This window comes from Nonomuraea sp. NPDC050556 (genome assembly GCF_044457355.1).
Lineage (GTDB): Bacteria > Actinomycetota > Actinomycetes > Streptosporangiales > Streptosporangiaceae > Nonomuraea.
In genome coordinates this window covers 560152-673896 of sequence record NZ_JBITGU010000003.1, presented here as the reverse complement: position 1 = coordinate 673896, position 113745 = coordinate 560152, and the positions used below count along the sequence as shown (strand labels likewise).

General features: G+C 70.5%; 102 protein-coding genes (1 of these 102 only partly in view). 49 read left to right on the top strand and 53 right to left on the bottom strand.

Translation table 11 applies throughout. The annotated features are described in order from the left end of the window. Positions 1-386, bottom strand: the 5' portion of a protein-coding gene (locus ACIBG8_RS32235) for a polyphenol oxidase family protein (protein WP_397346808.1). The gene continues 322 nt to the left of window position 1, outside the view; the window shows 386 of its 708 coding nt (coding positions 1-386); its start codon is at positions 384-386; its stop codon lies off the left edge, out of view. A 613-nt stretch (positions 387-999) separates the two neighbouring features. Here ACIBG8_RS32235 and ACIBG8_RS32230 point away from each other — a divergent pair. From ACIBG8_RS32230 to ACIBG8_RS32220, 3 genes are all read left to right on the top strand, one after another. After that, the gene (locus ACIBG8_RS32230; RefSeq protein ID WP_397346807.1) at positions 1000-2433 is read left to right on the top strand and encodes an aldehyde dehydrogenase family protein; all 1434 of its coding nucleotides are present in this window, start codon (positions 1000-1002) and stop codon (positions 2431-2433) included. Then, positions 2430-3065, top strand: a complete 636-nt coding sequence (locus tag ACIBG8_RS32225) for an epimerase (RefSeq protein WP_397346806.1) — start codon at positions 2430-2432, stop codon at positions 3063-3065. Before ACIBG8_RS32230 ends, ACIBG8_RS32225 begins: the two co-directional genes overlap by 4 nt. 495 nt (positions 3066-3560) lie before the next feature. Beyond that, positions 3561-5702, top strand: a complete 2142-nt coding sequence (locus ACIBG8_RS32220; RefSeq protein ID WP_397346805.1) for an acyl-CoA dehydrogenase family protein — start codon at positions 3561-3563, stop codon at positions 5700-5702. On the opposite strand, the gene ACIBG8_RS32215 is transcribed toward ACIBG8_RS32220, so the two are convergent. The 4 genes from ACIBG8_RS32215 to ACIBG8_RS32200 form a co-directional block, all read right to left on the bottom strand. Next, positions 5703-6371 (bottom strand): class F sortase, encoded by a 669-nt coding sequence (locus ACIBG8_RS32215; protein WP_397346804.1) that lies wholly within the window; start codon positions 6369-6371, stop codon positions 5703-5705. Then, positions 6368-6865 (bottom strand): hypothetical protein, encoded by a 498-nt coding sequence (locus ACIBG8_RS32210; RefSeq protein WP_397346803.1) that lies wholly within the window; start codon positions 6863-6865, stop codon positions 6368-6370. The genes ACIBG8_RS32215 and ACIBG8_RS32210 overlap by 4 nt, the downstream gene beginning before the upstream one ends. Before the next feature lie 99 nt (positions 6866-6964). Beyond that, a complete protein-coding gene (gene ligD, locus ACIBG8_RS32205) occupies positions 6965-7966 on the bottom strand; it encodes a non-homologous end-joining DNA ligase (protein ID WP_397346802.1) in 1002 nt (333 codons plus the stop codon). 17 nt (positions 7967-7983) lie between these two features. Further along, positions 7984-10089: a hypothetical protein gene (locus ACIBG8_RS32200; protein ID WP_397346801.1), complete on the bottom strand. Its 2106-nt coding sequence runs from the start codon at positions 10087-10089 to the stop codon at positions 7984-7986. Between the two features lie 354 nt (positions 10090-10443). Here ACIBG8_RS32200 and msrB point away from each other — a divergent pair, with 354 nt between their 5' ends. Further along, positions 10444-10851, top strand: a complete 408-nt coding sequence (msrB, locus tag ACIBG8_RS32195) for a peptide-methionine (R)-S-oxide reductase MsrB (RefSeq protein ID WP_397346800.1) — start codon at positions 10444-10446, stop codon at positions 10849-10851. Positions 10852-11041: 190 nt separating this feature from the next. Here msrB and ACIBG8_RS32190 read toward each other — a convergent pair whose 3' ends face one another. The 3 genes from ACIBG8_RS32190 to hemG are packed head-to-tail and all read right to left on the bottom strand — an operon-like array spanning position 11042 to position 13668. Beyond that, entirely contained in the window at positions 11042-11554 is a 513-nt protein-coding gene (locus tag ACIBG8_RS32190; protein WP_397346799.1) for a hypothetical protein, read from the bottom strand. Positions 11555-11596: 42 nt separating this feature from the next. Beyond that, entirely contained in the window at positions 11597-12289 is a 693-nt protein-coding gene (gene hemQ / locus ACIBG8_RS32185) for a hydrogen peroxide-dependent heme synthase (protein ID WP_397346798.1), read from the bottom strand. Then, positions 12286-13668 (bottom strand): protoporphyrinogen oxidase, encoded by a 1383-nt coding sequence (gene hemG / locus ACIBG8_RS32180; protein ID WP_397346797.1) that lies wholly within the window; start codon positions 13666-13668, stop codon positions 12286-12288. Before hemG ends, hemQ begins: the two co-directional genes overlap by 4 nt. Positions 13669-13790: 122 nt before the next feature. Between hemG and ACIBG8_RS32175 the strand changes: the two genes are divergently transcribed. Further along, a complete protein-coding gene (locus ACIBG8_RS32175; protein WP_397346796.1) occupies positions 13791-14768 on the top strand; it encodes a DUF4349 domain-containing protein in 978 nt (325 codons plus the stop codon). On the opposite strand, the gene ACIBG8_RS32170 is transcribed toward ACIBG8_RS32175, so the two are convergent. Next, positions 14751-17435 (bottom strand): BTAD domain-containing putative transcriptional regulator, encoded by a 2685-nt coding sequence (locus tag ACIBG8_RS32170; protein ID WP_397346794.1) that lies wholly within the window; start codon positions 17433-17435, stop codon positions 14751-14753. The two genes, ACIBG8_RS32175 and ACIBG8_RS32170, sit on opposite strands and share 18 nt — an antisense overlap. 102 nt (positions 17436-17537) lie before the next feature. Here ACIBG8_RS32170 and ACIBG8_RS32165 point away from each other — a divergent pair, with 102 nt between their 5' ends. Together ACIBG8_RS32165 and ACIBG8_RS32160 are read left to right on the top strand one after the other, a co-directional pair. Next, positions 17538-18311 (top strand): sulfite exporter TauE/SafE family protein, encoded by a 774-nt coding sequence (locus ACIBG8_RS32165; protein WP_397346793.1) that lies wholly within the window; start codon positions 17538-17540, stop codon positions 18309-18311. A 16-nt stretch (positions 18312-18327) separates the two neighbouring features. Further along, positions 18328-19152, top strand: coding sequence for a hypothetical protein (locus tag ACIBG8_RS32160; protein WP_397346792.1), 825 nt, complete (start codon positions 18328-18330; stop codon positions 19150-19152). Here ACIBG8_RS32160 and ACIBG8_RS32155 read toward each other — a convergent pair. The 5 genes from ACIBG8_RS32155 to hemE form a co-directional block, all read right to left on the bottom strand. Beyond that, the gene (locus ACIBG8_RS32155) at positions 19078-20286 is read right to left on the bottom strand and encodes an RNA polymerase sigma factor (RefSeq protein ID WP_397346791.1); all 1209 of its coding nucleotides are present in this window, start codon (positions 20284-20286) and stop codon (positions 19078-19080) included. The two genes, ACIBG8_RS32160 and ACIBG8_RS32155, sit on opposite strands and share 75 nt — an antisense overlap. Continuing rightward, the gene (locus ACIBG8_RS32150) at positions 20279-20617 is read right to left on the bottom strand and encodes a YciI family protein (RefSeq protein WP_397346790.1); all 339 of its coding nucleotides are present in this window, start codon (positions 20615-20617) and stop codon (positions 20279-20281) included. The genes ACIBG8_RS32155 and ACIBG8_RS32150 overlap by 8 nt, the downstream gene beginning before the upstream one ends. 48 nt (positions 20618-20665) lie before the next feature. Beyond that, complete coding sequence (locus ACIBG8_RS32145) at positions 20666-21637, bottom strand: NADPH:quinone reductase (protein WP_397346789.1); 972 nt, start codon at positions 21635-21637, stop codon at positions 20666-20668. Continuing rightward, on the bottom strand, positions 21618-22394 hold the full coding sequence (locus ACIBG8_RS32140) for a helix-turn-helix domain-containing protein (RefSeq protein WP_397346788.1): 777 nt from the start codon (positions 22392-22394) through the stop codon (positions 21618-21620). The genes ACIBG8_RS32145 and ACIBG8_RS32140 overlap by 20 nt, the downstream gene beginning before the upstream one ends. A 439-nt stretch (positions 22395-22833) precedes the next feature. Next, positions 22834-23859, bottom strand: a complete 1026-nt coding sequence (hemE, locus tag ACIBG8_RS32135; RefSeq protein ID WP_397346787.1) for a uroporphyrinogen decarboxylase — start codon at positions 23857-23859, stop codon at positions 22834-22836. A gap of 997 nt (positions 23860-24856) precedes the next feature. On the opposite strand from hemE, the gene ACIBG8_RS32130 reads away from it, so the two are divergent. Beyond that, on the top strand, positions 24857-25450 hold the full coding sequence (locus ACIBG8_RS32130) for a DUF3000 domain-containing protein (protein WP_397346786.1): 594 nt from the start codon (positions 24857-24859) through the stop codon (positions 25448-25450). A 42-nt stretch (positions 25451-25492) separates the two neighbouring features. Next, entirely contained in the window at positions 25493-26722 is a 1230-nt protein-coding gene (locus ACIBG8_RS32125; RefSeq protein WP_397346785.1) for an HRDC domain-containing protein, read from the top strand. Here the strand turns inward: ACIBG8_RS32125 and ACIBG8_RS32120 are convergent. Beyond that, a complete protein-coding gene (locus ACIBG8_RS32120) occupies positions 26719-28221 on the bottom strand; it encodes an alpha-amylase family glycosyl hydrolase (RefSeq protein ID WP_397346784.1) in 1503 nt (500 codons plus the stop codon). The two genes, ACIBG8_RS32125 and ACIBG8_RS32120, sit on opposite strands and share 4 nt — an antisense overlap. Positions 28222-28311: 90 nt before the next feature. On the opposite strand from ACIBG8_RS32120, the gene ACIBG8_RS32115 reads away from it, so the two are divergent. The 4 genes from ACIBG8_RS32115 to ACIBG8_RS32100 are packed head-to-tail and all read left to right on the top strand — an operon-like array spanning position 28312 to position 31730. Continuing rightward, the gene (locus tag ACIBG8_RS32115) at positions 28312-29451 is read left to right on the top strand and encodes a Gfo/Idh/MocA family protein (RefSeq protein WP_397346783.1); all 1140 of its coding nucleotides are present in this window, start codon (positions 28312-28314) and stop codon (positions 29449-29451) included. Next, complete coding sequence (locus ACIBG8_RS32110; protein ID WP_397346782.1) at positions 29448-30611, top strand: dihydrodipicolinate synthase family protein; 1164 nt, start codon at positions 29448-29450, stop codon at positions 30609-30611. The genes ACIBG8_RS32115 and ACIBG8_RS32110 overlap by 4 nt, the downstream gene beginning before the upstream one ends. Next, on the top strand, positions 30608-31435 hold the full coding sequence (locus ACIBG8_RS32105) for a sugar phosphate isomerase/epimerase family protein (protein WP_397346781.1): 828 nt from the start codon (positions 30608-30610) through the stop codon (positions 31433-31435). Before ACIBG8_RS32110 ends, ACIBG8_RS32105 begins: the two co-directional genes overlap by 4 nt. A gap of 58 nt (positions 31436-31493) precedes the next feature. After that, positions 31494-31730: a DUF6289 family protein gene (locus ACIBG8_RS32100; RefSeq protein WP_397346780.1), complete on the top strand. Its 237-nt coding sequence runs from the start codon at positions 31494-31496 to the stop codon at positions 31728-31730. A 266-nt stretch (positions 31731-31996) separates the two neighbouring features. Here the strand turns inward: ACIBG8_RS32100 and ACIBG8_RS32095 are convergent, their stop codons facing one another. From ACIBG8_RS32095 to ACIBG8_RS32065, 7 genes are all read right to left on the bottom strand, one after another. Continuing rightward, on the bottom strand, positions 31997-35131 hold the full coding sequence (locus tag ACIBG8_RS32095; protein ID WP_397346779.1) for a PEP/pyruvate-binding domain-containing protein: 3135 nt from the start codon (positions 35129-35131) through the stop codon (positions 31997-31999). A gap of 50 nt (positions 35132-35181) precedes the next feature. Beyond that, a complete protein-coding gene (locus ACIBG8_RS32090) occupies positions 35182-36045 on the bottom strand; it encodes an alkaline phosphatase family protein (protein WP_397346778.1) in 864 nt (287 codons plus the stop codon). Next, entirely contained in the window at positions 36042-36827 is a 786-nt protein-coding gene (locus ACIBG8_RS32085) for a sugar phosphate isomerase/epimerase family protein (RefSeq protein ID WP_397346777.1), read from the bottom strand. Before ACIBG8_RS32085 ends, ACIBG8_RS32090 begins: the two co-directional genes overlap by 4 nt. After that, positions 36824-37825, bottom strand: coding sequence for a LacI family DNA-binding transcriptional regulator (locus tag ACIBG8_RS32080; protein WP_397346776.1), 1002 nt, complete (start codon positions 37823-37825; stop codon positions 36824-36826). Before ACIBG8_RS32080 ends, ACIBG8_RS32085 begins: the two co-directional genes overlap by 4 nt. 683 nt (positions 37826-38508) lie before the next feature. Next, complete coding sequence (locus tag ACIBG8_RS32075; RefSeq protein WP_397346775.1) at positions 38509-39939, bottom strand: hypothetical protein; 1431 nt, start codon at positions 39937-39939, stop codon at positions 38509-38511. Positions 39940-40037: 98 nt separating this feature from the next. After that, entirely contained in the window at positions 40038-41672 is a 1635-nt protein-coding gene (locus ACIBG8_RS32070) for an FAD-dependent monooxygenase (RefSeq protein ID WP_397346773.1), read from the bottom strand. Next, a complete protein-coding gene (locus tag ACIBG8_RS32065; protein WP_397346772.1) occupies positions 41672-43069 on the bottom strand; it encodes an MFS transporter in 1398 nt (465 codons plus the stop codon). Before ACIBG8_RS32065 ends, ACIBG8_RS32070 begins: the two co-directional genes overlap by 1 nt. Positions 43070-43173: 104 nt before the next feature. Between ACIBG8_RS32065 and ACIBG8_RS32060 the strand changes: the two genes are divergently transcribed. Continuing rightward, complete coding sequence (locus tag ACIBG8_RS32060; protein ID WP_397346771.1) at positions 43174-43485, top strand: ArsR/SmtB family transcription factor; 312 nt, start codon at positions 43174-43176, stop codon at positions 43483-43485. Here the strand turns inward: ACIBG8_RS32060 and ACIBG8_RS32055 are convergent. Next, a complete protein-coding gene (locus ACIBG8_RS32055; protein ID WP_397347816.1) occupies positions 43396-44289 on the bottom strand; it encodes a sigma-70 family RNA polymerase sigma factor in 894 nt (297 codons plus the stop codon). The genes ACIBG8_RS32060 and ACIBG8_RS32055 overlap by 90 nt on opposite strands. Positions 44290-44302: 13 nt before the next feature. Beyond that, positions 44303-45001 (bottom strand): DUF899 domain-containing protein, encoded by a 699-nt coding sequence (locus ACIBG8_RS32050; RefSeq protein ID WP_397346769.1) that lies wholly within the window; start codon positions 44999-45001, stop codon positions 44303-44305. Positions 45002-45081: 80 nt separating this feature from the next. On the opposite strand from ACIBG8_RS32050, the gene ACIBG8_RS32045 reads away from it, so the two are divergent. The 3 genes from ACIBG8_RS32045 (at position 45082) to ACIBG8_RS32035 (ending at position 49002) form a co-directional block, all read left to right on the top strand. Beyond that, complete coding sequence (locus ACIBG8_RS32045) at positions 45082-45726, top strand: hypothetical protein (RefSeq protein ID WP_397346768.1); 645 nt, start codon at positions 45082-45084, stop codon at positions 45724-45726. 61 nt (positions 45727-45787) lie between these two features. After that, positions 45788-46951, top strand: coding sequence for a thiolase family protein (locus ACIBG8_RS32040; protein WP_397347815.1), 1164 nt, complete (start codon positions 45788-45790; stop codon positions 46949-46951). Beyond that, positions 46948-49002, top strand: coding sequence for a 3-hydroxyacyl-CoA dehydrogenase NAD-binding domain-containing protein (locus ACIBG8_RS32035; protein ID WP_397346767.1), 2055 nt, complete (start codon positions 46948-46950; stop codon positions 49000-49002). The genes ACIBG8_RS32040 and ACIBG8_RS32035 overlap by 4 nt, the downstream gene beginning before the upstream one ends. Here the strand turns inward: ACIBG8_RS32035 and ACIBG8_RS32030 are convergent. Together ACIBG8_RS32030 and ACIBG8_RS32025 are read right to left on the bottom strand one after the other, a co-directional pair. After that, complete coding sequence (locus ACIBG8_RS32030) at positions 48997-50703, bottom strand: ABC transporter ATP-binding protein (protein WP_397346766.1); 1707 nt, start codon at positions 50701-50703, stop codon at positions 48997-48999. The genes ACIBG8_RS32035 and ACIBG8_RS32030 overlap by 6 nt on opposite strands. After that, positions 50700-53159, bottom strand: coding sequence for an ABC transporter ATP-binding protein/permease (locus tag ACIBG8_RS32025; protein ID WP_397346765.1), 2460 nt, complete (start codon positions 53157-53159; stop codon positions 50700-50702). Before ACIBG8_RS32025 ends, ACIBG8_RS32030 begins: the two co-directional genes overlap by 4 nt. 228 nt (positions 53160-53387) lie before the next feature. Between ACIBG8_RS32025 and ACIBG8_RS32020 the strand changes: the two genes are divergently transcribed. Then, complete coding sequence (locus ACIBG8_RS32020; protein WP_397346764.1) at positions 53388-53768, top strand: ACT domain-containing protein; 381 nt, start codon at positions 53388-53390, stop codon at positions 53766-53768. Positions 53769-53872: 104 nt separating this feature from the next. Then, a complete protein-coding gene (locus tag ACIBG8_RS32015; protein ID WP_397346762.1) occupies positions 53873-55990 on the top strand; it encodes a hypothetical protein in 2118 nt (705 codons plus the stop codon). Between the two features lie 194 nt (positions 55991-56184). Here ACIBG8_RS32015 and ACIBG8_RS32010 read toward each other — a convergent pair whose 3' ends face one another. Then, positions 56185-56844, bottom strand: coding sequence for a hypothetical protein (locus tag ACIBG8_RS32010; protein WP_397346761.1), 660 nt, complete (start codon positions 56842-56844; stop codon positions 56185-56187). A gap of 75 nt (positions 56845-56919) precedes the next feature. Between ACIBG8_RS32010 and ACIBG8_RS32005 the strand changes: the two genes are divergently transcribed. Continuing rightward, positions 56920-58575: a glycoside hydrolase family 20 protein gene (locus ACIBG8_RS32005; RefSeq protein ID WP_397346760.1), complete on the top strand. Its 1656-nt coding sequence runs from the start codon at positions 56920-56922 to the stop codon at positions 58573-58575. A gap of 234 nt (positions 58576-58809) precedes the next feature. Here the strand turns inward: ACIBG8_RS32005 and ACIBG8_RS32000 are convergent, their stop codons facing one another. Further along, entirely contained in the window at positions 58810-60276 is a 1467-nt protein-coding gene (locus tag ACIBG8_RS32000; protein WP_397346758.1) for an amino acid permease, read from the bottom strand. A gap of 110 nt (positions 60277-60386) precedes the next feature. Between ACIBG8_RS32000 and ACIBG8_RS31995 the strand changes: the two genes are divergently transcribed. Next, on the top strand, positions 60387-61175 hold the full coding sequence (locus ACIBG8_RS31995; protein ID WP_397346757.1) for a DedA family protein: 789 nt from the start codon (positions 60387-60389) through the stop codon (positions 61173-61175). On the opposite strand, the gene dxs is transcribed toward ACIBG8_RS31995, so the two are convergent. Then, entirely contained in the window at positions 61126-62994 is a 1869-nt protein-coding gene (gene dxs / locus ACIBG8_RS31990; RefSeq protein WP_397347814.1) for a 1-deoxy-D-xylulose-5-phosphate synthase, read from the bottom strand. The two genes, ACIBG8_RS31995 and dxs, sit on opposite strands and share 50 nt — an antisense overlap. A gap of 128 nt (positions 62995-63122) precedes the next feature. On the opposite strand from dxs, the gene ACIBG8_RS31985 reads away from it, so the two are divergent. The 8 genes from ACIBG8_RS31985 (at position 63123) to ACIBG8_RS31950 (ending at position 69455) form a co-directional block, all read left to right on the top strand. Then, complete coding sequence (locus tag ACIBG8_RS31985; RefSeq protein ID WP_397346756.1) at positions 63123-63950, top strand: neutral zinc metallopeptidase; 828 nt, start codon at positions 63123-63125, stop codon at positions 63948-63950. A gap of 76 nt (positions 63951-64026) precedes the next feature. Next, positions 64027-64803 (top strand): neutral zinc metallopeptidase, encoded by a 777-nt coding sequence (locus ACIBG8_RS31980; RefSeq protein WP_397346755.1) that lies wholly within the window; start codon positions 64027-64029, stop codon positions 64801-64803. Positions 64804-64874: 71 nt separating this feature from the next. Continuing rightward, the gene (locus tag ACIBG8_RS31975; protein ID WP_397346754.1) at positions 64875-65666 is read left to right on the top strand and encodes a neutral zinc metallopeptidase; all 792 of its coding nucleotides are present in this window, start codon (positions 64875-64877) and stop codon (positions 65664-65666) included. A gap of 42 nt (positions 65667-65708) precedes the next feature. Beyond that, positions 65709-66524, top strand: a complete 816-nt coding sequence (locus tag ACIBG8_RS31970; protein ID WP_397346753.1) for a neutral zinc metallopeptidase — start codon at positions 65709-65711, stop codon at positions 66522-66524. A gap of 62 nt (positions 66525-66586) precedes the next feature. Beyond that, positions 66587-67363: an SDR family oxidoreductase gene (locus tag ACIBG8_RS31965; protein ID WP_397346752.1), complete on the top strand. Its 777-nt coding sequence runs from the start codon at positions 66587-66589 to the stop codon at positions 67361-67363. Next, positions 67360-68235: an arginase family protein gene (locus ACIBG8_RS31960; RefSeq protein ID WP_397346751.1), complete on the top strand. Its 876-nt coding sequence runs from the start codon at positions 67360-67362 to the stop codon at positions 68233-68235. The genes ACIBG8_RS31965 and ACIBG8_RS31960 overlap by 4 nt, the downstream gene beginning before the upstream one ends. Before the next feature lie 51 nt (positions 68236-68286). Next, positions 68287-68844 (top strand): RNA polymerase sigma factor, encoded by a 558-nt coding sequence (locus tag ACIBG8_RS31955; RefSeq protein ID WP_397346750.1) that lies wholly within the window; start codon positions 68287-68289, stop codon positions 68842-68844. Then, a complete protein-coding gene (locus ACIBG8_RS31950; RefSeq protein ID WP_397346749.1) occupies positions 68841-69455 on the top strand; it encodes a hypothetical protein in 615 nt (204 codons plus the stop codon). Before ACIBG8_RS31955 ends, ACIBG8_RS31950 begins: the two co-directional genes overlap by 4 nt. On the opposite strand, the gene ACIBG8_RS31945 is transcribed toward ACIBG8_RS31950, so the two are convergent. The 5 genes from ACIBG8_RS31945 to ACIBG8_RS31925 all read right to left on the bottom strand — a co-directional run bounded on the left by ACIBG8_RS31945 (position 69452) and on the right by ACIBG8_RS31925 (position 74731). Then, positions 69452-70651, bottom strand: coding sequence for an ROK family protein (locus ACIBG8_RS31945; protein WP_397347813.1), 1200 nt, complete (start codon positions 70649-70651; stop codon positions 69452-69454). The two genes, ACIBG8_RS31950 and ACIBG8_RS31945, sit on opposite strands and share 4 nt — an antisense overlap. Positions 70652-70686: 35 nt before the next feature. Next, positions 70687-71952, bottom strand: a complete 1266-nt coding sequence (locus ACIBG8_RS31940) for a sugar ABC transporter permease (protein WP_397346748.1) — start codon at positions 71950-71952, stop codon at positions 70687-70689. Beyond that, positions 71949-72701 (bottom strand): ATP-binding cassette domain-containing protein, encoded by a 753-nt coding sequence (locus ACIBG8_RS31935; protein ID WP_397346747.1) that lies wholly within the window; start codon positions 72699-72701, stop codon positions 71949-71951. Before ACIBG8_RS31935 ends, ACIBG8_RS31940 begins: the two co-directional genes overlap by 4 nt. A gap of 55 nt (positions 72702-72756) precedes the next feature. Further along, a complete protein-coding gene (locus ACIBG8_RS31930) occupies positions 72757-73887 on the bottom strand; it encodes a sugar ABC transporter substrate-binding protein (protein ID WP_397346746.1) in 1131 nt (376 codons plus the stop codon). 124 nt (positions 73888-74011) lie between these two features. Beyond that, a complete protein-coding gene (locus ACIBG8_RS31925) occupies positions 74012-74731 on the bottom strand; it encodes a TSUP family transporter (protein WP_397346745.1) in 720 nt (239 codons plus the stop codon). 32 nt (positions 74732-74763) lie between these two features. Between ACIBG8_RS31925 and ACIBG8_RS31920 the strand changes: the two genes are divergently transcribed. Both ACIBG8_RS31920 and ACIBG8_RS31915 read left to right on the top strand, forming a co-directional pair. Then, entirely contained in the window at positions 74764-75468 is a 705-nt protein-coding gene (locus ACIBG8_RS31920) for a neutral zinc metallopeptidase (RefSeq protein ID WP_397346744.1), read from the top strand. Positions 75469-75504: 36 nt separating this feature from the next. Further along, positions 75505-76233: a neutral zinc metallopeptidase gene (locus tag ACIBG8_RS31915; RefSeq protein ID WP_397346743.1), complete on the top strand. Its 729-nt coding sequence runs from the start codon at positions 75505-75507 to the stop codon at positions 76231-76233. Between the two features lie 62 nt (positions 76234-76295). On the opposite strand, the gene ACIBG8_RS31910 is transcribed toward ACIBG8_RS31915, so the two are convergent. From ACIBG8_RS31910 to ACIBG8_RS31900, 3 genes are all read right to left on the bottom strand, one after another. Further along, positions 76296-78299: a CBM35 domain-containing protein gene (locus ACIBG8_RS31910; protein ID WP_397346742.1), complete on the bottom strand. Its 2004-nt coding sequence runs from the start codon at positions 78297-78299 to the stop codon at positions 76296-76298. Positions 78300-78413: 114 nt separating this feature from the next. Next, positions 78414-81182, bottom strand: coding sequence for an aconitate hydratase AcnA (gene acnA, locus ACIBG8_RS31905; RefSeq protein WP_397346741.1), 2769 nt, complete (start codon positions 81180-81182; stop codon positions 78414-78416). Between the two features lie 151 nt (positions 81183-81333). Then, complete coding sequence (locus ACIBG8_RS31900) at positions 81334-82062, bottom strand: metal-dependent hydrolase (RefSeq protein WP_397346740.1); 729 nt, start codon at positions 82060-82062, stop codon at positions 81334-81336. An 801-nt stretch (positions 82063-82863) separates the two neighbouring features. Here ACIBG8_RS31900 and ACIBG8_RS31895 point away from each other — a divergent pair. Then, entirely contained in the window at positions 82864-83613 is a 750-nt protein-coding gene (locus ACIBG8_RS31895) for a PadR family transcriptional regulator (protein WP_397346739.1), read from the top strand. A 140-nt stretch (positions 83614-83753) separates the two neighbouring features. Next, a complete protein-coding gene (locus ACIBG8_RS31890; protein ID WP_397346738.1) occupies positions 83754-84254 on the top strand; it encodes a DUF1707 domain-containing protein in 501 nt (166 codons plus the stop codon). A gap of 125 nt (positions 84255-84379) precedes the next feature. Here the strand turns inward: ACIBG8_RS31890 and mug are convergent, their stop codons facing one another. Together mug and ACIBG8_RS31880 are read right to left on the bottom strand one after the other, a co-directional pair. Beyond that, positions 84380-84874, bottom strand: a complete 495-nt coding sequence (gene mug / locus ACIBG8_RS31885) for a G/U mismatch-specific DNA glycosylase (RefSeq protein WP_397346736.1) — start codon at positions 84872-84874, stop codon at positions 84380-84382. Between the two features lie 11 nt (positions 84875-84885). Continuing rightward, complete coding sequence (locus ACIBG8_RS31880; RefSeq protein WP_397346735.1) at positions 84886-86286, bottom strand: sugar porter family MFS transporter; 1401 nt, start codon at positions 86284-86286, stop codon at positions 84886-84888. A 71-nt stretch (positions 86287-86357) separates the two neighbouring features. On the opposite strand from ACIBG8_RS31880, the gene ACIBG8_RS31875 reads away from it, so the two are divergent. Then, the gene (locus ACIBG8_RS31875) at positions 86358-86489 is read left to right on the top strand and encodes a hypothetical protein (protein ID WP_397346734.1); all 132 of its coding nucleotides are present in this window, start codon (positions 86358-86360) and stop codon (positions 86487-86489) included. Between the two features lie 169 nt (positions 86490-86658). Further along, a complete protein-coding gene (locus tag ACIBG8_RS31870; RefSeq protein ID WP_397346733.1) occupies positions 86659-86820 on the top strand; it encodes a hypothetical protein in 162 nt (53 codons plus the stop codon). Here ACIBG8_RS31870 and ACIBG8_RS31865 read toward each other — a convergent pair. Genes ACIBG8_RS31865 through ACIBG8_RS31855 form a run of 3 tightly spaced genes read right to left on the bottom strand, consistent with a single transcriptional unit; the run spans position 86817 to position 91722 of the window. Beyond that, entirely contained in the window at positions 86817-89264 is a 2448-nt protein-coding gene (locus ACIBG8_RS31865) for a polynucleotide kinase-phosphatase (RefSeq protein WP_397347812.1), read from the bottom strand. The genes ACIBG8_RS31870 and ACIBG8_RS31865 overlap by 4 nt on opposite strands. Before the next feature lie 10 nt (positions 89265-89274). Then, on the bottom strand, positions 89275-90774 hold the full coding sequence (locus tag ACIBG8_RS31860) for a 3' terminal RNA ribose 2'-O-methyltransferase Hen1 (protein WP_397346732.1): 1500 nt from the start codon (positions 90772-90774) through the stop codon (positions 89275-89277). Positions 90775-90807: 33 nt separating this feature from the next. Further along, positions 90808-91722 carry an LLM class F420-dependent oxidoreductase gene (locus ACIBG8_RS31855; RefSeq protein WP_397346731.1) on the bottom strand — a complete coding sequence of 305 codons (915 nt, stop codon included), beginning with the start codon at positions 91720-91722 and terminating at the stop codon, positions 90808-90810. A gap of 99 nt (positions 91723-91821) precedes the next feature. Between ACIBG8_RS31855 and ACIBG8_RS31850 the strand changes: the two genes are divergently transcribed. From ACIBG8_RS31850 to ACIBG8_RS31795, 12 genes are all read left to right on the top strand, one after another. Further along, on the top strand, positions 91822-92829 hold the full coding sequence (locus ACIBG8_RS31850; RefSeq protein WP_397346730.1) for a hypothetical protein: 1008 nt from the start codon (positions 91822-91824) through the stop codon (positions 92827-92829). Positions 92830-92872: 43 nt separating this feature from the next. Further along, positions 92873-93991 (top strand): sensor histidine kinase, encoded by a 1119-nt coding sequence (locus ACIBG8_RS31845; RefSeq protein ID WP_397346729.1) that lies wholly within the window; start codon positions 92873-92875, stop codon positions 93989-93991. Further along, positions 93988-95052 carry a sensor histidine kinase gene (locus tag ACIBG8_RS31840; RefSeq protein ID WP_397346728.1) on the top strand — a complete coding sequence of 355 codons (1065 nt, stop codon included), beginning with the start codon at positions 93988-93990 and terminating at the stop codon, positions 95050-95052. Before ACIBG8_RS31845 ends, ACIBG8_RS31840 begins: the two co-directional genes overlap by 4 nt. Next, a complete protein-coding gene (locus ACIBG8_RS31835) occupies positions 95049-95645 on the top strand; it encodes a response regulator (protein WP_397346727.1) in 597 nt (198 codons plus the stop codon). Before ACIBG8_RS31840 ends, ACIBG8_RS31835 begins: the two co-directional genes overlap by 4 nt. A gap of 33 nt (positions 95646-95678) precedes the next feature. Continuing rightward, on the top strand, positions 95679-96470 hold the full coding sequence (locus ACIBG8_RS31830) for a patatin-like phospholipase family protein (protein ID WP_397346726.1): 792 nt from the start codon (positions 95679-95681) through the stop codon (positions 96468-96470). 39 nt (positions 96471-96509) lie between these two features. Beyond that, positions 96510-97217: a class I SAM-dependent methyltransferase gene (locus ACIBG8_RS31825; protein WP_397346725.1), complete on the top strand. Its 708-nt coding sequence runs from the start codon at positions 96510-96512 to the stop codon at positions 97215-97217. Between the two features lie 71 nt (positions 97218-97288). Beyond that, positions 97289-98185, top strand: a complete 897-nt coding sequence (locus ACIBG8_RS31820; protein ID WP_397346723.1) for an ABC transporter ATP-binding protein — start codon at positions 97289-97291, stop codon at positions 98183-98185. Further along, positions 98185-98973 carry an ABC transporter permease gene (locus ACIBG8_RS31815; RefSeq protein WP_397346721.1) on the top strand — a complete coding sequence of 263 codons (789 nt, stop codon included), beginning with the start codon at positions 98185-98187 and terminating at the stop codon, positions 98971-98973. The genes ACIBG8_RS31820 and ACIBG8_RS31815 overlap by 1 nt, the downstream gene beginning before the upstream one ends. Before the next feature lie 96 nt (positions 98974-99069). Next, a complete protein-coding gene (locus ACIBG8_RS31810; protein WP_397346720.1) occupies positions 99070-99858 on the top strand; it encodes an alpha/beta hydrolase family protein in 789 nt (262 codons plus the stop codon). A gap of 44 nt (positions 99859-99902) precedes the next feature. Then, positions 99903-100241 carry an ArsR/SmtB family transcription factor gene (locus ACIBG8_RS31805; RefSeq protein ID WP_397346719.1) on the top strand — a complete coding sequence of 113 codons (339 nt, stop codon included), beginning with the start codon at positions 99903-99905 and terminating at the stop codon, positions 100239-100241. Next, complete coding sequence (locus tag ACIBG8_RS31800) at positions 100238-100699, top strand: SRPBCC domain-containing protein (RefSeq protein ID WP_397346718.1); 462 nt, start codon at positions 100238-100240, stop codon at positions 100697-100699. The genes ACIBG8_RS31805 and ACIBG8_RS31800 overlap by 4 nt, the downstream gene beginning before the upstream one ends. Further along, a complete protein-coding gene (locus tag ACIBG8_RS31795) occupies positions 100692-101048 on the top strand; it encodes a VOC family protein (protein WP_397346717.1) in 357 nt (118 codons plus the stop codon). The genes ACIBG8_RS31800 and ACIBG8_RS31795 overlap by 8 nt, the downstream gene beginning before the upstream one ends. Here ACIBG8_RS31795 and ACIBG8_RS31790 read toward each other — a convergent pair. From ACIBG8_RS31790 to ACIBG8_RS31775, 4 genes are all read right to left on the bottom strand, one after another. After that, a complete protein-coding gene (locus ACIBG8_RS31790) occupies positions 101034-102374 on the bottom strand; it encodes a serine hydrolase domain-containing protein (RefSeq protein WP_397346716.1) in 1341 nt (446 codons plus the stop codon). The two genes, ACIBG8_RS31795 and ACIBG8_RS31790, sit on opposite strands and share 15 nt — an antisense overlap. 106 nt (positions 102375-102480) lie before the next feature. Then, complete coding sequence (locus ACIBG8_RS31785) at positions 102481-102762, bottom strand: hypothetical protein (RefSeq protein WP_397346715.1); 282 nt, start codon at positions 102760-102762, stop codon at positions 102481-102483. A gap of 74 nt (positions 102763-102836) precedes the next feature. Beyond that, complete coding sequence (locus ACIBG8_RS31780) at positions 102837-104066, bottom strand: class I SAM-dependent RNA methyltransferase (RefSeq protein ID WP_397347811.1); 1230 nt, start codon at positions 104064-104066, stop codon at positions 102837-102839. A gap of 16 nt (positions 104067-104082) precedes the next feature. After that, positions 104083-106092: an APC family permease gene (locus ACIBG8_RS31775; protein WP_397346714.1), complete on the bottom strand. Its 2010-nt coding sequence runs from the start codon at positions 106090-106092 to the stop codon at positions 104083-104085. Positions 106093-106182: 90 nt separating this feature from the next. On the opposite strand from ACIBG8_RS31775, the gene ACIBG8_RS31770 reads away from it, so the two are divergent. After that, positions 106183-106848, top strand: a complete 666-nt coding sequence (locus ACIBG8_RS31770; RefSeq protein WP_397346713.1) for a potassium channel family protein — start codon at positions 106183-106185, stop codon at positions 106846-106848. Further along, the gene (locus ACIBG8_RS31765) at positions 106848-107507 is read left to right on the top strand and encodes a potassium channel family protein (RefSeq protein ID WP_397346712.1); all 660 of its coding nucleotides are present in this window, start codon (positions 106848-106850) and stop codon (positions 107505-107507) included. The genes ACIBG8_RS31770 and ACIBG8_RS31765 overlap by 1 nt, the downstream gene beginning before the upstream one ends. Here ACIBG8_RS31765 and ACIBG8_RS31760 read toward each other — a convergent pair whose 3' ends face one another. From ACIBG8_RS31760 to ACIBG8_RS31730, 7 genes are all read right to left on the bottom strand, one after another. Further along, positions 107508-108785: a serine/threonine-protein kinase gene (locus tag ACIBG8_RS31760; RefSeq protein ID WP_397346711.1), complete on the bottom strand. Its 1278-nt coding sequence runs from the start codon at positions 108783-108785 to the stop codon at positions 107508-107510. A 17-nt stretch (positions 108786-108802) separates the two neighbouring features. Further along, positions 108803-110290 carry a serine/threonine-protein kinase gene (locus ACIBG8_RS31755; protein WP_397346710.1) on the bottom strand — a complete coding sequence of 496 codons (1488 nt, stop codon included), beginning with the start codon at positions 110288-110290 and terminating at the stop codon, positions 108803-108805. A gap of 264 nt (positions 110291-110554) precedes the next feature. After that, complete coding sequence (locus ACIBG8_RS31750; protein ID WP_397346709.1) at positions 110555-111223, bottom strand: DUF3159 domain-containing protein; 669 nt, start codon at positions 111221-111223, stop codon at positions 110555-110557. A gap of 15 nt (positions 111224-111238) precedes the next feature. Continuing rightward, positions 111239-111628, bottom strand: a complete 390-nt coding sequence (locus ACIBG8_RS31745) for an OB-fold nucleic acid binding domain-containing protein (RefSeq protein ID WP_397346708.1) — start codon at positions 111626-111628, stop codon at positions 111239-111241. 27 nt (positions 111629-111655) lie between these two features. Then, complete coding sequence (locus ACIBG8_RS31740) at positions 111656-112300, bottom strand: DUF3710 domain-containing protein (protein WP_397346707.1); 645 nt, start codon at positions 112298-112300, stop codon at positions 111656-111658. A gap of 24 nt (positions 112301-112324) precedes the next feature. Further along, positions 112325-112762 (bottom strand): dUTP diphosphatase, encoded by a 438-nt coding sequence (gene dut, locus ACIBG8_RS31735; RefSeq protein ID WP_397346706.1) that lies wholly within the window; start codon positions 112760-112762, stop codon positions 112325-112327. Positions 112763-112848: 86 nt separating this feature from the next. Then, positions 112849-113403 (bottom strand): PaaI family thioesterase, encoded by a 555-nt coding sequence (locus tag ACIBG8_RS31730; protein WP_397346703.1) that lies wholly within the window; start codon positions 113401-113403, stop codon positions 112849-112851. Between the last annotated feature and the right edge of the window lie 342 nt (positions 113404-113745).

The following is a 113745-nucleotide window of genomic DNA, read 5'->3' as shown; positions in this document are numbered from 1 at the left end:
GCGGTGGCGATCCCCGCCTCGGTCCCAGGACGCCCGGAGTGCGCCGCCCCCACCATCCCGCTGACCGGATCCCCCACCAGCACAGCAGGACAGTCCGCCCCCAACGACGCCAACGCCAGCCCGGGCTCGGTGGTGAACACCCCGTCCAGCGGCGGCGCGTCATCCCCGAACGGCTCGCTCACATAGGCCACGTCGGCACTGTGTACCTGACGCATGAACACGATCCCTCGGACCCCGAGCTCCGCGGCCACCGCCACCCGATTGGCCCGCACCGCGTCGGGGTCGTCCCCGACCATCCCGCCCAGGTTCCGCGTGCCGTACGGCGGGCCACTCACCCCACCGTGCCGATCAGTGACAGCGACATGAACCCGCCCAGCAAGCAACATCCCCCGATCCTACGCACCCCCACCCCCACCCCCATCCGATCCGAACGCCACAGCCAGGGGAGGCGGGTCACCATCACGCGACTCCCCCACAACCACGCCGTCCCCACCCCGCCACACGCCCGCCCACCCCACAGCCGAGCGCGTCGTCCCCAGCCGAGTTGCACACCCCCCACCACGCGCCCGCCCATCCGACGACCGAGCGCCTCTTCCCCGGCCGAGCCGCACCCCCCTCACCCGCACGCCCACCCGACAGCGGAGCGCATCTTTCCTGGTAGAGCTGCACACCCCCCGTCACGCTCCGCCCACCCGACGGCTGAGCGCCTCTTCCCTGGCCGAGCTGCACACCCCGCCACGCACCCGCCCGCCCATCCGACGGGAGGGTCGGCGGTACGCAAGGACCTCCCACAACCACGCCGTGCCACGCGTCCGGCCACCGGACGGCCGGGCCGGTGCTCCGCGGGCTCTCCCGCGGCCGCGTCCCCACCTCTCGCCAGTCGCCCTCTCGCGGGCCGGACATATCGCCCACCGATCGTCGGGGCAGCCGGTCGGAGGTTTCTGGGGGCGTAGGGGTGGAGCTACTCAAGATGTGGCAAGCAAGCATATGCTTGGTCGCGTGACTGACTATCGCAACTTGATCGGTGGCAAGCTGGTCCCCGCCGCGGACGGCAGGACGTTGGACTCGGTCAACCCCGCCACCGGCGAGGTCTGGGCGCGGATCCCCGCCTCCGCGAAGCCCGATGCCGACGCCGCCGTCCAGGCAGCGCGCAAGGCGTTCCCCGCCTGGTCCGCCATGCCCGCGCTTGGCCGGGCGCACTTCCTGCGCAAGGTGGCCGAGGTCTTCGCCGCCCACGCCGACGAACTGGCCCGCCTGGAGACGCGCGACAACGGGAGGATCCTGCGCGACACCCTCAGGAAGGACCTTCCGGGCATGACGTACCTGTGGCAGCTCGCCGCCGGTCAGGTGCTCGACGCGGTCAAGGGGGACACCGTCATCCTGGGGCCCGATGCGATGGGGTTCACCCGGCGCGAGCCGTACGGCGTGGCCGTGTGCATCATCCCGTGGAACTCACCGATCTCGACCTTCTCCGCGAAGGCCGCCTATGCCCTCGCGGCCGGCAACACGGTCATCGTCAAGCCTGCCGAGCAGGCCTCGGCGTCGGTGTTGCGGCTGGGTGAGCTGCTGGCGGACGTGTTCCCGCCCGGAGTGCTCAACATCGTCAGCGGGCTGGGCGAGGAGGTGGGCGATGCGCTGGTACGGCACAGCGGGGTCAACAAGATCAGCCTCACCGGCTCCACGGAGACCGGGCTGGCGATCACCCGGGTGGCGGGGATCAAGCCGATGACGTTCGAGCTCGGCGGCAAGTCGCCCAACATCGTCTTCCCCGACGCCGACCTCGACAAGGCGGCCGAGGGAGTGACCGTGAACTCGGTCTTCACCGGGAACGCCGGTCAGGTCTGCGTGGCGGGCTCGCGCATCCTCATCCACCGCTCGGTCTGGGACGAGATGCTGGCCAGGATCACCGCTGTATCCGAGGGAATCATTCTGTCCGACCCGCTCGACATGAACACCACGATGGGCCCGATCGTGTCGGCCGGACAGTATGAACGGGTGAAGTCATTCCTCGAAATCGCCGAGAAGGAGGGCGCTGAGCGGGTGTTCGGCGGGGCGACGGGGGCGGAAGTCGTTCCTTCCATGCCGGGCGGCTACTGGGTCGCGCCGACGCTCTACGCCACCACGGACAACGCGTTGCGCATCTGCCAGGAGGAGATCTTCGGGCCGGTCGCCGTGGCCATCCCGTTCGAGACGGACGACGAGGCGCTGGCGATCTCCAACGACTCCGCGTACGGGCTGGCGGCCGGGTTGTGGACGCGGGATCTCGGGCGGGCGCACCGGTTCGTCAGGGATCTGCAGAGTGGCACGGTCTGGGTGAACACGTTCCGGCAGATGCCGCCTGGCCTGCCGTTCGGCGGGGTCAAGGACAGCGGGTACGGACACGACGCCGTACTCGAGTACACCAGAGAGAAGGCTGCGATCATTCAGACATGAGAGTGATCCTGTTCGGGGCGACCGGGATGGTCGGTCAGGGCGTGTTGCGCGAATGCCTGCTCGACCCCGGGGTCGAGGCCGTGCTTTCCGTGGGGCGGACGGCGCTCGGGGTGAGCCATCCGAAGCTGAGCGAGCTCGTGCTGGCCGATCTGTTCGCGCTGGAGCCGATCGAGGGGTTCGACGCTTGTTTCTTCTGCCTCGGGGTTTCTTCTGTGGGGATGAAGGAGGCGGACTATCGGCGGGTGACGTATGACCTGACGTTGTCGATCGCGGGGAAGGTGCCGGAGGATCTGACGTTCGTGTACGTGTCCGGGGAGGGGACGGACGCTGAGGGGCGCAGCATGTGGGCTCGGGTGAAGGGGGCCACCGAGAACGCTTTGCTGGCTATGCCGTTCCGGGCTTACATGTTCCGGCCTGGGTATATCCAGCCGCTGCACGGGGTGCGGTCGAAGACGCGGTGGTATCGGGTGGCTTATGTGGTGGTGGCTCCGGTTTATCCGCTGTTGCGGCGACTGTTTCCGGCCACCACGACGGAGCAGATCGGGAGGGCGATGCTGGCTGTGGCGCGGTACGGCTCGGCCAAGCGGGTGCTGCGGACTCGGGACATCAATGCCATCGCTGGTGGGTCGTAGACACCTGACCGAACAAGGTTCTAGATTCGGCGCATGGGCATCGCACTGACCGAGGAACACCGGGCGCTCGCCGCCTCCGTCCACGGCATGGCCGAGCGCATCGCGGCCCAGAGAGACACGCAGGACGAAGCGGCTGCGGGCCCTTCCGGGGGTGCAGGGACCGCCAGGGGTGTCGGGCCTACTGATGGTGCGGCGCCTTCTGGGGGTGCGGGGATAGACGGAAGTGTCGGGTCCGCTGACGGCGCGGCACCTTCTGAGGGCATGAGGTCAGCTCAACACGCTCGGCCCGGCGCGAGTGACGAGGCCGCCGCAAGTGCAGGACCCCCCGACGGTGCGGGGCCATCCGGGAGTGAAAGGCCGCCCGGGGGTGAAGGGACGCCCTGGGGTGAAAGGCCGCCCGGGGGTGCGGGGCGGTCCGAGGGTGTGGGGTCTGCGGGAAGCGCGGGGCATCCCGGGGGTGTGGGGTCTGCGGGAAGCGCGGGGCATTCCAGGGGTGTGGGGAGTGCGGGGGCTGTTGGGGGTGCGGGAGCGGGTTCTGGGGTGGAGGTTCGGGGGCTGGCTGAGCTTGGGGTGCTTGGGCTGCATGTGCCTGAGGAGCAAGGCGGGCAGGGGTATGGGCTGCTGGAGCTCTGTGTGGCGCTGGAGGCGCTGGGTGAGCGGCGGTTCACGGGTGAGTACCTGCCTACGGTTCTGGTGGCTGCGGTTTTGGCTCGGGGTGGGGTGCTTCCCGGGCTGCTGGAGGGGCTTGCCACGGGGCAGTTGACGGCTGCTGTTGTGGTGGAGGGGGTGGGGTTGGGGAGTGCTGGGGCGGATGTGTTCCTGGTGCCGCTGGATGGTGGCGGGTGGGCGCTGCTGGATCGGGGGGATGTGACCGCCACGCCGGTCGAGGGGGTGGATCTCGATCGGGCGTTGTGTGAGGTGGTGGTTGCGGGCGTGCCTGAGGGGCGGGTCATCGGGGACGCGCCTGTGCGGGAGTTGGCGGCTGTGTTGCTGGGGGCCGATGCGTGCGGGGTTGGTGCGTGGGCGGTGGCTACGGCGGCTGACTACGCGAAGGTGCGTGAGCAGTTCGGGCGGCCGATCGGGCAGTTCCAGGGGGTCAAGCATCGGGTGGCGGCTGCGCTCGTGGCGTTGGAGCAGGCGCGCGCCGCTGTTTGGGACGCGGCACGTGCGCTGGATGAGACTGCGGGCCGTGGCGCAGAGGTGCTGGGCGACGGTGGAAGGCCTGGCCAGGAGGCGCTGGATCAGAGCGCAGGGCGTGGCCAGGAGGCGCTGGACCAGGGGCGCGGTCAGGAGGTGCTGGGCGGCGGTGCGGGCCGTGGGCCGGAGGCTGGGGAGAGGGACGGGGCCGCTTGGGAGTTGGCGGTTGGGGTGGCGGCTGTCCTGGCGGCCGATGCGGCTGTGCGGTGTGTGGCGGATGTGATTCAGGTGCTCGGCGGCATCGGCTACACCTTCGAGCACGACGCCCACCGCTACTACCGCCGCGCCCTCTCCAACCGCATGCTCACCGGCGACCCCGGCCCATGGGCTGAGCGGGTCGCCCGCCTGGCGGTCCGTGGGGTACGGCGGGCCATGGAGCCTGACCTGCCCCAGGAAGCCGAGACGCTCAGGGATGAGATCCGGGAGCTGGCGGCCGGGCTGCAGCAGGAAGAGCCGCTCAACAGGCTGGGGAGGTTCGCCAGGGAAGGGTGGATCATGCCCTACCTGCCCAGACCGTGGGGACGCGGCGCCTCCCCGCTGGAGCAGGTGATCATTCACCAGGAGTTCAAGGGAGTCAAACGGCCCAACCTGGGGATCGCCGCCTGGGCGGTGCCGTCCATTGTCGCGTACGGCACGCCGGAGCAGCAGCAACGCTTCCTCCCCAAGACGTTCACCGGCGAGCTCGTCTGGTGCCAGCTGTTCAGCGAGCCAGGAGCAGGCTCCGACCTGGCCGGACTCTCCACCAAGGCGGTGCGCGTCGAGGGCGGCTGGTCGATCAGCGGGCAGAAGATCTGGACCTCCCTCGCGCAATACGCGCACTGGGGCATCTGCCTCGCCCGCACCGACCCGGACGCCCCCAAGCACGACGGCATCACGTACTTCCTGGTCGACATGGCCTCGCCAGGGGTCACCGTACGCCCGCTGAAGGAGATCAACGGCGAGGAGATCTTCAACGAGGTCTTCCTCGACGACGTCTTCGTCCCCGACGACCTGGTGGTCGGGCAGGTCAATCAGGGCTGGCGGGTGGCCAGGGACACGCTCTCGCACGAGCGGGTCGCGCTGGGCGACTCCTGGGGGCCCGGTTCCCAGCACACCGACATGGTCCGGCTCATCGCGAAATTTCCGGGGATGCGGCAGGCGCGGTGGGAGCAGGCGGGGCGCCTCTGGGCGGAGGGGCAGGCCATCTCGGCGCTCGGGCTGCGCGTCACCCTGTCCCAACTGGAGGGTACGGCGGGCAACACCGCGTCCAGCGTGCGCAAGCTGCTCGGCATGCGCCACGCCCAGGCCATCTCGGAGTTCTGCTGGTCGGTCGCGCCGGCGAGCACCTACTGGAACCGCATGGTGCTGACCACCCGCGCGTTCACCATCGGCGGCGGCACGACGGAGGTGCAGCTCAACATCATCGCCGAGCGGGCGCTGGGACTCCCCCGCGACCCGTGATCACGTCTTCGGGTGGTAACCGTACGCGAGGTGGGCGTAGACGATCGTGTTCTCCTTGTAGGAGTGCGCCTTGCTGTCGAACGCCCCGCCGCAGGTGATGACGCGCAGGCCCGGGTAGGCGACCTTGCCGTAGACCTTCGACGTGGGGAAGGTGGCCTTCTGCGTGTGCTCCACCCGGTCCACCACGAAGATCGCCACGGAGCGGTCGGCGCGGAGCACCTGCACCTGGTCGCCGCGCCTGAGGTTGCGCAGGTAGGCGAAAACGGCCGGGCCGGACCTGGTGTCCAGGTGGCCGGTGATCACGGCGGCGCCGCGCTGTCCGGGCACCGGGCCGTAGCGGTACCAGCCCGCGACGTTGGCCGGGCTGAACGGCGGGTTCTGGATGGCGCCCTTGGCGTCGAGGCCGAGCTCCATGAGCGGCGCGGACACGCCGATCCTCGGGATGTAGACGGCGGTGGGTTTGACGGCCTTCATCGGCTTGGCCACCCGGGAGACGAGGACCTCGGGCGGGTCGGTGAGCGTGGGGGCGGACGGCTCAGCCCGCTCGGCAACCACCGGGGTCTCCGGAGAGGAAGACAACATGCCGGTCACGCCGTAACCGATCAGCCCCACTCCGGCGACGCAGACCACCCCGGCAACGGTCAGGATCGAGAGCTGGCCCAGCTTCAACTACGGCGCCTGCGCAGCGCGAAACCCGCCAGCCCACCGCCCGCCAGCAGCGCCACGCCGCCCACGGTGAACGGCCACAGCGCCGGGTCCGAGGCTAGCGCGCCGCCACCGGTCTGGGGAGCGCCGTCGGGGATCTTGTGCTCGTCCTCGTCGACGGGCTTCCACGGGTGGTCGGGCTCGGGCTCGGTGGGCTGAGGGGTCTGACCGGGACCGGATGACCAGGAGTCCTGCGGCGCGGGCCCAGAGGACCAGGAGTCCTGGGGAGCGGGCCCTGAAGACCACGAGTCCTGCGGCTGAGGCTCCCAGGGATCGCCGGACGAGCCCCCGGAGCTGGGCTCGTCGCAGGCGATCAAGGGGATCAGGCAGGTGGCGGCCACCGTGGGAGCCTGCCGTGCGGCTGCCGTCGCGGTGCCGATGCCCACCGCCATACTCAGGCCGCCCACTGCGAAGGCCGTCACCGCCCCCGCCGCCGCGAGACGTCGCGCTCTTGCCATAACTGGCTCCCGGGTCCGGTTGTCGCGCTTCCCGATGTAGAAAGAGAGCCTTGCGACTATTGGACCAGGCGTCAAGTAGTGTGACCGAAGTGAAACCGCCTACGTGTCGTCGCGGGCCTTGCTGGGCTGGACCCGCTTCGGCTCGCCCGGCATCTTCGGATAGTTCGGCGGGTACGGCATGTCGCCGCGGTCGTCCTTCTCGTACCACTCCAGGAGCGTCTCGATCGAGTAAGACACGTCGTCGATCGCGGCGTGCACGTCGCCGAGCTTCTTGAACCGGGCGGGCACCGTACGGATGTCGAAGTCGGCAGGCTCGGCGTCGGCCAGCTCGTCCCAGGTCAGCGGCGTCGAGACGGGCGCGTTGTCCTTGGCGCGGATCGAGTAGGCGCTCACGACCGTCCTGTCGCGCGCGTTCTGGTTGAAGTCGATGAACACGCGGTCTCCGCGCTCCTCCTTCCACCACGCCGTCGTCACCAGGGCGGGGTCCTTGGCCTCGATGGCGCGGGCCAGGGCGATGCCGGCGTGCCGTACCTCCACGAAGTCCCACCGCGGCTCGATGCGGACGTTGACGTGCACGCCCCTGTTGCCCGAGGTCTTCACGAACCCGGTCATGCCCGCCTCCTCCAGCACCTCGCGCGCCAGGAAGGCGGTCTTCCTGACCGCGTCGAAGTCGAGGCCGGGCTGCGGGTCGAGGTCGATGCGCAGCTCGTCGGGGTGCTCGACGTCGGCGGCGCGGACCTGCCAGGGGTGGAAGTCGATGGTGCCCAGGTTGGCGCAGTAGGCGATCGCGGCCACCTCGGTGACGCGCACGGACTCGGCGGTGCGCCCGCTCGGGAACGTCACCGTGACGCCCTGCAGCCAGTCGGGGTGCTTGGTCGGCATGCGCTTCTGGTAGATCGCATCGGTGTGCACGCCGTCCGGGTGGCGCTTGAGGTTGGTCGGCCGGTCCCTGAGCGCGCGCAGGGCGCCCTCGCCGACGCTCACGTAGTATTCGACCAGCTCCCGCTTGGTCGCGCCGATGCCGGGGAAGTAGACCTTGTCGGGGTTGGTGACCTTGACGGTCCGCTCCCCGACCTGCAGTTCGATGAACGGCGATGCCATGTGCTGAACCTACCCCTTCACGGTGACAGAACGGGCTTGTCGTGCTTGGGCACCCGGATGACCAGCGAGGTGCACGCCCTCGACGGGCAGTTCGTGGCGGGTTCCGAGGTGACGACCGTATTCCGCATGGTGCCGTCGCCGCCACGCCGTACCTTCAGCGAGTAGGTGACGACCGCCTTCTGCCCGGGTTGCAACGTGCCGCGCCAGGTCAGCTTGGGCGCCCGGTAGGTCACCTTGCCCACGGTGGCCTCGGCGTCGCCCAGGTAGCGCGCGTCGTCGAGGTCTCGGGTGAGGTCGTCGGTGAACGAGGTGTCCTCCAGCGGCCCGTCGCCGGTGTTGGTGGCCGTGATGCGGTAGGTGAGCGTCGCGCCGGGCCTGACGCGGGTGACGTCCGCGCGCTTGGCCAGCGTCAGGTGCCCCTTCCCGAGCGTGACCGTGGTACGGCAGGCCGGGTCGTCCTGCGCCGAGCGGCAGTTGGAGCCCTGGGTCGTCGAGGTGACGCCGTTGCCGAGCCGCCGGTCGCCGCCGCTCTTCACCTTGACGGTGTAGGTGATCGTCGCGGTCTGCCCGGCGTCGAGCGGGCCCTCCCAGGCGAGCTTCGGCGCGGTGTAGGTCACGTTGCCGATGTCGGCCTCCGGCGTACCCACGAGGTCGGCGTCGTCCAGGACGCGGCTCAGGTCGTCGGTGAAGCGGGCGGTGCGCAACTGCTCGTCGCCGGTGTTCTCGGCGAGCACCGTGTAGGTGATCACGTCGCCCGGTTTGGCCGTCGTCGCGGAGGCCTTCTTGGACAGGTGCAGGATGCCGCCGCTGACCGGGACGGAGACCGTCGACTCGTTGGAGGTCACCGCGCCACTGCCCGAGGTCCCCCTGGCCCTGGCGGTGTTGACGAACTTGCCCCCGGAGATCTCCGCGCCGGTCAGAGTGTGGCTCGCCGTACAGGTCATGGTCGAGTTCGGGGTGCCGCGGGCGGTGAGGGTGGTGCGCGGGCAGGTGATGCCGCTGATCTTCGGGTCGACGACGGTGACGTTCGTCAGCGTGCTGGTGCCCGCGTTGGTGACGACGAACTGGTAGGGGACGGTGTCGCCGATCTCGTAGACGTCGGGCTGCGTCTCGGTCTTGTCGACCTGCTTGACGATGTTGAGCGCGGCCAGCGGCACCACGGAACGCACCTCGACGTTGCGGATGAGGTGCACGTCGTTGTCTGAGCCCGTGGAGGCGGCCCAGCCGAACTTGTACGTGCGCGGGGCGTCCGTGGGCATCTTCTTGCTCAGCACCTGCTGGAAGCCGCTGCCGAAGTCGATCTCGACGGTGACCGTGGGGCGGGTGTCGTCGCTGACCGTCACCCGGACGGTGCGCTTGGCCGCGCCGAGCGTGGTGTCGCGCAGGCTGCCGGGCAGGCTGCTGCCGTACAGCTTGTTGCCGTCCGGGTCGGTGCCGATCTGGGTGGAGTTGCCGGTTCCTGCCAGGTAGCAGTAGCCGGTGTCGCCGTTGCCAGGTCCGCGCAGCGTGACGGTGTTGGGCGGGCGGTCGTAGACCTGGTAGACCGAGGGCGGCTTCTGGTCGGCCGGGCAGCCGGTGCCCCTGCCCTCGAAGTCGACGGCGAAGTTGCCGTAGGCGTCCAGGCCGACGCCCAGGTAGGCGTCCGCCACGCCTGGCTCGGCGCCGCGCTGGGCGTAGCCGAGGCCGCCGCCGTACGCGCCGGTCTTCTCCAGCTGGGCGGCGCCGTCGATGAGGAAGAAGGAGATGCCGTCCGCCCCGGTCCCGCCGTACTGGTATTGCTCGAAGGTCACCTGGAGCCCGCCGTTGCCGGGCAGCGCCCGGTTGTAGAGGGTGCCGCCGGTGGCGCCGCGCAGGGAGTCGGTGAGCTGCAGCCAGCCGGGCGTGTCGCCGATCGTCGGGACGGGTCCGGTCTGGTGCGCCGTGCACGGCCCGAGCGTGGACCCGCCGGCCGGAGGCGCGGACGACGCGCCGGTCAGGCAGGCGTCGTTGAGCGGGACGAACCCCGCGTTCGTCACCGAGGTCCCGGCGAACGTCTCGTCCAGCAGCAGCGTGCCGGTGGCCGCTGAACCGCTGTTGAGAGCGGTCGCGACAAGCAGAAGGGGCACGATTCCCCACAATCTCATGATCGGACGATATGACCGGCCCGATCATTGACCAGCCGGACACGGGGGACTTGGTGGAGAAATGGGGGTGGTCCGCCCCGGAGCCACCACGGTGGCGGGACCGGGCGCTCGACGGGACGGACCACGAGACCACTCGTCGTTCTCGCCGTTCCGGACGCTGGCGCGTCGCCCGGCCGGCCTTGATCGGTCACCTGCGGCGCCAGCACGGGCGTGGGCTGTGCCGCTGGGGTGACCAGACGGGTGATCTGCGGAAGGCGATGACACCCCCCATGCCTACAAAGACGCAGAATCACCCCAGAATGGATGCTTCGCCCGCGGAGATCTCTCTTTGCCGCGCATGGGTAAGGTGGAGAGATGGACAAGGTGGTCAAGACCGACGCCGAGTGGCGCGTGCAGTTGTCGCCCGAGGAGTTCCACGTCCTCCGGCAGGCCGGGACGGAACGAGCGTTCACCGGCGAGTACGTCGACACCAAGACCGAGGGCGTCTACTCCTGCCGCGCGTGCGGCGCCGAGCTGTTCAGGTCGGACTCGAAGTTCGAGTCGCACTGCGGCTGGCCGAGCTTCTTCGAGCCGTCCCAGTCGGAGGCGGTGGTGCTGATCGAGGACAGCAGCCACGGGATGGCGCGCACGGAGGTGCGGTGCGCACGGTGCGACTCGCACCTGGGGCACGTGTTCCACGGCGAGGGGTACCCGACGCCGACCGACGACCGCTACTGCATCAACTCGGTGTCGCTGCGCCTGGAACCCCTACCGGAGGGATAGATGTACCACCCGCGACGGTTAGTCGGGGAGTGATGGCGCGACAACAGCGCGTACCGATCGCCTGCAGCGGGTAGGAGCACCATGTGAGCCGTCTTGTCCATATTCGTCACCGCTGGGTGACGATCGAGACGATCGGTCGCGTTGTAACGCAGCGCTGCGAGGTGTGCCGGAAGACCCGCGTCCGCGTCCACTAGTCGAGATCGGGATGGGTCACGCGGCAGTCCGTGTCGCTCGCGCCGAGCACGTTGGCGAGCACCGGATTGCCGTTCTCGCCGAACTCCGCCTGGACGAAGACGACGGGTTCCGCGACTCCGGCCTCCCGCAGGTACTCCAGGCCGCGCTCACACAACGTGAGCGCCTCCTTGGAGTTGTTCGCCGACTCCGGCAGATCGGTATAAATCCGCAAATATCCGCCGACGGTGCGGATGTCTTTCAAGCGGGTCGCGGCCTTGTCCGACCACCGTTTCTTGAAATAGTCGGCAGCCCGCCGATCGGTGTGTTTCGACGGAAGAGCCTCAACCGCAGAAACAGGCGAAGGCGAGGGCGATGCCACCACAGGGACCGGAGCGGAAACCCGGACGACAGGCGGCGTGCTCACGGCGAACAGGCCGTAGGCCGCCGCCCCCACGGCAACCAGCCCCGACACCCCCAAAACCAGCGGTTTTCCCGCCGCCTTGCGGCGGCGTCTTCTGGAACGTACCACAATGCCCGATTGTGACAAATCCCGGGCGATAAAGAGGCCCGATTACGGAAGTGCGCTGATGAGTTCCTGAACGGGCTTACGCACCCCGGTGTAGAAGGGAATCTCGATGCGCGTGTGGCGCCGCGCCTCGGCTCCACGCAGGTGCCGCATCAGGTCGACGATGCGGTGCAGCTCGTCGGCCTCGAAGGCCAGCATCCACTCGAAGTCGTTGAGCGCGAAGCACGCGACCGTGTTGGAGCGGACGTCGGGATACTCGCGCGCCATCTTGCCGTGCTCGGCCAGCATCGTGCGCCGCTCGGAGTCGTCGAGCAGGTACCACTCCAGCGTGCGGACGAACGGGTAGACGCACACGTAGCCGCGCGGCTCCTCCTCGGCCAGGAACGCCGGGATGTGCGACTTGTTGAACTCGGCCGGCCGGTGCAGCGCCATCGCCGACCAGACTGGCTCGCTGTGGCGGCCCAGGGTGGTGCGGCGGAACCGGGAGTAGGTCTCCTGCAGCAGCTCGGGCGTCGGCGCGTGCCACCAGAACATGTAGTCGGCGTCGGCGCGGAACCCGGCCACGTCGTACAGGCCCCTGGTCACGACGTCCTTGCCGGCCGCCTGCTCCAGCAGCTCCTCGACCTCGTCGCCCATGCCCTCGCGGTTGCCTGGACACGGCTCGGTGGTCCTGAAGACGGACCACATGGTGTAGCGGATCACCTGGTTCAGATCGCGCGCCTTCAACCTGTCGTTCATGCTTCCCATCCTCCCAGGATCCTGGCCGCCGCCGTACGGGCGGTGGAAATGCACGCGGGAATGCCCAGCCCGTCGTAGGCGGCCCCGCAGACCGCCAGCCCCGGCTGCACGGCCACCGCCGCGCGTGCGCGCGCCACCCGGTCGAGGTGGCCCACGTTGTACTGCGGCAGCGCGCCGCCCCAGCGTGAGACGCGGCTGTCGACGGGCAGCCCGCGCACCCCCATGACCTCGCTCATCTCGGCCACGCCCATGGCGACCAGCTCGGCGTCCTCGCGCTGCAGCAGGTGCTCGTCGCCGACGCGGCCGATCGAGCAGCGCACGATGACGTGGTCGCCCGCCAGGTGCGGCCACTTGACCGAGCTGAACGTCGCCGCCTTGACCGCGCGTCCCTCGACCGGCGGCACGAGGTAGCCGCTGCCGGTGGGCGCGGCGCCGAAGGCGGAGACGGGGAAGGCGAGGGTGACGATGGCCATGCTGGAGTATTCGATCCTGCCCAGCTCGGCCGCGGCCTTGGGCACCTCGTCGCGCAGCAGCCTGCCGGCCGCCGGGCCGGGCACCGCGAGGATCACCGCGTCAGCCTCGAAGACCGTGGGGCTGGGCACCGGCCCGGTGACCAGGCGCCAGCCGTTCAGCGTGCGGCGCAGCTCGCGTACGGTCACCCCGGTCCTGACGTCGGCGCCGGACGCCTTGGCCACGGCCTCGGGCAGGCTGCCCAGGCCGCCGCGCAGCGTGGTGAAGACCGGCCCGGCGTCGGCCGGCGCCTCGTCGACGATCTGGCGGGCGGCGGCGAGCAGGGAACGTTCCGACCGGGCGGCGGCCGCGATGCGCGGCATCGTCGCCTCCAGCGACAGCATGTCGGAACGGCCCGCGTAGACGCCGCCGAGCAGCGGCTCGATCAGCCGGTCGAGCACCTCGCCGCCCATCCTGGCCCTGATGTAGGCGGCGACGGACACGTCGGTGGTGACCAGCGTTGCGGGCAGCACCTGGTCGAGCGGCACCCGCAGCAGCCCGGCCGGCGAGATGATGCCCGACTTGGCGAGCTCGGTCAGGTCGGACGGCACGCCCATGACCTGGCCCTTGGGCATCGGGCGCAGCGCGCCCCTGGTGTAGATGGCCGCCTGGGTGGTGCCCGGCGGCACCAGCTCGTCGCCGAGCCCGACGGCTCTGGCGAGGTCCTTGCCCTCGGGCCGCCTGGCCAGCATGGCCTCGGCGCCCTCGTCGACGCTGACCCCGGCCACTTCCGACGCGTGCAGCTTGCCGCCGATCCGCGGGCTGCCTTCGAGTACGGTCACCCGCACGGCGGCCCCGCCCTGGCGGAGAAACCAGGCCGCGGCCAGACCGGAGATGCCGCCACCGACGATCACAACATGCCGTTCCACGTCTCCTGACGCTACCGCCTCATGGGGGCGGTCCGTCGCCGTGACCGGGCAGAGCGCGTAACGTGACGGCTTCGTGACGGCGCGAATCAAACCAGGACAGATCAAACCCCGTCTCTAAGGACATGAAGACAACCAGGTACGGCGTTGCGTTAACGGCGGCCTGTGCCGCCTTACTCCTGTCCGGTTGCGGAGGCGGCGGCGGAGAGGCCTCGACGGCGGGCGGCCGGCCGGAGCAGGCCGCTCCCGCCATGGCCCCCACCCCCGCCCCCTCGGCGGCGGCGGACGAGTCCAGGGCTGCGGACGGCAAGTCGATCACCTCGGACGTGAAGGTGGTCCAGCAGAACCGCTCGATCGTCTACGTCGCCTCCATGACCGTCAGAACCAAGGACGTCACCGCGTCGGCCGAGAAGGCCAAGACCATCGTCACCGGCGCGGGCGGCTACCTGTCCAACGAGAAGTCCTCCTCCCCCGACAGCGGCTCGGCCATCGCCACCCTCGAGTTCAAGGTCCCGCCTGACCGTTACCCAGCGGTGCTCACCAGCCTCGGCAAGGACCTCGGCAAGCGCGAGAACCTCACCCAGGGCACCCAGGACGTCACCCAGCAGGTCGCCGACGTCGACAGCCGGCTCAAGTCGGCCCAGCGCGAGCTGGAGACCCTGCGCTCCATCATGACCAAGGCCAAGACCATCGGGCAGGTGCTCGAGGTCGAGCGGGAGATCTCCAGCCGCCAGGCCGAGCTGGAGTCGCTCCAGGCGCAGCAGAAGGAGCTCGCCAGGCAGGTCGGCATGGCCACGCTCACGCTGGAACTGGTCGGCCCCGAGGTCGTCGTGGCCGAGCCCGACGACGACCCGCCCGGCTTCATGGGCGGGCTCAAGGCGGGCTGGGAGGCCCTGCTGACCTTCCTCAAGGTCGCCGTGACCGTGGTCGGCGCCGTGCTTCCGTGGATGCTGATCGTCGCCCCCGTGGTGGCCCTGATCATCTTCGTCGTACGGCGGAGCAGCCGCCCTGCCGGCCCGCCGCCGCAGCACTCGGGGCCACGGCCCACCGAGCCGCCGCCGCCCCCCACCCAGGAGGACGAGCGCTCAGGCGTCGCCGGGTAGCCGGGCGAGCAGGTCGCGCGCCTGCTGCTCCAGCCGCCTGTTGGCCGTCGCCGAGGCCAGCCGTACCGCAGCGGCCAGGCACTGCCTGGCCTCTGCGACGCGGCCCAGGTCGATGAGGTTCTCCGCGCGCATGCTCAGCGCGAGCGGCTCGAACATCCGGTCGTCGATCTCAGTGACCATGGTCATCACCCGGACGTGCAGCTCCTCGGCGCGCGCGTAGTCGCCCCTGCGGTGGTGGAGCCTGGCCAGCAGCATGACGATCCAGGTCAGCGGGCGCCTGATCCCGGCGGCGTGCGTGGCGGCCCAGGCCAGCACGCCCTCGGCCGTGGCGTAGTTGCCGCGCCGCTCGTGCACCGTGGCCATGTCGGCCATCACCATCGCCTCCATGGCCTTGTCCCCCGCCAGCCTGGACAGCTCCTTGGCCTCCTCGTACAGCACCAGCGCCACGTCCAGGTCGCCCTCCACCCGCTCCACGTCGCCCAGCGCGCACAGGGCGATCGACCTGAACGGCCCCTCGACGGCGGGCAGCGCCTCCTTCAGCACCTCGCGCGCCTCGGCGAAGCGGTCCGTCCTGATGTACAGGAGGCTCATCGAGACGAGCGTGGCCGCGGTCCCCACCGTGTCGCCGTCCCTCCTGCACATCTCCAGGGCCAGCCCGGCCGTACTACGCCAGTCGGACAGGTATCCCTTGACCTCGAAGATCCTGGTGGCCGTGTGCGCCAGCTCCCAGCAGGGGCCGGTCAGTCCGAGCGCGGCCGTCTGGCTGACCGCGGCGACCAGGGTGGCGCGTTCCGCGTCGAGCCAGCCGAGCGGGTCGGGTGGCAGCACCTCGCCGTCCGGCCACCAGCGGGGCGCGTCGCCCTGCGGCAGCGCGTAGCCGCCCTGGTACTCGCGCAGGCACGCGTCCTGCGCCAGAGCGAGCAGGCAGGCGAAGAACCTGGTGAGCGCGGCCTCGCGGCCCTCGTCCGCCGCGCGCTGCCTGGCGAACAGCTTGACCAGGTCGTGGAAGCCGTACCGCTCCTGGCCCGCCTGGTCGGGGCCGAGCGGCTGCAGGAGCTGGGCCTCGGCCAGCCGTTCGAGCAGGACGGCGCCGTCGGCGAGGGAGCCGTCCATGAGGGCGGCGGCCGTCCACGCGGTGAAGCCGGGCACGTCGAGCTGGCCGAGCCTGCTGAACAGCAGGCGCTCCCGCTCGGGCAGGTCGCGGTAGGACACCTCGAACGTGGCCCGCACGTCGAGCTCTCCCGCGCGCAGCTCGTCGAGCCTGAGCCGCTCCTGCGCCAGCCGGTCGGCCAGGCTGTCCGGCGTCCATCCCGGCCTGGTCAGCAGGCGCGCCCCCGAGATGCGCAGCGCGAGCGGCAGGCCGTCACACAGTTCCGCCAGCCGTCCCGCCTGGCCCGCCGCCACACCGGCGACGCGCTCCAGGAGTTCGGCCGCCTGCTCTACGCCGAGCACGTCGAGCTGGATGGGCCTGGCGCCCTCGCCCGCGATCAGGCCCTCGAAGCTGCGCCGTCCCGTCACGACCACGCAGCAGGAGGCGGAGCCGGGCAGCAGCGGCCTGACCTGGTCGGCGCCCGTGGCGTTGTCGAGCAGGACCAGGATCCGCCTGCCCCTGAGCAGGCTGCGGTAGAGGGCGGTGCGCTCTTCGAGGCCGTCGGGGATCCGCATGACACCGAGCGCGGACATGAACCGCTCCAGCACCTCGCCGGGCTCCCTGCCGCCCAGGTCGGCGTAGAGCTGGCCGTCGGGGAAGCGGGCGGCGACGCGGTGCGCCCAGTGCACGGCCAGGCCGGTCTTGCCGACGCCGCCCACCCCGCTGACCACCGCGATGGGCAGGTGGGCGCCGCTGTCCAGCAGGCCGTCGAGCTGGTCGAGCTCGGCTGACCTGCCGGTGAAGGCGAACACGTCCGGGGGCAGCTGGGCCGGGCGTACGGCTGCCGCGGAGCCGTCGTCGCGCAGGACCTCGGTGTGCAGGTCGCGCAGGGTGCGCCCCGGCTCGATGCCCAGCTCGGTGGTGAGGATCTCGCGGCCCTCGCGGTAGACGCGCAACGCGTCCGCCCGCCGTCCCGCCTGCTGCAGGGCGCGCATGAGGTGTTCCCTGAGCCGCTCGCGCAGGGGGTGCGCGGTGACCATCGCGGTGAGCTCGGTCAGGCACTCCTTGGCCCGGCGCAGCGCCAGCAGCGCCTCGGCGCGCTGCTCGAAGGCGGTCAGGCGTAACTCCTCCAGCCGCAGCGCCTCAGGCCGGACCAGGTCGAGCTCCGGCAGGTCGGCGTAGGCGGGGCCGTGCCAGAGCGCCAGCCCCCTGCCGAGGGCGCGCGCCGCCTCCTCGTGCCTGCCGGCGGCCAGCGCCTGGGCGCCCTCGGCCGCCGCCGCCTCGAAGCGGCGGGCGTCGAGCTCCTCGGCCTCCAGGTCGAGCGCGTAGCCGTCGGGTAGGCGGAGGATGCGGTCGGCGTCGCCGAGCGCCTGCCGTACATGGTGGACGTGCCAGCGGAGGTTGGCGGACGCCGGGGGAAACTCGCCCCACAACGCCTGGGTCAGCTGGTCGTCGGAGACGGCCCGGCCGCCCGCGGCCAGCAGGACGGCCAGCAGCGCCCGCTGCTTGGGCGAGGTGAGCTCGATCGGCCGGCCGTCACGACCGGCGCCCAGCCGTCCCAGTACGCGAAACTCCACCCTCACCGCTCCCCCCGCGGACATCCAGCCGCCCCAACGGTGCCACAACGCTCGCCCAACGGCCAGGTGAGATCGTCCGTTCCGGGGATCGGGGGATTCGTGGTGTCAGTCGAGCTCGTCGTCTTTTTGCTGGTCGTGGCGCTGGCCGCCGGATGGGTGGACGCCGTTGTGGGTGGTGGGGGGCTGGTCCAGCTCCCGGTGTTGCTGCTCGCGCTCCCTGGCGCGCCGCCGTCGGCGATCCTCGCCACGGACAAGCTGTCGTCCATTTCCGGGACGACAGCGTCGGCCGTCGGTTTCGCCAGGAACGCGGGGGCCGAGCTGCGGGTCGCGGTGCCCGCCGGGGTACTCGGACTGGCCGCGTCAGGCGCGGGGGCGCTGACGGCCGGTACGGTGCCCGCCACGGTGTTCCGCCCGTTCGTGCTGGTCGCGTTGCTGGTCGTGGCGTGCGTGGTGATCCTGCGCCCGGGGATCGGCACGGCTTCGGGAGGCGGCGGGCGGCACGCTGCCGCGCCCCGGCTGGCAGGGGTGGTGGTGCTGGTCGGGGTGGCGCTGCCGTTCTACAACGGGCTCGTCGGTCCGGGGACGGGGGCGATGATCCTGCTGGCGCTGTCCGTGCTGCTCAGGATGGACTTCCTGACCGGGTCGGCCACGGCCAAGGTGGTCAACGTGGGCGCCAACCTGGGGGCGCTGGTGGTCTTCGCGGCGCAGGGGCACGTGTTCTGGCTGCTCGGGCTGGGCATGGGCGCGTGCAACGTGCTCGGCGCCCGGCTCGGGACGCGGACCGCCCTGCGCCGGGGGTCGGGGTTCATCAGGGCGACCCTGCTGTGCGTGGTCGCTGCGCTGCTCGTGAAGCTCGGTGTGGATCAGCTTGGGTGATGCCATGCTGGGGGTTATGTCCGAGCCCTCCGCCCTGGCCGCCGGGCAGGTGCGTGCCGTACGCGATGATCCGCCCGCGAGGCTCCGGCTGGCCGCCGCCTTCTACAGCGGTCACGTCAGCCGGTACGGCAGAGCCGAGCTGAGCTTCCTGCGCTGGGAGATCGCCCGCGGCGTCCTCGACGCCGACGGGAGCCCCTGGTGGCGCGCGGTGAACGACCGGCTGCTGCGCGACAAGGCGGAGGCGGTCCTCCTCGACGGCGTCGCCCCTTCCGCGCCCTCAGTGGCGCTCTGGGCGGACTTCCTGCGCTCGCCCTCGCCGGTCGCCTGGTACCGCGCGCACAACGCCAGCGTCGTGTCCGCCTACCTCGCCCACGAGGACCTCGCCCACCGGGAGCTGCCCGCGGAGCGCTTCATGATCAACGTGGCGCTGGTCCGCGTGCTCTACACGCACGCCCTGGTGGCCGGGCCCCGGCTGGCGCTGGGCGCGTTCGCGCCGCTCGGCCGGTTGCTCGGCGATCCGCGCGGCGGTTCCGTACGGTTCTTCCTCGACATGCGGCGGGCGTTTCCCGAGGTCTACCCGCTGACCGGGCTGTCGGTCGAGAGGCTGATCAGCATGGAGGGGCGGCTGGCGCAGGCGCTCGACTTCGGGATCATCGTGCCGCGCCTGCCCGCCCTCTTCGCCTTCGCCGCCACGTCGCTCGGGATGCCGGAGATCGACCGGCTGCTGTGGGAGGGCGCGCCCTGCTACGCCGCTCCCACCAGCGGATCAGCCTGGATCAGGGCCAACGACGGGCGGCTGCTGCCCAGGCTCGCCGCCGTCGCCACCAGAGCCAGACGCTAGCGCCTTGCTCTCCAGGTAGCGGCGCTCGGGCAGGCTGAGCGTGCGCCTCGCCGCGCTCCTGTACTCCTCGCGGGCCGCCTCCATGTCACCCGCCAGCTCCAGCAGGTGTGCCCGCACGGCCGCCACCCGGTAGTGGCCGTCGTCCTCGAGCAGCTCCAGGCCCGCCTCGGGGCCGTGGACCATCGCGTGCGCCACGACCCGGTTGAGCGTCACCATCGGGCCGGGCGCGAGGGTGGTGAGCAGCTCGTACAGGCCGAGGATCTGCACCCAGTCGGTGTCCTTGGCCTCGGCCGCCTCGTCGTGCACGGCGGCTATCGCGGCCTGCACCTGGTAGGGGCCGATCGGGGCGCTCGACAGGGCCCAGGTGACCAGCTCGACGCCCTCCGCGACGGCTTCGCCGTTCCACAGGCTGCGGTCCTGCTCGGCCAGCGGCACCAGCAGGCCCCTCGCGTCGGTGCGCGCCGGGCGCCTGGCGTCGGTGAGCAGCATCAGCGCGAGCAGGCCGGCGACCTCGGTGTCCGACGGGAGCAGCGTGCGCAGCTGCCTGGTCAGGCGGATCGCCTCCTTGGTGAGCTCGACCCGGTTCAGCTCCGTGCCCTCGCTCGCCGTGTAGCCCTCGTTGAAGATCAGATAGAGCACGTGGAGTACAGCGGGCAGCCTGTCCGTGCTCGCCGAGAACTCCGCTCCCCTGATGCGCTGCTTGGCCCTGCTGATGCGCTGGGCCACCGTCGCCTCGGGGACGAGGAGCGCGCGGGCGATCTCCGCCGTGGTGAGCCCGCCGACCGCGCGCAGCGTCAGGGCGATCTGCGAGGCCTCGGTCAGGTCCGGGTGGCAGCACATCATCAGCACCAGCAGCGTGTCGTCGCGGTCCTCCGCCTGCGGGTGCGGCTCGGTGGCCACCGCCTCCTCGCGCCGCCTGCGTGCCGTCTCGTTGCGCCACAGCTCGGTGCGCCTGCGGGAGGCGACCCTGATCAGCCAGCCCTTGGGATGGTCGGGGAGGCCCTCCTCCGGCCACTGCCGGGCGGCGGCGAGCAGGGCCTCCTGGACCGCGTCCTCGCACATCTCGAAGTCGCCGTAGTGACGGACGAGGGCGCCGAGCACCTGCGGAGTCAGGTCCCTGAGGAGGTCATCCAAGCTGTTTGACAGGACGCACCTCCACGACGCCGTAGGGGGCTTCGGGGATCTTGGCGGCGATCTCCATGGCGCGGTCCATGTCGCGGCAGTCGAGCAGGAGGAAACCGGCCAGATGCTCCTTGACCTCGGCGAACGGCCCGTCACTCGGCACCGGCCGCCTGCCCTGGGAGGGGTCTTCCAGCGCTTCGGACACGACGAGCTCGCCCGCGGCCCTGAGCTCCTCGTCGAGCGCGGCGTAGGCCTGCCAGCCCACGCCGCGCTCCTGCTCGGACATGCTCTCCCAGATCTTCCTGGTGTCCGGGTTGCTGTAGATGAGAACCAGGTATTTCACGCCTACCTCCAGGATTCCGGCCTCGACCCTATCGCTGGAGGGCCGTGGTCAGAGGGTGATGACAACGCGGCCGGCGGCGGAGACGCGTTCCGTGGTGTCGTGGGCCTCCGCGATCCCGTCCAGGGGGAAGCGGGCGGCGATCGGGTAGAGCAGGTCGCCGTCCACCAGGGCCGCGGTCAGCTCCTCCGCTGCCGCCTGGTTGGCCGCCTCGGGGAAGTCGTCGTTGCTGAGGAAGCGCACGGTGATGTTCTTGAACCCCAGCGGCCAATACGGCACGGCCGGGTTCGCGTCGTCCGTCGCGTAGGTGGCGATGGTTCCGCCGTAACGCAGGATTTCCAGGTCGAGGGCGATGTTGGCGCCGAAGGCGAGCTCGGCGACGCGGTCGACGGGGCCGATGGCCTGGATGCGCTCCTGGACGTCGCCGGCCGAGACGTCGATGGCGTGGTGTGCGCCCGCTTCCAGGGCGGCGGCGACCTGGGCCGCCTGCCGTACGGTCGCGATGACGGTCGCGCCCGCGCGCCTGGCCACCGCGACGGCGGCGCGGCCGACCGCGCCCAGCGCGCCGGTCACCACGATCGTCTGCCCCTCCACGGGGCCGTCGCCCATGATCGCCCGGTGCGCGGTGATGCCGGGGATGCCGAGCAGCGCGCCCTGCTCGAACGGAACCTGCTCAGGCAGCGGTACGGCACGGCCGGAGGGGACCACGGTGTAGTCGGCCGCCGTGCCGAACGGGCGGTAGGACTGGGCCAGGTACACCCACACCCGCTCACCGATCCGGGCGGCGTCCACGCCCTCGCCGACGGCGTCGATGACACCGGCGCCGTCACCGTGCGGGATCACCCTCGGGAAGGCCATGGTCGAACCCCACCAGCCACGCCGCTTGCCCAGGTCGCCCACGTGGATGCCGGAAACGGCCACCTTGACCCTGACCTCACCGGGTCCGGGCTCCGGGTCGGGCATCTCCCCCACGGTCAGGACTTCTTCCGCAGGTCCCTGCTTCTCATACCAAGCGGCTCTCATGGTGTTTCTCCTTCAGTAGTGAGGCGGTTTCTTCGTCGGCCGGGAGGAACGCCTCCAGGCGGTACCCGGCCAACGCCGGGTCCACGGCCGTGGCGAGCGAGGTGATCGTGGAGATCAGCCGCAGCTCGCCGTTTTCGGTGCGCAAACGGAGGGTTGCGGCGAAGCCGAGCGGCTCCTGCGCCTCCTCCGGGACGTACGAGGAGAGCTCCGCGATGACGTCGCGGAGCGCCTCGTCAGGGGCGGTGGTTCTGGCTATGTCGCGCAGGCCCTCGAGGACGTGGTGTCCCCAGGCGGGGAGGTTGGCGACGCGGGGGGCCATGCCCTGGGGGTGCAGCATGAGGCGGCACAGGGAGACGGGCTCGCGGAGCAGGTCGGGGTGGGCGCCTTCGGTGAGGACGGCTACCGCGTCGTTGGCGGCCACCACCTCGCCTCCCGGGCCCACGACGACCGCGGGGGCGGGGAGGTGGGCGGTGAGGACCGCTTCCAGGGCTTCCCTGGTGGGGTCTGGAATCTGGGCCTGCTCCAGTTCGGGGGCGAGTCCGGCGGCGAGGAGGAGGAGGTGGTTGCGTTCCTTCGGGGGGAGGTCCAGGGATTTGGCGAGCCTGTTGACTATGGAGCGGCCTGGGTTGGCTTTGCCGCGTTCCATGTAGCTGAGGTGGCGTTGGCTGGTGCCTGCGCTGTCGGCGAGGGTGAGCTGGCTGAGGCCGCGCTGCAGCCGCCATCTGCGCAGCTCCTGACCGAAGTCCCCCATGTTCATAGGGGGTTTTTAGCAGGGGGCGGGGGATGAAGACGATTCCCTCGACGGTATGACGGAGATCATCCCTGGGGCGTACGGCACCGCAATCCCCTACGCCACAAGGCCCACCGTTAACCCTGACCCATTTACAGAACATCCAGGCATTCGCGCGCGATGTCCCAGCGCCCCTGCCCCCAGTGGCCCGTTGGCCAGCCGCCCGTTGGCCGGGTGGGCCGTTGGCCCGATGGGCCGATGGGCCCGATGCCCGCTGACCTGGCAGCCCGGCAGCAGTGTCCCCTGGCGCCGCGGGCGGGTCATGCCGCCCCGAATGGAACGCGCGTCTCCTTCGTGGTGCGCCTTCCGCATACGGCGTCGCCCGCCCCTGTGTGGGCGGGCGTACCCGAGCGGCGCTGCTCCGAGGCGTTGAGGTGAGTGCCCCCGAGGGCGGTCCCGGGAGGGGTCAGGTGGTGGTGGATTCGTGGATCAGGTCGGTCAGGCGCTTGAGCTGGTCAGGGTTGGTGTTGGGGAGGACGCCGTGGCCGAGGTTGAAGACATGTCCCTCGGCCGCCTTGCCCCGGCGCAGGATCTCCAGGCTCTTGTGCTCCACCGCCTCCCAAGGAGCCAGCAGCACTGCCGGGTCGAGGTTGCCCTGCAACGCCTTCCCGGGACCCACCCGCCGCGCGGCCTCGTCGAGGGGGACGCGCCAGTCGACGCCCACCACGTCCGCCCCCGCCTCCCCCAGCAGGCCGAGCAGCTCGCCCGTGCCCACGCCGAAGTGGATGCGCGGCACCTCCGCCAGCCCCGCGAAGATCCGTGAGGTGTACGGCATGACGAACTCGCGGTAGTCGTCCGGCGCCACCGCCCCCACCCACGAGTCGAACAGCTGGATGGCCGAAGCGCCCGCCCTGATCTGGATGCGGAGGTGCTCCAGCACGATGTCGGCCAGGCGGTCCATGAGGGCGTGCCACAGGTCCGGCTCGCCGTACATCATGGCCTTGGTGTGGTCGTGGTTCTTGGACGGTCCGCCCTCGATCAGGTACGACGCCAGGGTGAACGGGGCTCCGGCGAAGCCGATGAGCGGGGTGTCGCCGAGCTCGCCCACCAGGGACTGGATGGCTTCGGTGACGTAGGGGACGTCGTCTGGCTGGAGCGGGCGCAGGACGTCTAGCCCGGCGGCGGTGCGGATGGGGTCGGCGACCACGGGGCCTACGCCGGGCTTGATGTCGAGGTCGACGCCGAGGGCTTTGAGGGGGACGACGATGTCGCTGAAGAAGATCGCCGCGTCGACGCCGTAGCGGCGGACGGGTTGCAGGGTGATCTCGACGATGAGGTCGGGGGTGGCGCACGCCTGCAACATCGGCACGCCTTCGCGGACGGCCAGGTATTCGGGCAGCGAACGGCCTGCCTGGCGCATGAACCACACGGGCGTGTGCTGGACGGGCTGACGGCGGCAGGCGCGCAGGAACGCGGAATCGTCGAGACTCACCCGTCAAGGGTCCCACGTATAGCCACCGGTCACGGAACCGACGCCACAGGGGACCGCACCGGCCCGGAAAGAACGGAAGCCCTCACGGGGTGCAGGTCCTCATGAAGAGCGAAGGCCCTTGGGGGTGGAGGGCCTCACGGGGTGGAGGGCCTCACGGGGTGGAGGGGCGGAGTCGCGAGAGGGCGGGGGTGCGGAGTCGCGGGGCGTTTGAGGGGTGGAGGGGGTGAGGGGTGGGAGGAGACGGGGTTGTGAAGGGGTGAAGGACAGTTTGGGGCCGCTCGTTGCGTCCGTGCGTCCCAGTGGTCCCAGGCCCCGACCCCAGACCCAACGTCTGTCACCCGCACCCTTCCCGCGGGGCGGGAGGGGGCGAGGGGTGGTTTGCGGTCGCTTGTTGCGTCCGTGCTGCTCAGTGGCCTCACCCGGTGGACTGCCCCGCGCCCTCCCCTGGGGGTGTGTCGGAAAAGTAGGCATTGGGCTGCTCAAATCACGATCAGGTACGCCGGGGCATGTTTAGCGCCCCCCACGGGGCTGCCCGCCGTACACCTCCCAGAAGGTCGAACCCGCGTCACGGAAGCCCCGAAAGCCCGTCACGGTCGGACCAAATGTTCGTAACCCCACCGCGCGGCATCGATTCAGGTACCACTTTCAGGACACGCCGAGCGCGTTGCGCGGAATTGTCAGCGGGTCGTGCCAACGTCGGACCGACGACCCGAAGAAAGGCTCCGTTGCGATGACCGCCATGTGGAGTTCCCCCGAGCGCCGCAGTGAGCACTGCGCTGACTGCGCTGGTGAGCGGCTGTTCGAGCAGCCGCCCTGCCTCGATGGACACGAGCCAGGCGCCTGCCCTGAATGGGCGTGCGCCGACTGCGGCCACGCGTTGTTCATCGGCCTGCGCGACATGCGAGCGCGCAGGCTCCCGGTTACGGCAGCGGCTTGATCGTTACCCATGAGCACCCCCGTGGTCCACTTGCGCCCGCCCGCGACCTACGCTTCCGCTATGACACTCGGTGACCAGCCGCCGGCCCCCGCCGAGTTCAGGCGTGCGGTCGAGAGCATGAAGGCCACCGAGGTCAGGCCGGAGATCGAGCTCGAGGATCTGCCTGCGCCGCAGCGCCTCGCGCCGTTCTCCGCCGCCATCGGCGCGTCGGTCTACCGCGACGACGAGGAGCTGGCGGTCGGCCGCCTGATCCTGCTGTACGACCCCGACGGCCAGCGCGGCTGGGAGGGCCCGTTCCGCCTGGTGGCCTACGTCAGGGCCGACATGGAGCCGGAGATCACCTCCGACCCCCTGCTCGGTCCCGTGGCGTGGAGCTGGCTGACCGAGGCTCTCGAGACGCACGAGGCGGGTTACTCGGCCGCAGGGGGTACGGTGACCAGGGCGGTGTCCGAGGGCTTCGGCAACAAGGCGGAAGACCCGGTCACCACCGAGCTGGAGCTGCGCGCTTCCTGGTCGCCGGCGGAAGAGGACCTTTCCGGACATGTCGCCGCGTGGTGCGATCTGATGTGCGTGGCGGCCGGCATCCCACCCCTCCCCCCCGACGTGGCAGCGCTGCCGCGACGTCATGAAGATCCGGAGTCCTACAGGACGTGACAGCACAAGCACGGTGGTCATGGGGCCGATAATGGAGGTCTCATGACTGAAGAACCGACCGTCGTCCCGTTGCTGGAGCCCCGCGAGGGCATCCCACCCGTCATCGCGGACGGCGACGCCCTCGAGGCCGCCGTGGCCGGGTTCGCCGCGGGCACGGGTCCCGTCGCCGTCGACGCGGAGCGCGCGTCGGGCTACCGCTACGGCGGCCGCGCCTACCTGGTGCAGCTGCGCAGGGCAGGCGCGGGCAGCGCGCTGATCGACCCGATCGCCTGCCCCGACCTGTCGGGGCTCGACGCCGCGCTGGACGGCGCGGAGATCGTGCTGCACGCCGCTTCGCAGGACCTTCCCTGCCTGGCAGAGGTGGGTTTCCGGCCGAAGAAGATGTTCGACACCGAGCTCGCGGGCCGGTTGCTCGGCTACGAGCGGGTGGGCCTGGGCACGATGGTCGAGACGGTGCTCGGCCTGCGCCTGGAGAAGGGCCACTCGGCGGCCGACTGGTCGACCAGGCCGCTGCCGGAAGACTGGCTGCGTTACGCGGCGCTCGACGTCGAGGTGCTGGTGGAGCTGCGTGACGTGCTCCACGAGGAGCTGGAGCAGAGCGGCAAGCTGGAGTGGGCGCAGGAGGAGTTCCAGGCGATCCTCGACCTGCCGCCGCCCCCGCCGCGCACCGACCCGTGGCGCCGCACGTCGGGCATCCACAAGGTGCGCAACGTGCGGGCGCTGGCGATCGTGCGCGAGTTGTGGAACATGCGCGACCGCATCGCCCGCGAGGGTGACACCGCGCCGGGCCGGGTGCTGCCGGACACCGCGATCATCGCGGCCGCCCTGGAGGTGCCGCGCACCAAGAAGGCGCTGACCGAGATCTCCGCGTTCACCGGGCGCAGCGCGCGCAGGCACATGAGCGACTGGCTGGCCGCGGTCAGCAGGGCGCGCGCGCTGCCGGACGCCGAGCTGCCGCAGCCGAGCACGCCCGGCGACGGGCCGCCGCCGGCCAACCGCTGGGCGGACCGCGATCCGGTCGCCGCCAAGCGCCTGGCAGCGGCGCGCGCGGTGATCGCGGCGCTGGCCGACGAGCACCGCATGCCGACGGAGAACCTCCTGCAGCCCGACGGCGTCAGGCGGCTCACCTGGGAGCCACCCGAGGAGATCACCGACGAGTCGGTGGCCGAGCGGCTGCGTTCCCTCGGCGCCCGCGAGTGGCAGATCTCCCTGGCGGCGCATCCGCTGGCCAAGGCCCTGTCCAGGCTGGACGCCAAGGGCGACGACGCCTAACGCAGCCAGACCGCCGTGTCCGGCGGGAGCAGGTCGCTCTCGACGGGCCCGCTGGCCAGCACGATCTCGTCGTACGGCGGAAGCCGTACAGCGGACGTGCCCATGTTGACGACGCAGGTGAAGCCCCGCTCGAAGGCCAGCACGTCGTCGCCGAGGGAGAGCCAGGCGAAGTCCTGCCCCGGCGGCCGGAGCCTGATCGCCGAGCGGTAGAGGTTCAGCGTGCTGTCCGGGTCGGATTCCTGGGCCGAGGCGGTCAGCGGACCCCAGCCGTCCGGCTGCGGCAGCCACGTCTCCGTGCCCGTGGTGAAGCCGTACGGCGCCGCCGTACCCGACCAGGGCAGCGGGATGCGGCAGCCGTCCCGCCCGAGCCTGGCGCCGCCGGAGCGGAGGAACACCGGGTCCTCGCGCGCCGCGTCCGGCAGGTCGAGCACCTCGGGCAGGCCCAGCTCCTCGCCCTGGTACACGTAGGCGGACCCGGGCAGCGCCAGCAGCATGAGCGCGGCCGCCCGCGCCCGCTCCACGCTCCCGTAACGCGTCGCCGGCCGCGTGACGTCGTGGTTGCCGATCACCCACGGCGCGACCACGTCGGACCCGGCGGACAGCGCCAGCGAACCGGTGATCGTCTCGCGCAGCGCGGCCGCGTCCCAGGCGGCGGCCATGAGGAAGAAGTTGAACGTCTGCGGGATCCCACCGGGCGCGAAGTACGGCGCGAGGTGGACCAGCTCGTCCCCCCAGAACTCGCCGACGGCCGTGCGCCTGCCGGGGAAGACGTCGGCGGGGTAGGAGTCGAGGATCGCCCGCCACGAACGGTAGTGCTCGGCCAGCTCGGAGCGGTGGAACCAGGGCGAGGGCCGGTCGGACGGCTTGGGGTCGGCGACGTCGGGCAGCAGCGGGTCCTTGTAGAGCGCGTGCGCCACGTCGATGCGCAGCCCGGCGACCCCGCGGTCGAGCCAGAAGCGCAGCACCTTCTCGAAGAGCGCGGGCACGGCCGGGTTGGCCCAGTTCCAGTCGGGCTGCGAGGAGTCGAAGAGGTGGAGGTACCACTGCCCGTCGGGGACCTGCGTCCACGCCGAGCCGCCGAAGATCGACTGCCAGTTGTTCGGCTGGTCGCGGAAGATGAACATCTCCCGCTCCGGGCTGCCCGGCCCGGCCTCCAGCGCCGCTTGGAAGGCGGGATGCGCCGATGAGCAGTGGTTGGGCACGATGTCGACCAGCACCCTGATCTCGTGCGCCGCGGCGGCGGCCACGAAGGCGTCGAAGTCGGCCAGGGCGCCGAACCTCGGGTCGACGTCGCAGTAGTCGGCGACGTCGTAGCCGCCGTCCAGGAACGGCGAGCGGTAGAACGGGGAGAACCACACCGCGTCCACCCCCAGCTCGGCGAGGTACGGCAGGCGGTCGAGCGCGCCGGCGAAGTCGCCCAGGCCGTCGCCGTTGCCGTCGGCGAAGCTCCGCGGATAGATCTGATAGACGACGGCCTCGCGCCACCACTCGTTCATCATGATTCCTCCCAAATCCCGACACTTTACGTTGACGACCCCAAGTGTGTCGTTCTATGGTGCGGGAAAGCGCTTTCCTGAGGAGAACATCGAATGAGCGTGCGCACCATCGGCGTCGTCATGAACGGCGTCACCGGGCGGATGGGGTACCGGCAGCACCTGGTCCGCTCCGTCCTCGCCATCAACGAGCAGGGCGGCGTCACGCTCTCCGACGGCTCGCGGGTGAAGCTGAACCCGATCCTGGTGGGACGCAGCGAGTCGAAGCTGGCCGACCTGGCCGCCAAGCACGGGCTGACCGACTACACCACCGACCTCGACGCGGCGCTGGAGCGGTGCGAGATCTACTTCGACGCCCAGGTCACCCAGGCCCGGGTGAAGTCGGTGCTCAGGGCCATCGAGGCGGGCAAGCACATCTACGCGGAGAAGCCCACGGCCGAGTCGGTCGAGGAGGCGGTCGCGCTCGCTCAGGCCGCCGAGGCCAGGGGCGTGAAGAACGGCGTGGTGCAGGACAAGCTCTTCCTGCCCGGCCTGCTGAAGCTCAAGAGGCTCGTCGACGGCGGCTTCTTCGGCCGGATCCTGTCGGTGCGCGGCGAGTTCGGCTACTGGGTGTTCGAGGGCGACTGGCAGCAGGCGCAGCGGCCTTCGTGGAACTACCGGGCCGCTGACGGCGGCGGCATCATCCTGGACATGTTCCCGCACTGGCACTACGTGCTGGAGAACCTGTTCGGCAAGGTCGAGTCCGTGTACGCCAAGGCGATGACGCACATCCCGACGCGCGTGGACGAGCGGGGCGTGCCGTACGAGGCCACCGCGGACGACGCCGCCTACGGCATCTTCGAGCTGGAGGGCGGCATCGTCGCCCAGATCAACTCGTCCTGGACCGTCCGGGTGAACCGCGACGAGCTGGTGGAGTTCCAGGTGGACGGCACGCACGGCAGCGCCGTCGCCGGGCTGCGCAACTGCCGCATCCAGCACCGCGGCGCCACCCCCAAGCCGGTCTGGAACCCGGACCTTCCGGTCACCGCGCGGTTCCGCGACGACTGGCAGGAGGTGCCGGACAACGCCGAGTTCGACAACGGCTTCAAGATCCAGTGGGAGATGTTCCTGCGTCACGTGCTGGAGGACGCGCCGTTCCCGTACGACTTCGCCGCGGGGGCGCGCGGGGTGCAGCTCGCCGAGCTGGGCCTGCGCTCGTCCGCGGAGGGGCGCAGGATCGCGGTGGAGGGTCTGTGAACCTCGACCTCCCCGGCGGGCGATATGCGCTGCGCGAACCCGTCACCTGGGTAAAGCCCGAAAAGCCACTGGAGAGCCGGATCGTCTACGCCGCCGCCCACGTGGTGGCCGATCCCCTGGGCGACAACACGCCCGGCTCCCCCGCCGCCGTCGACTGGGACGCCACGCTGCGTTTCCGCAGCCACCTGTGGTCGTACGGCTTCCGCGTGGCCGACGCCATGGACACCGCCCAGCGCAACATGGGCCTGGACTGGACGGCCACCAGGGAACTCATCTCCAGGAGCGCCGAGGCGGCGCGCGCGTTCGGCGACCCCGCCGACCTGGTCGCCTGCGGCGCGGGCACCGACCACGCCCCCGGCGCCGGCACGCTCGACGCGATCGCCTCCGCCTACGCCGAGCAGATCTCGGTGGTGCAGGAGGCGGGCGCGGGGGTCATCGTGATGGCCTCACGGCAGCTCGCCCGCGCGGCCACCGGGCCGCTGGACTACCACCAGGTGTACGGCAAGCTGTTCGGCGTCGCCGAGCGTCCGGTGATCCTGCACTGGCTGGGCGAGATGTTCGACCCGCAGCTCGCCGGTTACTGGGGCTCGCGGGACGTGGCCGCCGCGACGGACTCGTTCCTGGAGCTGATCCACGCGCACGCCTCGATGGTCGACGGCGTGAAGGTGTCGCTGCTCGACGCGGACCACGAGATCGCGCTGCGCGCCGCGCTGCCCGAGGGCGTGAAGCTCTACACCGGCGACGACTTCAACTACCCGTCGCTGATCAGGTCGGGGTCGCACGCGCTGCTGGGCATCTTCGACGCGATCGCCCCGGCCGCGGCCGCCGCGCTGCAGGCCCTGGACGCGGCGGAGGCCGCCACGTCCGAGGCCGACCGCGCCCGGCACCTCGCGCTCTACGATGAGATCTTCACCCCGACGGTCGCCCTGTCGCGCAAGATCTTCGAGACGCCGACCTTCAACTACAAGACCGGCATCGTCTTCCTGGCCTGGCTCAACGGCCATCAGGACGCGTTCTCGATGGTCAACGGCGCCCAGTCCGCCCGGTCGATCACCCACCTGGCCGAGGTGTTCCGCCTGGCCGACGCGGCCGGACTCCTGGCCGACCCGTCCCTTGCCGTGTCGCGCATGAAGGCGCTCCTGGCGGTGAACGGGCTGTGAGTCTCTCGCTGAACCAGTGGACGACCCGCAGGTGGACGGTGGCCGAGGCGGTCGACGGGTGTGTACGGCACGGCGTCGAGGCGATCGGGCTGTGGCGGCAGGAGGTCGAGGCGCAGGGCCTCGACGAGACGGTCGCGCTGGTCCGCGACGCCGGGCTCAGGGTGTCCTCGCTGTGCCGTGGCGGCTTCCTGACCAGCGGTGACGCCCTCGACGACAACCGGCGCGCGATCGACGAGGCGGCGGCGCTGGGTGCGCCGTGCCTGGTCATGGTGGTCGGCGGACTGCCTGGGGTGGTGCCTGGCGAGCCCCTCGGGGAGGTGTCGAAGGACCTGGCCGGGGCCCGCGAGCGGGTGGCCTCCGCCCTGGAGGTGCTGGCGCCGTATGCGGGTGAGCGGGGGGTACGGCTGGCGCTGGAGCCGTTGCACCCGGTCTACTGCGCGGACCGCGCCGTGCTGTCCACGCTGGGACAGGCGCTGGACCTGGCGGAGCCGTACCCGGTCGAGCAGGTGGGGGTGGTGGTGGACACCTTCCACGTGTGGTGGGATCCGCAGGTGTTCGAGCAGATCGCGCGTGCGGGTGAGCGGATCACGTCGTACCAGGTGTGCGACTACCTGCACCCGTTGCCTGCCGACGTGCTGCTCGGGAGGGGGATGATGGGCGACGGCGTGATCGACTTCGGGCCTCTCACGGAGGCGGTCGCCAAGGCGGGGTACGCGGGTGACATCGAGGTGGAGATCTTCAACGCCGACATCTGGGCGGCCGATCCTGACGAGGTGATGGCGACGATGAAAGATCGCTTCACCCACTTGATCCTTACGTCCTGACATGATCGTATTTCCAGGGAAAGGACCACAGTCACCCCCCTTCTCCCTGGAGGTCCGTTTGTTCAGCAGAATCGCCGTCACCGTCGCCGTCGCAGCGGCCAGTCTCGCCATGCTGCCTTCCACGGCGCAGGCCAGCTTCTGCAAGGTCGGGTACACGTGCCAGACGACTTACTATTCGGACGCCGCCCACACGGCGGTCGTCGGCCGCTACACCGCCGACTGCGGCGGCGCCACCACCCTGGTCGGCGAGCGGTCCGCTTACACGTCCTACTACTCAACCCTCTGCGGCCCGTGACCCACCCGTAGCGACGGCGCCACCCCTGCGACGCAACGGGTGGCATCGACCGCGGACACCCTCTGACGCCACCCGTAGCGACGCGACGGGTGGCATCGGCGCACCACACCACCGACTACGGCGACCCACCCATAAGCGACATGGCCGGGGCGCCGCCCCTCTGCGGCCCGTGACCCGATGGCGTCGGCCGCGGAGACCCTCTGATCTCGCGGCGACGTGACGGGTGGCGCCACCGACCGCGACAAACCAACGGCATCGCGGTCCGTCTACACGTCCTGCGGGTCGTGAGCCAGTGTCACGGTGCCCGCGGCGCCGTCGACGGTGATGGTCTGGCCTGTGGTGATGCGGTGGGTGGCGTCGGGCACTCCGACCACGGCCGGGATGCCGTACTCCCTGGCCACCACCGCGCCGTGCGACATGGCGCCGCCCATCTCCATCACCAGGCCACCGGCGGTGAGGAACAGCGGCGTCCAGCCCGGGTCGGTCGAGGGGCAGACGAGGATCTCGCCCGGTTCCAGGTGCGCGCCGACCGGGTCCATCACGACCCTGGCCGGGCCGGTGACCGTACCAGCCGAGGCCGCAGACCCGGTGAGGGCGCCCTCGGCCGCGGGGGCGGCGAGCGCCTCGGGCTCGGTGCCGTCGGAGACCATCATCCTGGGCACGTGGCGGCGGCGCTGCTCCCGCTCGTGCGCCTCGCGCCGCTCCGCGACCGTCGCGCGCAGGTCGCCCCCGGCTCTGGCCTCACGGAAGTCGAGGTAGTACACGTCGTCGACGCGGTCGATGCTGCCCTTGGCCACCAGGTCCTCGCCGACGGCGACCATACTGTGCCGTATGGCGGCCAGCGCCTTGACGGCGTAGTACTTGGGCAGCTCGCGCAACCCCACCAGCTTCCTGGTACGGCGGAGCGCGAAGCGCACCACCGGGGCGCGCCACCCGGCCCGGCGCGCGATCCGGTCCACGGCGGCCTCAGCCTCGGCCGCGCCCCTGGCGAACAGGGCGTCGGGGGCGAGACCGCCGTCCATGCGCAGGTAGTTGGCCAGGACGCCGATGATGTGGGTGGGATCGTCAGACCAGCGGGGCACCCCGAGATCGATCTCAGCCACCCCCCGGTGACCGTATTTGGCAAGAAATTTCGCGATCTCATCTGACCCGGGCAGCTCGCCGGCTCTGTAGCGACGAACCAACTCGGCGACCGGCTCATCCGGCCAGACCTGCCGCCCACCAGCGGACACGCCAACCCCGGCGGGCGCACCCGAGGACGGGGCGGGCGTGCCGGAGGACGGGGCGGCCCCGGTCGGCCCGCCCGGAGACAGGTCGGTCCCGGTGGGGGTGCCCCGGGACGGGGCGGTCCCGGTCGGCCTGCCCGAAGACGGGTCGGCCCCGGTCGGCCCGCCCGAAGACAGGTCGGCCCCGGTCGGCCCGCCCGAAGACAGGTCGGCCCGGAGCGGGCCGATCCTGGTAGGGGTGGCCTGGGGTGAGCGGATCCGGGTGGCCAGGTGCCAGAGTTCCAGGTCCATCTCGGTGGTCGGGTTGTTCGGGATGCTGCGCAGTACGGTCTGCAGTTCCTGCGCCGAAGCCCCGGACAGCTTCGCCGCGATCCCCATGAGCCCGTATCCAGCGAGCACCATCGGCATGATCTGGATGATCGTCGGGAACGTCCCGCTCAACACCCGCGCCGCGTGGTCGAGGCGCTGGGCCGGGGTGGCGTCGGCGGGTACGGCGAGCCGGGCGTCGAGATCGTGGCCGATGCGGCGGGTCAGGGCAAGCGCCCGTTCGGGGTTCGTGAGCGCCAGCCACGCCCGGGCCGGTACGTGGACGCGTCTGGCGAAACCCACCGCTCGCCGTACGAACCTGGCGCGGGAGTGGTCGGTGACCGACAGCCTGGGATCCTCGGTGAGCCGCTCGAACAGAACCCTGGCGCGGGCCTCGCCGAGCGTCAGCATCCTGGGGAGGATGACGCGGCCCATACGGTTGCGTACGGCCGGGGTGAGGTCGATCCACATGCGCTGCCCGGACTCCAGGAGCGCCTTGGCACCCTCCAGGGGGTCTGCGACGGGGAAGCCGAACAACCCGGACGCGCCGGAGCTGATCACCCGGAAAGCAGCCAGGCCCATCGGGGTCAGCGGCCCCATGACGCCTTGGGCTACGTTGACGGAGAAGTACACCCGCAGGCCGTCGTAGCGCGGCTCGGGCAGCGGGTAGAGGGTGGTGATCGGCCTGGCCTGGGTGAGCCAGAGCTTCCCCTCCGCGTCGATCGCCCACTCGGTGTCCTGCGGCGCACCGTAGTGCCCCTCGACCTTCGCCCCGAGCGCCGCCAGCTCGCGCACCTGATCATCGGTCAGACAGAACCCCTGCCCAGCACTCTCGCCCCCTCCCCCGCCCCCCTCAGCGCTGCTGGGCCCCTCGGCGCTACGTGGCCCCTGCGCGAGACCGCGCCCCTCAGCGTCACCGCGCCCCTCAGCGTCACCGCGCCCCTCAGCGTCACCGTGCCCTTCCTTACCGCCAGGCCCTTCCTCGTCACCGCGCCTCTCCGCGTCACCGCGCCTCTCCGCGTCACCGCGCCTCTCCGCGTCACCGCGCCCTTCCGCGTCGCCGGGCCGTGCGGCGGGTTCGGGTTCCGCGTGGCCCTTTGACGCGCCACCGGGGAAGGTGCCAGCGGGCGTTCGCTCGATGCGTTCTGTGCCGCCGCCGGGGACGGAGCGGATCGCCATCAGCTTGTCGCCCTCGTGTCTGTCGAGGATCTCACCACTAGCCACGTCGACGACGAAACGGTCGGGGTTGACCGAGCCGGACACCACCGCCTCCCCCAGCCCCGGGCTGGCGTCGATGACCGCCTCCCGGCGCCGCCCCGTGACCGGGTTGGCGGTGAACATCACGCCCGCGACCTCGGCCTCGACCATCTCCTGCACGACGACGGCGAGCTGCACCGCCGCATGGTCGATGCCGTTGGCCGCACGGTACGCCACGGCGCGGTCCGTCCAGAGTGACGCCCAGCACCGCCGTACCGCGTCAAGGACCTCCTGCTCGCCGACCACGTTCAGATACGTGTCCTGCTGCCCGGCGAAGCTCGCGTACGGCAGGTCCTCAGCCGTGGCCGAGGACCGCACGGCCACCGCGCCCATCCCCTTGTACGACGTCGTGACGGCGTCACGCACCTCGACCGGGATCGGCGCGGCGAGCAGCAGCTTCCTCGCCTGTTCCGCCAGATCCCGGGGAGCCTCGGCGATCACGTCGGCCAGCCCAGCCGTACGCGCCGCCAGCCGGTAGGCCTCGGTGGTCAGGCACCAGCCCGGCGGGACGGGCAGCCCCGCCCTGGTCAGCTCGCCGAGGTTGGCAGCCTTACCGCCGACCTCCGCCAGCATCCCGGCGTCGATGGAGACGAAGTCGCGTGCGAAAGACATGTGGTGTACCCCCAGCGTTCACCCCAGTCTGTCCCTTCGCGCACGGGAATTCAACACTTGATGAATGAGCCGTCGAACGACGGGTCGGGGTCCACCCCCAGCAGGGTCAGCGCGGTCGGCGCGACGTCCACGAGCCTGGCCTCGTCCAGCCGCACGCCGCCGAGATCCTCGCCGAGGCGGTTGAGGATCACGAAGGTGGTGCGCTCCTCGTCGCTCGTGCCGCCGTGCCCGCCCGCGTCGACGTGGCCGTGGTCGGTGGTGACCAGGACGGTCCACTGCTCGCCGTCCCGCGACCGGACCGCTTCGAGGAGGCGGCCCAGGTAGGCGTCCTGGCGCAGCAGCGCGTCAGCGTACTCCCGACCCATGGGTCCGAGGTCGTGCGCCACCTCGTCGGTGTCGCCGAAGTAGACGAACGAAAGGTCGGGGCCGCGCTGGGCGAGGTGGGTGGCGGCCTGCTCGGCGACGCGGGCGTCGCAGGCGGCGAAGGTGTCGGTGTAGCCGTCGAGCACCACGCGCACGTCGATGTCGGTGCTGAACGCGCCGTGCTCGCCGAGGGCCGCCCAGGAGACGATGGCGTAGGTGGTGAGCTCGGGGTTGGCGACCTTCGCCCTGGTCACGAAGTCCGGATATTTCGTGAAGTTGGCTTCCTTGAAGCTGTTGTCCACGACGCCGTGCTTGTCGGGCCACACCCCGGTGGCGATCGACGACCAGCCGGGACCGGAGTCGGTACGGGAGGTGATGCCGCCGGGCACGACCTCGCCCGGCTCCTCGGTGCGCGGCGCGGCGGCCTGGCCGTACGGAAGCTTGCTCGTGCCGTAGGTGCCCGTCGCCATCAGCCCGGTCAGGACCGACGGGGCGAGGGCGACGAGGCGGTCGAAACGCAGGCCGTCCATGCCCACGACGAGGACCTTCATGCGGTTTCCTTCGGTGCGTAGCGCGACACCCAGGCCGCCGCGCCGGGGAGGATCTCGTCGACCGGGGCGACGTGGGGGTACCAGGTGCGCTCCCACTCCAGCGACACCCAGCCGTCGTATCCGGCCGCGCGCAGCAGCTCGCCGCACTCGTCCAGGGGTACGGAGCCCGACCCCATCGGCACCGGGGTGGTGTCGTGGGCGGACACGGCATCCTTGACCTGGACATAAGCCAGGTAGGGGGCGAGCGCCTCCAGCGTGCGCGCCGGGGACTCGTCGTGCCGCCACGGGTGCAGCAGGTCCCACAGCGCGCCCGTGGTGTCCGGCTCTCCCGCCGCTTCGAGCAGCCCGGCGACGGCCTGGCCGGTGGCCATCAGGTCGTGCGTCTCGACCAGGACGCGCACGCCGAGCTCGCGTGCCGTACCCGCCACCGCCTTGAGCCTGCGCGCGCCGACCGCCGGGTCGTCGCCGCGCGGGAAGACCCGCACGCCGGGCGCGCCCAGGTCACCGGCGAGTCGCAGCTCCTGGGTGAGCGCCTCGATCTTCTCGGCGTCGTCACCCGGCTCACACACGCGCACATAACCGGCGAGCGCCGATATTTCCAGATTCGCGGCCTCGACCTTGCGCCGGACTTCTGCCCTTTCGTCGGCCGACAACCCGACATGGACGCCCGTGTCGGGATGCAACCGCAGTTCCAGACCCTGGCACCCGTGCTTGGTCGCGACCTCGATCGCGCCGTCGAGCCCGACTCCCGGGAGGCCGAGCGTGCTGACGGAGAGCTTCATCCACGTCCCTTCAACGGCCGCACGCTTGCGCGCAGCACGACTTCGCCCGCCACCTGCTCGACGACGGGCGTCTCATCTCCGGCGAGGGCCAGTTCCAGCGCCCTGGCCCCCATGTCGGTCAGCGGCAGCCGTACCGTCGTCAAAGCCGGAACATGATCACGCAGGGTGGCGATGTCATCGAAACCGGCCACGGACACCTCGCCGGGGACATCCACCCCACGGTCGCGATAGGAGGCCAGCGCGCCGACGGCCATCACGTCGTTGACCGCGAACACGCAGGTCGCCTTCCCGGTACGGCGGGCCGCTTCGTAACCGCCGTCGCGGTCGAACGGGCCATGGATCACCTGCGGCTCGGGCAGCCCGAGCTCGCCGAGCGCCCCGGCGAACCCCTCGCACCTGTCCCTGGCGGTCATCAGGTGCTCGGGACCGGCGAGCACGGCGAAGCGGGTGTGGCCCAGCGCGGCGAGCTCCCTGGCGAGGGCGGCGGCGCCCTGCCTGTTCGCGGGGGCGACGGTGTGGACGCCGAGCAGGTCCTGGCCGATCACCGCGACGCGGCCGCCGTTGTCGCGGTAGCGGGCGAGCTCGTCGCCGAGGCGGCGGGTGGCGTCCTCGTCGGCGACGCGCGAACCGGCCAGCAGGACCGCGCGCACCCGCTGGGCGTTGAGCGTGGCGACGTAGGCGATCTCCTGCTCGGGGTCGCGGTGGGTGGTGCCGACCATGACGAGCAGGTTCTCGCCTGCGGCGGCGCGCATGGCGCCGTCGGCGAGGGCGGCGAAGTAGGGGTCGGTGAGGTCGTGGACGACGAGACCGATGACGTTGGAGGCGCCTCTGGCGAGGGTCTGGGCGGCGATGTTGGCCCGGTAGCCGAGGGCGTCGGCGGCTTGTTCCACTCGTTCGCGCAGGTCGGCGCCTACTTGGCGGGTGCTGCCGTTGAGCACGCGCGACGCGGTGGCGAGCGAGACGCCCGCCTGCTTGGCGACGTCTTCCAGCGTGACCACGACACCTCCCGGAAAGCGGTTTCCCAGTCTGCCAGACGGCTCGGGAAACCGCATCCTCCCACGCCTGCCCACCCCCACACGACCACCGGAGGGCCAGCCCCGGGGAGATGCACTCAGACCCTCAGCGACACCCCTCCCACGTGGCACGCCTGAACAACCAAGCGACACCCCCTCTCGAGCGACGCACCTCACCAACCCAGCGACGCGCCCTCCCAAGCGCCGGTACCGCGTACGGCGCAACAAGCACGACACCCAACCGGCGGGCGCATCCCACAGGGTGCGCCTCAACAACCAATCGACGCCCCTCCCAAGCGCCGGTGCGGCGAGTCGGTGTACGGCGGAGCCCGGCGCAATGTGCACGGAGCCCGGCCGGGGTGCGGGGAGGTGCAGTGCGGGGTGCGCCGTGGCGTGTCCACACCCGTGGGACTAGCGCGTAGGCGTGTCCACGCTTGCTGGGTTAGCGCGTGGGCGTGTGACGGTGGCGTTGCGGGAGCGCACGTGAGGAAGCGGATGCGCTGCGCTGGTGGGCTCCTTGGGGCGGGCTCGGGAGCGCACGTGAGGGGGCGGGTGCTCTGGCGGGCTCCTTGGGGCGGATGCGGGGGCGGATGCGGGGCCCCGTGGGGCGGGTGCGGAAGCGCGCGTGAGGGGCGGATGCGTGCGAGGGAGGCGGGTGTGCTGGTGGGTTACTTGGCCCAGCCGAAGAGAAGGTCGAGGAGGCCGCCGCCGTTGTTGGGCTGGGTGGGGGCTGTCGTGGGGGCCGCTGGGGCGGTGGTCTGGGAGGACTGCGTGGGTTGCGTGGAGTCCGACTGCTTGGTGGATGTTTGTGAGGTTGTGGCGTGGGACTCGGGGTTGTCCACCGTCTCCACGTCGCCCGACACGTCCCTGGTGGGCTTGGCGGAGGGTTTTGCGGTGGCGACGCCTACCCGGGTCGGCGTCGGCTTCGGGGTGGGTTGGCGGGTGGCTCGGACGTGGTCAGCCGTGGGGGTCGGGGAGCCGCCGGCTGTGGGGTCCGGGTCGGTGGCGTCCGGGTCCGAGGTCGGGGAGGACTCGGGAGACGTGGCGGGGTTCTGCATCGGCGTGTGCTTGCCTACGCTCACGCACTGGCCGGACGGGCAGTCTCCGGTCGTGGATGACGAGGACATCAGCCATCCACCTGCCACACCTACCAGCACCACTGCCGCTGCTCCGGCGATGAGGATCCTGGTGCGGCGGCGGACCTCTGTGCCCTGGTCCGGCTCCTCCATCCAGCCTGAGCCGAGGAAGCCGCGCCTGGGCTCCTCATCGTCCTCTCGCGGCTGCTCGTAGCCGCGGTCGAGGGGGAGGTAGGCGGGCTCGCTGTCGTCCTCGGCGTCTGAGGGTACGGACGACAGGTGCGGGTCGGAGACCGCGTGGGGACCGGTCGGGGTCGGGTCCAGGGACAGCGCGTCCCCTGCGAGCGACAACGACTGAGGGTCGAGCGTGGGGTGCGGGCCGGAGGCGAGCGGGTCAAGCGTCGGGTGCGGGCCCGACGGGGAGCCCGGCGCAAGGTGCGCGCCTGACGGGGAGTCGCCCACCAGGTGCGCGCCCGACTGGGGGCCGTGCGAGCCCGACGGGGTACCCGGCACGAGGTGCGGGCCCGACAGGGAGTCGCTCACTGGGTGCGCACCCGACTGGGGGCCGGGCGTGAGGTGCGTCCCGGTCGTGAAGGGTGCGCCCTGATGGGAACCGGCCCCCGCGTGTGGGGCGAGCGTGGGGTGGGGGCCGGAGGGGGGTTCTGGGTCGAGGACGTCGGCTGGCGGGGGCGTCGGGTCGGCGGAAGGCTGGTATGCGGCGGCCGGAGGGGTCTGCGAGTCGGCAGCGGGCTGATATGCGACGCCGTGAGGGGTCTGCAGGTCGGCCTCGGGCTGATATGCGGTGCCGTGAGGAGACTGCAGGTCGGCAGCGGGCTGATATGCGGTGCCGTGAGGGGTTGGCTGGTCGGCGGGAAGGAGGTACGCGACGTCTCCGCTGCCGACCACGATGGCCGGCTGCTCGTCGGTGTCGGCGGCGTCCGCGTTCCAACGGGGTGACAGCACGTCGCCCGTCATCTGCGGATCTTTCCGCTCGTCCTCGTACGGCTTCTCGTCGCGGGACACGGTTGGACCTCTCTGGCGTGGCGTGAATACGGAACGCGATCTTTCCTAACAGATTCCACACCGCCTTGTCCGGAAATTTCACACCTTGCTCGCAAATCTCAGCCGAACCAGTGGGTTACTGCTTTCTCCAGAGACAGCGCGTCCTCATGGGAGAGTGCTTCGGAAACAGATCCTGTGGTCTCCCAGGCCAGGTAGCCGTCCGGTCTGATCAGCAGACCGACCCAGGGCGACGGCGAAGACGCCACCCCGCGCACGACGTCCACCCGCCCCTCGACCACCGCCACGAGGTCGTCACGGGAAGCGAGGTCCACGTATAGAGGACGACCGGAATGCAGCAGCGACGCCAGCCGTACGGCACCGTCCGGAGTTTTGACCTCGATGTCCGGCGCCATCCCGAACCCCGAGTACCGCGTGTCCACCCCGCTGATCATCCCGCTCAGGTACTCGTTGACCTGCGGGAACTCCATCAGCTCCGCGAACAGCTCCCGAAGCGGGTCCAGCGCCGGGTCAGGATGCGCCAGGGCGTTCTGCGCCCGGACGTTCCACAACACCCGCGCCCCCACCGGGTGCCGCTCGGCGTGGTACGTGTCGAGCAGCCCGGCGGGCGCCCGCCCCCGCACCTCGGCCGCCAGCTTCCACCCCAGATTGAAGGCGTCCTCCAGCCCGGTGTTGAGCCCCTGTCCACCCCACGGGAAGTGCACGTGCGCCGCATCGCCCGCGAGCAGCACCCGCCCGCTCCGATAGGACTCGGCCTGGAGGGCGGCGTCGCCGTACCGGGAGAGCAAACGTGGGTCGGACATAAGAATAGGCTCGCCCGCGATGTAGGACGCGGCCTCCTGGAGCTCCTCCAGCGTCACCGGCGCCTCCCGGTCGGGGTGCGGCCCCCGGTAGTCGTAGGTGGTGACGCGGCTGTGGCCGCCGGGTCTGGCCCAGACCATCAGCCATCCCCGAGGCGTCCTGTGCCAGCCGCCGGGCACGTCCGGCGGCAGCCGTACCTCCCCCATGAGCGCCGCCACCCGAGCGCCGGAACCGACGAACGGGATGCCCGCCGCCTTGCGCACCACGCTCCGCGCACCATCCGTTCCCACCACATAGCGAGCGTCAAGGGAGGCGTCGCCCACCGACCCGGCCGCGAAGAGGGGGGTGCCGCCGACACTCCCCGCCGCGAAGGCGGAGGCACCACCCACACGTCCGGCGGCAAGAGGGGTGCCGTCCACACTCCCGGCCGCGAAGGGCGCGGCTCCGTCAGCACTCCCGGCCGCGACAGGCGCGGTTCCGTCAACACGCCCGGCGGCAACGGGCGAGGCTTCGCCCCCTGGCGAGCCTGCGAGCGTGAGTGTGACGTGGTCCGCGTGCTGGACCAGCCCCGTGACCTCCTGCCCGCGCCTGATCTCCGCCCCCAGCTCGAGGGCCCGGTCGGCGAAGACCTGCTCCGCCCAAGCCTGCGGGCTGCCGACGATCACCGGCCCCTCCCCGACGACCGCGCCGAGGTCCAGCCCGAACATGCCCGAGAAGTGGAAGAGCACGTTGTCATAACTGGCCCGGCCGACCCGATGGAGAAGCCCGCGCCGGTCCAGGCTCTGGGCGGTCCTGGCGTGCAGGGTGCCCGCCTTGGACTCCCCCGACGGTACGGCCAGCCGTTCCAGAACCACGGGACGCACTCCCTGCAGCGCCAACTCCGCTGCGAGCAGCATCCCGACCGGCCCGCCACCGACGATCGCGACGTCGTACATCAGTGACCCACCAGAACCGGCTCGGCCTCGAGCACGACGGCCCGCTTCCGGGCGAAGGTCAGCGACACCAGCGCACCGAGCAGGATCCCCGCTGCGGCGACGAACATCGCCGTCCGCACCCCGCCCGCCAGCGCAGCGCCGGAAGCCGAGCCGAGCCCACCCGCCGCGACCAGGACCGCCAGCCCGAGCGCCGAGCCGACCTGCAGCGCCGTGGACGCCATGCCGGACGCGATGCCCTGCTCTGACCCCGCGACACCGGTCGCTGAGGCGATCCACATGCCGGTCCAGGTGAGCCCCTGCGTCACGCCCAGGACCACGATGCCGGGCAGCACCGCCCAGAAGCTGCCGTCGGCACTGACCCCGAGGGCCAGCATGACCGTCCCCACGGCCCCGCCGACCGTGCCGATGAGCAGCGTGGCGCGCATCCCGAGCCGCCCGGCCATCCGCCCGCCGAGCTGCGTGCCGATCATGATGAGCACCGACGGCGCCAGGAACGCCAGGCCCGCGGTGACCGCGTTGTAGCCGAGCACCGTCTGGAAGTAGACGGTCAGGAAGTACGGCAGGGCGTTGAAGGTTCCACCGAAGACCAGGATGACCAGGATCGCCGAGGACAGGCTGCGGTTGCCGAACAGCCGCAGCGGCATCAGCGGATCGCGGCTGGAACGCTCCACCGCGACGAAACCGGCCAGCAGCGCCACCGCCAGGCCGAAGCTCACCAGGATGGACGGCGAGACCCAGCCGGACTCCGGCCCCTGGATCAGCGCGAACGCCAGCAGGCTGACGCCGCCGGTGGCCAGCACGGTGCCGGGGAAGTCGAAGCGGCGTCCGCGCTCACGGGCGCCGTCCGGCGGGATCAGCGCGAAGGCGGCGACCATGGCGATCACGGCGAGCGGCACGTTGACGTAGAAGACCGCCGCCCAGCCGAACGCGCCGGTCAGCAGGCCGCCGAGCAGCGAGCCGAGGGCCAGCCCGCTGGCTCCCGCGCCACTCCAGACGCCCAGCGCCCTGTTGCGCGCGGGCCCCTCCGCGAACAGCGTGTTCACCAGGGAGAGCGTGGCGGGGAAGAGCAGCGCGCCGCCGATCCCCTGCACCGCCCGCGCGGTGATGAGCAACGCCTGGCTCTCCGCCAGGCCACCGGCCAACGAGGAAACGGCGAACAACACCAGCGCCAGCACGAACATCCGGCGCCTGCCGAGCAGGTCGGCTGCGCGGCCGCCGAAGAGGAGGAAGCCGCCGTAGGTCACGGCGTACGCGCTGGACACCCATTGCAGTGCCTGCGCGGAGAAGCCGAGGTCGGCGCCGATATCGGGGAGGGCGACCATGACGATGAAGAAGTCGAGCGCGGTGATCAACTGGGAGAGCGCGAGGAGCGCCAGCACCCGGGAGGAGGAATGCATGACAGAAGGTCCCAACTGTTCGGGATTTACGAACAGTACGAGATCCTCGTACAAACACACCCGAAAGGTCAACTCATCGTACGAAATTTCCGTACAATGGGGGCATGACACCTAGCCGGGAGCAGATCCAGCTGGTCGACGTGCTCGCCGCCATCGGCCACCCCGTTCGGGCCAAGATCGTCAAGGTGCTGGCCGACGGCGCGGAGCGCCCCTGTCGCGGCATCGCGCCCGACGTCCCGAAGTCGACGCTCACCAGCCACTGGCGGGTGCTCACCGACAGCGGCGTGATCTACCAGCGGCCGGTGGGGCGCAACCTGTTCATCACGCTACGCAGGGACGACCTCGACGCCCGCTTCCCCGGACTGATCGACCTGGTCATCCAGCAGGAGGAAGTGGACGATCCGCACGACGCCTGACGCGGCGACCTCCAGCACCTGCAGCGCGTGCTGCCTGCCGTACTGATGGACGGTGAAGCCCGGCTGGCCGTTCGCCCTGACCGGGACCAGGCGGAACGCGCCTGGAGTGAGGCGATGGGACAGGAAGCTGCCGATCGCCTCGCGGCCGGAGAACCACTCGGCGAGGGGCGGCATCTCCCAGATCGCGTCGTGCGCCATCAGCCGCACAAGGCCTTGCACGTCGGCGCGCTCGAACGCGGTGGCGTAGGAGTCGAGCAGCTCGCGCAGCCGCGGCTCTGACGGCTCTGCCAGCCGCGCCGGCTCGACCTGGGCGAGCTGCGCCCTGGCCCGGTGCAGCGCGCTGTTGACCGCGACCGGGGTGGTGCCGAGCAGCTCGGCGACCTCGGCGGCCCGCCAGGTCAGCACGTCGCGCAGGATGAGGACGGCGCGCTGGCGCGGCGGCAGGTGCTGCAGCGCCGCGACCAGGGCCAGCCGCGTGTCGTGCTGGGCCTCCACGATGTCGGCCGGGTCGGGGAACGGCTCCAGCCAGGGCACGTCGAGGCCCTTGCCCAGCTCGACCCCGGGATCGCTGGGGCCGCCGAGCCCCGAGGGCAGCGGCCGCCGGCTGCTGCCCTCGAGCGCTTCGAGGCACGCGTTGGTCGCGATCCGGTAGAGCCACGTGCGCAGCGAGGAGCGCCCCTCGAACCGGTCGAGGTTGCGCCAGGCGCGCAGGTAGGTCTCCTGGACCACGTCCTCGGCGTCGGTCGCCGACCCGAGCATCCGGTAGCAGTGGGCGAGCAGCTCGCGCCGGTACCGGTCGGCCAGGCCGCCGAACTCCTCAGTGGCAGTGATGGTCCGCCTCCGCGCCCTCGTACCTGTCGTGGTGGAGGAACTCGCTGACGTGCCGCTGCCTGCCCAGCGGGGTGAGGTCGAGGTAGTGGTTGGTGCCGAGCAGGTCGTCGAGGCCGCGGCCGTAGGTGGAGTAGGTGTGCAGGACGTCCTCGCCCTCGCGCAGGAACACGCTCAGGCCGGGGCCGTCGTTACCCTTTCCGGTGAAGTAGCTCTGCCCCTTGCTCTCCAGGGTGGCCTTGTCCATGTAGTTGTACTGGATGGGCGCGACGTCCTCGTCGGCCGTGACGTGGAAGTCGTAGTTGAAGGTGCTGCCGTGCGAGGAGTACCAGGGCACGGTCCAGCCCATGCGCTTCCTGAACCGTTCGATCGAGTCGTACGGCGCGCGCGACACCAGCGCCAGCGTGGTGTCGACGGCGTGCAGGTGGGACAGGTGGCCGATGTTGTCCGCCGTGAGCGAGCAGCTGGGGCAGCCCTGGTCGGTGTCGTCGAGCCACATGAAGTGGTAGATCATGAGCTGGCGTCGGCCCTCGAACAGCTCGGCGAGACCCAGCTCCCCCGACGGGCCGGTGAAGACGTAGTCCTTGTCGATCCTGACCTTGGGCAGCGCCCTGCGCTGCTCGGCGATCTCCTCGCGCAGCGCGGTGAGTGCCTTCTCCCTGGCGAGCAGTTCCATTCGCTGGTTCATGGAAGTACAGAGTCTTGGTGCTCCCGAAACTCATCGCAAAGCCGCACACTATTACTCGGTGTGACGCCATGATGACCGTCATGCTTTCGACGGAGTTGGCCGCATTGCGCAGCCGGGCGAGGGCGGCGCGGCGGCTGGCCCGCCTCACGCTGTGCGGGTCGATCGCGTTGCTCTGCTGCGTACAACTGCTGGCGGAACGGTCACCGGCGGCGGAGCTCGCGGTCCTGGCGCTGACCGTGTTCCTCATGGCGCTGCCGGTGCAGGCGCTGACGCAGCTCGCGTGGGGCGTGCGGATGCGGCGGGTGCGCGCGCTGGAGGTCAGGCTCTACGGGGTCTGCTCCACGCCGCGCTGGAGCCGGTTGGCGGTGGCGGCCTGCTGGGCGCTGACGTTGCTGCTCGGGCTGACCGTCCCGCAGCAGTTCAGACGGGCGGGTCTGTACGGCTTCGCCGACCTGGCGGGCAGCGCGCTGGAGGGGCTGGCGCTCGCGGCGTGCGTGGCGGGGGTGGCGTTCTGCCTGTGGTGGGCGCGTGACGCGCGCAGGCCGGGTCCCTGCGATCCGTGGGATCCGGGGCGCAGGTCCGGGAGCGGGGCCGGGTGGGTGGGCGCGGCGCTGGCGGTTGCGGTGCTGGTCGGAGCGCGGGCGCACCTCTGGGAACCCCCCGTTGTCCTGATATATGCGCTCTTGGTGGCTGCTATCGTCTGTCCATTAGTTACTGACGAGTAGCATAGGCACTCCAGGCTTCCAACTCTTGAGGAGCGAACGAGTGCCTTCCTCCCGTGACGTCGTGTTCGTCGACGGCGTACGCACGCCTTTCGGCCGTTCCGGCCCGAAGGGCATGTATGCGGAGACCCGCGCCGACGACCTGGTCGTCCGTGTGATCCGCGAGCTGATGCGCCGCAATCCCTCGCTGCCGCCCGAGCGGGTGGACGAGGTCGCCATCGCGGCCACCACGCAGATCGGCGACCAGGGGCTGACCATCGGCCGCTCGGCCGCCGTGCTGGCCGGGCTGCCGAAGAGCGTGCCCGGCTACGCGATCGACCGCATGTGCGCGGGAGCGATGACCGCGGTGACCTCCGTGGCCGGCGGCATCGCGTTCGGCGCCTACGACGTGGCCATCGCCGGCGGCGTCGAGCACATGGGACGCCACCCGATGGGCGAGGGCGTCGACCCCAACCCGCGCTTCCTGTCGGAGAAGCTGGTCGATCCCAGCGCGCTCGTCATGGGCATGACGGCGGAGAACCTGCACGACCGCTACCCGGAGATCACCAAGGACCGCGCCGACGCCTACGCGGTGCTGTCGCAGGAGAAGGTCGCCAAGGCGTACGCCGACGGCAAGATCCAGCCCGACCTGGTGCCGACCGCCATCAGGACGGCGGCGCTCGGCTGGGGTCTGGCCACCGAGGACGAGGCGCCGCGCCCGGAGACCTCCCTCGACGGGCTGTCGAAGCTGAAGACGCCGTTCCGCTCGCACGGCCGGGTGACGGCGGGCAACTCCTCCGGCATCAACGACGGCGCGACCGGCTGCCTGGTGGCCGCCGCCCCCGTGGCCGAGGAACTGGGCCTGTCGCCCAAGATGCGCCTGGTGTCCTACGCCTTCGCGGGTGTGGACCCCGAGGTCATGGGCGTGGGGCCGATCCCGTCGACCGAGCGCGCCCTGCGGCTCGCCGGTCTCGACATCTCCGACATCGGGCTCTTCGAGATCAACGAGGCCTTCGCCGTCCAGGTGCTGGCCTTCCTCGACCACTTCGGCATCCCCGAGGACTCGGACAAGGTCAACCAGTACGGCGGAGCCATCGCGTTCGGCCACCCGCTGGCCTCCTCGGGCGTGCGGCTGATGACCCAGCTCGCCCGCCAGTTCGCCGAGAAGCCCGACGTGCGTTACGGCATCACCACCATGTGCGTCGGCATGGGCATGGGCGCCACCGTGATCTGGGAGAACCTCGCATGATCGACACCCTCCGCACCCTCCTGACCGCCAGAGAGCAGGACGAGGTCGTCACCAACGCCCTGGTCCGCGACGTCGAGCTGCCCGGCGGCGCAGGGACGATGGCGCTGATCACGCTGGACAACGGCTTCGACCACACCAAGCCGAACACCTTCGGCCCGCTGGGGCTGTTCGCGCTGAACGACGCCCTGGACTCGATCGCCGGAAGGAATGACCTCGCGGCCGTCGGCGTCATCGGCAAGCCGTTCATCTTCGCCGTCGGCGCCGACCTCAAGGGCGCGGCGACCGTCGCCTCCCGCGAGGAGGCGCTCGCCATCGGGCAGCTCGGCCACCTGGTCTTCCGCCGCCTCGGCGAGCTGGGCATCCCGTCGTTCGCCTTCGTGAACGGCGCGGCGATGGGCGGCGGCCTGGAGATCGCGCTGCACTGCACCTACAGGACGATCTCCTCCGGCGTACCGGCCGTGGCCCTGCCCGAGTGCTTCCTCGGCCTCGTGCCCGGCTGGGGCGGCACGCAGCTGCTCCCGCGCCTGATCGGCCCGTCCAAGGCGATCAAGCTGATCATCGAGAACCCGCTGTCGCAGAACCGCATGATCAAGGGGACGGACGCCTTCTCCCTCGGCGTCGCCGACGCGCTGTTCGAGCCCGCCGACTTCCTGGAGGAGTCGCTGCGCTGGGCCGCGAAGGTACTCACGTCCGACATCTCCGTGACGCGGACCGAGAGCACCGAGGACTGGGACAAGGTCGTGGGCGACGCCCGCTTCCTCGTCGACATGAAGCTCCACGGCGCCTCCCCCGCCCCTTACCGGGCGCTCGACCTGATCGCCCAGGCTCGTACGGCCACGCGCGACGAGGGCTTCGCCGCCGAGGACGAGGCGCTGGCCGACCTCCTCATGAGCGACACGCTCCGCGCCGGGCTCTACGCCTTCGACCTGGTCCAGCGGCGCGCCAAGCGCCCGGTCGGCGCGCCGGACAAGGCGCTGGCACGCAAGGTCACCAAGGTCGGCGTCGTCGGCGCCGGGCTGATGGCCTCGCAGATGGCGCTGCTGTTCGCCCGCCGCCTCGAAGTGCCCGTCGTCATGACCGACCTGTCGCCGGAGCGCCTCGACGCCGGCGTCGGATACGTGCGCAAGGAGGTCGACAAGCTCCTCGCCAAGGGGCGGATCTCCGCCGACCAGGCCAACCGGCTCAAGGGCCTGGTCACCGGGTCGCTGACCAAGGACGCGTTCGCCGACGCCGACTTCGTCATCGAGGCCGTCTTCGAGGAGATGTCGGTCAAGCAGAAGGTGTTCGCCGAGGTCGAGCAGGTCGTGTCGGCCGAGTGCGTGCTGGCCACCAACACCTCCTCGCTGTCGCTCACCGAGATGGGCTCCTCCCTGGAGCACCCGGAGCGGCTGGTCGGCTTCCACTTCTTCAACCCGGTCGCGGTGATGCCGCTGCTGGAGATCGTCCGCGGCGCGTCCACCTCGGACGAGACCCTGGCCACGGCGTTCGCCGTCGGCAAGTCGCTGCGCAAGTCGTCGGTGCTGGTCAAGGACGCTCCGGCGTTCGTCGTGAACCGCCTGCTCACCCGCTTCATGGGCGAGGTCATCGCGGCCGTCGACGAGGGCACGCCGCTGGAGGTCGCCGAGCACTCGCTGGACGACCTCGGGCTGCCCATGACCCCGTTCGCGCTGCTGCAGCTCGTCGGGCCGGCCGTGGGGCACCACGTGTCCGAGACGCTGCACGCGGCGTTCCCGTCGCGGTTCGGCGTCTCGCCGAACATGGCGAAGCTGGTCGCGTCGGGCAAGCCCGGCGTCTACGCGCCGGACTTCTCGCTCGACCCCGAGGCGGTGGCTCTCTTCACCGGAGGCACCTCGCCGTCCACGGCGGCCGAGGTACGGCAGCGCGTCCTGGAGGCGCTCGCCGAGGAGATCCGCATCATGCTCGACGAGGGCGTGGTCGCGGCGGCGCAGGACATCGACCTGTGCATGATCCTCGGCGCGGGCTGGCCGTTCCACCTGGGCGGCATCACGCCGTACCTGAACCGGGCGGGCTTCTCCTCGCTGGCCTCATAGGGTCCACGCGGCGGCCTGTTCGCGATGCTTCCAGTAGGACGCGAACCGGCCGCCGCGCTCGACCAGCTCGGCCAGCGTGCCGCGCTCCAGCACACGGCCGTCCTGGAGGAACACGATCTGGTCGGCGCGGGCGATCGTGCTCAGCCGGTGGGCGATGATGACGGTCGCCCGCTCGCCGCGCCCCGCCTCCAGCGCGCCGATGATCGCCCGCTCGTTGCCCGCGTCCAGCGCGGCCGTAGCCTCGTCGAGCAGCAGCAGCGGCGCGTTCTTCAGCAGCGCGCGGGCGATGCTCACCCGCTGGCGCTCCCCGCCGGACAGCGCGGCGCCGCGCTCCCCCACCCGGGTCTCCCACCCGCCGGGCAGCCGGGCGACCACCTCGTCGAGCTGCGCCCGGCTTGCTGCCGCCTTGACCTCCTCCTCGGTGGCGTCCGGGCTGCCGAGGCGGATGTTGTCGTAGAGGCTGGCGTCGAAGAGGTAGACGTCCTGGAACACGATGCCGAGCTGCCGCATGAGGACGGCCGGGTCGTAGGCGCGCACGTCGTGCCCGGCGACGAGGATGGATCCGCCGCTCACCTCGTGGAACCTGGCGATCAGCGCCAGCAGCGTGCTCTTGCCCGCGCCCGACGGGCCCACGACGGCGGTGGTGGTGCCGCGCTCGACGGTGAACGACACGCCCGCGACGGTGTCCTCGCCCTCCTCGTAGCCGAAGCGCACGTCGCGCAGTTCGAGCGCCGTCCTCGACGGGTCTGGCGTGACCGGCTCCGCCGTACCACCGAGGGCTGGGGCGTCGAGCAGGACCTGCACTCTTTCCACGGTGCCGCGCATGGCCTGCATGGCCGGGGAGAGCTCGGCCAGCGTCGTGAACGGCTCGACGAACCGCACCGCGACGATGACGACGGCGACGATTCGCGCGCCGTCCAGCCCTTGGAGTACGGCGGTCGCCACCAGCCCGAGCAGCACCGCCTGGGTGGCGAAGCCGAACATCACCTGACCGGGCAGCCCGAACCCGACCAGACGCAACGCCGCCGATCGCTGCCTGTCGAGGGCCCGCCCCACAGCCGACCCCTCTCCTTCTGTACGGCCGGCAGCGCGCAACGCGGGCTGCGCCTGGGCCAGCTCGATGATGCGTCGCCCCGCCTCGGCGGACGCCGCAGCGTAGGCGTCGTCGGCGGCCCGCAGGCTGCGCCCGCTCGCCCACACCGTGACCAGCAGCAACGGCACGGCGGCCAGCGCGACCAGGCCGAGCACCGGTTCGATGAACAGCAGCCCGAGGCCGATCAGCGCGGGCGTGGTGAGCGCGCCGACCGCCGGGGTCATCAGGTGCGCGATGCCCTGGCACAGCTCGCGCCCGGACGAGGTCAGCGCCCGCTGACCCTCCGACCGGCGTTCCGCGGTGAACCAGCCCAGCGGGATCCGCTGCAACCGGTCCACGATCCGCGTCTCGATACCGGACAGCAGCGCGAACCCGATGGCGAACCCGGCGCCCGCGACCGTGTAGTCGACCGCCCAACCGGCCACGACCAGCCCGGCGAACGCGCACGCCCAGACCAGCGCGCCGGGATCCGCCGAGAACAGGGCGGTGAGCAGCGGCACCAGGGCGAGGACGGCGCCCGCCCTGATCACGGCGCTGAGCCCGACCAGGGCCAGGTAGCGCGCGGTGGCGCGGCGGTCGTCGGCCAGGCGGAGGGTCTGACGGATCATGACGACGTCTCCTGCGTGAGATGGGCGGCCTGCCACAGGTCGCGGTAGAGGCCGGGGCCGCCGAGCAGCTCCGCGTGCTTCCCGCGCTGGACGACGCGGCCGCCGTCCAGTACGACGATCGCGTCGGCGCCCGTGACGGTGTGCAGGCGATGCGCGATGACCAGCACCGTACGGCCGGCCACCAGCCTGCCGAGCGCCTCCTGCACCAGGTGCTCGGACTCCGGGTCGGCGAACGCGGTCGCCTCGTCGAGAACCAGCACCGGCCGGTCCGCCAGCAGCGCCCTGGCGATGGTGATCCGCTGCGCCTCGCCGCCCGACAGCCCGTCCTGCCCGAGCTCGGTGTCGTAGCCGTCGGGGAGCCGCACGATCCGCTCGTGGATCTGCGCCGCCCTCGCCGCCTCCTCCACCTCCTGCCGTGACGCGTCCGGCCTGGACAGGGCGATGTTGTCGTGGACGCTCGCGTTCACCAGCGACACGTCCTGGAAGACGAAGCCGACGGCCCGGTAGAGCTCGTCGAGCGGCAGGTCGCGCAGGTCGGTCCCGTCGATGGTGATCGAGCCCTCGGTGACGTCGTGGAACCTGGCCAGGAGGGCGGCGAGCGTCGACTTGCCCGCGCCGCTGGGGCCGACGAGCGCGGTCACCGTACCGGGGGCCAGGTCGAGGTTGACGCCGGACAGGACGCGGTGCTGCCCGTAGGAGAAGGACACGTCGTGGAAGCGGACCGTTCTTCCGTGACCGGGCGTCAGCGCGCGTGGCGGGTCGGGTTCCGCCAGCTCGGGCTCGGACAGCAGCAGCCCGATGCGCTGGGCGGCGGTCGTCGCCTCGCGCACCGAGGCCAGGCCGTACGAGATGGCCAGCAACTGGCCGCCGAACGTCACCCCGAGCAGCAGGAAGGGCAGCAGGTCAGCCGGTTCGAGCAGCAACCCGCCCGCGACGACGATCAGCAGCAGCGAGGTCATCGGCCGGGTGACCAGGTCGATCAGCGTCTTGCGCGAGGTCAGCGGGCGCTGCCAGCCGTCCAGGAACCGCGCGCGCTCGGCCAGGGTGGCGCGGAACCCGCCGGCTGGACCGGCGTCGTAGGCCCTGACGACGGCCAGGCCGTCCAGGTAGGCGACCGCCTCGGAGCCGACCCGCGTCTCCCACTCGGTGAACCGGGCGAGCTGCGCGGTCGACGCCGCGATCATCCTGGCCGTCAGGACCATGTAGACGAGCACCGGCACCAGCAGGATCGCGGCCAGGGCGGCGGAGACGGAGAACAGATAGGTGAGTACGGCCAGCGGCGCCACCACCGCCGCGACCACGTCGAGCACGGCGTGGGTGACCAGGTAGTGCACGCTGGCGGCGTCGTCCTGCACGGCCTGCTTGACCATCCCGGAGGTGCGCTGGGTGAACCAGCCGAGGGGGAGGCGGGAGAGCTTGCGCACCACCGTGGTCCGTACGAGGTGGCCGAACCTGGCGTCCATCACGTGCATCGCCAGCAGCAGGACACCGGCGAGAGCCGTACCGGCACCGAGCAGGACCAGGGCCAGGAAACCCAGGCTCTGGAGTGGGGTCTTCGTCAGGAGACGGCGGCACACCTCCACGAGCAGGAGATATGGAGCGAGCTGGACCAGGGAGACCACGGCCTGGAAGATCCCGGCGAGGATGAGTTTGGGGCGTAAGGGGGCCAGCAGTCTTGCTCCGGCTCGTGAACGCCACTGCCCTTTCGTCGTGGGTGCCGCGGGCGCTTCCTCGCGGTCGGTGCCCATGGCCTTGCCCTTGATCCAGTAGGCGCGGCCCTTGACGTCGGTGCGGGGGAAACCCAGCTCGGTGAGCCTCGCCTGGACACGTTTGGTCGCGGCGGACTCGGCTGTGACCCAGGCGAACCAGTTCGACCAGTCGCGGTCGTCCACGGCGGCGGCCAGGTCGGACACCCAGGTCACCGTACCCATCGGGTGGTCGGCGACCGGGAGGTCGCTGTCGCCCTCCTCGTACTGCTGGAGCAGCACCTCGACCGGCGTCGTCGCGGGCAGGGCGGTGAGGATGGCGTTGATGCCGGGCAGCGCGGCCGGGTCGCCGACCAGCAGGTACCCGTCCGGAGCCGGGTCGGGGGCCTGGAAGTGGCCCGACGCCCAGCGGGTCACCTGGATGGTGTCGCCCCGCTTGGCGTTGGACGCCCATTCACAGGCGGGGCCCTTGGGTTCGTGCAGCAGGAACTCCAGGCTCACGTGGCTGGTGTCTGCGTCCGGGTCTACGAGGGTGTAGCCGCGCTGGTGCTCGCGGCCGGGTTTGACGGGGTCAGGGGCCCAGAGGCGTACCCAGGCGGCGGGCGGGAACGGCTGGCCGTCGAACAGGGTGGGCGCGTGGAAGGTGATGCGGCGGTAGCGCGGCGTCAGGTCCTCTATGGCGGAGACGGTGAGCGTGTGCTCACGGGCGCCGAAGGTCTTCATCATCGCACCGGCGTATCCGCGTGCCATCGATCCTCGCTTAGATAGGCAAGCCTAACCTTAGTTCCCCGCGATCGTAGCGCCCACCCCCGCCCACAACCACCCCTATCCGCCCCAGACCCTGACTCCCCCACCGACCCCCGCCCCCCTCACCCCCACACGGACCCCACCCCCACAAACCCCCGCCCCCATACGCCCCCTCTCACCCACAAAAAGGACCTCAGCCATCCCCTCATCAATCTGATCTAGGGTTGGAGGATGAGTTCACAGCGCCTGGGCATCGTGCCGTCGGTGTTCGCCGTGGAACACCTCCCCCACGCGACCTTCCCCGAGGACGACGAGTGGATCGCCCTGGTCCGGGCCCCGGAGGGCCTGACCGTCGTCCGCGAAACCTGGCCGACCGGCTCGGGCGAGCGCTGGATAGGCCTGTACGGCTCAGCCCACGACCTGGCCGCCACCGGAATGCTCGCCGCCATCATCACCCCGCTGGCCGAAGCGGAGATCTCGGTCTTCGTCGCCTCCACCTACCACGCCGACCTCGTCCTGGTCCCCGAACACCGGATCAAGGAAGCCGTCACAGCCCTGGAACAAGCAGGCCACCGCGTGGACACCAAACACCTTGCCCAGCCTTTTACCTGACGCAGACACCCACAAGGCAACACGTGAGTCACGTTAGGTAATCGAATGACTCTTTTGGGTTACTCCGTCACGTGTCCGGAAGACCCCCCGGGTACGGACACTGCATGCGCAATCTAAACAAGGGACTTCTCGCAGTAGCGATCGGTATTTCCACGTTCGGCCTGGCAGGGGCGCTGCCCGCCCAGGCGGCCACCGACATCCGCATCGCCGGCGACCCGCCGGACGACGACCTCATCGCCGGCCTCAGCGGCAGGACGCTCGACGTCATCCTCAAGGACCTCGGCGACGACGGCGTACTCTCCCCGGAGAGCAAGTCACTGGTCCTCAAGGACTTCTTCGGCGCCCCGAGCCCGCAGGGCAAGCCGGTCAAGGAGCCGGAGCAGGCCAGCCAGACCACCGACGGCCCGCCCACCGCGCCCCTGCACCCGCTCAGCCCCGGCTTCCTGTCCATCGTCAGCGACCTCCTCGCCAGCGACGTCCTGTCGACGGACACGAAGGCCCTGGTCAAGGTAGAACTGGGCGACGCCCTGGAGAAGGCGGCAGGCGTAACCTCCCCCTCAGAAGAGGCAGCGGCCCCAGAAGAGGATGCGGCCTCAGACGAGGATGCGGCAGACGACACAGCACCCACCAACCCACTCCCCTCCGACGAAGCCCCACCAGCCTCCGACACCCTCACCCCCGTAACGGCCCCCGCCACCGACCCTGCACCGGCCACCGACGAAGCCCCTGAGGCCCCGTCCGACGAAGCCGCCCCAGCCACCGACGAGGCCCCGGCAGCTTCATCCGACGAAGCGGCCCCGGCGACCGAGCCCGAGCCTCCCGCCGCCGACGAACCGGCAGCCCCAGCCGTTGACGAAGCCGCGCCGTCCGACGAGGCAGCCCCCGCAGACATGCCCGCCGCCGACCTCGCACCGGCCACCGACGAAGCCCCGGTGGCACCGGCCGACGAAGCCGCCGCACCGGCCTCCGACGAGGCAGCCCCGACCGACCCGACGGCCGCGCTTGCCGTCGAGCCGGTGGCCGCGAGCGTCGAGGACATCGCCGGACCAGTCGCCGCCGAAGCCGCCGACCCCGTCCCCGCCGACGAAGCCCCCGCCGCCGACGAAGCTGCACCCGCAGCGGAGGAAGCAGCCGCACCATCCGACGAGGCCGCCCCAGCAGTGGACGAGGCAGCCCCAGCCACGGACACAGCGCCTGCCGACGAAGCCGCCCCCGCAGCGGAGGAGGCGGCGCCCGCAGCGGAGCCCGCCGCTGACGAGGCCATGGCCGACGAGGCAGTCCCGGGCACCGAAGACACCACGGCCGTCACCGACGAAGCCGCTCCTGCCGATGAGGCGGCCCCCGCCGACGAAGCTGCTCCCGTTGAGGAGCCCGCTGCCGAAGTCGCAGCCCCGGCCGCCGACGAGGCCGCCGCCGATGAGGCCGCAGCCACCGATGAGGCGGCCCCGGCCGTCGAAGAAGCAGCACCCGCCGACGAAGCTGCACCCGCAGCGGAGGAAGCAGCACCTGCGGCAGAGCCCGCCGCCGAGGAAGCAGCACCCGCCGACGAAGCTGCACCCGCAGCGGAGGAAGCAGCACCTGCGGCAGAGCCCGCCGCCGAGGAAGCAGCACCCGCCGACGAGGCCGCACCGGCCGCGGAAGAGGCAGCTCCCGCAGATGCGGCGGCCGCTGACGATGCCGCACCCGTAGCGGAGGAAGCGGCACCCGCAGCCGAGCCCGCCGCCGAGGAAGCCGTGGCTGACGAGGTCGCTCCGGCCATGGAGGACACCGCGGCCGTCGCCGATGAGGTGGCCCCGGCCGTCGAGGAAGCAGCGCCCGTGGCGGAGCCCGCCGAGGAGGCAGCGGCACCGTCCGACCAGGTCGCCGCACCGTCCGATGATGCAGCCGCACCGTCCGATGGGGTCGCCGCACCGTCTGACGAGGCCGCCGCCACGACCGAGGACAGCAGCGTTCTCGGCGTGGATGGGACGACCATCGGCGAGGCTGCGACCTCGGCCGACGAAAGCGCTCCCGCCGCTGACGAGCTGGCTCCGGTCGCGGAAGAGGCCGCAGCCTCGGCGGACGTCGTAGCTCCGGCCGCCGATGACGCTGGTGGTGAGGCGGCTCCGGCGGATGACGCTGTGGCCGCTGACGTGGCCGTCGGTGACGATGTGGCGAACGACGCCGCCGCAGACACCGACAGTGCCGACGACGAGATCGCCGACGAGGCATCTGCCGAGTAGCACACCGCACACGAAAAGGCCGTTGGGGGCGAACGTACCCCAGCGGCCTTTCGCGTTCGACGCCAAGGGAGTTGGGCGAGCAACGACAGGCGGAGGGCGGTCGCAGCGCATGCCGACAGGCCCAGCGCGTTGGGTGCGGTGGGCCTGTCGGGTGGGTGTCTCTCGGTGGGGCTTTGGGTTGCGGGACCCGGACTCTAGGAGCGGCGGCGGAGCCGTACGGTCAGGAGGGCTGCTCCCGCCACCACGAAGAGGGCTATCAGGGTGTACGGCTGGCGCCACCACGATGGCGTCGGGCGGTCCGGGGAGATGGCGGCTACCGGGGCGGCTGCTGGGAGGGCGGCGGCGGGTGGCTGGGCGGCGGTGCTGGGTTTGGTGGGGAGTGCGGCTGGACGGATCGTGCCCCAGGGGTCCTTGCCGTTGTTCGCGCTCAGGTACGCGGCCGCGGCCTCCTTATGTTCCGGGGCGGGAGGGTTCAGGCGGAGGGCGCCTGGCACGGTGAGGGTGCCCAGCGGGAAGGGGGCGAACCACTCCTGGACGCCCACGACCTGCCACGTTCCCGCGGGTACGGCGACGGCGGTGGCGTAGTGGGCGGGTTCGCGGAGTTTGACGGCGGGGAAGTCCAGGGTGCGCCGGCCGTCGGTGAATCGCAGGCCGACCTTGAGGTCGGACTCGCTGCCCCAGTACGGATGGCTCCCGTGCTGCAGCACCCACGAACCGATCGTGTACGACGTGTCCGGCTGGAAGGCGGCCGGCGCCGGGTCCAGGTACGTGACCGCCCATCCGCCTGCCTTGGCGGGCGCGGTGAGGGCCAGGATGGGGGCGATGATCGCCAGGAGGAGAAGTATGCGCCTCATGTAGTGCTTACACCGGCGGCCGGGGAGACGTTCTCTGGGCTGCCATTTGCGCGTTTATGCCCATACGGTAGGTGTGTGCGACACATTTCGGCATCGACGCCTCTTGAGAAGCCCGTGGTCATCCCTGCTCTGCAGACGTGGACGGGTGGATCGGGCACCTTCACCCTCCCGGCGGAACCGACCATCGCCACCCACGACGCGGCCCTTGCCGCGATCGCCGCCCCCGACCCGGCCCTTACCGCCATCGCCGCCCCCGACTCGGCCCTTACCGCCATCGCCGCCGCCGACCCAGCCCTTGCCGCCATCGCCAACCGCGACGCGGCCCTTGCCACCCGCGACGCGGCCATCGCCGTCCCCGACCCTGCCCTTGCCGCCCTGGGCACCCGCGACGCGGCCATTGCCGTCCCCGACTCTGCCCTTGCCGCCATGGCCACGCGGCTAGCCGCCGACCTCACCCGGCACACCGGGCGCCCCGCCCGTGTCGCCGACGCGGGAGGGGCGGATGTGGTCCTGGTGCTGGATCCGTCGTTGGGTGATGACCGCGGTGGTCTGCGGTTCGATCGGGAGGGGTATCGGCTGGAGGTCACGGCTCAGCGAGTGGTTGTCACGGCGCCTTCGGTGACCGGTCTCTTCTACGGGACGCGGAGTCTTCTGCAGATGCTGGTGCGGGGGGCGGTTCCGGTGGGGACGGCGGTGGACTGGCCCAATTATGAATCTCGTGGATTCATGCTTGATGTCGGGCGGCGGTTTTTCACCGCGGAGGCCATTCGGGGCTATATAGAGGTGATGGGTTGGTACAAGCTCAACGAGTTCCAGCTGCATCTCAACGACAACGAGATCAAGGCGCCGGATGGGGACTGGACCAAGGCGAAGGCGGCGTTCAGGCTCAGGAGTGACAATCCGGAGTTCTCTGGACTGGCGGCCGAAGATGGGGCTTATGACCGGGCCGAGTGGGATTCCTTTGAGGATCTCGCGAGCGCCAACGGGGTGACGATCATTCCGGAGATCGATGCTCCCGGGCATGCGCGGGCGTTCGTCGCGTTCCGGCCTGAGCTGGGGTTGGACGGGGGGAATTCCGACCACCTCGATCTCAGCAAGCCCGAGAGCACGGACTTTGTGAGGGATGTATTCACGGAATTCATGCCGTGGTTCAGGGCGGAGGAGGTTCACTACGGCACTGATGAGTACTTCGCTGATCCTGAGCTCTATCGCGGGTTCTTCAATGACATGGCCGCGCATGTGCGGGGGTTGGGGAAGCGGGCTCGGGCTTGGGGCAGTGCGACGCGGATGACCGGGACGGCTGATGGTTATGACCGGGGTGTGACGATCAACAGCTGGAACAACGGGTGGTACGGCCCAGCCGAGGCGGTTCGCGACGGGTACCGGTTCATCAACACCAATGATGATTTGTTGTACATCGTCCCCTATGCGGATTACTACCGCGGGGAGGGGTTGGACGGGCGGTGGTTGTACGAGAACTGGGAGCCGCACGTGTTCGCGGACGGGCAGGTGGTCGAGCCTGGGGAGCCGTTGTTGCTGGGGGCCATGTCGGCGGTGTGGAACGACCTGGTGCGGGCGGAGTACACGGAGCTTGACGTGTGGCGGATGGTGGAGCCGACGTTCGGGCTTCTCGCGCAGAAGATGTGGGCGGGGGGTGGGGGTGTGGCTTACGAGACGTTCATGGAGCACGTGCGGGAGGTCGGCTCACCTGGCCAACCGTGGCGAGGCTGACGGCCAGCCTTATGCAAGGGGCAGTGAGGGGTGCGGGCCACACGGAAAGCGGGAGACCTCGGGGTGCGGGAGCGCTGAGGGCGCGCGTGCTGAGGGCGCGCGTGCTGAGGGCGCGCGTGCTGAGGGCGCGCGTGCTGAGGGCGCGCGTGCTGAGGGCTCAAAAGAGATAGGGCCCCGCAAGCGAAGGGAGGGCGATCACCGTGCCCGGGTGGGCGGGGCGATCGCCCTGGTTGGTTAGGGCTTGGGGGCATTGGCGACGCGGCTGTGGCGGTAGCCGTACAGGAAATAGACGACCACGCCGATGATCATCCACACCACGAACCGGAGCCACGTCTCCACCGGCAGGTTCAGCATCAGGTACACGCAGGCCAGCACCGACAGCGCAGGCACCCACGGGACCAGCGGCGTGCGGAACGAGCGCGGCAGGTCCGGGCGCGTCCTGCGGAGGATGACCACGCCGATCGACACCACCACGAAGGCGAAGAGGGTGCCGATGTTGACCAGTTCGGCCAGGGCTCCCAGAGAGATGAAGCCGGACAGCAGCATCGTCACGCCGCCCACCAGCAGCGTGATCGTGGCCGGTGTGCCATAGCGGGGGTGGACCTTGGCCAGGCCGCGGGGCAGCAGGCCGTCGCGGCACATGGCGAACAGGACCCGCGTCTGACCCAGCATCAGGATCATCACGACCGTCGTGAGACCCGCGATCGCGCCGATGCTGATCAGCGTCGCCGCCCAGGTCTGCCCGACCGCGGCGAACGCGTCCGCGAGCGGCGCCTTCTCGCTGAGCTGGCTGTACGGCTGCATGCCGACCACCACCAGCGACACGGCGACGTAGAGGACCGTGCAGATCAGCAGCGACCCGATGATCCCGCGCGGCAGGTCACGCTGCGGCTCGATGGTCTCCTCGGCCGCGGTGGCCACGATGTCGAACCCGATGAAGGCGAAGAACACGATCGCGGCGGCGGAGAAGATGCCGATCACCCCGAAGGCGACCGGCGTGATGCCGAACAGCACCTGGATCAGCGGCGCCTTGAGACCGGAAACGCCGGCGGTGGACTCGGCGGGCGGGATGAAAGGCGTGTAGTTCGCGGCCTTGACGAAGAAGAGCCCGGCGATGATGACGAGCAGCACCACCGACACCTTGATCACCACGATGACCAGGTTGACCCGCGACGACAGCTTGATCCCGGCATAGAGGATGGCCGTCAGCAGAGCCACGATGACCATGGCCGGAATGTTGATAAATCCGGACTCGGCGTCGGCTATCGACGCCGGTAGATGGATGCCCATCGACGCGATCAGCGAGCTGAAGTACCCCGACCAGCCGACCGCCACCACGGCGCCGGCCAGCGCCATCTCCAGCATCAGGTCCCAGCCGATCACCCAGGCGGGAAACTCGCCCAGGGTGGCGAAGGAGAAGGTGTACGCGGACCCGGCGACAGGCACGGTCGAGGCGAACTCCGCGTAGCACAGCGCGGCAAGCGCGCAGACGACGCCGGCGACCACGAAGGACAGCGCGACGGCGGGCCCGGCGCTCTCCTTGGCCACCCGGCCGGTCAGCACGAAGATGCCGGTGCCGATGATCACACCGATGCCGAAGACCGTCAGATCGACGGCCGACAGCCGCTTGTGCAGCCGGTGCTCCGGCTCCTCCGTGTCGCGGATGGACTGCTCGACGCTCTTGGTGCGAAAGATCTCCACATTGTGATGTTGCCCACACCGCCGATGATCATTCACCTCCTCCTTCTGGCCGCCGCAGGTTCAGGCTGCAGGCCGATGTGGCGGACCAGCGGGAACGGCAGGCTGGACGCATGTTCAACGACCTGCTCGACACGCTCGCCAGCCAGGACATCGGTGTCGTGTGGCCGCTGATGCTCGCTTTCCTCACGCTCGACGCCTCCGTCGGCGTGGGCCTGATCATCCCCGGCGACGCGTTGCTCATCGTCGCGGGAACCACGGCGGACAGCCCCGCCGAGGCGCTGGCGCTGATCGCCGCGGGGGTGCTGGCCTGCGCGGCGGGCGCGACGGGAGGTCACTGGCTCGGCAGGAAGACCGGACCCAGACTGCGGTACGGCAGGCTGGGGCGGCGCATCGGCGAGGAGCGCTGGCTCAAGGCGGAGGCGTTGTTCGAGCGCAGCGGGTGGGCGCTGGCGGTGGCCTACTTCCTGCCGGTGGTGCACGCGCTGACCCCGGCGGTGGCGGGGACGCTCGGCGTGCCGTACCGGAAGTTCATGCCCTGGGCGCTGACCGGCGCCACCGCGTGGGTGAGCGCCTATGTGGCGCTGGGCGCGCTGGCCAGCGGCGTGGTGCGGGAGAACGCCGGGTTGCTGGTGCCCGTCGCGGCCGTGGCGGCCGTGGCCGTCGCCGGGCTGGCCGCCGTCGCCCGCAGAGCACTCAGCGGTGGCCGCCGAGCGCGCAAAAACGGCCACGCGCCCGAAGACCGCCAAGCGAGCGAAGGGCGCAAAGCAGGCAATACGCCTGAAGGCCACGGAGCACACGGTGCGCCCGAGGGCCACGGAGCACACGGTGCGCCCGACGACAGCGGAAAGGTCAGTGTGGCGCGTCGATCGGGGCGCTCCGGCGAGCGACTGCCTCGGTGATCTCGCGGGCCAGGTCCTGCCCCGTCAGGCCGATGTCGCCGAGGATCTTGGCCCGCTTGGCGTGGTCGAGGAAGCGCTGCGGGATCCCGAAGGTCCGCACCGGCACGTCCACGTCGGCGTCGCGCAGCAACCGCGCGACCGCGTCACCCACCCCGCCGACCCGCCCGTTGTCCTCCACGACCGCCACCAGCTTGTGCGCACCGGCCGCGAGCACGAGCGCGGCGTCGAGCGGCTTGACCCAGCGCGGGTCGACCACCGTGGCCGAGATGCCCTGAGCGTCGAGCAGCACCGCCGCGTCGAGGCACACCTGCGCCATCGGCCCGACGGCCACGAGCAGCACGTCCGGATCACCGGCCCGCAGCACGTCCATCTCGCCGAGCTTGCCGATCGCCGGGACGGTGTCGGCCACCGGCCCCTTGGGGAAGCGCAGCACGCTGGGCCCGTCGTAGACCACCGCCTCGCGCAGCAGCTCGACGACCCGCTCGCCGTCGCGCGGGACCGCGATGCCCAGGCCGGGGACGACCTGCAGGATCGACAGGTCCCACATGCCGTTGTGCGAGGCGCCGTCGTCGCCGGTGACGCCAGCGCGGTCGAGCACGACGGTGACCGGCAGCTTGTGCAGCGCGACGTCCATGAGCAACTGGTCGAAGGCGCGGTTGAGGAACGTCGCGTACACGGCGACGACGGGGTGCAGCCCGCCGAGCGCGAGCCCGGCCGCGCTGGTCAGCGCGTGCTGCTCGGCGATGCCCACGTCGAACGTGCGCTCGGGGTAGGCGTCGGCGAAGGCGTTGAGCCCGGTCGGGTGGAGCATCGCGGCGGTGATCGCCACCAGGTCCTCGCGCTCGGCGCCGAGCTTGACCAGCTCCTCGCTGAACACGTTGGTCCAGATGCGCCCCTTGGGCTTCTCCAGCCCGGTGGCGCGGTCGAAGGCGCCCGGCGAGTGGAACTGGTCCTCGTCGTGGTTCTCCGCCGGCGCGTAGCCTCGGCCCTTCTGGGTGAGCACGTGCACGATGACCGGTCCGCCGAAGGCGCGCGCCTTGGCCAGGGCCACCTCGACGGCCTGCTCGTCGTGCCCGTCGATCGGCCCGACGTACTTGAGCCCGAGGTCCTCGAACATGACCTGCGGCGACAGGACGTCCTTGACGCCCTTCTTGATACCGTGGAGCGCGTCGTAGACGAAGGGAACGTTCCCGATCTTGCTCTTGACGAACTCCAGCATGTCCTCGTAGCCGCGGGTCATCCGCAGCGAGGACAGGTGGCTGGCCAGGCCGCCGATCGTCGGGGAGTAGGAGCGCCCGTTGTCGTTGACCACGATGACGCAGCGCAGGTCCTTGACGTCGGCGATGTTGTTGAGCGCCTCCCAGGCCATGCCGCCGGTCAGCGCGCCGTCGCCGATGACCGCGACGACCGTGCGGTCGTGCTCGCCCTTGATCTTGAACGCCTTGGCCAGGCCGTCGGCGTAGGACAGCGCGGTCGAGGCGTGGGAGTTCTCCACGAAGTCGTGCTCGGACTCGGCCTGGCTGGGGTAGCCGGACAGGCCGCCCTCCTGCTTGAGCCGGTCGAAGCCGCCCGCGCGGCCGGTGAGCATCTTATGGACGTACGACTGGTGGCCGGTGTCCCAGATGATCGGGTCCTTCGGCGAGTCGAAGACGCGGTGCATGGCGATCGTCAGCTCGACGACCCCGAGGTTGGGCCCGAGATGCCCCCCGCTGCGGGCGCAGGAGTCGACGAGCAGGTCACGGATCTCCCCCGCCAGCTGTGGCAGCTCCTCGACCGCGAGCCGTTTGACGTCGTGTGGTCCCTTGACTGAGCCCAGCAGCCCGCTCACGGATCTTCCCCTCTGTCCACATCGCCAACAGACCGAGTCTAGTTCGTGGGGTCCGTGCTGACTCATCGGAGTCAAATCCGCCCCTCTTTGTCCGATCTTGACCTATTGTTTTCCCCACTATGATGACTTCTCCCCTCAGGAAACTCTCGTCACTCCTTGCAGCAGGCCTGGTGTTCTCCCTGGTCGGGATGGGTTCGGCTGAGGCTTCCGCCCAGCCGGCGCCCGCCGCGTCCCAGTCCGCTCCCCCGAGCGGGAAGCTGGCGGCGACGGCGAACCCTCTGTACAAGACCGGACGGCTGGCCGACTCGCACTGCCAGCCCGGCGACCTGCCCTCCGGAAGCACCGCGGCGTACAAGAGCTTCCTCACGAAGATGACCAACTGTCTCAACGCCTCCTGGACCTCGCAGTTCAGGAAGGCCGGTTTGTCGTTCAGCAAGCCCAGGCTGCGCATCATCACCAGGAAGGTGAAGACGCCCTGCGGCGCGTGGAGCACCGGCGCCGACGGCCTCTACTGCTCCGGCGACAAGACCATGTACATGCTGATCACCAAGGACCAGCTGCGCCAGCCGTTCGCGCTGGGCATCGCCCGCCTGATGGCGCACGAGTACGGTCACCACGTGCAGCAGATGTCCGGCATCTGGAACTACTACTGGGCGGCCAGGAACAGCTCGGGCACCGCCGCTGGGCTGCAGCTCTCGCGCCGCTCCGAGCTGCAGGCCGAGTGCTTCTCCTCGGTGTTCATGAGCACGATCGCCGACGACATGCCGATCGACCAGCAGCAGTGGGACGGCGTGGTGGACTGGTTCCGCAAGAACGGCGCCAAGAGCTGGCCGCAGAACGACCACGGCAAGGGCCCGACGCAGGCCGCCTGGATGGAGCGCGGCTACAAGTACGCCATGCCCGGCGCGTGCAACACGTGGAAGGCCAGCGCCGGCAACGTGACGTGACGCACGAAGCGGTACGGGCGCGACACGCCCGTACCGCGCTTTACCTGGGCACATCCCTCCAATAGGGTGCCTTCTCATGCGTACCCCCCTTATGACGCTGTTGTGCGGCGTCCTGGCGAGCTTGCTCTTCGCCGGCACGGCCTCCGCGGCCGCCACTCCGTCACCTGGGTTCAAGCCTGTGCTGACCAAGAACCCGCTCTACAAGACGGGCAAGTTCGACCTCGAGGAATGCCACGAGCAGCCGGTCCAGTCGGATGACCTGGACGGGGCGAGGATCTACCTCGAGTTCGTCATGGAGTGCCTGGACAAGTCCTGGACCGACCAGCTGGCCAAGGTGAACATCAAGTACGCCAAGCCGAAGTTCCAGGTCATCTCCAAGCCGGGCGCCCCGACGGGCTGTGGCACGTTCCCCCTCGGCGCCCAGGCGCTCTACTGCCCCAACAACAAGAAGATCACCTTCCTGCTCGACGCGGGCATCCTGTCCGAGCCCACCGAGCTGTTCCTCATGGAGGTGATCGCGCACGAGTACGGTCACCACATCCAGCAGCTCACCGGCATGCTGCCCGAGGTCGACAAGTACAAGGGCAAGAGCAAGGCGCGCATCTTCGAGGAGGCCCGCCGCGTGGAGCTGCAGGCCGAGTGCCTGTCCGGCGCCTTCATCGGCAGCATCTGGCACTCGCTGGGCCGGCGTGACTTCGACTGGAAGTACATCGTGAAGGTCGCCCAGGCGGGCTTCGACGACGGCATCCACGGCAAGCCGTCCAACATCGCCAAGTGGCTGCAGCGCGGGTTCGACGCCGAGTCGCCGAACGCCTGCAACACGTGGAGCGCCAAGAAGTCCACGGTCTCCTAGGACGCCACCGACCCGGGGTCAACCAACCCCGGGTCAACTTATCTCCATTTATTGCTCTATGATCCGCCGTCATGCGTATCCCCTTCCTCGTGGTGTCTGCTTGCATGATCACGGGCCTGGCCCTGTCCGGTACGGCGACCGCCGCCACCCGCCCTTCCGCCAGTCCCGCCAAGGTCGAGGCGGCGCCGATGCCCGCCGTACTGGTGAAGAACAAGATCTACCGGTCGGGCACCACCTCGCCCCAGTCGTGCAACATCCCCGAGATCCGCGCGGGAAGCACCGCCTCGCTGAAGTACTTCCACAAGGCGATGGCCAACTGCGCCAACCGGTTCTGGGCCACCAGGTTCAAGTCCGCCGGGCTGCGTTACACCCCGCCGAAGATCTTCATCACCACCGGCAGCAACTCCGTCTGCGGGAAGATCACCACCAACGGCGCCCAGTACTGCCCCACGCAGCGCACGGTGGCGATCCGGATCATGAAGCGTGACCTGAACGACCCGTTCAAGATGAACATCGCGCACTCCGTCGCCCACGAGTGGGGCCACCACGTGCAGCAGCTCGCCGGGATCCTGGACGCGCAGAACGTGCTCTACTGGCGGGCCAGGGGCACGGCCCGCGACATCGTGAGCCACCGCCTGGAGATGCAGGCCGAGTGCTTCGCCGGGGTCTTCTACAGCTCCACGCTCGAGTCGATCAACCCGGGCATCGACTGGGACACCTGGCTGGACGCGGTGAGCAGGGCCGGTGAGAGCAAGGTCCACGGCAAGCCGCGCAACCTGGCCTACTGGCAGAACCGCGGCTACAGCGGCGCCTCCGCGTCGTACTGCAACACCTTCGCCGCCCCGCTGACCCGCGTACGGTGAACGTCAATCAATCTTCAACCGGGGCGTAACAGACTCCTTCGCATGAAGCTCCCCCTCATCGCCACGGCCTCGGCCGTACTTGCCGGGTTGCTCTGCGCGACCGCGCCCGCTCCCGCCTCGGCCGCTACCAGCGCCGGGGCGTCGGAGACCCACGCCGTCTATCCGATCAAGAGCCGTCAGCTGACCCACCACAAGCTGTACACGACGGGCGCGCTCGCCCCCGTCGACTGCCCAGAGCCGCCGCTGGAGAACCGCAACGCGCGCCTGGCCAGGGAGTACGTGCAGAAGATCTACAACTGCCTGGGCCGCAGCTGGGGCGCGCACTTCAAGGAAGCGGGCATGCGCTTCAGCAGGCCGTCCCTCGGCTTCATTTCCAAGGCGAAGCGTTTCTGCGGCGACTCCTGGGGCGAGGCGGCGGGCATCTACTGCAACAAGAGCAGGAAGTTCGTCGTCCTGCTCGACAAGAAGACGTTGAAGAACATCGACGACCTGTTCCTCATGGACGTGGTCGCTCATGAGTACGGTCACCACTTGCAGAACATCTCCGGCATCAGGGCCGCCTTCGACGACGAGCCGTACCGGAACAAGAAGGAGCTCAACGAGCAGTACCGGCGTTACGAGCTGCAGGCCGAGTGCCTGTCCGGGGTCTTCATCGGCAGCGTCTGGGACTCCCTCGACCGCACCGACGAGGACTGGCAGCTCCTGCTGGACATCGTGGCCGCCAGCGGCGACGAGCACAGCAAGATCAGGGACCACGGCAAGGGCAGGATCCAGAAGTACTGGCTGAGCAGGGGCTTCGAGGCCGCTGCCCCGAGCGCCTGCAACACCTTCGCCGCCCCGTCGTCGAAAGTCGCCTAATCGCGGAAAGAACCTTTCCGCATAGGGTGATGGACTGTCTCCACAAGCCAAAGGAGACAGCCATGATCCTCGTCACAGCCGCCACCGCCCCCGTCGGCCGCTCCATCGTCGAGCAGCTGGCGGCGGCGGGCGCCCCCGTCCGCGCTCTGACCCGCGACCCGGAGAAGGCCGGCCTGCCCGCAGCCGCCGAGGTCGTGTCCGGTGACCTGGCGGACGCCGAGAGCCTGCGTGCCGCCTTCGACGGGGTCTCGGCGGTGTTCCTGCTGGCCGCGGTGCCCGGCTTCGCGCCCGCCTTCCTCGCCGCCGCCAAGGAGGCGGGGGTGCGGCGCGTCGTCTTCCAGTCGTCGGGCGCGATCGGGCAGGACAACGAGATCGCCGCCTTCCACGAGGACCTGGAGCGGCAGATCAGCGAGTCAGGGCTGGAGTACACGTTCCTGCGCCTGGCGGTCGCCTCGTCCGACCCGCTGATGTGGGCCTTCGACGTTCCCGGCCAGCTGCTCGCGGGCGACGTGGTGCGCGGGCCGTACGCGCGGGCGCAGGTCTCCTCCATCCACCCGGCCGACTTCGCGGCGATCGCGGTCGAGGCGCTGACCGGCGACGCGCACGCCGGCCGTACCTATGACGTGACCGGGCCCGTGTCGATGACGCACGCCGAGCAGATCGAGCGGCTCGGCAAGGACCTGGGGCGCCCGCTCACCTACGAGGAGCTCTCGCCCGCGGAGGCCAGGGCGGCCATCAGCCCCTTCGCGCCCGCCGACGTGCTCTTCGAGACGTGGGAGCGGCATCTGGACGAGCCCGCTCCGGTCTCCGGCGTCACTCCCGCCACAATGGGCGAATGAGACAGATCGCTTTGCTGGACGCCCCTTCCAACCTCGGCCTGCGCCCGCCGCTGCAGGGGGCCGTTCCCGGTTGCTACAAGGCCCCCGGCGTGCTGCGCGACGCCGGGCTGCTGGAACGGCTCGGTGCGCGCGAGGCGGGCGTGGTGACCGCCGCCCGCTACCTGCCCGACTGGACGCCCGGCATCGTGCGCAACGAGGCGGCCATCGCCGAGCACGGGCTGCTCCTGGCCGACCGGGTGGGCGCTCTGCTGGACGGCGGACGGACGCCCGTGGTGCTGGGCGGGGACTGCAGCATCCTCGTCGGTCTCGCGCTGGCGCTGAAGCGGCGCGGCCGCTACGGGCTGGTGTCGCTCGACGGGCTGGACTACCGGCACCCGGGCAACAGCGACAACGTGGGCGCTGCGGGCGGCGAGAGCCTGGCGATGGTCACCGGGCTCGGCGGGCCGCTGGCCGACCTGGGCGGGCTCGGCCCCTCCCTGCGCACCGAGGACGTGGTCGCGATCGGGTTCAGGCCGGACGACGAGTGCGCCGAGGAGGCCGCAGCGGCGGGCATGCACCTCATCGACGCCACCGCCGCCGTCGCCGACCCGGCGGCGGCCGTCGCGCGGGCGCTGGACGTCGTGGCGCGCCAGGAGCTGGACGGCTTCTGGATCCACTGCGACGCCGACGTCCTCGACCCGGCCGAGCTGGCCGCCGTGGACAGCCCGGAGCCCGGCGGGCTCGGCTTCGAGCACCTGGGCGCGCTGGTGTCCGGCCTGGTCGCCTCGCCGCGCTTCGCCGGGCTCGACCTCACCATCTACGACCCCGACCTCGACCCGGGTCTCGTCGGGGGCCGCCGCCTCGCTGACCTGCTGGTTCAGGCGCTCTTGTAAGGCTTTGCGCCCTTCGTTCCAAGTACCGGTTGTAGATCGACGAAGGGGGCAGTGCCGGTGCTGCGAAAGAAGGCGGAGTTCGCTAAGGATCCCGCCGCGTTCGAGACCTTCTACCGGCGGCATGTCGACGACATCACCCGGTTCCTGGCCCGCCGGGTCGACGATCCCCACCAGGTGGCCGACCTGGTGGCGGACGTCTTCCTGGCGGTGCTCGACTCGGCCCACACCTACAGGGCGGGGCTGGGCAGCGAGGTGGCCTGGCTGTACGGCGTGGCGCGGAACACGCTGTCCGCCGAACGCAGGCGGGCCGTCCAGGAGTCGCGGCTGACGGGCCGGGTCGGCGGGCGGCGTCAACTCGACACCGACGACCTGACCAGGCTCGAAGAGCGGATCGACGCGGAACGGCCGGCCAGGCGGGCCTTCCAGGCCATGACCGATCTGCCCGAGGGCGAGCGCGCCGTACTCGAACTGGTCGTCATCGACCAGCTGACGGTCACCGAGGCGGCCGCCGCTCTGGGCATCCGGTCGGGGACCGCCATGGTCCGGCTGCACCGCGCCCGCCGGAGGTTGCAGGCACTCCCTCTCGTCATGGAAGGAACACCCGGATGAGGTTCGAGGAGCAGATTCTCATGGAGATGCAGACAGAGATCGTCGCGCGTAACGCCCGCGGCCGCCGCAGGCGCGTGCTGGCGATGGGCGCGACGGTGGCCGGGCTCGCGGCCGTCGCGGCCATCGGCGTACCCCTGCTGACCGGCACGGAGTCGCCCGCGTACGCGGTGAGCAAGGGCGCGGACGGCACGGTCAGGGTGCTGATCAACGAGTTCAGGGACGCCGACCGGCTGGAGCGCGACCTGGCCAAGGTGGGCATCACGGCCGACGTGTCCTACCTCAAGCCCGGCACGAGGTGCGACTTCGACCGCGGCGAGCTGGCCGGGGGCAAGGACTCGATGCTCCAGGACAACTACAGGTCGTCCGTGCACGCGAAGGTGATGCGGGGGCGCGACCGCGGGTTCGACATCAACCCGGAGTACCTCGGCAAGGGCCAGACGCTGGTGCTGGAGTTCAGCGAGAACGACGACCAGTCCACCGGCAAGCCGAAGGTTCTGTATTCCTTCAGCGCCAGGGTGGTCGTCGGCAAGGTCAAGCCCTGCAAGGTCATCGCCGACCCGTCCTGGTACGACGTGGGCGGCCCCGAGGGCCAGCCGCCCGCCGGAAGCTAGGCGTTCCCGGCGCGGGCCAGCGCTTCCAGGGGGTCGGCGAGCACCTGTGAGAAGGCCAGCTCGGCGGCCCCCACCAGCGTCGCGTCATCGGCCAGCGCCGAGGTGCGCAGCCGCAGCTTCTCCCTGTGCACCGCGAGGGCGTGCAGGGCCACGCGGCTGCGCACCTGGGCGGCCGAGCCCAGGTAGACCTCGCGCAGCATCCCCCCGAAGATCACCATTTCCGGGTTGAAGATGTTGACCAGGCTCGCCACCCCGAGCCCCAGCCAGTCGCCGACCTTGCTGAGCGCCTCCTGCGCCCTGATGTCGCCGCGGTCGGCCGCGTCCACGACGGCCCTGACCGCGTCACGGCCGACGGAGCCGACCTCGACCCCGGCCCGTCCGGCGAGTTCGAGCAGCGCCCGCTCCCCCACCTCCGACTCCAGGCAGCCGCGCGAGCCGCACCCGCACTCGCGCCCGCCAGGATGCACGACCATGTGGCCGATCTCGCCGCCGTAGCCCTCGTGGCCGCCGAGCAGGTGGCCACCCGCGATCACGCCGCCGCCGATGCCGACGTCGCCGTGCAGGTAGATGAGGTCGCGCACGCCCGCGCCCACGCCCCTGCTGTGCTCGGCGAGCGCGCCGAGGTTGGCGTCGTTGCCGACGCTGACCGGCAGCCCCAGCTCGCCACCCAGCGCCGAGCCGAAGGGCACCTCCTCGACGTGCAGGTTCGGCGCGAACCTGATCACCCCGTCGCCCCTGCGCACCCCGCCGGAGACGGCGGCGCCGACGCCCACGCAGACCGTGTCCTTGCGCCGCATCCGCTGGGCGAACCCGGCCAGCTTCACGACCGTCTCGTCCAGGCCGAAGGTGCCGCGCTGCCGTACCGACTCGTGCCGGTCGAGGATCACGCCGCCCAGCCCGACGCGGGCGGCCACCAGCCGGTCGGGACCCACGTCGAAGGCGAGGACGTGGACACGCGCCGACTCGGGGCGGACCACCAGCGAGGGACGGCCGGCGCGGCCCGTCTCGCGGGGCAGTTCCTCCCGCACCAGGCCGGCCGCCGCCAGGTCGGCGGTCAGCGCCATGATCGTGCTGCGGTTGAGCCCCATCCGCGAGGTGAGCTCGGCCCGCGAGGTCGGCCCGCCGAGGTGGACATGACGCAGTAGGGCGCCCAGGTTGTGGCGCCTGATGTCCTCCTGGGACGGGCCGGCACGCATGATCGTCGGTTCCTGGTAGGCGTCGAAGTCGCTGATCACCTTAGACCAGCGGCGGACGCGCGACGACGCGAGATGGCGTCGACGCCCGCTGCCAGCAGGAGCACACCTCCGGTTACCAGGTACTTGGCGCTGGAGCCCAGTCCCATGAGGCCCATGCCGTTCTCGATCACCGCGACGACCGCGCCGCCGAGCACCGCGTCCAGCACCCTGCCCTTGCCGCCGAACAGGCTGGTGCCGCCGATGACGGCCGCGCCCACGGCGTACAGGAGGACGGTGCTGCCGCCGGTGTTCGGGTCGACCGAGGCGGCCTTGGACGCGGCGATGATGCCGCCGATCGCGGCCATGCCCGAGCAGATCACGAACGCGCTGATCTTGATCCGGTCGACCGGGATGCCCGCCCTGCGCGCCGCCTCCACGTTCCCGCCGACCGCGTAGACGTGGCGGCCGAAGGCGGTACGGCGGAGCACGAACGTCCACACCACGAGCAGCACCAGGATGATCGGCACCACGATCGGCACGCCGCTGAGCGAGGCGAACAGCGGGTTCCTCGACCGTTCCAGGTTGAGCACGTAGACGGAGGCCCCGGCGATGACGGCCAGCGCGCCCACGCGCGCCGCGATCAGCGTCAGCGGCTCGGCGACGAGCCCGCGCGCCGCCCGCTTGCGCGCCCTGACGATCTGCACCGCCGCGTAGGCGGCCACGCACAGGGCGAACAGCGCCCAGCCCAGCGTGGGCGGCAGGTTGTTGTTCTCGATCGCCTTGATCACCGGGTCGGTGATCGAGATGTTGGTGCCCTCCTTCAGCAGCACCAGCACCAGGCCCTGGAAGCCGAGGAAGGCGGCGAGCGTGACCACGAAGGACGGCACGCCCACCTTGGCCACCAGCGTGCCCAGCAGCAACCCGATCACCACCCCGGTGACCATGGCGGCCAGCACGCAGACGTACCACGGCAGGCCGAACTGGGTGAGCGTGACGGCCAGCACCGCGGCGCACACGCCGCTGGCGAAACCGGCCGACAGGTCGATCTCGCCGAGCAGCAGGACGAACACCAGGCCCATCGCGATCACGGTGACCGCTGCGCCCTGGGTGAAGAGGTTCGCGAAGTTGCCCGCTGAGACGAAGTTGGGGCGCAGGATCGCGAACACGACGCAGAGCACGAGCAGGCCGAGCACGGCGGGCAGGGCGCCGATGTCGCCCTGCCGTACCCGCTCGACGTAGGCGCGGCTGCTGTGCGCGATCGAGGGTGACTGGGTCGCGGTGACGATCGCGTCGTCCGCGGGGAGGTCCTTGACCTTGTTCATTGGGCGATCCCCAGATCTCCGCTACGGCCTGAGGTGATGAGTTCGACGATCTGCGCGTGCGTGACGTCGGACGTCTTGACCTGGGCTGCCATCCGGCCCAGGTAGAGCGCCGCGATCCGGTCTGACACGGCGAACACGTCGTTCATGTTGTGCGAGATGAGCACGACGGCCAGGCCCTTGTCGGCCATCCTGCGCACGAGTTCGAGCACCTGCGCGGTCTGGGCGACGCCGAGGGCGGCGGTCGGCTCGTCGAGGATGACGAGCTTGCTGTTCCAGAGCACGGCCTTGGCGATGGCGACGGTCTGCCGCTGGCCGCCGGACAGGCTGGAGACCTGCTGCCTGATGGACTTCACCGTCCTGACCATGAGGCTGGACAGGGTCTGCTCGGCGAGCTCCTCCATCGTGGCCTCGTCCAGGATCAGGCCGCTCTTGCGCTCCCTGCCCAGGAACATGTTCTGGACGATGTCGAGGTTGTCGCACAGCGCGAGGTCCTGGTAGACGATCTCGATGCCCAGGGCCGCCGCGTCGCGCGGGCTGTGCACCTGCACGGGCTTGGCGTCGAACAGGAACTCGCCCGAGTCGATCGGGTAGATGCCGCCGACACACTTGACCAGTGTGGACTTGCCGGCGCCGTTGTCGCCGACGAGCGCGGTCACCTCGCCGGGGTAGGCGGTGAACGCGACGTCATGCAGGACCTGGACGGGACCGAAGCTTTTGTCGATCCCCCTGAGTTCGAGCACGGGGTTCAATGGGGGCTCCTCGGGGAGGAGGGGGTACGGCGACGCCGTACCCCCAGCCGATTTTCTACTGGATTCCGGCTTCTGTGCACTTCTTGGCGAAGTCGCCGGTGCACAGCTCCTCCTTGGTGACGTAGCCGTCGGCCACGACGTCCTTCACGTTGTCGAAGTAGATGGCCTGCGGGGTGAGCAGCTCGGCGGGGACGTCCTGCTTGCTCTCCGGGTCGGCCACCTTGCCGGACGCGGTGGGCTTCTCGCCCTTGGCGACCGCGATGGCCAGCTTGGCTGCCGCGTCGGCCTCCTGCTTGATCGCCTTGTAGACGGTCATGCACTGGTCGCCCGCGAGGATGTTCTGCAGGCCCTGGACGGTGGCGTCCTGGCCGGTGACCGGCACCTTGCCGTTGAGCTTGTTCTTCTTCAGCACGGTGATGGCCGCGTTGCCGAGCCCGTCGTTGGCGGCGAGCACGCCGGCGATCTTCGACTGCTCGCTGAGCATGTTCTCGAAGATCGTGCCCGCCTGGGTGTTGTCCCAGTCGGGCACGGACTGGTCGGGGCCCTTGACGTACTCGCCCGCGTCGTACTTGGGCTTGAGTACGCTGTCGTAGCCCTCCTTGAACAGGGTGGCGTTGTTGTCGGTCGGCGAGCCGTTCAGCTCGGCGATGATCGGCTTGCTGGCCTTCTTGTCGGTCAGGCACTTGACCAGGCCCTCGCCCTGCAGCTGGCCGACCTTGGTGTTGTCGAAGCTGACGTAGAAGGCCGCGCCGCCGCCCAGGGTGAGGCGGTCGTAGTCGATGACCGGGACGCCCTGCGCCTTGGCCTTCTCGATCACGGCCTTGCCGGTGCCCGAGTCCAGGTTGACGATCATCAGCACGTTGGCGCCGTTGGTGATCATCTGGTCGGCGATGGTCTGGAAGGCGTTCTTGTCGTTCTGCGCGTTCTGGATGTCGGACTCGACACCGGCGGCCTTGAAGGCCTCCTCCAGATACTTGCGGTCGGCCGTCTCCCAGCGCGCCGAGGACTTGCTGTCGGGCAGGATGACGCCGACCTTGGCGGCCTTGGCCGCCGGAGCGCTGGCGCTGGCACTGGCGCTTCCACTGTTCTGCGTTGTCGTGGTGTCACCGCTCTGGCCCCCGCAGGCGGTGAGACCGAGGGTCAGCGCCGCTGTCGCGGCGGTCAGGCTGAGGATCCCCTTGCGCATGGCATGGGTCCTTTCGTGGGGGGTTTGAATGTTGTTTGCGGCAACGTATTCCGCCCTGGCGCGCATGGGAAGACCTAGCGGAGACTGAGTTTGTTGTTCGGGGTAACAATCCAGAAACGCCCGCTTAACGGGCGAGGCTCTGCGTGATCAGGGCAAGCGCGGAAACCGCTGCCACGCCGAGGACCGCGACGCGCACCCGGCCGCCGTCCAGGTAGCGGCGCAGCGGGCCGGAGACGAGGAAGCCCACGACCATGAAGGGGATCAGCAACGCCCCGGAGACGAGCGCGGTGTTCGGCAGGTGGCCGACGATCTTCAGGATCACGAGCGACTGGGCGGCGCTGAGGAAGAAGAACATCGCGAGCGTGGCCCTGATCTGCGGCCCCTTGGCCGTCTGGTAGACCAGCCCCATCGGCGGCCCGCCGATGCCGGTCGCGGTGCCGGTGACCCCGGAGACGAACCCGGCCCCGGTGAGCGTGCCCCCGTTGCGCGGTACGGCGGGCGCCCAGGCGGTCAGCGCCACCGCGACCAGCACCATGGCCCCCACCAGCACCCCGAGCGTCGACACCGAGATGTAGACGACGACCAGCGCCCCCAGAGCGCTGCCCGGCAGCCTGCCGAGCACCGCGAAGCCCAGCCCGCGCCAGTCCACCTTCCGCCACTCGGCCGCGAGGGTGAACAGCGGCAGCGTGACGTTGACCACCTGGATCGCGCCGGGCATCAGCCCGGGGTCGAGCATCGTGAGCACCGGAGCGGCGACCAGCCCCAGCCCGAACCCCACGCCGCCCTGGACCACCGAGCCGACAAATACCGCGAAACCCGCAATAACCAGGCTTAATGTCGTCATACCCGGAGATCTAACCAGTAGGCTCCATGCCCGTGTTCACCCCCTTGCTCGTCGCCGCGCTGGCGCTCACCCCCACGCCGCTGTACGACTCCGGCCGCATGAAGACCTCGTCGTGTCACGAGCGCGTGCTCACGCAGGGCGGCATCCCGCACGCCAAGGAGTACCTGGCGGCGGTGACGTCGTGCCTGGACGCCGCGTGGTCGGCGCACCTGCACCCGTTCAGCAAGCCGTCCGTCCGCTACTACGAGGAGCCCGCCGACCGGGTGTGCGGGGTGCCGTGGCCGTCGGGCGCCTCGGCGTTCTACTGCACCACCTCGCGCACGCTGCACTTCCCGCTGGAGGGGGCGTGGATCGAGGACCGCACCGATCTGTACCCGTTCAAGGTCGCCGCCCATGAGTACGGCCACCACGTCCAGCAGGTCACCGGCCTGCGCCGCGCCTACGAGCGCCTGGCGCGCGCCACCCCGCGCCGCGCGGCCGAGTACAACCGGCGCTACGAGCTGCAGGCCGACTGCCTGGCCGGGGTGTTCCTCGGCAGCGTGTGGGACTCCCTCGACCGCTCGCCCAAGGACTGGGCCGACCTGGTGGACGCCACGATCGCCAGCGGCGACTGGGGCGAGGACTACCGCAGCCACGGCAGGGGGACCACCCGCGCCTACTGGCTGAAGCGCGGCTACGCGGCCGTCTCCCCCGGCGCCTGCGACACGTGGAAGGCGCCCGCCTCGAAGGTGTCATGAAAGCGACGATCAAGCCGGGTCGCGCACGCTTGGCGCATGAAGCTCGCCTTGATCGTCCTCACCGGACTACTGACCACCACCTCGCCCGCCCTGACCCACAACAAGCTGTACGAGACGGGCGCCATGGCCCCCACAGCCTGCAAGCTGCCGTCCATGCCCAACCGGGGACACAAGGCCGTGTCCGCCCACGTGAACAACCTGCTGACCTGCCTCGACACGGCGTGGGGCAAGCACCTGGGCGGGTACGGCAAGCCGTGGGTGCGCTACTACACCGACGGCAGCGCGAAGTTCTGCGGCGGCAAGGTCGGCGACTCCGCCCCCGGCGCGTACTGCAACATCGACCACCAGATCGCGATCATCGTCCCCGAGGCGGTGCGCGAGTACGCCCCCGAGGTGGGCTTCATGCTGGTCATGGCGCACGAGTACGGTCACCACATCCAGTACACGACCGGCATGTGGGACGCCGTGCTCAAGGAGCGGTTCAAGGACAAGAAGCAGCTGCTGGAGGCCAACCGCCGCTACGAGCTGCAGGCCGACTGCCTGGCCGGGGTCTACATCGGCGCCAACTGGCAGGGCCAGAAGCGCTCGGTCGGCGAGTGGGGCGCGCTCATGGCGCTGACCTGGGCCATCGGCGGCGAGAAGGGCAGCATGACCAACGACCACGGCTCCCGGGAGAACCGGGCGAGCTGGTTCAACAAGGGCTTCGCCGCCGAGTCCCCCAGCGTCTGCAACACCTGGTCCGCGCCCTCGTCGAAGGTGGCCTAGCCAGGGCGGCATCCGGTCGCGGCGAGCGTCGCTGCGCTCGCCGCTCCTCACTACCGGAGTCGCTAGCCGGTGTACTGGGCGAAGATCTTGGTGAAGTCGTAGGGCTGCTGGGAGACGCCGCTGCAGGCGTTGAGGTCACCTCCCGAGCCGCAGGCACGGTCGCGGTTGAGCTCCCAGAAGGTGAGGCGGGCGATGTGGTGCTCCTGCGCGTAGGCGAGCATCGTGCGGAAGTCGGTGAGGCTGACCACCTCGTCCGCGTCGTCCGTCTTGCCGTTCATGGACGACAGGCCGATGTGGGCGTAGGTGACCGCGTCGCTGTAGCCGTACGCGGCCTTGACCCTGGCCTTGAGGCCCTCGACGGCGCTGACGGTCGCGGCGCCCATGGTGCCGGTGTGGCCGCCGAAGTCGAACGGCATGACCGTCCAGACGTCGTTGGCCAGGCCGGAGTTGGCGCCTCTGGTGATCATGTCGACGCCGGTGGAGTCCGGGCCGCTGGGCGTGGTGCCGAAGGTGATGACGGTCTTCAGCCCGGGGTTGTTCGCCTTGACGGTCTTCAGTGCGTCGATCACGCGCTGCCTGACGGTGGCGCTGGCCCACTCGGTGTTCTCGATGTCGATGTCGAGGACCTTGAGGTTGAAGGCGCTGATCACCTTCTGGTACGCCCCGGCCAGGGCGGAGGCGCTGGTGCACTTCTCGCCCAGCTTCGTGCCCGACCAGCCGCCGACCGAGATGACGACGTCACCGCCCGCCGACCTGATCGCGTTGATCGCGGCCTGGTCCGTGCCGCCGGTGAGGGCGCGCGTGCCGTCCCACTTGGGGTTGCAGGTGCCGTCGGACAGGATGAACGCCAGGGTGAACCACTTCACGCCGGTCGCGGACATCACCGCCGCCGGAGTGCTGGAGCTGCCCCAGCCCGCGTACTTGTACGGCGCGACCGCCATGCCCGGCCCCGTGGACCCCGGCTGCGTCGTGCCGGTCACGGGCGCGCTGGGCGGCGAGACGTTGCCCGCCACGTCGACGGCGACGATCGTGTAGGTGTGGGTGCTGCTCGCCGCCAGCCCGCCGATCGTGGCGCTGGTACCCGCAGGGCTGGCCTGGACGGTCGAGCCTTCGAGCACGCGGTAGCCGGTCACGCCGACGTCGTCGGTGGAGGCGTCCCAGGCCAGCGAGATGCTGCTGCTGGTGGTGCCGGTCACGCGCGGGTTGCCGGGCGCGGTGGGCGGCTGGCCGTCACCGCCGCCTATGGACAGCTTGTCCAGGTTCGGGCCGCCGTTGGCGGTGGTGGCGGTGGCCCTGATGGTGTTCGCGCCAGCGTTCAGGGTGGCGGGCACCTGGATGGTGGCCCAGGTGTCCCAGTTGGCCGTGCCGGTGAAGTCCTGGGCGACGGGCGCTCCGCCGTTGACGGTGATCGCCAGGGGGCGGTTGACCGTGGTGCCGTTGGCGTACCTGAAGGCCAGTACGGCGGCGCCGGCCTGCTGCGGCGTGACGGTCCACTCCACGTAGCCGCCGGTGGTGTTGACGTAGTCGACGAAGCCGGTGCCGGTGAAGCCGGTGTGGTTGGTGGCGACCATGGCCTGGCTGAGGGTGGCGTCCTCGGCCTGGTAGTCGTTGGTCGGCTGCTGGACGTCGGCTTCGAGGTAGTCGAGGTTCGGCCCGCCGTTCGCGGTGGTCGCGGTGGCGGTGATCGTGTTGGACCCGGCGTTGAGCGTGGCCGTCAGGGTGGCCGTGGCCCAGGTGTCCCAGTTGCCCGTGCCGTTGAAGTCCTTGGCCGTGGGGGTTCCGCCGTTGACGGCGATGGTCATCGGGCGGTTGGCGGTGGTGCCGTTGGCGTAGCGGAGGGCGATCGTGGCCTGGCCCGCCTGGGGGGCCGACACGGTGAAGGTGATCGAGCTGCCGGTGACGTTGTCGTAGTTCACGAAGCCGGTGCCCGAGTAGCCGGTGTGGTTGGACTCCACGACGCCCTGGGAGATCGCGGCGTTCTCGGCTTCGTAGCGGGTGGTGGCTGCTTGGGCTGGGGTGGCGGTGAAACCGAGAAGGAGGGATAACGCGAGGATGGCTCTGCGCACGGGGCTCACGCCCTTCCACGGGGGGTGTTTGTTAGGAAGGGTTCCTAACAACTAACCTCATGTCAAGGCATGAAAAAACCGCCCGTCCGCTCGGGACGGGCGGCTCTTCCGTATTTACTTGGCCAGGAGCGAGCGCAGCACGTACTGCATGATGCCGCCGTGGCGGTAGTAGTCGGCCTCACCAGGGGTGTCGATGCGGACCACCGCGTCGAACTCCACGTCGCCCGCCTTCACGTGCACGGTGCTCGGGATGCCGCCGCCGTTGAGCTCCTCGACACCGGTGATGTCGAAGGTCTCCTCGCCGGTCAGGCCCAGCGACTCCGCGCTCCGCCCCTCGGGGTACTGCAGGGGCAGGACGCCCATGCCGATGAGGTTGGAGCGGTGGATGCGCTCGTAGGACTCGGCGATGACCGCGCGCACGCCCAGCAGCGCCGTACCCTTGGCCGCCCAGTCGCGGCTCGAACCCGAGCCGTACTCCTTGCCCGCGAGCACCACCAGCGGGGTGCCCTGCGCGGCGTAGTTGACCGAGGCGTCGTAGATGAACGACACCGGGCCGTCCGCCTGGGTGAAGTCGCGGGTGTAGCCGCCCTCGGTGCCCGGCGCGACCTGGTTGCGCAGGCGGATGTTGGCGAACGTGCCGCGGATCATGACCTCGTGGTTGCCCCGGCGCGAGCCGAAGGAGTTGAAGTCCTTGACCGCGACGCCGTTGGCCTCGAGGTACTGCGCGGCCGGGGTGCCGACCTTGATCGAGCTGGCCGGCGAGATGTGGTCGGTGGTGACCGAGTCGCCGACCTTGACCAGCACGCGGGCGCCGGCGATGTCGGTGACCGGCTCCGGCTTCTCCGGCATGCCGTCGAAGTAGGGGGCCTTGCGCACGTAGGTGCTCGACGGGTCCCACTCGAAGGTGTTGCCGGTCGGGATCGGCAGCGACTGCCAGGTCGCGTCGCCCTTGAAGACGTCGGCGTAGTCGCGCTTGAACATCTCGCTGTCGATCGAGTCGTTCACGACGGCCGCGACGTCCTCCGGCGCCGGCCAGATGTCCTTGAGGAACACCGGCTGGCCGTCCGAGCCCGTGCCGAGCGGCTCGGTGTTCAGGTCGACGTCCATCGAGCCCGCGAGCGCGTAGGCGACCACCAGCGGCGGCGAGGCCAGGTAGTTCATCTTCACGTCGGGGTTGATGCGGCCCTCGAAGTTGCGGTTGCCCGACAGCACGGCGGTGACCGCGAGGTCGTTGGCCTGGATCGCGGCCGAGATCTCCTCGTCCAGCGGGCCCGAGTTGCCGATGCAGGTGGTGCAGCCGTAGCCGACCAGGTTGAAGCCGAGCTTGTCGAGGTACGGCTGCAGGCCGGAGCGCTCGAAGTAGCCGGTGACGACCTGCGAACCCGGCGCCAGTGAGGTCTTCACCCACGGCTTGCGCGTCAGGCCCTTGTCGACGGCGTTCTTGGCCAGCAGGGCGGCGCCCAGCATGACGTACGGGTTGGAGGTGTTGGTGCAGCTCGTGATCGCGGCGATGGAGACGATGCCGTGGTCGATCTCGAAGCTGGTGCCGTCGGAGAGGGTGACGGGCACCTTTTTGTGCGGGCGCTTGCCGTTCAGCGTCGCGGCGTGCGGCTGGTCGCCGTTGCCGCCGTGGGAGATCGCCGGGGAGTCGGAGGCCGGGAAGGACTCGTCGGACGCCTCGTCGATCGGGCCGAAGTCGGCCTCGACCGCGTAGTCCTTGACCGCCGCGCGCCAGGCGCTCTTGGCGTCGGTCAGCGCGATGCGGTCCTGCGGGCGCTTCGGACCGGCGATCGACGGAACGACCGTGCTCAGGTCGAGCTCGAGGTACTCGGAGAACTCCGGCTCGGCGCTCGGGTCGAGCCACAGGCCCTGGGCCTTGGCGTACGCCTCGACGAGCGCGAGTTGCTCCTCGGGGCGGCCGGTCAGGCGCAGGTAGTCGATGGTCTGGCCGTCGATCGGGAACATGGCGGCCGTCGAGCCGAACTCGGGGCTCATGTTGCCGATCGTGGCGCGGTTGGCCAGCGGAACGCTGGAGACACCCTCGCCGTAGAACTCCACGAACTTGCCGACCACGCCGTGCTTGCGCAGCATCTCGGTGACGGTCAGCACCAGGTCGGTCGCGGTGGCGCCGGCCGGGAGCGCGCCGGTCAGCTTGAAGCCGACGACGCGCGGGATCAGCATGGAGATCGGCTGGCCGAGCATCGCGGCCTCGGCCTCGATGCCGCCGACGCCCCAGCCGAGCACGCCGATGCCGTTCTCCATCGTGGTGTGGCTGTCGGTGCCGACGCAGGTGTCGGGGTAGGCCTTGCCGTCCCTGGTCATGACGACGCGGGCCAGGTGCTCGATGTTCACCTGGTGCACGATGCCGGTGCCGGGCGGGACGACCTTGAACTCGTCGAACGCCGTCTGGCCCCAGCGCAGGAACTGGTAACGCTCGCGGTTGCGCTCGTACTCACGCTCGACGTTGCGCTGGAAGCTGTCGGGGTGGCCGAAGAAGTCGACGATGACCGAGTGGTCGATGACCATCTCGGCGGGCGCCAACGGGTTGATCTTGTCCGGGTCGCCGCCCAGGTCGCGGACGGCCTCGCGCATGGTGGCGAGGTCGACGACGCAGGGGACGCCGGTGAAGTCCTGCATGATGACGCGGGCGGGCGTGAACTGGATCTCCACGCTCGGCTGTGCCTTCGGGTCCCACTGGCCCAGCGCACGGATGTGGTCGGCGGTGATGTTCGCGCCGTCCTCGGTGCGGAGGAGGTTCTCCAGCAGGATCTTCAGGCTGTACGGCAGGCGTGCCGAGCCCTCGACGGCATCGAGCCGGAAAATCTCGTACGACGCGTCGCCAACGCGCAGCGTGTCACGGCTGCCGAAGCTGTTCGCGGACACGGTGAATCGCCTCCTCGGTGGACCATTGCTCATGCAAATCCTGCCGCACCTTCAGCGTCCCTATGACGTTAGGTAACCCTAACCGGCAGGTTGCAGCGGATCTCTCGACGTCAAGATATCTCGGAAAGTATCTCGACATCAAGTTAAACCCTCAGAGGGGTGCCAGCCGCCAGAAGAGCAGGCCGATAATGACGACGGAAAGTATCGGGGCGAGAATCTTCTGCTCGAACTTCTTGCCCGTCTTGATGCCGATCTTCCACGGCAGCACCCACCGCTGGGCGAACGGCCAGAGCACCGGGCAGCCGCGCTCGGTCATGCAGTCGCCCACCACGTGGATCAGGCAGCCCATCCCCACCGCCATGCCCAGCCAGGCGTAACCGACCTCCATCGACCGGAACACCACGAACAGCCCGGTCGTGATGCCGACGTTGATCATCGCCGAGCCGAGCTTATTGCCGGGGATGCCGATGCCGATCGCGCGTAACGCCAGGCCGATCAGCAGGACGACCATGATGTCGCGGCCGATCGGGTAGGTGCTCGCCAGCCAGTGCGCGCCGAACCCCATGGCGACGGCGAAGACCAGCGAGTGCGTCATGCCCCGGTGCCCGCCGCTGAGCCAGGCCACGATCTTGCTGAGCACCCAGGTGACGGGGCCGAAGGTCTGGGCGATGGTGGCGCTGGGATGGTCGAGGTCGGGCAGCATCGCCGCGCCCGCACAGACGATCGCGCCGGCGACCAGCTCGGTGGGGGCCATCGCGGTGGCCATGATGCCGGTCTCGATGTAGCGGCTGGATTCGTTGAGCAGCGGTAAGACCGAGAGCGCGGGGGCCAGGCCGAGCCAGGCCACGGCACCGGTCATCGCGTGCGTGTGCCCCATCATGCGAAGATCACCTTTTGCACTTTACGGCAAAGCCGTGGGCGTGCGCGGGCGGAGATAAACAGACGAGGTCGTTACCTCGGCGACAGCACCCCCCAGCCCTGCCGACGTGGAACGACCTCGTCTGCCCTAGTTAACGTGCTCCAGTTCGCGACTGTTCCCAGATTTCGCGACTTTTTCGTGATCTGCCTCACTCTGCCCCCCACCCCTCCCCCGACCAGCCCAAACCCCAACCCACACCCCCAAAAACCACCCCAAAATCCCCCACAAGACCCCCCCAAACCCCGGAATCCCCCGCCCGCTCTCCCAGAGAGAGCCACCCGCTCTCCCCAGGGAGAGCGACCCGCTCCGCAACACCGCTCGCGCCCCGGACCATTCGCAGCGCACCCAAAGGTCCAGCCGCTCGCGCCCGGCCGACCGGGCGACCCACACCCCGCCACTCACCTCCCCCCACTCGCCCCACGCGGGGAGAAGCAGGGGCGACCCACTCCCGGGACCCAAGGTCGGCGCGGGGCACCCCCACACGACGCGCAACCACCCGGCGGCGGCCGACCCGAGCGGGTCCACGCACGGACGGCAACCACCAGGGGCGGCCAGCCACCTCACAACCAAGCACGGGTCCCCGCGCATAGGGGAACTCCCAGAGGTGGCCAGCCATCGCAGGACCAGGGGCGGGCGGTGGGCGGGCTGCCGGGGAATGGAATCTGGAAGCGGTGGGTTGCTATAGACATGTTCTCGATATATCGTTGAGGCATCGAGAGCGGTCGAAAGTCGATCGCTCCCTACAGAACCAAGGAGTACAAAATGACTTCCGCACAAGCAATGGGTGGCCAGTGGCCCGACTCCCGTGAGTTGCGACGCGCCGCCCGAGAAGCGTTCAAGAACATGGCCGGAGCCTGGGAACACGCGGGCCACCGGCACCACCACCACCGCCCAGGCCCCACCCCGGAAGAAGGCGAGGGCAGGCGGCGCGGCCGCGGTGGCCCCCGTGGCCCCTGGGACTTCGGCGGCGGACGCGGCGGCCCCTTCGGCCCCGGTGGTCCTTTCGGTCCCGGCGGGTTCGGCGGCCGTGGTGGCTGGGGTGGCCGTCAGCGCAAGGCCAAGCGGGGCGATGTCCGCTCCGCGATCCTCGCCCTTCTGGCCGAGGAGCCGCGCAACGGCTACCAGATCATCCAGGAGATCGCCGAGCGCAGCGAGGGCGGCTGGAAGCCCAGCCCCGGCGCCGTCTACCCGGCGCTCCAGCAGCTCACCGACGAGGGCCTGGTCGTCGCCGAGGAGAACGAGGGACGCAAGACCTTCAAGCTCACCGAGGCGGGCCAGACCTACATCGCCGAGCACCCCGACGACGTCCGCGCCCCGTGGGACGAGATGCGCCCCGACGTGGACGACAACACGGCGGACATGTGGGACATCGTCCGGCAGTCCGGGTTCGCGATGATGCAGGTCCTCCAGACCGGCACGGACGCGCAGATCCGCGACGCCCGCAAGGTGCTCGTCGAGACGCGCCGCAAGCTCTACCAGATCCTGGCCGACGGCCCAGACGACGAGGAGTGAGCACCGCGGGCGCCCACATTCACGACGACGGAGGTAGCGTGCGAAAGGGGCACTTTCGCCCTACCCCCGGCGTTCAACGATATGAGTGACCAGACTGAACGGCAGGCGCCCGGCGGTCACGCGGGCGGCGAGGAGGCAGTATGACCGCCGACGAGCTACGCATCGGCGACGCGGAACGCGAACAGACCATGGCCGCCCTGCGCGAGCACTTCGCACTGGGGCGCCTCGACCACGACGAGCTCGACCAGCGCCTCGACCGCGCGCTGGCCGCCAAGACCGCGCGCGACCTGGCCGCGGTGACCGCCGACCTGCCCTCGTCCGGGTACGGCGAGCCGGCGCGTCAGGCGTACGCCCAGCCGGGGCCGGGCTACGGCCCGTACGGCTGGCAGGGCCATCACGACCACATGAAGCAGCTCCACCAGGCGCATCACGAGATGCGCCACCGCATGCGCGAGGAGCGCCGCGCCCACCGCCACGGCCGCCGTGGTCCTGGGCCGATCGCCCCGATCCTGCTGGTCGCGCTGGTCCTGGGCATCGCGTTCGGCGGATTCGGCTTCTTCAAGGTGCTGTTCTTCGTGTGGATCGTCGCGATGGTGCTGGGCTTCTTCCACCGCCGCTCCCACTACCGCCGCACCGGCTGACGCCGTACCCCAAAGAGCCCGCACCGATCAGGTGCGGGCTCTTTTTGACGTCAAGAACCCCGACAGAAGATCACCTGTCCCACCCGAAGACAGACGTCTCCCCGCACGGGCGAGAAAGACCGGGGTTAAAGGGTGGTGCGCAGTCGGCGTAGTTCGCCTGCGATCGCGTCCAGGGTCCAGTGGGCGTTGAGTCCGCTGGGGTTGGGCAGCGCCCAGACCCGAACACCGCCGACCAGGTCGTCCTGCGGCCCGATCACCGCCTTGGGCCGGGCGAAAGCCGTACGGTAAGCCGAAATGCCCAGCACCGCGAGCACCTTGGGACGCAGCCCGGCCACCAGCGCCGCCAGCCGCTCACCGCCCTCGACCAGCTCCGCCCTGGTCAGCTCAGCCGCCGTCGCGCTGGGCCTGGCGACCACGTTGGTGATGCCCAGGCCGTAAGACGGCAGCAGGTGCTGCTCGGCCGGCGCGAGCTGCCGAGGCGTGAAGCCCGACAGGTGCAACGCAGGCCAGAACCGGTTGCCGGGCCTGGCGAAGTGGTGCCCGGTGGCCTCGGACATGAGACCGGGGTTGATTCCGCAGAACAGCACGTCGAGTGAGGGCCCGAGCACGTCGTCGATCACGGGTGAAGACGCTAGCCCATGTCTTCGAGCCTGCGCCCCTTGGTCTCCCTGATGAACCGCGTCACGAAGAAGAACGACAGCACGGCGAAGATGGCGTAGATGAGGTACGTCATCGACAGGTTCCACTCGGACATGCGCGGGAACGACACGGTGATCAGCCAGTTCGCCACCCACTGCGCGGCCGCCGCCACGGACAGGGCAGCAGCGCGGATGTGGTTGGGGAACATCTCCCCCAGCAGCACCCAGACCACCACACCCCACGACAGGGCGAAGAACAACACGAAGACGTTCGCCGCGATCAGCGCGATCGTGCCCTGCGGGTCGGGCAGCTTCACGTCGGAGCCCTCGCCGACGGCCGAGCTGAACGCCCACGCCGCCGTGGCCAGCGAGATCGCCATGCCTGCCGAGCCCACGAGCAGCAGCGGCTTGCGCCCGACCCGGTCGACGAGGGAGATCGCGATGAGCGTGCCGACGATGTTGATGGCGGCGCTGATGACGCTGATGAGCAGCGACTGGCTCTGGTCGATGCCGACCGACTGCCACAGCGACGACGAGTAGTAGAAGATCACGTTGATGCCGACGAACTGCTGGAACACCGAGAGCAGGATGCCGACCCACACGATCGGCAGCAGGCCGAGCGCCTTGCCGCGCAGGTCGCTGAGGCGGGCGCGGCGCTCGCTCTTCAGCGACTGCTGGATCTCGTTCAGCCTGGCGTCCAGGTCGGCGTCGTCGCCCTCGACCTCGGCCAGCACCTTGCGCGCCCTGGCCATCTTGCCCACGGAGACGAGGAAGCGCGGCGACTCGGGGATCACCGAGGCGCAGAACAGGTAGATCAGCGCGGGGACGAGGCAGGCGCCGAGCATCCACTGCCATGCCTCCAGGCCCCACAGCTGGTTGTTGACGTCGCCGCCGGCGAGCTGGCCGATGAAGTAGTTGATCAGCTGCGAGATGGCGATGCCGAGCACGATGGCGAGCTGCTGGAAGGAGCCGAGCCTGCCGCGGTAGGCGGGCGGGGCGACCTCGGCGATGTAGGCGGGGCCGATCACCGAGGCCATGCCGATGGCGACGCCGGCGAGCACCCGCCAGAAGCCCAGGTCCCAGATCGCGAACGGGAGCATCTGGCCGATCGAGCTGACCGCGAACAGCAGGGCGGCGGCCTGCATCGTCTTCGTCCTGCCGAAGCGGTCGGCGAGCCCGCCGGCGAACCACGCGCCGACGGCGGAGCCGAGGAGCGCGATGGCCACGACGAAGCCGGTCTCCACGGAGCCGACGGCGAAGTGCTTCTGGATGCCGGTGACCGCGCCGTTGATCACGGAGCTGTCGTAGCCGAACAGGAACCCGCCGATCGCCGCGGCTGCCGTGATGAACACGACGTGGCCGAGCTGTTCCTGACTGTCTGTGGGCGTCGCCATGTGCGGACCGTACCCGTACGTCACTTTCTGTAGTCACCACCAAGTCCGAATTTTCGGCATACTGCCCACCCATGCGCCTCTGGATCCTGGCCGTGCTCGCCGTCGGATGGTTCGCGGTCTCCTGCGGCTCCTCCGCCTGCGCCGAGCCCGTGGACTGCGGCGAGCCGGTCGCCTACGCGATGCCCCTCCCCGCGACCCGCTGACCTGGCGCCTCGGCGAACCCCACCCTCTCCGTACGGCCGAGCCGCCGGAGGCGAAGCGCTGGCGGCTCCGCGACGGCGTCGTCGAGCACCACGACGGCGCGGGCTGGCGCGCGGAGAAGCTACCCGAGGTTCCAACCCCGGAGAAGGTGCCGCGCGGGCGCATCACCGCGTGGCCGTCCTGCTGCACCACCACAAGGGGGAGTGGACATACAGCCCGCTCCCCCTTCCCGGAGGGGACACCGGGGCGGAGGCGCTCACGTTCAAGCGCGACCGCCTCACGGCGATCGGGTACCCGAGCAGCAGGACCCTCACCTGGGGCCCGCCCGGCTAGAGGCGGGGGTCGACGGGCTCGGACTCCAGGGCGAGGACGCCGAAGACGGGCTCGTGGACGCGCCACAGCGGGTCGCCGTCGGCCAGCCGCGACAGCGCCTCCAGCCCCAGCGCGTACTCGCGCAGCGCCATCGAGCGCTTCTTGCCCAGGAACCTCCTGCGCAGCACGTCGAGCGACTCGGTGTAGTCAGGCCCGTAGATGATGCGCAGGTACTCCCGGCCGCGCACCTTCACGCCGGGCTGCACCCGCCCAGGCACGTAGGTGGCGGGCTTGACGACCATGCCCTCGCCCCCGGCCTCGGTCATCGACTCCCACCACGCCGTGGCCTCGGCGCGCGACTCAGGAGAGTCGAGGTCGACGAAGACGTGCCTGGTCGGGGTGATGATCTCGGAGGATTCGAGCAAGCCCAGCGTGGACAGGTGCCACGCGTGCGGCTCCAGGGCCGTGGCCCTGCCCTCGACGGCGAGGATCTGGAACGGCGCCAGCCGTACACCCTCCAGGCCCTCGACCGGCCAGCAGTACCGCGCATAAGCGTCGCGGAAAAGGGCAGCGTTGTCGTGGCGGCGCCGGGTGCGGGCCAACAGTCCGCCCACATCCAGCCCGCGCCCGGCCGCCGCCTCGAGCGCCTCCACCGCCGCGGGAAGCGCGGCGCGCGCCGCGGCGCCCACCGAGGCGTACTGCGTCCTGATCAGGTCGAGCGCCTTCGCCGACCACGGCAGCAGCTCGCAGTCGAGCACCACCCAGTCGCTCCCGAGCTCGTCCCACAGCGGCTCGCAGGCCTCGCGCAACCGGTCGACCAGCGGGTTCAGGTCGCCGAAGAACGGGCGCCCGGTGCGGGTGTAGACCGCGCCTGAAGAACCGTCCGTCACGTTGAAGCGATGCGCCGCCACGTCAGGAGTCCTGGCGAGTACGGCTACCGCCCGCGAGCCCATGTGCTTCTCCTCGCACACGACCCGCGTGACCCCCGCCGCGGCGAACTCCTCGAACGCCTCGTGCGGGTGCTCCAGGTACCCCTCCAGCTTCGAGGTCTCCGGCGGCGCCATGGTCGGCGGCAGGTAGACCAGCCAGCGCGGGTCGACGGCGAACCTGGACATGATCTCCAGGGCGGCCGTGGCGTTCTCCTCCATGACCTTGACCCTGGTGCCGAAGCGCGTCTCGACGTGCCTGGTGCCCTGCACGTCGTTGATGTCGAGCGCGGCCGGGTCGCGGTAGCCGGGAGCGGACAGCGGCTTGACCGACTCGTACCAGACCTTCTCCGCCGGAACGGAGACGATCTCGCGCGAGGGGTAGCGCAGCGCGGTCAGCCGCCCGCCGAAGACGGCGCCGGTGTCCAGGCAGATCGTGTTGTTGATCCACTCGGGCTTGGTGGTCGGGGTGTGCCCGTAGACGACCATGGCGTGGCCGCGGTACTCCTCGGCCCACGGGTAACGCACCGGCAGGCCGTACTCGTCGGTCTCTCCCGTGGTGTCGCCGTAGAGCGCGAAGCTGCGCACGCGGCCGGACGCGCGGCCGTGGTAGGCCTCCTTGAGGCCGGCGTGCGCGACGACGAGCTTGCCGCCGTCGAGCCGGTAGTGGCTGAGCAGCCCGTCCATGAAGGTGCGCGCGCGGGCCACGAACTCCTCGTCGCAGGCGGCGAGCTGGTCGAGCGACTCCTGCAGGCCGTGCGCGACCTTGACCTTGCGCCCGTTGAGCGCGCGCACGAGCTTCTGCTCGTGGTTGCCCGCCACGCAGATGGCGGTGCCCGCCTCGACCATGTCCATGACCAGGCGGAGGACGCCGGGGGTGTCGGGACCGCGGTCGACGAGGTCGCCGACGAAGACGGCTGTACGGCCCTCCGGGTGCGTCAGGCCCTGCCAGCCGAGCTCGGCCAGCAGCGTCTCCAGCTCCGAGCGGCAGCCGTGCACGTCGCCGATGATGTCGAACGGGCCGGTGAGCTCGGTCTTGTCGCTCCACGACTTCTCGAGGGCGATCGTGGCGTTCTCGATCTCCTCCAGGCCGCGCAGCACGTGCACGCGCCTGAAGCCGTCCTTGCTGATCTTGGACAGCGACCTGCGCAGGTCCTTGCGCTGCCTGATCACCACGCCTGGGCCGAAGTCGCGGTCGGGGCGGCTCTCGTTGCGCGCGATCGCCACCTCCTCCGGGGTGTCGAGGACGATGGCGTCGACCATGACGTCGTGCCGCTTGGCCAGGTCGATGAGGCTCTTGCGGGCGGCGTACTGGACGTTGGTGGCGTCGACGACGGTCAGCAGGCCCCTGGCCAGGCGCACGCCGACGATGTGGTGGAGCAGCTCGAAGGCGGGGGCGGTGGCCGACTGGTCGTTCTCGTCGTCGGAGACCAGGCCGCGGCAGTAGTCGGAGGAGATGACCTGGGTGGGCTTGAAGTGCTTGGCGGCGAAGGTGGACTTCCCGCTGCCGGACACGCCGACGAGCACCACCAGCCCCATCGATGGAACCTTAATCACGAGGGTCCTCCTTCGTCGGACCCAAAGAGGCTGTGTTGATTGTTTCTCTCGCTCCGCTCGAGAAAATCCCCATCTGGGTCGGCGAGCCCAGCTCGGGGTCATCATCGCCAACAGGCTTGAAAATCACGCTGTATCCGTTTTCCTGGGCGACGCGGGTAGCCCAGGACCGGAACTCCGCGCGGGTCCACTCGAAGCGGTGGTCGCGGTGCCTGAGCCCGGTCAGGAACTCGTAGCGCACGTTGTACTCGATGTTGGGCGTGGTGACGATCACGTGCTCGGGCCTGGCGCCGCCGAACACCACCCGCTCCAGCGCCGCCAGCCGAGGCGGGTCGACGTGCTCGACGACCTCCATGAGCACGGCCGCCTCGTACCCGGCCAGCCGCTTGTCGGTGTAGGTGAGCGCGCCCTGGAAGAGCGTGAGCCTGGCCCGCTTGGCGTCGGGCATCCGGTCCAGCTTCAGCTTGCGCGCGGCGATCATCAGCGCGAGCGCCGACACGTCCGTCCCGGCGACCCTGCTGAACCTGGGCCGCCCCAGCAGCGCGCCGACCAGCTCGCCCGAGCCGCAGCCCAGGTCGATCACGCTGGAGACGCCCAGCTCGTCGAGCGTGGCGAGCACGGCCTCGCGGCGCAACGTGTTCAGCGGCTTGGGCCGCTCGGGCACCTCCTCGGCGTCGGCGACCGCCGCTTCCTCCGCCGCCGTCTCCTCCGGCGTCGACTCCTCGGCGACCGCGGGCTCCAGCGCCTCCTCGGCGTCGTCGCCCAGCTCGGCGAGCCTGGCGAACGCCGAACGCTCCAGCGCCCTGCGGTGGCCCAGGTAGCGGCGGGTGATCAGCCCGCGCTCGGGGTGCGGCTGCAGCCAGCCCTCACCGGCGCGGATCAGCTTGTCGACCTCGTCGGAGGCGATCCAGTAGTGCTTGCCGTCGTCGAGGACGGGCAGCAGCACGTACAGGTGGTTGAGCGCGTCGGCCAGCCGCAGCGTGCCGGTCAGCGTCAGCCGTACATATCGGGACTCGCCCCACTCGGGGAAACCCTCGTCCAGGGGTACGGCTTCCGCCTCCACCTGCCAGCCCAGCGGCTCGAACAGCCGGTGCGCCAGGTCGGGGCCGCCCCGGCAGGGCAGCGCGGGCAGCCTGATCTCCAGCGGGATCGGCGTCGCGGCAAGTGAAGGCTTGGTGTTGCAGCGCCCGGCCTTGGCCGTGCGGAACACGTCGCCGAGCGCCCCGGCCAGCAGCGACGAGGCGGCGTAGGGGCGGTCGTTGACGTACTGCGACAGGCTGAAGTCCGGCGAGCTCTTGCCCCTCGACCTGACCAGCGCGATCGGATCGACGTCGAGCAGGAGCGCCACCGTGCAGCGCTCCTGCCCGGCCTCGGGGTAGAAGACCCTGGCCGTGCCGAACGACTGGCTGAACTCCTGCACGCGGTCTGGATGCTTGTGCAGGAGAAAGCCGAGGTCAGTGGCGGGCTGGGCGGTGGTCGAGATCGTCAGGAGCACCACCCAAGTCTGCCGTAGCCCGATTGCAAGGCGCTAACCGATATTGGGCAGGATCTCCGCCGCGATCAGCTCGAGGTGCTCCAGGTCCGACAGATCCATCACCTGCAGATAGATCCGCTCGGCGCCCAGAGCGGCGAACTCGCCCAGCTTGTCGAGCACCTCCTGCGGCGTCCCGGCCAGGCCGCCGGCGCGCAGGCCTTCCGCGGTCTGGCCGATCGCCTCGGCCCGCCGTACGACCTCGGCCTCGTCCTTGCCGACCGCCACGGTCTGGGCAGCGGACAGGATCAGCGTGCGGCCCTCCTCCTCTGCGGCCTGGCGCACCCGGTCGAAGGCGAGCGCCGTGTCCGCCACGGTGTGGAAGGGCAGGTTGTACTCGTCGGCGTACCGCGCAGCCAGGCGCGGGGTGCGCTTGGCGCCGAAGCCGCCGATGATGATCGGCGGCGGCGTCTGCACGGGCTTCGGCAGCGCGGGCGAGTCGACCACGCGGTAGTAGGCTCCGTCGAAGGAGAACTCCTTCTCGGCCGCCCACAACCCCTTGATGATCTCCAGCTGCTCCTCGAAGCGGATGAAACGCTCGCCGAGCGGCGGGAACGGGACGCCGTACGACTTGTGCTCGGTGTCGAACCAGCCGGTGCCGAAGCCCAGCTCGACCCGGCCGCCGCTCATCCGGTCGACGGTCGCGACGCTGATGGCCAGCGGCCCTGGCAGCCGGAACGTCGCCGGCGACACCAGCGTGCCGAGCCTGATCGTGGAGGTCTCCCTGGCCAGACCGGCCAGCGTGATCCACGCGTCGGTCGACCCGGGGCCCGGGTCGCCCGGTCCGATCCGCTGGTAGTGGTCGGACCGGAAGAAAGCGTCAAAACCCAGCCGCTCCGTGGCCTGGGCGACGGCGAGCAGGTCGTCGTAGGTGGCGCCCTGCTGGGGTTCGGTGAAGATCCGCAACTTCATGAACACCATTATCGACGCGTTCCGGAGAATGCCCTCGTCGCGGTGCGAACACTTGCTAATCTTCACTACCCGTAAGCGACTAACCACGGGGGGTGGCACATGTCGCAAGAGAGGCACAAGCGCGAGCCTGGCAATCCGCCGCGCTTCCTCATCCTGCTGGCGGCGATGGCACTGACCGGCGGCACCGGGGTGGCGGTCTGGTTACTGCCCGCGCAGGCCGAGCTGTCACCGCCGCCCGCCAGGCCGACGGCTGTCACCGCCGCCGTCGTGACGCCGACGCCCTCGCCGGTCGTCCCTGAACGGCCCTCGGCGTTCATGGCGTTCGTCGACACGGCCAGGGAGCCGGGGCTCAACCTGCCCGCGACGGCCCGCCGTACCGGCTTGCGCTGGTTCACCCTCGGCCACCTCGTGGCCGGTCGCGACGGCTGCTCGCCCCGGTGGGGCGGCCAGCTCGACCCGGCCAGCAATCCGGTGGCCAACAAGGTCGGCAGGCTGCGCGCCGAGGGCGCCGACGCCGGTCTCGCCTTCGGAGGTACGGCCGGCCGCGAGCTGTCCGCCGCGTGCACCTCCCCCGACGCGCTCGCCGCCGCCTACCGCAGGGCGATCGCCGCGTTCCACGCCACCTACGTCGACTTCGAGATCCGCGACAGCGCCGACACCGCCACCACCCTGCGCCGCGCGGCGGCCATCCGCACGCTGCAGCGCGAGAGCCCACTCGCGGTGAGCTTCACCCTGCCCATCGACGGCACCGGCCTGGCCCGCGCCGACCGGGACCTGCTGCGCCTGACCCGCGAGGCGGGCGCCGAGATCGGCACGGTCAACCTGCTGGCCGCCATCGAGCCGCAGGCGGCCGGCCTGGCCAGGATGCGCAGGCTCGCGACAGCCGTACGGACCACAGAGCGCCAGCTCGCCGAGGCGCTCGGCACGGCGGACGCGTGGTCGCGCATCGCGCTGACGTCGGTGCTCGTCAGCCCGGACGACCTGAGCCAGATCGACGCGCGCAAGCTCACCACCTTCGCCGCCCGCCACGAGCTGGCCTGGCTGTCGCTGCGCGGCGCCTCCCCGGCCCGCGAGGCTTCGGAGATTCTCTGGCGCACCCGCAGCTAGCGGTAGGCTTTAGCCTGGTTTGCGGTGGGTGAGGGGAGGACGAGTGGCGACCCGTCCGGAGACGGCGCGCAAGATCCTCGTCCACTGGATGGACGGCGTGATCGCGTTCGTCGCCTTCTTCTTCACCGTCGCGGTGGTCACCGCCGCGCGTGAGGACCAGATCACGATCCCCGTCGCGCTCGTCGTCTGGGTCTCGCTGATGGGCGTGTGCGGGCTGTTCCTGCTGATCCTGCGCACCGCCTTCGAGGACCGGCCGCGTCCTGTCGTGTACCTCGTGGTCTCCGGCCTGCTCGCCGTCCTCGCGACGGCCCTCATCGTGCCGGACTCCCCCGCCGGATCGTGGGAGATGGCGCTGGGCATCTGGCTGTCCGGACTGGCCCTGTGCGTGCGGGCCCGGATCACCGCCCTGTGGTTCGTGGCCGTCACCGCCGCCTCCACGGTCTACATCAGCGCGATCTCCGACCTCCCGTGGCAGGTGACCCTGGCCGTCCAGGGTGTCAGCAACGCCGTCATCGCGGCGTCGATGATGCTCTGGCTCTGGCTCTGGCGCACGATCAAGGAGGCGCACCACAGCCGCGACGCCAAGGCCAGGCTGGCGGTGTCGGAGGAGCGGCTGCGGTTCGCCCGCGACCTGCACGACCTGCTCGGCCACAGCCTCTCGGTGATCACCCTGAAGAGCGAGCTGGCCGCCAAGCTCGCGGAAAGGGACGCAGGGCGGGCGGCGGAGGAGATCGCGCAGGTCCGGACGCTGGCCGCGGACGCGCGCCTGGAGGTCGACGCGGCCGTGCAGGGGTACCGGCAGCTCGACCTCGACGCCGAGCTGGCCGGGGTGCGCGCGGCGCTGGAGGCGGCGGGGGCGACGTGCGTGGTCGAGGCGAGCGCCGCCGACCTGTCGCCCGCTGCCCGCGCGCTGCTGGCGTGGGTGGTCCGCGAGGGGGCGACCAACGTCCTCAAGCACAGTACGGCGAAGCGGTGCGTGATCACGTTACGCGAGGGCGTGCTGGAGATGCGCAACGACGGCCTGCCCGCCTGGCCGTCAGCCGACGACTCCGGCACCGGGCTGCGCGGCCTCTCGGAACGGCTGGCCGCGGCTGGCGGTTCGCTGTCGGCGGCGCCGACGGACGCCGGTGAGTTCGTGCTGCGAGCGGCGGTGTCCGGATGAGGAAGGCCACGAGGCTGGACAAGGTCCGCTGGCTGATGGTGTACACGACCGACGTCATCTTCCTGACGGTCGGCTTCGGTTTCGTCGTCCTGGTGGCCATGGCGGAGCAGCAGGTCATGCCGCTGCCGGTGCTCTACGCCCAGGGCGTGCTGCTGGTCGTTCTGTACGCGCTGTCGACCAGGCCGTTCCGCATCGCCGTGCGCGGCGGGCCCAGGCCCACCAAGCTGCTGATCGCCTCCGGCGTGATCACGTTGCTCCTGCTGGGGTCGTTCGTGTTCTTCGCGGTCCCGGTGTGGCTGGCGATGCTGGCGCCCTTCGTGCGCAGGCGCACCATCGTGATCCTCTCGGCCGTGCTGGTGGTGCTCCTGTCGGCCGGGTCCGCCCTCGGCGGGGTCGAGGCGCTGGCCGTGGTCGCCCTCAGCATGACGTTCCTGACCACGGTCATGGTCGGCGGCGTGCTGGCCAACCTGTGGCTGTGGCGCATCGCGGCGGAGGCGCACGAGGGGCAGGAGGCCACGGCGCTCCTGGCCGTCGCCGAGGAGCGGCTGCGGTTCGCCCGCGACCTCAACGACCTGGTCGGCAGGGGGCTGGCCGACATCACCACCCGTTCAGGCGAGGCCGAGGACCTGCTCGCCACCGACCCGGCGCTGGCGGCGCGGGAGATGTTCGAGGTGCGCGACCTGGCCAGGAGCTCGCTGCGTCAGGTGCGTACGGCGGTGCAGGGCTACCGCGCGCTCGACCTGGACGAGGTGCTGGCCAGCGTGCGTGCCGTACTCGAGGCGGCGGACGTGCGGTGCGCGGTCGACGCGGACACCTCGGAGCTGCCGCCAGAGACGCGCACGCAGCTCGCCTCCCTGGTCCGCGCTGGCGCGACGAACATCCTCATGCACAGCAAGGCGCAACACTGCACGATCACGATCAGGAATGGGGTCCTGGAGATGTCCAACGACGGGGCGGGGAGCCAGGTCGACGACGGGCTGGCCACGCGGGTGACGGTCGCTGGCGGTTCGCTGACGGCCGACGGCGGCAGGTTCCTGCTGCGCGTGGCGGTGCCCTCATGACGCGCGTGTTGCTGGCCGACGACGAGCACCTGATCAGGGGCGCGCTGGCCGCGCTGCTCAACCTGGAGGAGGGCATCGAGGTCGTCGCCCAGGTGGGCAGGGGCGACGAGGTGGTGGCCGCGGTGGCGGAGCACCGGCCGGACGTCGCGGTGCTGGACATCGAGATGCCCGGCATGGACGGCCTGTCGGCGGCCGAGCTGATCAGCTCGCAATGCAAGATCGTCATCCTGACGAGCCTGGGACGCCCCGGCTACCTGCGGCGGGCCATGGCGGCGGGGGTGAGCGGGTTCCTCGGCAAGGACGCCTCGGCCGAGGAGCTGGCGATGGCGATACGCAAGGTTCAGGCGGGCGGGCGCTACCTGGACGCGGAGCTGGCGGCGGCCGCGATGGCGGCCGGGGACAGCCCGCTGACCGACCGGGAGCGGGACGCGTTGCGCCTGGCCAGCGACGGGGCGTCGATCACCAGGATCGCGGGCGAGCTGCACCTGACGGAGGGGACGGTGCGCAACTACCTGTCCAGCGCGATGACGAAGCTCAACGCGCAGAACCGGCTGGAGGCGATCCGCACGGCCCAGCGGATGGGCTGGCTTTGACCTCAAGCGCCCTTGAGGTTGCACGATGAGGCCATGACTTCTTACGACAGGGGCCTGGTCCTGGGGCCGGGCGGTGTGGTGGGTACGGCGTGGCTGGCCGGGCTGGCGCAGGGGTTGCGTTCGTCGGGGGTCGATCTGGGGGCCGCCGACCTGATCGTGGGCACCTCGGCCGGGGCGATCGTCGGCGCGATGCTGGCCGGTGGCGAGGACCTTTCCCGGCTCTCGACGGCGCGGCCGTCGTCTTCTTCTTCCGGGCCTTCGCGGATCGAGGAGGTCTTCGCCGTGCTGGCCGGTGGGGCGCCGGACGCGTTGCGCCAGGTGGGCGCGATCGCGCTGGCCACCTCTGCGGGGCCGGAGGAGGGGCACCTCTCGCGCATCGGCCGGCTGGTGACGGCGCGCGCGTGGCCGTCCACCGCGCTGCTGATCCCGGCGATCGACACCGCGACCGGAGAGCCTGTGGTGTGGGACGCCGCTTCAGGGGCGCCGCTGCTCGCCGCCGTCGCGTCCAGCTGCGCCGTACCCGGGGTGTTCCCGCCGATCACGGTCAACGGGTCCCGGTACATGGACGGGGCGTTCCGCGCAGGTTCCAACGCCGACCTGGCCGCCGACGCGCGGTCCGTGGTGCTGGTCGAGCCGCTGGCGCACCTGTTCCCGAGCGCGCCGCCCGCCGAGGGCGTCGTGGCCGTGGCTCCGGACGCGGGCTCGCTGGCGGCCTTCGGCGCCGACCTGCACGACGCGGCGGCCTGGGCGCCGTCCTACCAGGCAGGGGTACGGCAGGCGGCGGCGGAGCGCGACCGCATCGCAACCCGGTGGAGATTCGCGTGACGCTTCACCCATACTGCTGGGGTGTTTTCTGACGATGAAATGGCAGAGCTGTATGACGTCCAGAATCCTTGGGATCCTGCCCGATACCGCTCCGACGCCTTTTACACCGACCTGGTGATGGCCGCGGGAACCGTCCTTGACGTGGGGTGCGGGACGGGCTCGATGTTGCATCACGCCCGCTCCGCCGGGCACGCCGGGCGGCTTGTCGGGGTGGATCCAGATGTGCCGTCGTTGCGGCGGGCCCGCGCACGTGCGGACATCGAGTGGGTCGAAGGGACTGCGGCGGACCTCGCGTGGAAGGGCGAGTTCGACCTGGCGACCATGGCCAGCAACGCCTTCCAGTGCTTCGTCTCCGACGACGACCTGCGCGCCTCGCTCACCGCGATCCACGCGGCGTTGCGCGACGGCGGGGTGTTCGCCTTCGAGACCCGGCACCCGCAGGCCCACGCCTGGGAGGACTGGAACCCGTCCAACGCCTCCGACGTGGTCAGCGGTGGCCGCACATTGAGGGTCTGGCACGAGGTGGAGTCGGTCATGGACGGCGTGGTGACGTTCACCGAGACGACCGGGGAGCAGGACGGCACGGTCCTGCACGTCGGCCGGACGAGCCTGCGCTTCCTCGACGTGCCGGAGCTGAACACGTTCCTGGAGGAGGCGGGGTTCACGATCCAGGCCCAGTACGGCGACTTCCAGCACGGCCCCCTCACCCCGGCCAGCCGATCCATCGTCACCCTCGCCCGCCGGTGATGACTCCTGTCATGTCAGCTCGGTGATTACGGCGACTACAGCGGCGCTCGCCGTCCAGCCAAGCTCGACACATGGATGCGACGATCGAAGTAAGCGGCCTCACCAAGGCCTTCGGTAGGACGCGGGCGGTCAACGGGCTCACCTTCCAGGTGCGGCCCGGCGTCGTCACCGGGTTCCTCGGCCCCAACGGCGCGGGCAAATCCACCACGATGCGCCTCATCATGGGCCTCGACCGGCCCACCAGCGGCCACGCCACCATCGGCGGCCGCCGCTACCGCGAGCTCTCCAAGCCGTTGAAGCAGGTGGGCGCGCTCCTCGACGCCCGAGCGGCGCACAGCGGGCGCACCGCCTACCACCACCTGCTCGCTCTCGCCCAGAGCAACGGGATCCCACGTCAGCGGGTGGACACTGTCCTCGAGATGACCGGCCTGACCCCGGTGGCGGGCAGGCGGGTGCTCACGTTCTCGCTCGGCATGAACCAGCGGCTGGGCATCGCAGCCGCGCTGCTCGGCGATCCCCGGGTGCTGCTGTTCGACGAGCCGGTCAACGGGCTCGACCCCGAGGGCATCCAGTGGATCCGCACGATGCTGCGCGGCCTGGCCGCCGAGGGCAGGACGGTGCTGGTGTCCAGCCACCTGATGAGCGAGATGGCGAGCACCGCCGACCACGTCGTGGTGATCGCGCGCGGCGAGCTGGTGGCCGACTGCCCGACGCGGGAGCTGATCGAGTCGAGCTCGCAGGGATATGTCCGGGTGCGCGCCAAGGACCTGGACAAGGTCGCCGCGCTCCTCACGCAGGCGGGGGCGCGGGTGGAGACGGGCGCGGAGGATCTTCGGGTCACCGGGCTGGAGATGGAGCGGATCGCGGACCTGGCGGCCGAGCACGGGCTGCCGTTGTACGAGCTGTCACCCCAGCACGCCTCGCTGGAGACGGCGTTCATGGAGCTCACGGAAGGCAAGGGCCTGTGATGGGTGGGATTCTGCTGGCGGAGTGGACCAAGACCAGGTCGGTCCGCTCGACGTACTGGACCGTGATCACCGCGGTCGTCGTGACCATCGGGCTGAGCGCGATGCTCGTGGGCCTGGTGGTGGCCGCCGCGGGGGCGGCGAGCGCCACGGAGCGGACCATGATGCTCTCCCAGGTGGAGGCCGTGTCCTTCTCGACGTCCGGGCTGACGTTCGGCTCGATCGCGGTCGTCGTGTTCGGGGTGCTCATGATCACTTCTGAGTACGGCACGGGCCAGATCCGCAGCACGATCGCCGCCGTGCCCAACCGCTCGCTGCTGATCGCCGCCAAGGCGGGGTCGGTCGGGCTGGTGTCGCTGGCCGTGGGTGTGGTCGGCAGCTTCGCGTCGTTCTTCGTCGGGCAGGCGCTGCTGGCCGGGGAGGGCCTGCAGACGACGATCGGCGCGCCGGGCGTGTTCTGGGCGGTGGCGCGCGGGGCGCTGATGGTGGCGCTGCTCGGGCTGCTGGCGCTGGCGGTGGGTGCGCTGCTGCGCTCCAGCGCCGGGGCGATCACCATCATGATCGCGCTGCTGTTCGTGCCCGCCATCCTGGCCGCTTTCGTGCCCGCGTGGGTGCGCGATCACGTGATCGCCTACCTGCCGACGTCGGCGGCGTCCGTGATGGTCTACCCGGCGGACGCGGCGCCGACCACGGAGGTGCTCTCCCCCACGCAGGCCACGCTGGTGCTGGCCGGTTGGGTGGTGGCGCTTCTGGTGGCGGCCGCCGTGGTCACGGAACGCCGGGATGTGTGATCCCCGGCAGTAGCCGGTCGAGGCCACGCGTGCCTTGCCGCCGCAGGTGGAGGGGTACAGGGTCAGGGTGGGACACCGGACAACCGAGGAGCGTTCATGAGCGCAGTCACCGGAACGGCAGCGGGCGTGCCGTACATCGCCTTCCCTCCGATCACCGCGCGCCAGGACGCCCCCGTCGTCGTCGCCTGGCACCTGCTCGACCCGCCACGCACCGAGACGGCCTTCGCCGCCGCCGTGCCGCTGGACGGGCTCGACGCCTGGCGCATCTACCTGGGCCTGCCGATGAGCGGCTCGCGCCTGCCCGAGGGCGGGTTCGCGGAGCTCGTACGGCTGGCCGGCGAGGACGCGGTGCTCAACCTGCACGGGCCGGTCGTGCTCGGCGCCGCCGAGGAGTTCGCGGCCGCGTGGCCGGTGTTGCGCGAGCGGCTCGGGCTGGGCGACGGGCCGCTCGGCGTGATGGGCGGTTCGATGGGGTCGGCGGTGGCGCAGTTCGTGGTGGCGGAGGGCGGCTTCCAGGTGGCGGCTGCCGTGCTCATCAGCCCGGTCGTGGACCTCCGCGCGGTCGTCACGGCGCTGAGCAAACGCTACGAGATGACCTACACCTGGAGCCCGGAGTCCGACCGGCTGGCCGAGCGGCTCGACTTCACCGCCCGCTCCCTCGGCGACACGGCGCTGCTGTACGTGGTGGGCGAGGAGGACGACGCGGCCGGATTCCACGAGCCCCCGGCGCGGGTGCCCGGCGCGCGGGTGGAGACGGTGGCGGGCATGGAGCACGCGCTGGCCGACGAGCCCGGCATGGAGCCCGCTCCGCAGTCACCGCACGCCGCCGCCGTCGACCGGCTGGCGGTCGACTGGTTCTCCCGGCACCTCGTCGCGAACACTTAAGCGAACACTTTACTTTTAGCCTCCAAACCCGGATAGTTAAGCGCATGCCTAACCAACTCGAGGACGTCGACCTCCTGCTGCACGCGCTCGCCGACCCCACGCGCAGGCGGATGGTCGAGCGGCTCGGCCAGGGCCCGGCCAGCGTCACCGAGTTGGCCGCGCCCCTGGCGATGTCCCTGCCCGCCGTCCTCCAGCACCTCCAGGTCCTGACGGACAGCGGCGTCGTCGCGACGGAGAAGGCCGGGCGGGTGCGCACCTGCCGCCTCGAACCCGGCAGGCTCGACGTCGTCCAGGACTGGATCGCCGCCAGGCGCCACACCTGGGAGCGCCGCCTCGACCGGCTCGGCGCTGCCCTGTCCGAGGAAGAGGAGGAAACGACATGACCGATCGTTCTGTAGCGCACGGCTCGTTCACCATCGAGCGCACCTTCGCCCAGCCGCCGGAGAAGGTGTTCGCCGCCTGGGCCGCCGAGCCCGCCAAGGCCGTCTGGTTCGGGGCCGACGACGAGTTCCTCACCGTCACCGGCGCGTACACGCTCGACTTCCGCATCGGCGGCCGCGAGCACCTCGACGGCACCCTCCCGGGCGGCGCGAAGTTCACCTATGACGCGATTTATCAGGACATCGTGGATGGGCACCGCATCGTCGTCTCCTACGACGTGGGTATCGGCGGGCGGCGCATCTCGGTGTCGCTCATGACGGTCGAGCTCACCCCGGCCGCCGAGGGGACCAGGCTCGTGCTGACCGAGCAGGGCGCCTTCCTCGACGGCCTCGACACCAACGCCGAGCGCGAGAAGGGCGCGCGCGACAGCCTGGACAAGCTGGAGGCGTTCCTTGTCTGACGCCATCAGGCTGACCTCGGTCGCGATCAACTGCCCGGACGCGAGCGCGCTGGCCGCCTTCTACGCGGACATCACGGCCGGTACGGTCACCGTCGACGGCGAGCACTGGGCGACGGTCGAGGGGCCCGGCGGGCGCATCGACTTCCAGACCGTGCCCGGCCACACGCCGCCCACCTGGCCGGGGACGGCCCACATGCACCTCGACTTCCTGGTCGACGACCTGGCGGCGACCGAGGCGCGGGTGCTGGCCGCCGGGGCGACGAAATACGCCTTCCAGCCCAACGACGACCACTGCCTCGTCTTCGCCGACCCGGCGGGCCACCCGTTCTGCCTGTCAACGTGGAGTTAGTACCGCCGCACGCCCGCCCAGGTGCAGGAAGGCGATCCGGCCCTTCTCGTCGCGCAGGAACCGGCCGACCGGCCGGGAGGGATCGGCGGTGGGCACCAGGAAGTCTCCCGAGAAGGACAGCCGCATCACCGGCAGCCCCTCCACTCCGGCCAGCACCAGGTCGGGCCGCAGCTCCGGCGTCGCCACCAGCTCGGAGCCGTCCAGCGTGACGTGGACGAGCCACTGCCCGGCGTCGTAGGTGCCCGCGTACTCCTCGGCGACCGTCTCCCCGCTCAGCACAGGGGCCTGGGTGGAGGACACGGCGCCGAGCAGGTGCTCCAGGCACCAGGCGGTCACCAGGTCGAGCAGCCGCCGCCCGGGGGCCGCGTTCGTCAGCGCGGTGACCGCGAAGCCGTGCTCGGGCGCCATCACGAACGACGAGAGCTGCAGGTTGCCGACGTTGCCGCCGTGGGTCACCAGCCGCACCCCGGCCCGCTCCTCGATCAGCCACGGCAGCCCGATCGCCCGCCACGGCACCCCGACGGCGACCCGGTCGCGCTGCATCAGCGCCCGCGTGTCCGCGCCCAGCGGAGCCGTACCCTCGGACTCGCCGGAAAGGTGGAAGGCGGCGTAGCGGAGCTGGTCGGCGACCGACGACAGCAGGCCGCCCTCGGCCATGCCCTCGCGGAACAGGCCCCAGGTGTGCGACACGTGCGCGCCGTCCTCGCGGACGACGTGCCCGACCGCGTGCGGCCTGGTCGCCGCCTCCCAGGGGAAGTAGAAGCTGTCGGCCATCCCGATCGGTTCCAGCACGTGCTTCCTGGCCGCTTCCTCGTACGGCAGGCCGGTCACGACCTCGGCGATCCTGCCGAGCAGCCGGAACCCGGCGTTGCTGTAGGAGGCCACCGCGCCGGGCGGGAAGAGCTGCGGCAGCGTGCCGTACCCCTGGATGGAGGCGCCCAGCGCGCCGGTGTCCCAGGTCTCGCCGTCGTCGATGTCGCCGAGGAAGCCGCCGGTGTGGGTGAGCAGGTGCTCGACGGTCACCGCGTCGGCGGCCGCCTCGTCGGACAGCCGGAAGCCGCGCAGGTAGTCGCGCACCCGGCCGTCCAGCCGGATCTCGCCCTGCTCGACCAGGTGCATGATCAGGGTGGCCGTCACCGTCTTGGTGGTGGAGCCGATCTGGAACAGCGTGTCCCCGGTGACGGGCGCGGGGGCGTCCACGCTGGTCACGCCGGTCGTGAGGACGTGTCGGCGGCCGTCGTTGAGGACGCCTACGGCGGCCCCGGGGACGCCGAGCGCCTGCGCCTCGGTGTCGATCAGCTTCTGCAGGTCGGTGAGATCAGCCATGCGCCCATCGTGGGCGAGCCACCGCCCTGACGCTTCGGCCGAGCGCACCAAAATCCCGCCCTCGCCTAGAACACCTAACCAAAAGACCTCTGACGAGGGGGGTTCTTCAGTCCGTGGGGCAGAGCACGGACTCGGCTGCCTTCCTTATCGCGTCGTCGATCGGCCTGGGGTCCTTGACGCTCAACGTGGCCGAGACGACGAACTGGCGGCTGCCGTCCGGCGAGACGAACGTGATGGCCAGGAAACCAGGTGCTTGTCCCGCGTAGGCCCGGTACCCCCCGCACAACTCCCCCGGCTGACCGATGGAGCGGTAGAAGGCGCTGAGGTCGTCCGCGGTGGAAATGACGCCACCCGCCGCACCGCCGTAGCTGGCGTTCTGCCGGTCCACGCAGGGCTCAGCAGGAGCGCCGCGGCCGTCACGATCGCTGTCATCGTCATGATCCGTTTGTAGGATCACGGGTGCTACACCGGCATAAGGAGGGCGACGCACTCCACGTGGTGCGTCTGCGGGAAGCAGTCGAAGGCCCGCAGGTCGGACAGACCGTAGCCGTGCTCGGCGAACCACGCCAGGTCCCTGGCCAGAGTGGCAGGGTCGCACGACACGTAGACGATCCGCGTAGCCTCCAGCCCGCTGACCCGCTCCACCACCTCGCGGCCCAGGCCGGAGCGCGGCGGGTCGACCACGACGAGGTCGGCGCGCTCGATCTGGAAGCGGTCCAGCGCGTCCTCCACCCGCCCGCGCTCCACCCGCGCCTGCGGCAGGTCGCGCAGGTTGCGCTGCGCGTCGCGTACGGCGGGCCCCTCGGTCTCCACGCCGAACACCGCGCCTGAGGGCCCCACGCCCTCGGCGAGCCCGGCGGCGAACAGCCCCACCCCGCAGTAGAGGTCGAGCGCCCACTCCCCCGGCTCCGGCGCCGCGTAGGCCAGCACCGCGTCGAGCAACGTCTCCGCCGCACCCGGGTGCACCTGCCAGAAGCCGCTGCCCGCCACCTGGAACTCGCGGTCGCCGACACGCTCGTGCAGCATCCCCGACCCGTAACGGGCCTCGGTGCGGCCCTTGCCCTGGTTGACCAGGATCGAGGCGGGTTCGTCGAGGTCCGGGACGGTCACCGTACGGCGAGGCCTGGGCGAGACGACGACGGCGTGGTCGCCACCGGAGGACGCGATGACCTCCACGGCAGCGGCCCCGCGCCACGACTGCGCCTCGGCACCGACCGCCTCCACCTCGGGGTGGGCGATCAGGCAGGCGTCGACGGGCTGGATGTCGTGCGAGCGGTGGCGGCGGAAGCCCAGCTCACCGGAGGGCGTGGCGGCGAACTGGACGCGGGTGCGCCAGCCGAGCCCGTCCTTGGCGCCGGGCACCTCCTCGACCACGACCTCGCGCAGGATCCCGGCGAGGCGCGAGAGCTGCTCGGCCACGACCTCGGCCTTGAGCGCGCGCTGCGCCTCCAGGGAGGCGTGCTGCCAGTCGCAGCCGCCGCACATGCCAGGCCCGGCGTAGGGGCAGGGCGGCACCACGCGGTCCGGCGACGGGGTGATGATCTCCACGGCGTCGGCGCGCAGGAAGCGCGTGGTCTCCTCGGTGATCTCCACGCGGACGCGCTCGCCCGGCAACGCGTGCCGTACGAAGACGACTCGTCCCTCGTGGCGGGCCACGCACCAGCCGCCGTTCGCCACAGGCCCTACGGTCAGTTCCACATCGACCACCCTACGCGTCACCCGTGGGGCGTCGGACCGAGCCCGGCGCGAACGGCTCGCGCCGGCCCTTGAGCCGGTCGGAGGAGTGGAGCTGCCACGGCACGCTGGTGACCATGACGCCCGGCTTGAACAGCAGGCGCGCCTTGAGCCGCAGCGCGCTCTGGTTGTGCAGCAGGTGCTCCCACCAGTGGCCGACCACGTACTCGGGGATGAAGACCGTCACGACGTCGCGCGGCGAGCGTTTGCGCAGGTTCTTGACGTAGTCGAGGATCGGCTGGGTGATCTCGCGGTAGGGCGAGTCGAGCATCTTGAGCGGCACCGGGATGCCCCTGCGCTCCCACTCCTCCTGCAGCTTCTGCGCCTCCTCGCCCTCGACGCCGACCGTGATCGCCTCCAGCGTGGAGGGGCGGGTGGCGCGGGCGTAGGCCAGGGCGCGCAGCGTGGGCTTGTGGATCTTGGAGACGAGCACGATGGCGTGGTTGCGCGCCGGGAGCATCGTCTCGTCGAGCTCCTCGGTGACCTCCAGCTCGGCCGCCACGTTGTCGTAGTGCTTCCTGATGCCCTTCATCATGAGGAACAGGATCGGCATCGCGATGCAGACGATCCACGCGCCGACCATGAACTTGGTGAGCAGCACGACCACGAGCACGACGGCGGTCATCACGCCGCCGAAGAAGTTGATGACCCGCGAGCGCATCATCTGGAAGCGCACCTTGGGGTCGGTCTCGGTCTTCAGGTGGCGGGTCCAGTGGATGACCATGCCGGTCTGGCTGAGGGTGAAGGAGACGAAGACGCCGACGATGTAGAGGTTCAGCAGGCGGCTGACGTCGGCCTGGAACCCCCACAGCAGCAGGCACGCCCCGGCGGCCAGGATGATGATGCCGTTGGAGAAGGCCAGGCGGTCGCCGCGGGTGTGGAGCTGGCGCGGCAGGTAGCGGTCCTGGGCCAGGATCGAGCCGAGCACGGGGAAGCCGTTGAAGGCGGTGTTGGCGGCCAGGAACAGGATGAGCGCGGTGACCGCGGAGATCCAGATGAACGGCAGCGACCCGTTGCCGAACACCGCGTCGGCGACCTGGGAGATGATCGGCTGCTGGTAGTAGGCGTCTCCGACGGGAACGCCGTTCCTGAGCAGCCCCTCGGCCACGTGCTCCGGCTCGGCGACCTTTACCCCGGACACCAGGCCCAGCGCGATGATGCCGCCGAACATCGTGACCGCGACCAGGCCCATCATGAGCAGCGTGGTGGCGGCGTTCTTGCTCTTCGGCTTCTTGAACGCGGGCACGCCGTTGCTGATCGCCTCGACACCGGTCAGCGCCGCACAGCCCGAGGAGAACGCGCGCAGGATCAGGAAGGCCGCCGCGAAGGAGGTCAGGTTGCTCTGCTCGGGGACGATGTCGAGATCGGCCGTGGGCGCGACGAGGTCGTCGCCCATGACCAGCCTGAGCCCGCCCCACGCGACCAGCCCGAGCACCGAGATCATGAAGGCATAGGTGGGTACGGCGAAGGCCACGCCTGACTCGCGGATGCCGCGCAGGTTCACCACCGTCAGCAGCACCACGATGGCGATCGCCACGGCGGGCTTGTGCTGCGCCACGAAGGGGATCGTCGCCCCCACGTAGTCGACGCCGTTGGCCACCGACACCGCGACGGTGAGCACGTAGTCGACCATGAGCGCGCTCGCCACCGTGAGGCCCGCGTTCTTGCCGAGGTTGACGGTGGCGACCTCGTAGTCGCCGCCGCCGCTCGGGTAGGCGTGGACGTTCTGCCGGTAGGAGGCCACGACGGTGAGCATCACGAGCACGACCGCGCAGGCGATCCACGGGCTGTAGTGGTAGAACGACACGCCCGCGATCGACAGGATGACCAGAATCTCCTGCGGGGCGTACGCGACCGATGACAGCGCGTCACTCGCGAAGACGGGCAGGGCGATCCGCTTGGGCAGGAGCTGCTCATGCAGCTGACCGCTGCGGAGGGCTCGGCCAACCAGGACCCGTTTGAAGAGATCCGTCATCTTCGGCACGTCTGGAGATGCTAGTCCTGATCCGCGGCCCCGCCGACGCGGCACTCCCTATGCGGGCCATACTGGTGAAGAGCAACCGGTGGGGAGCATATGCATATCGTGATCATGGGATGTGGGCGCGTGGGATCGACCCTGGCGCACATTCTCGAGGACAACGGCCATTCCGTGGCGATCATCGATCGCGACCCACAGGCTTTCCGCAGGCTGCGCGCGGGCTTCCGCGGGCGCCGCGTGACCGGCGTGGGTTTCGACCGCGACGTATTGCAGGAAGCCGGCATCGAGACGGCCGGCGCCTATGTAGCGGTCAGCAGCGGCGACAACTCCAACATCATCTCGGCCAGGGTCGCGCGCGAGACGTTCGGCGTCGACAACGTCGTGGCCCGCATCTACGACTCCCGGCGCGCCGAGGTCTACCAGCGCCTGGGCATCCCGACCGTGGCCACCGTACGGTGGACGGCCGACCAGATCCTGCGGCGCATCCTGCCCGAGGGGGCCGAGCCGCTGTGGCGCGACCCGACGGGCACCGTGGTGCTGGCCGAGGTCGCGACCAACCCGGCCTGGGTCGGCACGAAGGTCACCGACCTGGAGGAGGCGGCCGGCGTGCGCGTCGCCTACGTCAACCGCATGGGCGAGGCCCTGGTCACCAAGAACGACACCGTGGTGCAGGAGGGCGACATCCTGCACGTAATCGCCGCGGAGAACGACATGGACCGCGTCAACAAGGTGTTCACCGCCGCACCCGAGGAGAGCCACTGATGCGGATCGCCATCGCAGGCGCGGGGGCCGTCGGCCGGTCCATCGCGGCGGAGCTCCTGGAGAACGGCCACGAGGTCCTGCTCATCGACATCGACCCCAAGGCCATCAAGATCGACACGGTGCCGCGCGCCGAGTGGCTGCTCGCCGACGCGTGCGAGATCTCCTCGCTGGACGAGGCGGGCCTGAACAACTGCCACGTCGTGGTCGCCGCCTCCGGCGACGACAAGGTCAACCTCGTGGTGTCGTTGCTGGCCAAGACCGAGTACGGCGTGCCGCGCGTGGTGGCGCGCATCAACCACCCGTCGAACGAGTGGCTGTTCAACGAGTCGTGGGGCGTCGACGTGGCCGTGTCCACGCCGCGCCTGCTCAGCGCGCTGGTCGAGGAGGCCGTCTCGGTCGGCGACCTGGTGCGGCTGATGACGTTCCGTCAGGGGCAGGCGAACCTGGTGGAGCTCACGCTGCCGGAGGACGCGCCCGTGGTCGGGCAGCGCGCCGGGTCCGTGCCGTGGCCGAGCGACTCGGCGCTGGTGGCGATCCTGCGCGAGGGACGGGTCCTGGTGCCGACCGCCGACGATCCGCTGGAGGCCGGGGACGAGCTGCTGTTCGTGGCCAGCCAGGAGGTCGAGGACGAGCTGGCACAGCTCCTCGCACCACACTGATCACCTTCGCGTCGTCGCCCACAGGGCCCAGAGCGCGGTCAGCACCCATGCGGCCGCGCTCACCTGCGTCAGAAACCCCTCCATGCGTACGGCGACGCCCGCGTCCGCCCAGGAGGCGCTGACGACGGCGAATCCCGCTCCCGCCCCGGTGGCGGCTGCTGACGCGGGTTTGGAGCCCGGCCAGGTGCGCGCCGCCACCGCCACAGCCCAGACCAGCAACAACCCGTGCACGACAGCCTTGCCCATGCCAGGAGGAACCGCATAGGCGGCGACGGCCAGGCAGACCAGGACCGCTAGGGCCACTAGAGGCCTTGGAGCACGCCTTGCCTCAGGCCGGTCCTGTGGCCTTCCCTCGGATCCTTCCTTGGGCCTTTCCTCCGCGGGCGGTTCTGCCCGCCGTACAAGAGCTGCCAAAGCGGCCGAGCCCGTACGGCTGCGCCCGCTGTCGTCGGCGCTCCCGGCCGCGGCGGCCCACTCCAGCGCGTCCCTGGCCTCCTCGTGCCCCAGCCGCTCGGCCGGGTCCTTGGCCATCAACCCCGCGATCACCTCACGCAGCAGGTCGGCGCGTCGCGTCGGGCGCGGCTCGGCCATCAGGATGGCGCCCATCACCGCCACCGGCGTCGGCCCCTGGTACGGCGAGGCCCCCTCCACCGCCGTGTACAGCGTCGCACCGAGCGACCACAGATCAGACCCCGCGGTGGCGCGCCGTCCTTCGAGCCGCTCGGGCGCCATGAACGCGGGCGACCCCATGAGCATCCCGGTGCTGGTGATCGAGGCGGAGTTGTCCACGTGCGCGATGCCGAAGTCGCTCAGCACCACCCCGCCGTCCTCCAGCAGCAACACGTTGCCCGGTTTGACGTCCCTGTGCGTGATGCCCGCCTCGTGCGCGGTGCGCAGCGCGTCGAGCACCTTCAGCCCGATCCCGGCGACCTCCCCCTCGGGCAGCGACCCGGCCCGCTTGAGCCGCTCGTCCAGCGACACCGCGGCCAGCAGCTCCATGACGATCCAGGGGCGGCCGTCGTCCATCACGACGTCGTGGATGGTGATCACCGAGGGGTGGTGGAGCCGCGCCGCCGCCCTGGCCTCCCGGAGCACGCGCTGGTAGGCGCGCTCGCGCTCCTCACCGTCGACCCAGGTGGGGAGCGCGACCTCCTTGAGCGCCACGGCACGTTCCAGGACGAGGTCACGGGCGCTCCAGACCGTCCCCATCCCGCCACGGCCGAGCTCGGCGGCCAGAGCGTACCGGCCGCCGACCAACCGTTCGGGGAGATCAGTCATCGTCCCATGATTGCGCGCTATTCGGCCTGCCTGCCACTTCGCAGGGTGATCCGGGCGATGGCCAGGCCTGCCCAGCAGGCGTAGAGGACCCAGGCGACGCCCCTGAGACCCGGCTGGCCGCCGGACAGCGCGGTGTCGGCCAGGAGCAGGCCGGACACCGCCAGCAGGATCGCCGCGGGCCTGGAACGTTGCCAGGTGCTGAGCGCGACCATCAGCAGCCATACGCACAGCGCGCCGTAAGCGATCCGCCACAGGCCGGGGACCTCGATCCGCAACGGCCACACGGCTGCCGCGGCCGCCAGCGCCACGACGGACGAGAACGCGTAGACCCACTCGAAACGCTCGAAGACCGGGTCGAGGATCGAGCCGAGCATGAAGGTGACGGCGAGCACGGAGCCGAGGAGGACCACCAGGAGGGCCTGGAAGGCGGTGGGGGCGACGACGTATTGGCGGGAGATGTCGAACAGAGGGGTCGGGAACGCCCTCATGCTGACCGCCTCCCACCCCGCCAGCGCGACCGCCAGCGCGCCGCTGAGCCCGAGCACGACCACCGCACCCCGCTGGACCGGCTGCGGAACAGGCAAGGCCCGCGTCCCGCCCCCTTCAGAACCGCCCTCTGTGAGACCGCCCTCCTTGGGACCGCCCGCTTCAGGAGCGTCCTCTGCGGCCCCGCCGTTGTGCGTGGCGTCCTGGGGTACGGCGTGCACGCTCTTGAGGGCGGTTGCCGCGTCCGCGTGGGTCATCCGTACGGCAGCGTCCTTTTCCAGGAGCCCCTCGATGACCGGCCGGAGCAGGTCGGCCTTGGTCATCGGCTCCTGTGGCTGGGTCAGCACGGCGGCGAGCACCGCCATCGGGGTCGAGCGGTGGAACGGCTGCCGCCCCTCCACGGCCGAGTACAGCGTCGCCCCCAACGACCACAGATCGGCCGCGGCGCCCGCCTTGACGCCCTGGATGCGTTCCGGCGCCATGAACCCCGGCGATCCCACCAGCATCCCCGACGCGGTCAGCTGGCTGTCGCCCTCGATCTGCGCGATCCCGAAGTCCGTCAGCACGACCCCGCCGTCGTCGAGCAGCATCACGTTGGCCGGTTTGATGTCGCGGTGCATGATCCCGGCCGCGTGCGCGACCCGCAGCGCGTCGAGCACCTGTAGCCCGATCCGAGCCGCCTCCCGCTCGGGCAGCGGTCCCGAGCTCCTGATCCGCTCCTCCAGCGACACGGCGGGGAGCAGCTCCATGGCGATCCAGGGATGTCCGTCCTCGGTGACGACGTCGTAGACGGTGACGACGGACGGATGGCGCAGCCGCGCGGCGGCCCTGGCCTCGCGGAGCACCCGGGCGAAGGTCTGCTCGCGGTCCTCGGGGGTGACCCACTGCGGGAGGAGGACTTCCTTCAGCGCGACGGGCCGGTCGAGGAGCTCGTCGTGCGCCCGCCAGACAGCGCCCATGCCGCCCCGGCCCAGCTCACCGGCCAGCCGATACCGTCCCCCGACGAGCCTGCCCTCCACAGCGGGAACACTACCGGTATTTCCCCACCCCCCAGAAGATCGTTACCCAACTGGGTCGTCAACACGGCGGGAGGCGTCGCCGCTGGAGTGCCATGATGGACGGCCGCCAAGCCACGTCGGCGGGTGGCCATCTCCCGGCTTGCCGTACTCCCCAAAAAGGAGCGCAACCCGCAACGACGGCCCACCACCGCCCTGCCCCTGAAGAAGCGCAACCCACGGCGGCGGGTCACGTCGCCAGGAGACAGCGGGCCGTCCGAGGAGTGGTCAGGCGGTCGTGGGAGCGATCGGGGTGCGGCCGCGGCCGAGCAGCCAGAGCATCGCCGCGATCGCCGCGAGCTGCAACGGCCACCCCATCGCGATCTTCGCGAACCCCAGCGCCGCCACAGCCGCGTCCCCACCGAAGAACAGGTACACCGGCAACTGCACCGCCACCCGCACCACGCACGGCAGCAGAAGCAACCACGTCAGCTTCGTGCACAACCGCACCACGCCCGGGTCCTTGTGCCAGGCCGTGGGATCCCCCGTCACCGAGCCGATCATGAACCCCACCACCGGCCACCTGACCACGATGGAGAACAACATCGCCACCGAGTAACCGGCGTTCCACAGGATCCCCGGCAGGAAGTACGCCTTGGCATCCCCTGTACGGCTGGCGAAGAACGCCCCGATGGCGATGCCGATGAGGCTGTTGATGACGAACTGCGGCGTGGACCGCTGGACCAGCCGCACCACCAGCAGCAGCACCGCCAGCGAGATGCTGATGATCAGCGAGAGCTTCAGCTGCTCGGAGGAGATCCACGCCAGCGTGAACGCGATCGTCGGAACAGCGGCCTCGACGATGCCGCGCCCCCCGCCCAGCGCCTTGGCCAGCTGTGCCCGCACCGCCGCCTCCACGGTGTCGTGGGTCACGGTCTCCTCCGCCTCAGCACTCACCTGGGTCACTCCCTGTCAGGCGCCGGGGCGCAGCTCGTAGCGCGGGTTGAACATGACCTTGCGGCCGTCCTGGATGCTGACCAGACCTTCGGCCTTGACGTTGCGACCCGGCTCGATGCCCGCGATCCTGCGTCGGCCGAGCCAGACGAGGTCGATGACGTCCGACCCGTCGTAGAGCTCGGCCTCCAGGGCCGGGGCGCCGCCGCGCGGACGCAGGGTCACCGTACGTAGCGTACCGGCCACGCAGAAGCGGCGCCTGCCACCGCACGACACGATGGGCGTGGCTCCGCTCCTGCTGGAGTCTTCAAGCAGCTCTTCGGCCTCCAGCTCGGACTGGGGTGTGGCCAGCCTGCTGAAGAATCCGCGCAATCCCCGGCGTTTGTGGGGCTCTGCCGTACTCGTCATGATGAATCAGCTTATGCGATGCAGCCGTCAGCGAGTTTCGCTGATTTCGGGGCCCCGTTTGAAGGGGTTGAGCGTCTCCTGCTCGTCGGTCTGAGCGGGATTGTCGGACGGTTTCCTGAGCGGGATGGACTCCTCGCGCGCCATCGGGTCGTCGCCGCGGACCACGACCACGTCGCGGATGACGTCCTCCAGCCGGGCGGCGACCTTCTCGTCCATGGCCGCCCTGCCGCTGATGACCGCGCGCAGGAACCAGCGCGGGCCGTCGACGCCGATGTAGCGCACCCGCTCCAGGCTGCCCTCGGAGTTGACCTGCCCGGCCAGCTCGGGGCCGAACGGGCCGTCCTGCTGCTCCAGCGAGCCGCCCGCCTCCTTGACCGCGGCGGAGATCTTCGTGCGCGCCTCGTCCCACAGGCCCGAGGTCTTGGGCGCCGCGAAGGCGTGCAGTTGCAGCGCGCTCTCCTCGTGCAGGACGATCGCGCCGACCGGCTGGTCGCCGACCATGGCCAGGCGGATGTCGAGGTCGTCGGCCGAGGGCAGGCGCAGGCCGCCCAGGTCGATCCGGTCGCTCTCGGGATGCGGCTCCGCCGAATCCCATGGACCGCTCTCGCGCATCTCGGCCGGTGCCACGCTCTCCGCGGCCTCAGACTGTTCGCGACGGCGACGTCGGAACACGTTACTCACACTCCTTGACGTTTTTCATCGGCCGGTGGATCCATGCCCGCCGGTGCCGCGTGCCGAACCGGGAAGCTGCTCTACCTCGCAGAACGCGACCTTCTCCACCCGCTGGACGACCAGCTGGGCGATCCGGTCGCCGCGGCTCAGCCGTACGGCGTCCTTGGCGTCGGTGTTGAGCAGGATCACCATGATCTCGCCCCGGTAGCCCGCGTCGATCGTGCCCGGCGCGTTGACGACGGTGACACCGTGCTTGGCGGCCAGGCCGGAGCGCGGGTGCACGAAGGCGGCGAACCCGTCGGGCAGCGCGATGGCCACACCCGTACGGACGACCTTGCGCTCCCCGGGGAGCAGCTCGACGTCCTCAGCCGTGTGCAGGTCCGCTCCCGCGTCGCCCGGGTGGGCGTACGACGGGGGCGGCAGCTCGGCGTCGAGCCGCTGGAGCAGCACTTCAGTGCCCATCAGTCACTCACCACTCCTCATTCGCCGCGCGGAAGGCTGCTTCGCGACGCCTTCCACTCCGCTCACTGCGTCGGGTTCGCTCCAGCTCACGGGTTCACCTCGTAGTCGTGGTGCTCTGCTGCGATGGCCTGGGCGTCGCCGTGCGTGGCGAAGTGCTCCATCCTCACCTCGATGAAGAGCGCCGCCGCGCGGACGGCGACCGGGCCGTCGGGGGCGCCGAGACGCCCCTCAGCCTCAAGGTACGCCTTCCTGCCCGAGATCCCGTTGCACCAGGCGCGCAGGTGGAGTGTCGTGCCCACAGGGACGGGCATCAGGTAGTCGGTCTCGAGCCTGCCGGTGACATAGGGCTTGCGGAACAGCCAGATGGACATGCCGATGACCTCGTCCATGGCCGCTGCCAGCACGCCGCCGTGCGCCAGACCCGGGGCGCCCTGGTGCGCCTCGCCCACGGTGAACTCCGCCTCGACCGTCACGCCGTCGGGTGTCCTCGCGTCGAGGTGCAGGCCGGTGGGGTGGTCGTCACCGCAGCCGAAGCAGCGGCTGTAGTGGGAGCCGAGCTTGGAGCCGGGCGGGGGCGCGTGGAGGTGCGCCTCAGGCTTGTCCGCGCCGGGCGGCGGGGTCGTCACGGTGGAACGGGTCACGGGTGACGAGGTTACTCCTTGTCCTGCGCGGATACGCCGCAGGCGGCCCAGCCGACGATCTGGTACGGCAGGCACACCCCGACAGACACCCCAAACCCTCCACGAACGACTCCCTCCACCGACGGCAGCAGGACGAGCGGGACTCACGGGCCACAAAGGCGAACAGCCACCCGACGCGACATGGGCAGGCGCGGACGCGACATGGGCAGGCGCGGGCGCGGTGTGGGCGCGGCGCGGGCGCGGTGTGGGCGCGGTGTGGGCGCGGTGTGGGCGCGGTGTGGGCGCGGTGTGGGCGCGGTGTGGGCGCGGTGTGGGCGCGGTGTGGGCGCGGTGTGGGCGCGG

Coding starts and splice junctions, on each gene's coding strand:
- ACIBG8_RS31915 (WP_397346743.1), top strand. CDS start 75,505: ATGAAGCTCGCCTTGATCGTCCTCACCGGACTACTGACCACCACCTCG.
- ACIBG8_RS32085 (WP_397346777.1), bottom strand. CDS start 36,827: ATGAAGCTCTCCGTCAGCACGCTCGGCCTCCCGGGAGTCGGGCTCGAC.
- ACIBG8_RS31890 (WP_397346738.1), top strand. CDS start 83,754: ATGACCGCCGACGAGCTACGCATCGGCGACGCGGAACGCGAACAGACC.
- ACIBG8_RS31965 (WP_397346752.1), top strand. CDS start 66,587: ATGATCCTCGTCACAGCCGCCACCGCCCCCGTCGGCCGCTCCATCGTC.
- ACIBG8_RS31765 (WP_397346712.1), top strand. CDS start 106,848: ATGCGGATCGCCATCGCAGGCGCGGGGGCCGTCGGCCGGTCCATCGCG.
- ACIBG8_RS31770 (WP_397346713.1), top strand. CDS start 106,183: ATGCATATCGTGATCATGGGATGTGGGCGCGTGGGATCGACCCTGGCG.
- ACIBG8_RS31760 (WP_397346711.1), bottom strand. CDS start 108,785: ATGACTGATCTCCCCGAACGGTTGGTCGGCGGCCGGTACGCTCTGGCC.
- ACIBG8_RS31950 (WP_397346749.1), top strand. CDS start 68,841: ATGAGGTTCGAGGAGCAGATTCTCATGGAGATGCAGACAGAGATCGTC.
- ACIBG8_RS31930 (WP_397346746.1), bottom strand. CDS start 73,887: ATGCGCAAGGGGATCCTCAGCCTGACCGCCGCGACAGCGGCGCTGACC.
- ACIBG8_RS32030 (WP_397346766.1), bottom strand. CDS start 50,703: ATGATCCGTCAGACCCTCCGCCTGGCCGACGACCGCCGCGCCACCGCG.
- ACIBG8_RS32210 (WP_397346803.1), bottom strand. CDS start 6,865: ATGGCAAGAGCGCGACGTCTCGCGGCGGCGGGGGCGGTGACGGCCTTC.
- ACIBG8_RS31850 (WP_397346730.1), top strand. CDS start 91,822: ATGTCGCAAGAGAGGCACAAGCGCGAGCCTGGCAATCCGCCGCGCTTC.
- ACIBG8_RS32090 (WP_397346778.1), bottom strand. CDS start 36,045: ATGAAGGTCCTCGTCGTGGGCATGGACGGCCTGCGTTTCGACCGCCTC.
- ACIBG8_RS31830 (WP_397346726.1), top strand. CDS start 95,679: ATGACTTCTTACGACAGGGGCCTGGTCCTGGGGCCGGGCGGTGTGGTG.
- ACIBG8_RS31800 (WP_397346718.1), top strand. CDS start 100,238: ATGACCGATCGTTCTGTAGCGCACGGCTCGTTCACCATCGAGCGCACC.
- dut (WP_397346706.1), bottom strand. CDS start 112,762: ATGGGCACTGAAGTGCTGCTCCAGCGGCTCGACGCCGAGCTGCCGCCC.
- ACIBG8_RS32065 (WP_397346772.1), bottom strand. CDS start 43,069: ATGCATTCCTCCTCCCGGGTGCTGGCGCTCCTCGCGCTCTCCCAGTTG.
- ACIBG8_RS32060 (WP_397346771.1), top strand. CDS start 43,174: ATGACACCTAGCCGGGAGCAGATCCAGCTGGTCGACGTGCTCGCCGCC.
- ACIBG8_RS31745 (WP_397346708.1), bottom strand. CDS start 111,628: ATGACGAGTACGGCAGAGCCCCACAAACGCCGGGGATTGCGCGGATTC.
- ACIBG8_RS32160 (WP_397346792.1), top strand. CDS start 18,328: ATGTCCGAGCCCTCCGCCCTGGCCGCCGGGCAGGTGCGTGCCGTACGC.
- ACIBG8_RS31900 (WP_397346740.1), bottom strand. CDS start 82,062: ATGATGGGGCACACGCACGCGATGACCGGTGCCGTGGCCTGGCTCGGC.
- ACIBG8_RS31815 (WP_397346721.1), top strand. CDS start 98,185: ATGGGTGGGATTCTGCTGGCGGAGTGGACCAAGACCAGGTCGGTCCGC.
- ACIBG8_RS32225 (WP_397346806.1), top strand. CDS start 2,430: ATGAGAGTGATCCTGTTCGGGGCGACCGGGATGGTCGGTCAGGGCGTG.
- msrB (WP_397346800.1), top strand. CDS start 10,444: ATGGACAAGGTGGTCAAGACCGACGCCGAGTGGCGCGTGCAGTTGTCG.
- ACIBG8_RS31985 (WP_397346756.1), top strand. CDS start 63,123: ATGATGACTTCTCCCCTCAGGAAACTCTCGTCACTCCTTGCAGCAGGC.
- ACIBG8_RS31880 (WP_397346735.1), bottom strand. CDS start 86,286: ATGGCGACGCCCACAGACAGTCAGGAACAGCTCGGCCACGTCGTGTTC.
- ACIBG8_RS31940 (WP_397346748.1), bottom strand. CDS start 71,952: ATGAACAAGGTCAAGGACCTCCCCGCGGACGACGCGATCGTCACCGCG.
- ACIBG8_RS32115 (WP_397346783.1), top strand. CDS start 28,312: ATGAGCGTGCGCACCATCGGCGTCGTCATGAACGGCGTCACCGGGCGG.
- hemQ (WP_397346798.1), bottom strand. CDS start 12,289: ATGAACGACAGGTTGAAGGCGCGCGATCTGAACCAGGTGATCCGCTAC.
- ACIBG8_RS31945 (WP_397347813.1), bottom strand. CDS start 70,651: ATGCGTGCCGGCCCGTCCCAGGAGGACATCAGGCGCCACAACCTGGGC.
- ACIBG8_RS32020 (WP_397346764.1), top strand. CDS start 53,388: ATGAGTTCACAGCGCCTGGGCATCGTGCCGTCGGTGTTCGCCGTGGAA.
- ACIBG8_RS31970 (WP_397346753.1), top strand. CDS start 65,709: ATGAAGCTCCCCCTCATCGCCACGGCCTCGGCCGTACTTGCCGGGTTG.
- ACIBG8_RS32035 (WP_397346767.1), top strand. CDS start 46,948: ATGATCGACACCCTCCGCACCCTCCTGACCGCCAGAGAGCAGGACGAG.
- ACIBG8_RS31895 (WP_397346739.1), top strand. CDS start 82,864: ATGACTTCCGCACAAGCAATGGGTGGCCAGTGGCCCGACTCCCGTGAG.
- ACIBG8_RS31995 (WP_397346757.1), top strand. CDS start 60,387: ATGTTCAACGACCTGCTCGACACGCTCGCCAGCCAGGACATCGGTGTC.
- ligD (WP_397346802.1), bottom strand. CDS start 7,966: ATGGCATCGCCGTTCATCGAACTGCAGGTCGGGGAGCGGACCGTCAAG.
- ACIBG8_RS31810 (WP_397346720.1), top strand. CDS start 99,070: ATGAGCGCAGTCACCGGAACGGCAGCGGGCGTGCCGTACATCGCCTTC.
- ACIBG8_RS32070 (WP_397346773.1), bottom strand. CDS start 41,672: ATGTACGACGTCGCGATCGTCGGTGGCGGGCCGGTCGGGATGCTGCTC.
- ACIBG8_RS32140 (WP_397346788.1), bottom strand. CDS start 22,394: ATGAACATGGGGGACTTCGGTCAGGAGCTGCGCAGATGGCGGCTGCAG.
- ACIBG8_RS31980 (WP_397346755.1), top strand. CDS start 64,027: ATGCGTACCCCCCTTATGACGCTGTTGTGCGGCGTCCTGGCGAGCTTG.
- ACIBG8_RS31875 (WP_397346734.1), top strand. CDS start 86,358: ATGCGCCTCTGGATCCTGGCCGTGCTCGCCGTCGGATGGTTCGCGGTC.
- ACIBG8_RS31820 (WP_397346723.1), top strand. CDS start 97,289: ATGGATGCGACGATCGAAGTAAGCGGCCTCACCAAGGCCTTCGGTAGG.
- ACIBG8_RS32025 (WP_397346765.1), bottom strand. CDS start 53,159: ATGGCACGCGGATACGCCGGTGCGATGATGAAGACCTTCGGCGCCCGT.
- ACIBG8_RS31840 (WP_397346728.1), top strand. CDS start 93,988: ATGAGGAAGGCCACGAGGCTGGACAAGGTCCGCTGGCTGATGGTGTAC.
- ACIBG8_RS32145 (WP_397346789.1), bottom strand. CDS start 21,637: ATGAGAGCCGCTTGGTATGAGAAGCAGGGACCTGCGGAAGAAGTCCTG.
- ACIBG8_RS31960 (WP_397346751.1), top strand. CDS start 67,360: ATGAGACAGATCGCTTTGCTGGACGCCCCTTCCAACCTCGGCCTGCGC.
- ACIBG8_RS31975 (WP_397346754.1), top strand. CDS start 64,875: ATGCGTATCCCCTTCCTCGTGGTGTCTGCTTGCATGATCACGGGCCTG.
- ACIBG8_RS31835 (WP_397346727.1), top strand. CDS start 95,049: ATGACGCGCGTGTTGCTGGCCGACGACGAGCACCTGATCAGGGGCGCG.
- ACIBG8_RS32045 (WP_397346768.1), top strand. CDS start 45,082: ATGCTTTCGACGGAGTTGGCCGCATTGCGCAGCCGGGCGAGGGCGGCG.
- ACIBG8_RS32125 (WP_397346785.1), top strand. CDS start 25,493: ATGACTGAAGAACCGACCGTCGTCCCGTTGCTGGAGCCCCGCGAGGGC.
- ACIBG8_RS31865 (WP_397347812.1), bottom strand. CDS start 89,264: ATGGGGCTGGTGGTGCTCGTCGGCGTGTCCGGCAGCGGGAAGTCCACC.
- ACIBG8_RS32050 (WP_397346769.1), bottom strand. CDS start 45,001: ATGAACCAGCGAATGGAACTGCTCGCCAGGGAGAAGGCACTCACCGCG.
- ACIBG8_RS31855 (WP_397346731.1), bottom strand. CDS start 91,722: ATGAAGTTGCGGATCTTCACCGAACCCCAGCAGGGCGCCACCTACGAC.
- ACIBG8_RS31825 (WP_397346725.1), top strand. CDS start 96,510: ATGGCAGAGCTGTATGACGTCCAGAATCCTTGGGATCCTGCCCGATAC.
- ACIBG8_RS32200 (WP_397346801.1), bottom strand. CDS start 10,089: ATGAGATTGTGGGGAATCGTGCCCCTTCTGCTTGTCGCGACCGCTCTC.
- ACIBG8_RS31925 (WP_397346745.1), bottom strand. CDS start 74,731: ATGACGACATTAAGCCTGGTTATTGCGGGTTTCGCGGTATTTGTCGGC.
- ACIBG8_RS32095 (WP_397346779.1), bottom strand. CDS start 35,131: ATGTCTTTCGCACGCGACTTCGTCTCCATCGACGCCGGGATGCTGGCG.
- ACIBG8_RS32175 (WP_397346796.1), top strand. CDS start 13,791: ATGAAGACAACCAGGTACGGCGTTGCGTTAACGGCGGCCTGTGCCGCC.
- ACIBG8_RS32120 (WP_397346784.1), bottom strand. CDS start 28,221: ATGATGAACGAGTGGTGGCGCGAGGCCGTCGTCTATCAGATCTATCCG.
- ACIBG8_RS32010 (WP_397346761.1), bottom strand. CDS start 56,844: ATGAGGCGCATACTTCTCCTCCTGGCGATCATCGCCCCCATCCTGGCC.
- ACIBG8_RS32130 (WP_397346786.1), top strand. CDS start 24,857: ATGACACTCGGTGACCAGCCGCCGGCCCCCGCCGAGTTCAGGCGTGCG.
- ACIBG8_RS31790 (WP_397346716.1), bottom strand. CDS start 102,374: ATGGCTGATCTCACCGACCTGCAGAAGCTGATCGACACCGAGGCGCAG.
- ACIBG8_RS31805 (WP_397346719.1), top strand. CDS start 99,903: ATGCCTAACCAACTCGAGGACGTCGACCTCCTGCTGCACGCGCTCGCC.
- ACIBG8_RS32015 (WP_397346762.1), top strand. CDS start 53,873: ATGCGCAATCTAAACAAGGGACTTCTCGCAGTAGCGATCGGTATTTCC.